The organism is Nonomuraea sp. NPDC049141 (genome assembly GCF_040648415.1).
Classification (GTDB): domain Bacteria; phylum Actinomycetota; class Actinomycetes; order Streptosporangiales; family Streptosporangiaceae; genus Nonomuraea.
Genome location: NZ_JBEZDR010000020.1, coordinates 111,545 through 218,519, shown reverse-complemented (window position 1 = coordinate 218,519; position 106,975 = coordinate 111,545). Strand labels below are relative to the sequence as shown.

131 protein-coding genes, 1 tRNA gene and 2 pseudogenes (2 of these 134 cut by a window edge) are annotated in these 106,975 nt (G+C 68.4%); 35 read left to right on the top strand and 99 right to left on the bottom strand.

Translation table 11 applies throughout. From position 1 onward, the window contains the following. The 42 genes from AB0B91_RS46135 to AB0B91_RS45930 form a co-directional block, all read right to left on the bottom strand. Nucleotides 1-626, bottom strand: partial view of a CHAP domain-containing protein gene (locus AB0B91_RS46135; protein ID WP_358334917.1) — the 5' portion only. Its footprint begins 130 nt before the window's first position; 626 of the gene's 756 nt are visible here — the first part of the coding sequence; the start codon lies at nt 624-626; the stop codon falls past the left edge of the window. Then, complete coding sequence (locus AB0B91_RS46130; protein ID WP_358334914.1) at nt 623-772, bottom strand: hypothetical protein; 150 nt, start codon at nt 770-772, stop codon at nt 623-625. Before AB0B91_RS46130 ends, AB0B91_RS46135 begins: the two co-directional genes overlap by 4 nt. Next, a complete protein-coding gene (locus AB0B91_RS46125; RefSeq protein WP_358334911.1) occupies nt 769-1,110 on the bottom strand; it encodes a hypothetical protein in 342 nt (113 codons plus the stop codon). The genes AB0B91_RS46130 and AB0B91_RS46125 overlap by 4 nt, the downstream gene beginning before the upstream one ends. After that, nucleotides 1,107-1,316, bottom strand: coding sequence for a hypothetical protein (locus tag AB0B91_RS46120; RefSeq protein ID WP_358334908.1), 210 nt, complete (start codon nt 1,314-1,316; stop codon nt 1,107-1,109). Before AB0B91_RS46120 ends, AB0B91_RS46125 begins: the two co-directional genes overlap by 4 nt. Further along, the gene (locus AB0B91_RS46115; protein ID WP_358334905.1) at nt 1,313-1,600 is read right to left on the bottom strand and encodes a hypothetical protein; all 288 of its coding nucleotides are present in this window, start codon (nt 1,598-1,600) and stop codon (nt 1,313-1,315) included. The genes AB0B91_RS46120 and AB0B91_RS46115 overlap by 4 nt, the downstream gene beginning before the upstream one ends. Before the next feature lie 75 nt (nt 1,601-1,675). After that, a complete protein-coding gene (locus tag AB0B91_RS46110; protein ID WP_358334902.1) occupies nt 1,676-2,071 on the bottom strand; it encodes a hypothetical protein in 396 nt (131 codons plus the stop codon). Next, complete coding sequence (locus tag AB0B91_RS46105) at nt 2,064-3,902, bottom strand: hypothetical protein (protein WP_358334899.1); 1,839 nt, start codon at nt 3,900-3,902, stop codon at nt 2,064-2,066. Before AB0B91_RS46105 ends, AB0B91_RS46110 begins: the two co-directional genes overlap by 8 nt. A 24-nt stretch (nt 3,903-3,926) precedes the next feature. Further along, a complete protein-coding gene (locus tag AB0B91_RS46100) occupies nt 3,927-4,997 on the bottom strand; it encodes a hypothetical protein (RefSeq protein ID WP_358334896.1) in 1,071 nt (356 codons plus the stop codon). Between the two features lie 12 nt (nt 4,998-5,009). Continuing rightward, on the bottom strand, nt 5,010-5,720 hold the full coding sequence (locus AB0B91_RS46095; protein WP_358334893.1) for a hypothetical protein: 711 nt from the start codon (nt 5,718-5,720) through the stop codon (nt 5,010-5,012). A 3-nt stretch (nt 5,721-5,723) separates the two neighbouring features. After that, a complete protein-coding gene (locus tag AB0B91_RS46090; protein ID WP_358334890.1) occupies nt 5,724-6,221 on the bottom strand; it encodes a hypothetical protein in 498 nt (165 codons plus the stop codon). A 63-nt stretch (nt 6,222-6,284) separates the two neighbouring features. Then, on the bottom strand, nt 6,285-6,752 hold the full coding sequence (locus tag AB0B91_RS46085; protein ID WP_358334887.1) for a hypothetical protein: 468 nt from the start codon (nt 6,750-6,752) through the stop codon (nt 6,285-6,287). A 12-nt stretch (nt 6,753-6,764) separates the two neighbouring features. After that, nucleotides 6,765-7,016: a hypothetical protein gene (locus AB0B91_RS46080; RefSeq protein WP_358334884.1), complete on the bottom strand. Its 252-nt coding sequence runs from the start codon at nt 7,014-7,016 to the stop codon at nt 6,765-6,767. A gap of 49 nt (nt 7,017-7,065) precedes the next feature. Continuing rightward, entirely contained in the window at nt 7,066-10,974 is a 3,909-nt protein-coding gene (locus AB0B91_RS46075) for a hypothetical protein (RefSeq protein WP_358334881.1), read from the bottom strand. A gap of 215 nt (nt 10,975-11,189) precedes the next feature. Then, entirely contained in the window at nt 11,190-11,447 is a 258-nt protein-coding gene (locus AB0B91_RS46070) for a hypothetical protein (RefSeq protein ID WP_358334878.1), read from the bottom strand. A gap of 98 nt (nt 11,448-11,545) precedes the next feature. After that, the gene (locus AB0B91_RS46065) at nt 11,546-12,088 is read right to left on the bottom strand and encodes a hypothetical protein (RefSeq protein WP_358334875.1); all 543 of its coding nucleotides are present in this window, start codon (nt 12,086-12,088) and stop codon (nt 11,546-11,548) included. Next, the gene (locus AB0B91_RS46060; protein WP_358334872.1) at nt 12,088-12,573 is read right to left on the bottom strand and encodes a hypothetical protein; all 486 of its coding nucleotides are present in this window, start codon (nt 12,571-12,573) and stop codon (nt 12,088-12,090) included. The genes AB0B91_RS46065 and AB0B91_RS46060 overlap by 1 nt, the downstream gene beginning before the upstream one ends. A 4-nt stretch (nt 12,574-12,577) precedes the next feature. After that, nucleotides 12,578-12,772 (bottom strand): hypothetical protein, encoded by a 195-nt coding sequence (locus AB0B91_RS46055; RefSeq protein ID WP_358334869.1) that lies wholly within the window; start codon nt 12,770-12,772, stop codon nt 12,578-12,580. Beyond that, the gene (locus tag AB0B91_RS46050) at nt 12,772-13,101 is read right to left on the bottom strand and encodes a hypothetical protein (RefSeq protein ID WP_358334866.1); all 330 of its coding nucleotides are present in this window, start codon (nt 13,099-13,101) and stop codon (nt 12,772-12,774) included. Before AB0B91_RS46050 ends, AB0B91_RS46055 begins: the two co-directional genes overlap by 1 nt. A 68-nt stretch (nt 13,102-13,169) precedes the next feature. Then, nucleotides 13,170-13,583, bottom strand: a complete 414-nt coding sequence (locus tag AB0B91_RS46045) for a hypothetical protein (protein WP_358334863.1) — start codon at nt 13,581-13,583, stop codon at nt 13,170-13,172. Next, complete coding sequence (locus tag AB0B91_RS46040; RefSeq protein WP_358334860.1) at nt 13,580-13,969, bottom strand: hypothetical protein; 390 nt, start codon at nt 13,967-13,969, stop codon at nt 13,580-13,582. Before AB0B91_RS46040 ends, AB0B91_RS46045 begins: the two co-directional genes overlap by 4 nt. Continuing rightward, a complete protein-coding gene (locus AB0B91_RS46035; protein WP_358334857.1) occupies nt 13,969-14,361 on the bottom strand; it encodes a DUF6093 family protein in 393 nt (130 codons plus the stop codon). The genes AB0B91_RS46040 and AB0B91_RS46035 overlap by 1 nt, the downstream gene beginning before the upstream one ends. Next, complete coding sequence (locus AB0B91_RS46030) at nt 14,358-14,729, bottom strand: Gp19/Gp15/Gp42 family protein (RefSeq protein WP_358334854.1); 372 nt, start codon at nt 14,727-14,729, stop codon at nt 14,358-14,360. The genes AB0B91_RS46035 and AB0B91_RS46030 overlap by 4 nt, the downstream gene beginning before the upstream one ends. Nucleotides 14,730-14,732: 3 nt before the next feature. Continuing rightward, entirely contained in the window at nt 14,733-14,933 is a 201-nt protein-coding gene (locus AB0B91_RS46025) for a hypothetical protein (protein WP_358334850.1), read from the bottom strand. A 3-nt stretch (nt 14,934-14,936) separates the two neighbouring features. After that, nucleotides 14,937-16,151 (bottom strand): DUF5309 family protein, encoded by a 1,215-nt coding sequence (locus tag AB0B91_RS46020; RefSeq protein ID WP_358334847.1) that lies wholly within the window; start codon nt 16,149-16,151, stop codon nt 14,937-14,939. A 17-nt stretch (nt 16,152-16,168) separates the two neighbouring features. Continuing rightward, nucleotides 16,169-16,765 carry a hypothetical protein gene (locus AB0B91_RS46015; RefSeq protein WP_358334844.1) on the bottom strand — a complete coding sequence of 199 codons (597 nt, stop codon included), beginning with the start codon at nt 16,763-16,765 and terminating at the stop codon, nt 16,169-16,171. A 78-nt stretch (nt 16,766-16,843) separates the two neighbouring features. Then, nucleotides 16,844-17,755, bottom strand: coding sequence for a hypothetical protein (locus tag AB0B91_RS46010; RefSeq protein WP_358334841.1), 912 nt, complete (start codon nt 17,753-17,755; stop codon nt 16,844-16,846). After that, a complete protein-coding gene (locus AB0B91_RS46005) occupies nt 17,733-19,187 on the bottom strand; it encodes a phage portal protein (RefSeq protein ID WP_358334838.1) in 1,455 nt (484 codons plus the stop codon). Before AB0B91_RS46005 ends, AB0B91_RS46010 begins: the two co-directional genes overlap by 23 nt. Continuing rightward, nucleotides 19,132-19,485, bottom strand: a complete 354-nt coding sequence (locus AB0B91_RS46000; RefSeq protein WP_358334835.1) for a hypothetical protein — start codon at nt 19,483-19,485, stop codon at nt 19,132-19,134. Before AB0B91_RS46000 ends, AB0B91_RS46005 begins: the two co-directional genes overlap by 56 nt. Before the next feature lie 49 nt (nt 19,486-19,534). Then, on the bottom strand, nt 19,535-21,277 hold the full coding sequence (locus AB0B91_RS45995) for a terminase TerL endonuclease subunit (protein WP_358334832.1): 1,743 nt from the start codon (nt 21,275-21,277) through the stop codon (nt 19,535-19,537). Continuing rightward, complete coding sequence (locus tag AB0B91_RS45990; protein WP_358334829.1) at nt 21,252-21,740, bottom strand: phage terminase small subunit P27 family; 489 nt, start codon at nt 21,738-21,740, stop codon at nt 21,252-21,254. Before AB0B91_RS45990 ends, AB0B91_RS45995 begins: the two co-directional genes overlap by 26 nt. 872 nt (nt 21,741-22,612) lie before the next feature. Next, on the bottom strand, nt 22,613-23,446 hold the full coding sequence (locus AB0B91_RS45985) for a hypothetical protein (protein ID WP_358334827.1): 834 nt from the start codon (nt 23,444-23,446) through the stop codon (nt 22,613-22,615). A gap of 374 nt (nt 23,447-23,820) precedes the next feature. Next, nucleotides 23,821-24,282: a hypothetical protein gene (locus AB0B91_RS45980; protein ID WP_358334825.1), complete on the bottom strand. Its 462-nt coding sequence runs from the start codon at nt 24,280-24,282 to the stop codon at nt 23,821-23,823. After that, nucleotides 24,279-24,698 carry a hypothetical protein gene (locus AB0B91_RS45975; RefSeq protein ID WP_358334822.1) on the bottom strand — a complete coding sequence of 140 codons (420 nt, stop codon included), beginning with the start codon at nt 24,696-24,698 and terminating at the stop codon, nt 24,279-24,281. Before AB0B91_RS45975 ends, AB0B91_RS45980 begins: the two co-directional genes overlap by 4 nt. Then, the gene (locus AB0B91_RS45970; RefSeq protein WP_358334819.1) at nt 24,695-25,111 is read right to left on the bottom strand and encodes a hypothetical protein; all 417 of its coding nucleotides are present in this window, start codon (nt 25,109-25,111) and stop codon (nt 24,695-24,697) included. The genes AB0B91_RS45975 and AB0B91_RS45970 overlap by 4 nt, the downstream gene beginning before the upstream one ends. Beyond that, nucleotides 25,108-25,509: a hypothetical protein gene (locus AB0B91_RS45965; RefSeq protein WP_358334816.1), complete on the bottom strand. Its 402-nt coding sequence runs from the start codon at nt 25,507-25,509 to the stop codon at nt 25,108-25,110. Before AB0B91_RS45965 ends, AB0B91_RS45970 begins: the two co-directional genes overlap by 4 nt. Nucleotides 25,510-25,592: 83 nt before the next feature. Then, nucleotides 25,593-25,796, bottom strand: a complete 204-nt coding sequence (locus AB0B91_RS45960; RefSeq protein ID WP_358334813.1) for a hypothetical protein — start codon at nt 25,794-25,796, stop codon at nt 25,593-25,595. After that, on the bottom strand, nt 25,793-26,254 hold the full coding sequence (locus AB0B91_RS45955) for a CHC2 zinc finger domain-containing protein (RefSeq protein WP_358334810.1): 462 nt from the start codon (nt 26,252-26,254) through the stop codon (nt 25,793-25,795). Before AB0B91_RS45955 ends, AB0B91_RS45960 begins: the two co-directional genes overlap by 4 nt. 22 nt (nt 26,255-26,276) lie before the next feature. Continuing rightward, nucleotides 26,277-27,533, bottom strand: a complete 1,257-nt coding sequence (locus tag AB0B91_RS45950) for a DnaB-like helicase N-terminal domain-containing protein (protein ID WP_358334807.1) — start codon at nt 27,531-27,533, stop codon at nt 26,277-26,279. Beyond that, entirely contained in the window at nt 27,526-28,362 is an 837-nt protein-coding gene (locus tag AB0B91_RS45945; protein ID WP_358334804.1) for a helix-turn-helix domain-containing protein, read from the bottom strand. Before AB0B91_RS45945 ends, AB0B91_RS45950 begins: the two co-directional genes overlap by 8 nt. After that, nucleotides 28,359-28,700, bottom strand: a complete 342-nt coding sequence (locus AB0B91_RS45940) for a hypothetical protein (RefSeq protein ID WP_358334801.1) — start codon at nt 28,698-28,700, stop codon at nt 28,359-28,361. The genes AB0B91_RS45945 and AB0B91_RS45940 overlap by 4 nt, the downstream gene beginning before the upstream one ends. A gap of 91 nt (nt 28,701-28,791) precedes the next feature. Next, the gene (locus tag AB0B91_RS45935; RefSeq protein ID WP_358334798.1) at nt 28,792-29,559 is read right to left on the bottom strand and encodes a Bro-N domain-containing protein; all 768 of its coding nucleotides are present in this window, start codon (nt 29,557-29,559) and stop codon (nt 28,792-28,794) included. 11 nt (nt 29,560-29,570) lie between these two features. Continuing rightward, nucleotides 29,571-29,882, bottom strand: coding sequence for a hypothetical protein (locus tag AB0B91_RS45930; protein ID WP_358334795.1), 312 nt, complete (start codon nt 29,880-29,882; stop codon nt 29,571-29,573). A gap of 789 nt (nt 29,883-30,671) precedes the next feature. On the opposite strand from AB0B91_RS45930, the gene AB0B91_RS45925 reads away from it, so the two are divergent. Then, nucleotides 30,672-31,298: a helix-turn-helix transcriptional regulator gene (locus tag AB0B91_RS45925; RefSeq protein WP_358334792.1), complete on the top strand. Its 627-nt coding sequence runs from the start codon at nt 30,672-30,674 to the stop codon at nt 31,296-31,298. A gap of 3 nt (nt 31,299-31,301) precedes the next feature. Beyond that, nucleotides 31,302-32,588 carry a site-specific integrase gene (locus AB0B91_RS45920; protein WP_358334789.1) on the top strand — a complete coding sequence of 429 codons (1,287 nt, stop codon included), beginning with the start codon at nt 31,302-31,304 and terminating at the stop codon, nt 32,586-32,588. A 79-nt stretch (nt 32,589-32,667) separates the two neighbouring features. Here AB0B91_RS45920 and AB0B91_RS45915 read toward each other — a convergent pair. The 6 genes from AB0B91_RS45915 to AB0B91_RS45890 form a co-directional block, all read right to left on the bottom strand. After that, nucleotides 32,668-32,740 (bottom strand) — tRNA-Thr (locus AB0B91_RS45915). 21 nt (nt 32,741-32,761) lie between these two features. Then, the gene (gene rlmB / locus AB0B91_RS45910; protein ID WP_358334786.1) at nt 32,762-33,721 is read right to left on the bottom strand and encodes a 23S rRNA (guanosine(2251)-2'-O)-methyltransferase RlmB; all 960 of its coding nucleotides are present in this window, start codon (nt 33,719-33,721) and stop codon (nt 32,762-32,764) included. A gap of 238 nt (nt 33,722-33,959) precedes the next feature. Then, nucleotides 33,960-35,165: an MFS transporter gene (locus tag AB0B91_RS45905; RefSeq protein WP_358334783.1), complete on the bottom strand. Its 1,206-nt coding sequence runs from the start codon at nt 35,163-35,165 to the stop codon at nt 33,960-33,962. Nucleotides 35,166-35,421: 256 nt separating this feature from the next. Further along, a complete protein-coding gene (locus AB0B91_RS45900) occupies nt 35,422-36,102 on the bottom strand; it encodes a winged helix-turn-helix transcriptional regulator (RefSeq protein ID WP_358334780.1) in 681 nt (226 codons plus the stop codon). A 9-nt stretch (nt 36,103-36,111) separates the two neighbouring features. After that, on the bottom strand, nt 36,112-37,002 hold the full coding sequence (locus tag AB0B91_RS45895; protein WP_358335011.1) for an alpha/beta hydrolase: 891 nt from the start codon (nt 37,000-37,002) through the stop codon (nt 36,112-36,114). Between the two features lie 8 nt (nt 37,003-37,010). Next, nucleotides 37,011-38,030, bottom strand: coding sequence for an LLM class flavin-dependent oxidoreductase (locus AB0B91_RS45890; RefSeq protein WP_358334777.1), 1,020 nt, complete (start codon nt 38,028-38,030; stop codon nt 37,011-37,013). Between the two features lie 102 nt (nt 38,031-38,132). On the opposite strand from AB0B91_RS45890, the pseudogene AB0B91_RS45885 reads away from it, so the two are divergent. Then, nucleotides 38,133-38,549, top strand: a pseudogene (locus tag AB0B91_RS45885) (organic hydroperoxide resistance protein); the annotation flags it as partial. 142 nt (nt 38,550-38,691) lie between these two features. Here AB0B91_RS45885 and AB0B91_RS45880 read toward each other — a convergent pair. Then, nucleotides 38,692-39,327 (bottom strand): helix-turn-helix domain-containing protein, encoded by a 636-nt coding sequence (locus AB0B91_RS45880; protein WP_358334774.1) that lies wholly within the window; start codon nt 39,325-39,327, stop codon nt 38,692-38,694. A 9-nt stretch (nt 39,328-39,336) separates the two neighbouring features. Beyond that, nucleotides 39,337-40,182: an alpha/beta hydrolase gene (locus AB0B91_RS45875; RefSeq protein ID WP_358334771.1), complete on the bottom strand. Its 846-nt coding sequence runs from the start codon at nt 40,180-40,182 to the stop codon at nt 39,337-39,339. Between the two features lie 357 nt (nt 40,183-40,539). On the opposite strand from AB0B91_RS45875, the gene AB0B91_RS45870 reads away from it, so the two are divergent. Then, nucleotides 40,540-40,896 (top strand): hypothetical protein, encoded by a 357-nt coding sequence (locus AB0B91_RS45870; RefSeq protein ID WP_358334768.1) that lies wholly within the window; start codon nt 40,540-40,542, stop codon nt 40,894-40,896. 139 nt (nt 40,897-41,035) lie between these two features. Here the strand turns inward: AB0B91_RS45870 and AB0B91_RS45865 are convergent, their stop codons facing one another. Next, a complete protein-coding gene (locus AB0B91_RS45865; RefSeq protein WP_358334765.1) occupies nt 41,036-41,248 on the bottom strand; it encodes a hypothetical protein in 213 nt (70 codons plus the stop codon). Here AB0B91_RS45865 and AB0B91_RS45860 point away from each other — a divergent pair. Then, nucleotides 41,241-41,609, top strand: a complete 369-nt coding sequence (locus AB0B91_RS45860; RefSeq protein ID WP_358334762.1) for a helix-turn-helix domain-containing protein — start codon at nt 41,241-41,243, stop codon at nt 41,607-41,609. The two genes, AB0B91_RS45865 and AB0B91_RS45860, sit on opposite strands and share 8 nt — an antisense overlap. Before the next feature lie 144 nt (nt 41,610-41,753). Here the strand turns inward: AB0B91_RS45860 and AB0B91_RS45855 are convergent, their stop codons facing one another. The 3 genes from AB0B91_RS45855 to AB0B91_RS45845 all read right to left on the bottom strand — a co-directional run bounded on the left by AB0B91_RS45855 (nt 41,754) and on the right by AB0B91_RS45845 (nt 44,477). Further along, complete coding sequence (locus tag AB0B91_RS45855) at nt 41,754-42,533, bottom strand: phosphotransferase (RefSeq protein ID WP_358334760.1); 780 nt, start codon at nt 42,531-42,533, stop codon at nt 41,754-41,756. Between the two features lie 122 nt (nt 42,534-42,655). Then, nucleotides 42,656-44,047 (bottom strand): cysteine--tRNA ligase, encoded by a 1,392-nt coding sequence (gene cysS, locus AB0B91_RS45850; RefSeq protein WP_358334757.1) that lies wholly within the window; start codon nt 44,045-44,047, stop codon nt 42,656-42,658. 43 nt (nt 44,048-44,090) lie between these two features. Next, nucleotides 44,091-44,477, bottom strand: a complete 387-nt coding sequence (locus AB0B91_RS45845; protein WP_358334754.1) for a PPOX class F420-dependent oxidoreductase — start codon at nt 44,475-44,477, stop codon at nt 44,091-44,093. A gap of 58 nt (nt 44,478-44,535) precedes the next feature. Between AB0B91_RS45845 and AB0B91_RS45840 the strand changes: the two genes are divergently transcribed. Continuing rightward, nucleotides 44,536-46,164: a DUF2637 domain-containing protein gene (locus tag AB0B91_RS45840; RefSeq protein ID WP_358334751.1), complete on the top strand. Its 1,629-nt coding sequence runs from the start codon at nt 44,536-44,538 to the stop codon at nt 46,162-46,164. A gap of 97 nt (nt 46,165-46,261) precedes the next feature. On the opposite strand, the gene AB0B91_RS45835 is transcribed toward AB0B91_RS45840, so the two are convergent. The 4 genes from AB0B91_RS45835 to AB0B91_RS45820 all read right to left on the bottom strand — a co-directional run bounded on the left by AB0B91_RS45835 (nt 46,262) and on the right by AB0B91_RS45820 (nt 48,084). Next, nucleotides 46,262-46,537, bottom strand: coding sequence for a GlsB/YeaQ/YmgE family stress response membrane protein (locus tag AB0B91_RS45835; RefSeq protein WP_214642204.1), 276 nt, complete (start codon nt 46,535-46,537; stop codon nt 46,262-46,264). A gap of 94 nt (nt 46,538-46,631) precedes the next feature. After that, the gene (locus AB0B91_RS45830; protein ID WP_358334749.1) at nt 46,632-46,919 is read right to left on the bottom strand and encodes a GlsB/YeaQ/YmgE family stress response membrane protein; all 288 of its coding nucleotides are present in this window, start codon (nt 46,917-46,919) and stop codon (nt 46,632-46,634) included. Between the two features lie 209 nt (nt 46,920-47,128). After that, on the bottom strand, nt 47,129-47,584 hold the full coding sequence (ispF, locus tag AB0B91_RS45825; protein ID WP_358334746.1) for a 2-C-methyl-D-erythritol 2,4-cyclodiphosphate synthase: 456 nt from the start codon (nt 47,582-47,584) through the stop codon (nt 47,129-47,131). A gap of 17 nt (nt 47,585-47,601) precedes the next feature. Further along, a complete protein-coding gene (locus AB0B91_RS45820; protein ID WP_043624891.1) occupies nt 47,602-48,084 on the bottom strand; it encodes a CarD family transcriptional regulator in 483 nt (160 codons plus the stop codon). A gap of 241 nt (nt 48,085-48,325) precedes the next feature. Between AB0B91_RS45820 and AB0B91_RS45815 the strand changes: the two genes are divergently transcribed. Beyond that, a complete protein-coding gene (locus AB0B91_RS45815; protein WP_358334743.1) occupies nt 48,326-48,910 on the top strand; it encodes a copper chaperone PCu(A)C in 585 nt (194 codons plus the stop codon). A 58-nt stretch (nt 48,911-48,968) separates the two neighbouring features. Here the strand turns inward: AB0B91_RS45815 and AB0B91_RS45810 are convergent, their stop codons facing one another. Then, the gene (locus AB0B91_RS45810; protein WP_214642201.1) at nt 48,969-49,661 is read right to left on the bottom strand and encodes a response regulator transcription factor; all 693 of its coding nucleotides are present in this window, start codon (nt 49,659-49,661) and stop codon (nt 48,969-48,971) included. Continuing rightward, nucleotides 49,658-50,836, bottom strand: a complete 1,179-nt coding sequence (locus AB0B91_RS45805) for an ATP-binding protein (RefSeq protein WP_358334740.1) — start codon at nt 50,834-50,836, stop codon at nt 49,658-49,660. The genes AB0B91_RS45810 and AB0B91_RS45805 overlap by 4 nt, the downstream gene beginning before the upstream one ends. 123 nt (nt 50,837-50,959) lie before the next feature. Between AB0B91_RS45805 and phoU the strand changes: the two genes are divergently transcribed. Then, on the top strand, nt 50,960-51,604 hold the full coding sequence (gene phoU / locus AB0B91_RS45800; RefSeq protein WP_358334737.1) for a phosphate signaling complex protein PhoU: 645 nt from the start codon (nt 50,960-50,962) through the stop codon (nt 51,602-51,604). 37 nt (nt 51,605-51,641) lie between these two features. On the opposite strand, the gene AB0B91_RS45795 is transcribed toward phoU, so the two are convergent. The 3 genes from AB0B91_RS45795 to mshA are packed head-to-tail and all read right to left on the bottom strand — an operon-like array spanning nt 51,642 to nt 54,145. Then, nucleotides 51,642-52,385 (bottom strand): phosphoglyceromutase, encoded by a 744-nt coding sequence (locus tag AB0B91_RS45795; protein WP_358334734.1) that lies wholly within the window; start codon nt 52,383-52,385, stop codon nt 51,642-51,644. Nucleotides 52,386-52,407: 22 nt separating this feature from the next. Continuing rightward, nucleotides 52,408-52,896 (bottom strand): YbjN domain-containing protein, encoded by a 489-nt coding sequence (locus tag AB0B91_RS45790; RefSeq protein ID WP_358334731.1) that lies wholly within the window; start codon nt 52,894-52,896, stop codon nt 52,408-52,410. 10 nt (nt 52,897-52,906) lie between these two features. Then, the gene (gene mshA, locus AB0B91_RS45785; RefSeq protein ID WP_358335008.1) at nt 52,907-54,145 is read right to left on the bottom strand and encodes a D-inositol-3-phosphate glycosyltransferase; all 1,239 of its coding nucleotides are present in this window, start codon (nt 54,143-54,145) and stop codon (nt 52,907-52,909) included. Between the two features lie 132 nt (nt 54,146-54,277). On the opposite strand from mshA, the gene AB0B91_RS45780 reads away from it, so the two are divergent. Both AB0B91_RS45780 and AB0B91_RS45775 read left to right on the top strand, forming a co-directional pair. Beyond that, nucleotides 54,278-55,021 (top strand): SDR family NAD(P)-dependent oxidoreductase, encoded by a 744-nt coding sequence (locus tag AB0B91_RS45780; RefSeq protein ID WP_358334728.1) that lies wholly within the window; start codon nt 54,278-54,280, stop codon nt 55,019-55,021. Then, nucleotides 55,014-55,805, top strand: a complete 792-nt coding sequence (locus AB0B91_RS45775; protein WP_358334725.1) for a class I SAM-dependent methyltransferase — start codon at nt 55,014-55,016, stop codon at nt 55,803-55,805. Before AB0B91_RS45780 ends, AB0B91_RS45775 begins: the two co-directional genes overlap by 8 nt. Here the strand turns inward: AB0B91_RS45775 and AB0B91_RS45770 are convergent. Further along, complete coding sequence (locus tag AB0B91_RS45770; protein WP_358334722.1) at nt 55,802-56,305, bottom strand: O-acetyl-ADP-ribose deacetylase; 504 nt, start codon at nt 56,303-56,305, stop codon at nt 55,802-55,804. The two genes, AB0B91_RS45775 and AB0B91_RS45770, sit on opposite strands and share 4 nt — an antisense overlap. Before the next feature lie 54 nt (nt 56,306-56,359). Here AB0B91_RS45770 and AB0B91_RS45765 point away from each other — a divergent pair, with 54 nt between their 5' ends. The 5 genes from AB0B91_RS45765 to AB0B91_RS45745 all read left to right on the top strand — a co-directional run bounded on the left by AB0B91_RS45765 (nt 56,360) and on the right by AB0B91_RS45745 (nt 59,072). After that, nucleotides 56,360-56,716, top strand: a complete 357-nt coding sequence (locus tag AB0B91_RS45765) for a BlaI/MecI/CopY family transcriptional regulator (protein WP_358334719.1) — start codon at nt 56,360-56,362, stop codon at nt 56,714-56,716. Then, entirely contained in the window at nt 56,713-57,618 is a 906-nt protein-coding gene (locus tag AB0B91_RS45760) for a M56 family metallopeptidase (protein WP_358334716.1), read from the top strand. Before AB0B91_RS45765 ends, AB0B91_RS45760 begins: the two co-directional genes overlap by 4 nt. 59 nt (nt 57,619-57,677) lie before the next feature. Further along, nucleotides 57,678-58,169, top strand: coding sequence for a helix-turn-helix domain-containing protein (locus AB0B91_RS45755; RefSeq protein WP_358334713.1), 492 nt, complete (start codon nt 57,678-57,680; stop codon nt 58,167-58,169). Between the two features lie 3 nt (nt 58,170-58,172). Next, nucleotides 58,173-58,589, top strand: coding sequence for a hypothetical protein (locus AB0B91_RS45750; protein ID WP_358334710.1), 417 nt, complete (start codon nt 58,173-58,175; stop codon nt 58,587-58,589). 114 nt (nt 58,590-58,703) lie between these two features. After that, nucleotides 58,704-59,072 carry a DUF2516 family protein gene (locus AB0B91_RS45745; RefSeq protein ID WP_358334707.1) on the top strand — a complete coding sequence of 123 codons (369 nt, stop codon included), beginning with the start codon at nt 58,704-58,706 and terminating at the stop codon, nt 59,070-59,072. On the opposite strand, the gene AB0B91_RS45740 is transcribed toward AB0B91_RS45745, so the two are convergent. Then, entirely contained in the window at nt 59,057-59,671 is a 615-nt protein-coding gene (locus AB0B91_RS45740; protein ID WP_358334704.1) for an SGNH/GDSL hydrolase family protein, read from the bottom strand. The genes AB0B91_RS45745 and AB0B91_RS45740 overlap by 16 nt on opposite strands. A 168-nt stretch (nt 59,672-59,839) precedes the next feature. Between AB0B91_RS45740 and AB0B91_RS45735 the strand changes: the two genes are divergently transcribed. Continuing rightward, nucleotides 59,840-60,574 carry an alanyl-tRNA editing protein gene (locus AB0B91_RS45735; protein ID WP_358334701.1) on the top strand — a complete coding sequence of 245 codons (735 nt, stop codon included), beginning with the start codon at nt 59,840-59,842 and terminating at the stop codon, nt 60,572-60,574. On the opposite strand, the gene AB0B91_RS45730 is transcribed toward AB0B91_RS45735, so the two are convergent. Beyond that, entirely contained in the window at nt 60,571-61,632 is a 1,062-nt protein-coding gene (locus AB0B91_RS45730) for a TetR/AcrR family transcriptional regulator C-terminal domain-containing protein (protein WP_358334698.1), read from the bottom strand. The genes AB0B91_RS45735 and AB0B91_RS45730 overlap by 4 nt on opposite strands. Nucleotides 61,633-61,754: 122 nt before the next feature. On the opposite strand from AB0B91_RS45730, the gene AB0B91_RS45725 reads away from it, so the two are divergent. After that, nucleotides 61,755-62,849, top strand: a complete 1,095-nt coding sequence (locus AB0B91_RS45725; RefSeq protein ID WP_358334695.1) for an FAD-dependent monooxygenase — start codon at nt 61,755-61,757, stop codon at nt 62,847-62,849. A 46-nt stretch (nt 62,850-62,895) separates the two neighbouring features. Continuing rightward, complete coding sequence (locus tag AB0B91_RS45720) at nt 62,896-64,503, top strand: DUF2207 domain-containing protein (protein WP_358334692.1); 1,608 nt, start codon at nt 62,896-62,898, stop codon at nt 64,501-64,503. A gap of 6 nt (nt 64,504-64,509) precedes the next feature. Here the strand turns inward: AB0B91_RS45720 and AB0B91_RS45715 are convergent, their stop codons facing one another. Beyond that, nucleotides 64,510-65,418 (bottom strand): asparaginase, encoded by a 909-nt coding sequence (locus AB0B91_RS45715; protein WP_358334690.1) that lies wholly within the window; start codon nt 65,416-65,418, stop codon nt 64,510-64,512. 62 nt (nt 65,419-65,480) lie between these two features. Between AB0B91_RS45715 and dtd the strand changes: the two genes are divergently transcribed. After that, nucleotides 65,481-65,906, top strand: a complete 426-nt coding sequence (dtd, locus tag AB0B91_RS45710; protein WP_358334687.1) for a D-aminoacyl-tRNA deacylase — start codon at nt 65,481-65,483, stop codon at nt 65,904-65,906. A gap of 35 nt (nt 65,907-65,941) precedes the next feature. Further along, nucleotides 65,942-66,373, top strand: a complete 432-nt coding sequence (locus AB0B91_RS45705; protein ID WP_358334684.1) for a MarR family transcriptional regulator — start codon at nt 65,942-65,944, stop codon at nt 66,371-66,373. Between the two features lie 324 nt (nt 66,374-66,697). On the opposite strand, the pseudogene AB0B91_RS45700 reads toward AB0B91_RS45705, so the two are convergent. From AB0B91_RS45700 to AB0B91_RS45675, 6 genes and pseudogenes are all read right to left on the bottom strand, one after another. Next, nucleotides 66,698-66,976: pseudogene (locus AB0B91_RS45700) on the bottom strand (erythromycin esterase family protein); the annotation flags it as partial. Nucleotides 66,977-67,175: 199 nt separating this feature from the next. Beyond that, entirely contained in the window at nt 67,176-67,571 is a 396-nt protein-coding gene (locus tag AB0B91_RS45695) for a DUF3224 domain-containing protein (protein ID WP_358334682.1), read from the bottom strand. Nucleotides 67,572-67,573: 2 nt separating this feature from the next. Beyond that, complete coding sequence (locus AB0B91_RS45690; protein ID WP_358334679.1) at nt 67,574-68,236, bottom strand: CatB-related O-acetyltransferase; 663 nt, start codon at nt 68,234-68,236, stop codon at nt 67,574-67,576. Between the two features lie 149 nt (nt 68,237-68,385). Next, nucleotides 68,386-69,912, bottom strand: a complete 1,527-nt coding sequence (locus AB0B91_RS45685; protein ID WP_358334676.1) for an FAD-dependent monooxygenase — start codon at nt 69,910-69,912, stop codon at nt 68,386-68,388. Nucleotides 69,913-70,086: 174 nt separating this feature from the next. Then, nucleotides 70,087-71,319, bottom strand: a complete 1,233-nt coding sequence (locus AB0B91_RS45680; RefSeq protein ID WP_358334673.1) for a serine hydrolase domain-containing protein — start codon at nt 71,317-71,319, stop codon at nt 70,087-70,089. Between the two features lie 538 nt (nt 71,320-71,857). After that, nucleotides 71,858-72,010 (bottom strand): hypothetical protein, encoded by a 153-nt coding sequence (locus AB0B91_RS45675; protein ID WP_358334671.1) that lies wholly within the window; start codon nt 72,008-72,010, stop codon nt 71,858-71,860. A gap of 73 nt (nt 72,011-72,083) precedes the next feature. Between AB0B91_RS45675 and AB0B91_RS45670 the strand changes: the two genes are divergently transcribed. Together AB0B91_RS45670 and AB0B91_RS45665 are read left to right on the top strand one after the other, a co-directional pair. Beyond that, entirely contained in the window at nt 72,084-72,353 is a 270-nt protein-coding gene (locus AB0B91_RS45670; RefSeq protein ID WP_358334668.1) for a hypothetical protein, read from the top strand. Nucleotides 72,354-72,389: 36 nt separating this feature from the next. Next, nucleotides 72,390-73,274 carry a LysR family transcriptional regulator gene (locus AB0B91_RS45665; RefSeq protein ID WP_358334665.1) on the top strand — a complete coding sequence of 295 codons (885 nt, stop codon included), beginning with the start codon at nt 72,390-72,392 and terminating at the stop codon, nt 73,272-73,274. Between the two features lie 491 nt (nt 73,275-73,765). Here the strand turns inward: AB0B91_RS45665 and AB0B91_RS45660 are convergent, their stop codons facing one another. From AB0B91_RS45660 to AB0B91_RS45645, 4 genes are all read right to left on the bottom strand, one after another. Further along, on the bottom strand, nt 73,766-74,704 hold the full coding sequence (locus tag AB0B91_RS45660; protein ID WP_358334663.1) for a glycine cleavage T C-terminal barrel domain-containing protein: 939 nt from the start codon (nt 74,702-74,704) through the stop codon (nt 73,766-73,768). A gap of 10 nt (nt 74,705-74,714) precedes the next feature. After that, nucleotides 74,715-75,128 carry a Fur family transcriptional regulator gene (locus AB0B91_RS45655; protein WP_358334661.1) on the bottom strand — a complete coding sequence of 138 codons (414 nt, stop codon included), beginning with the start codon at nt 75,126-75,128 and terminating at the stop codon, nt 74,715-74,717. Between the two features lie 289 nt (nt 75,129-75,417). Further along, nucleotides 75,418-75,714, bottom strand: coding sequence for a DUF2470 domain-containing protein (locus AB0B91_RS45650; RefSeq protein ID WP_358334659.1), 297 nt, complete (start codon nt 75,712-75,714; stop codon nt 75,418-75,420). A 5-nt stretch (nt 75,715-75,719) separates the two neighbouring features. Continuing rightward, nucleotides 75,720-76,220 carry an FABP family protein gene (locus AB0B91_RS45645; RefSeq protein ID WP_358334658.1) on the bottom strand — a complete coding sequence of 167 codons (501 nt, stop codon included), beginning with the start codon at nt 76,218-76,220 and terminating at the stop codon, nt 75,720-75,722. Nucleotides 76,221-76,287: 67 nt separating this feature from the next. On the opposite strand from AB0B91_RS45645, the gene AB0B91_RS45640 reads away from it, so the two are divergent. The 3 genes from AB0B91_RS45640 to AB0B91_RS45630 all read left to right on the top strand — a co-directional run bounded on the left by AB0B91_RS45640 (nt 76,288) and on the right by AB0B91_RS45630 (nt 78,395). Then, the gene (locus AB0B91_RS45640) at nt 76,288-76,650 is read left to right on the top strand and encodes a DsrE family protein (protein ID WP_358334655.1); all 363 of its coding nucleotides are present in this window, start codon (nt 76,288-76,290) and stop codon (nt 76,648-76,650) included. Between the two features lie 84 nt (nt 76,651-76,734). Continuing rightward, a complete protein-coding gene (locus tag AB0B91_RS45635; protein WP_358335005.1) occupies nt 76,735-77,139 on the top strand; it encodes a YciI family protein in 405 nt (134 codons plus the stop codon). Continuing rightward, nucleotides 77,136-78,395, top strand: coding sequence for a sigma-70 family RNA polymerase sigma factor (locus AB0B91_RS45630; protein ID WP_358334653.1), 1,260 nt, complete (start codon nt 77,136-77,138; stop codon nt 78,393-78,395). Before AB0B91_RS45635 ends, AB0B91_RS45630 begins: the two co-directional genes overlap by 4 nt. 96 nt (nt 78,396-78,491) lie before the next feature. Here the strand turns inward: AB0B91_RS45630 and AB0B91_RS45625 are convergent, their stop codons facing one another. Both AB0B91_RS45625 and AB0B91_RS45620 read right to left on the bottom strand, forming a co-directional pair. Beyond that, nucleotides 78,492-79,205: a glutamine amidotransferase gene (locus AB0B91_RS45625; protein ID WP_358334651.1), complete on the bottom strand. Its 714-nt coding sequence runs from the start codon at nt 79,203-79,205 to the stop codon at nt 78,492-78,494. Next, on the bottom strand, nt 79,195-80,424 hold the full coding sequence (locus tag AB0B91_RS45620) for a MurT ligase domain-containing protein (protein ID WP_358334648.1): 1,230 nt from the start codon (nt 80,422-80,424) through the stop codon (nt 79,195-79,197). The genes AB0B91_RS45625 and AB0B91_RS45620 overlap by 11 nt, the downstream gene beginning before the upstream one ends. Before the next feature lie 169 nt (nt 80,425-80,593). Here AB0B91_RS45620 and AB0B91_RS45615 point away from each other — a divergent pair, with 169 nt between their 5' ends. Continuing rightward, entirely contained in the window at nt 80,594-81,019 is a 426-nt protein-coding gene (locus AB0B91_RS45615) for a YjdF family protein (protein WP_358334645.1), read from the top strand. 340 nt (nt 81,020-81,359) lie between these two features. Here AB0B91_RS45615 and AB0B91_RS45610 read toward each other — a convergent pair whose 3' ends face one another. From AB0B91_RS45610 to AB0B91_RS45595, 4 genes are all read right to left on the bottom strand, one after another. Continuing rightward, nucleotides 81,360-81,620, bottom strand: a complete 261-nt coding sequence (locus tag AB0B91_RS45610; protein ID WP_358334642.1) for a hypothetical protein — start codon at nt 81,618-81,620, stop codon at nt 81,360-81,362. 114 nt (nt 81,621-81,734) lie between these two features. Further along, nucleotides 81,735-82,346 carry a dihydrofolate reductase family protein gene (locus AB0B91_RS45605; protein WP_358334639.1) on the bottom strand — a complete coding sequence of 204 codons (612 nt, stop codon included), beginning with the start codon at nt 82,344-82,346 and terminating at the stop codon, nt 81,735-81,737. A gap of 74 nt (nt 82,347-82,420) precedes the next feature. Next, nucleotides 82,421-83,263 carry a helix-turn-helix domain-containing protein gene (locus AB0B91_RS45600; protein ID WP_358334636.1) on the bottom strand — a complete coding sequence of 281 codons (843 nt, stop codon included), beginning with the start codon at nt 83,261-83,263 and terminating at the stop codon, nt 82,421-82,423. 24 nt (nt 83,264-83,287) lie between these two features. After that, on the bottom strand, nt 83,288-83,437 hold the full coding sequence (locus AB0B91_RS45595; protein WP_358334633.1) for a hypothetical protein: 150 nt from the start codon (nt 83,435-83,437) through the stop codon (nt 83,288-83,290). Between AB0B91_RS45595 and AB0B91_RS45590 the strand changes: the two genes are divergently transcribed. After that, entirely contained in the window at nt 83,436-83,606 is a 171-nt protein-coding gene (locus AB0B91_RS45590) for a hypothetical protein (RefSeq protein ID WP_358334631.1), read from the top strand. The two genes, AB0B91_RS45595 and AB0B91_RS45590, sit on opposite strands and share 2 nt — an antisense overlap. 64 nt (nt 83,607-83,670) lie before the next feature. Further along, nucleotides 83,671-84,132, top strand: coding sequence for a GNAT family N-acetyltransferase (locus AB0B91_RS45585; RefSeq protein WP_358335002.1), 462 nt, complete (start codon nt 83,671-83,673; stop codon nt 84,130-84,132). A 76-nt stretch (nt 84,133-84,208) separates the two neighbouring features. On the opposite strand, the gene AB0B91_RS45580 is transcribed toward AB0B91_RS45585, so the two are convergent. Continuing rightward, a complete protein-coding gene (locus AB0B91_RS45580) occupies nt 84,209-84,649 on the bottom strand; it encodes an NAD(P)H-dependent oxidoreductase (protein WP_358335000.1) in 441 nt (146 codons plus the stop codon). 312 nt (nt 84,650-84,961) lie between these two features. Here AB0B91_RS45580 and AB0B91_RS45575 point away from each other — a divergent pair, with 312 nt between their 5' ends. Then, nucleotides 84,962-85,393 (top strand): hypothetical protein, encoded by a 432-nt coding sequence (locus AB0B91_RS45575; RefSeq protein WP_358334628.1) that lies wholly within the window; start codon nt 84,962-84,964, stop codon nt 85,391-85,393. Between the two features lie 16 nt (nt 85,394-85,409). Here the strand turns inward: AB0B91_RS45575 and AB0B91_RS45570 are convergent, their stop codons facing one another. Beyond that, nucleotides 85,410-86,783, bottom strand: coding sequence for a PLP-dependent aminotransferase family protein (locus AB0B91_RS45570; RefSeq protein WP_358334625.1), 1,374 nt, complete (start codon nt 86,781-86,783; stop codon nt 85,410-85,412). A gap of 101 nt (nt 86,784-86,884) precedes the next feature. On the opposite strand from AB0B91_RS45570, the gene AB0B91_RS45565 reads away from it, so the two are divergent. Next, nucleotides 86,885-88,267 carry a pyridoxal-dependent decarboxylase gene (locus AB0B91_RS45565; RefSeq protein WP_358334622.1) on the top strand — a complete coding sequence of 461 codons (1,383 nt, stop codon included), beginning with the start codon at nt 86,885-86,887 and terminating at the stop codon, nt 88,265-88,267. 53 nt (nt 88,268-88,320) lie between these two features. Here the strand turns inward: AB0B91_RS45565 and AB0B91_RS45560 are convergent, their stop codons facing one another. The 3 genes from AB0B91_RS45560 to AB0B91_RS45550 all read right to left on the bottom strand — a co-directional run bounded on the left by AB0B91_RS45560 (nt 88,321) and on the right by AB0B91_RS45550 (nt 95,446). Continuing rightward, nucleotides 88,321-90,087, bottom strand: coding sequence for a KOW motif-containing protein (locus AB0B91_RS45560; protein WP_358334619.1), 1,767 nt, complete (start codon nt 90,085-90,087; stop codon nt 88,321-88,323). Between the two features lie 371 nt (nt 90,088-90,458). After that, entirely contained in the window at nt 90,459-93,437 is a 2,979-nt protein-coding gene (locus AB0B91_RS45555; protein ID WP_358334617.1) for an ATP-binding protein, read from the bottom strand. 74 nt (nt 93,438-93,511) lie between these two features. Then, nucleotides 93,512-95,446 (bottom strand): hypothetical protein, encoded by a 1,935-nt coding sequence (locus AB0B91_RS45550; RefSeq protein ID WP_358334614.1) that lies wholly within the window; start codon nt 95,444-95,446, stop codon nt 93,512-93,514. Between the two features lie 163 nt (nt 95,447-95,609). Here AB0B91_RS45550 and AB0B91_RS45545 point away from each other — a divergent pair, with 163 nt between their 5' ends. Genes AB0B91_RS45545 through AB0B91_RS45535 form a run of 3 tightly spaced genes read left to right on the top strand, consistent with a single transcriptional unit; the run spans nt 95,610 to nt 97,848 of the window. Further along, the gene (locus tag AB0B91_RS45545; RefSeq protein WP_358334611.1) at nt 95,610-96,272 is read left to right on the top strand and encodes a hypothetical protein; all 663 of its coding nucleotides are present in this window, start codon (nt 95,610-95,612) and stop codon (nt 96,270-96,272) included. Beyond that, entirely contained in the window at nt 96,269-96,898 is a 630-nt protein-coding gene (locus AB0B91_RS45540; RefSeq protein ID WP_358334608.1) for a hypothetical protein, read from the top strand. The genes AB0B91_RS45545 and AB0B91_RS45540 overlap by 4 nt, the downstream gene beginning before the upstream one ends. Further along, on the top strand, nt 96,898-97,848 hold the full coding sequence (locus tag AB0B91_RS45535) for a hypothetical protein (protein ID WP_358334605.1): 951 nt from the start codon (nt 96,898-96,900) through the stop codon (nt 97,846-97,848). Before AB0B91_RS45540 ends, AB0B91_RS45535 begins: the two co-directional genes overlap by 1 nt. A gap of 16 nt (nt 97,849-97,864) precedes the next feature. On the opposite strand, the gene AB0B91_RS45530 is transcribed toward AB0B91_RS45535, so the two are convergent. Continuing rightward, on the bottom strand, nt 97,865-99,187 hold the full coding sequence (locus AB0B91_RS45530; RefSeq protein ID WP_358334602.1) for a hypothetical protein: 1,323 nt from the start codon (nt 99,185-99,187) through the stop codon (nt 97,865-97,867). A gap of 157 nt (nt 99,188-99,344) precedes the next feature. On the opposite strand from AB0B91_RS45530, the gene AB0B91_RS45525 reads away from it, so the two are divergent. After that, on the top strand, nt 99,345-99,899 hold the full coding sequence (locus AB0B91_RS45525; RefSeq protein WP_358334599.1) for an XRE family transcriptional regulator: 555 nt from the start codon (nt 99,345-99,347) through the stop codon (nt 99,897-99,899). 7 nt (nt 99,900-99,906) lie between these two features. Here AB0B91_RS45525 and AB0B91_RS45520 read toward each other — a convergent pair whose 3' ends face one another. From AB0B91_RS45520 to AB0B91_RS45475, 10 genes are all read right to left on the bottom strand, one after another. Next, entirely contained in the window at nt 99,907-100,647 is a 741-nt protein-coding gene (locus AB0B91_RS45520) for a methylated-DNA--[protein]-cysteine S-methyltransferase (RefSeq protein WP_358334596.1), read from the bottom strand. Next, a complete protein-coding gene (locus tag AB0B91_RS45515) occupies nt 100,644-101,213 on the bottom strand; it encodes an RNA polymerase sigma factor (RefSeq protein WP_358334593.1) in 570 nt (189 codons plus the stop codon). The genes AB0B91_RS45520 and AB0B91_RS45515 overlap by 4 nt, the downstream gene beginning before the upstream one ends. 327 nt (nt 101,214-101,540) lie before the next feature. Next, nucleotides 101,541-101,870 (bottom strand): DUF1416 domain-containing protein, encoded by a 330-nt coding sequence (locus tag AB0B91_RS45510; protein WP_358334590.1) that lies wholly within the window; start codon nt 101,868-101,870, stop codon nt 101,541-101,543. Beyond that, nucleotides 101,870-102,709 carry a sulfurtransferase gene (locus AB0B91_RS45505; RefSeq protein WP_358334587.1) on the bottom strand — a complete coding sequence of 280 codons (840 nt, stop codon included), beginning with the start codon at nt 102,707-102,709 and terminating at the stop codon, nt 101,870-101,872. The genes AB0B91_RS45510 and AB0B91_RS45505 overlap by 1 nt, the downstream gene beginning before the upstream one ends. Further along, on the bottom strand, nt 102,706-103,137 hold the full coding sequence (locus AB0B91_RS45500; protein ID WP_358334584.1) for a DUF4395 domain-containing protein: 432 nt from the start codon (nt 103,135-103,137) through the stop codon (nt 102,706-102,708). Before AB0B91_RS45500 ends, AB0B91_RS45505 begins: the two co-directional genes overlap by 4 nt. A 177-nt stretch (nt 103,138-103,314) precedes the next feature. Beyond that, complete coding sequence (locus AB0B91_RS45495) at nt 103,315-103,758, bottom strand: thioredoxin family protein (protein WP_358334581.1); 444 nt, start codon at nt 103,756-103,758, stop codon at nt 103,315-103,317. Nucleotides 103,759-103,786: 28 nt separating this feature from the next. Beyond that, nucleotides 103,787-104,596 (bottom strand): zf-HC2 domain-containing protein, encoded by an 810-nt coding sequence (locus tag AB0B91_RS45490; protein WP_358334997.1) that lies wholly within the window; start codon nt 104,594-104,596, stop codon nt 103,787-103,789. Beyond that, a complete protein-coding gene (locus AB0B91_RS45485) occupies nt 104,596-105,108 on the bottom strand; it encodes a sigma-70 family RNA polymerase sigma factor (RefSeq protein ID WP_214642240.1) in 513 nt (170 codons plus the stop codon). The genes AB0B91_RS45490 and AB0B91_RS45485 overlap by 1 nt, the downstream gene beginning before the upstream one ends. Nucleotides 105,109-105,145: 37 nt before the next feature. Then, nucleotides 105,146-105,811 carry a DUF2993 domain-containing protein gene (locus AB0B91_RS45480; protein WP_358334579.1) on the bottom strand — a complete coding sequence of 222 codons (666 nt, stop codon included), beginning with the start codon at nt 105,809-105,811 and terminating at the stop codon, nt 105,146-105,148. 73 nt (nt 105,812-105,884) lie between these two features. Next, nucleotides 105,885-106,136 carry a MoaD/ThiS family protein gene (locus AB0B91_RS45475; protein WP_358334577.1) on the bottom strand — a complete coding sequence of 84 codons (252 nt, stop codon included), beginning with the start codon at nt 106,134-106,136 and terminating at the stop codon, nt 105,885-105,887. 175 nt (nt 106,137-106,311) lie between these two features. On the opposite strand from AB0B91_RS45475, the gene AB0B91_RS45470 reads away from it, so the two are divergent. After that, nucleotides 106,312-106,975 carry the 5' portion of a response regulator transcription factor gene (locus tag AB0B91_RS45470; protein ID WP_358334575.1) on the top strand. It continues 23 nt past the right edge of the window, so 664 of the gene's 687 nt are visible here — the first part of the coding sequence; it begins with the start codon at nt 106,312-106,314; its stop codon lies beyond the right edge, outside the window.

The window sequence follows — 106,975 nt, the reverse complement described above, 5'->3', positions numbered from 1 at the left end:
GGGTCCAGGCCGAAGTCGTGCGACTCCAGCAGGTAGAAGGCCCGCTTCACGGCGGTGCCCTTCGCGCCGACCTTGAGCAGCGGCAGCGTGTCCACGATCTCCTCCGTCCAGTTCTTCGCCTTCGCCGGCTTGGGGCGGTCAGGGGTGGCTCGTTCGCCGGCGTAAGGCGGGTTCCAGAACCCGGCGATGACATCGGCGGCGCGCACCCTGCGTTTGCAGGCGTCGCCCGTGTTCGCTTCGATCGTCTGGATGCGGCCGTCCGACAGCACCGTCTCTATGACGCCGACATGGTCGATACGGCCGATCACATCCGTGCCGTCCCAGTCGAAGAACACGATCGCTCCGGGCTCAGCGTGCGCCTTGATGTTGGACACGGTGCCGGGGAACCATCGGCCCAGGTCACGCCCATCTTCGGCGTGCCAAACTGTGTATGCGCGGTCTCCGTCAGGCAGGACCGCGGGCCCGTTCCCGGACCGCCGCGCCCACTCGGTGACTCCCTGGTCGCACCAGGCCGCCCTGAGGAACTCGCTGCCGTTGCGCTCCGCATACGCGCGGGTGATCTTGTTAGGGCGGCCAGTCAACCCCAAGTCCTTGCGTGCCTCGGCCAGCATCTCTGCCGCAGTCACTCGGCACCTTCCCCGCGGTAGATGCCGTCAGGGTCTGGGCTGCCGTACAGGTGGCGCAGGACCGCTTCCTCGTCCGGCTCGGTCGGCCCCCACTCGCGCAGGTCCACGCCCTCGGAGGTCAACTCCGCTTCGGTCTTCTCGGTCACCGGTCCTCCTTGGTGTGCTTGTCCATCTCGGCCCGCCAGGCGGCCCGGTAGCGGCGGAAGGTCAGCAGCAGCCCGATCAGCAGGGCGTCACACACCGCAGTGAGCGCGATCACGAACACGGCCGAGCCCGGCCCCCGGTAGACGGGCGTCCAGCCGCCTACGGCGAGGGATACGACGCTGCGCACGTACAGCAGCCAGATGATGAACACCAGCCCGGACACGAGCACGGCCGGAGACCGGGGCGGCCACGAGGGGCGGGCTCTGGCCAGGAACCAAGTGGACGGGATGACCCCGCCGGCCATGGCCGCCCACAACGCCACGGTGTACAGCACGTTCAAGCGGTGCCTCCCGCGAAATCGTCAAAGATCCAGACGGAAAAGTGATTCGCCTCGTTGTAGGCGTGGATCTTCGCCGCCAACTCCTGTCCGAGCCGGCGCGCTTGCACGGCCTGCGCGGCGTCCGCCTTCGCGCGGCGTGCCGACTCCTGCGCCGCCGCTTCGGCCGCCGCCAGCTCCGCCTGAATGAGCCGCTTGCGTGTCCTCATGCCGGGGCCCCCGGGCGCTGTTTGATCTCGGACAGGAGTTTCTCGGTCGTCTGCGCGGCGGCGATCGCGGCGGTGGCGGCTTTCGCCTGGTCGATCAGCGCCACCCTGGTCGTCTCGTGTGCGGCGTGCTCCGTCTCGTAGGCGTGCCGCCACCTTTCGGCGTCGGCTTCCATCCGGTCTGCTGCCGGTTTCGGGACGACGTAGCCGAGTACGAACAAAAGGATCACTACGCCTGTCGGTCCCGCTTTGAGCAGCAGATCGATGAGATCGGGAGTCAAGGTCATGGCCGCCTTTCAGCGAAGAAGGGGTGGCCGCCCGCGCTCCCTCAGGCCCCGCGCAAGCCCCGCGGGCGGCCACGATCAGGTGGCGATGACTCCGGCGGTCCGTAGACGGGTCGTCAGGTCGAAGCCGTACTGGCGGGTGGCAACCGCGTCGGCGCGCAGATTGTTGTACTGCGTCGCCGTAGGCGTGCCCGCGATGTCGCCGGAAATGAAGTTGGCCTGGTTGGCGATCGCGGCAGCCTGCAAGAACATCCGTTTCGTGCCGCTGGTGGTCTGGGCGAAAAAGTCGCCGCCATTTGCGCCGATGTGTACCGTGCCCGCGGCCACGCTGGGGATGCTCATGTTGGTCAACAGCCAGCCCTGGCTCGCCGCCGTGAGAGCCGGACGCGCCTTCAGCAACGCTTCCAGCTCCTCGACACGTCGGCGGAGATCACGCAGCTCGGATACGAGACTGCCTTGGTAGACGTCAGGCATCGGGCGCCTCCTGCCCCTCGAGCACGAGACGTGCTTCTTCCTTGCCGGTCTGCTTGCTGATCGGGGTGATGCCGATGCCGATGATGCGGCGCCGCCGCCACACGCCTTGATGCCAGGCGTTATGCAGGTAGAAGCGGCCAACGTCACCCAAGCTGTTGGGCGAGAACGTCACGATCTTGCCGAAGGTGACGGTGGCCATGTCGACGCGCAGGGCGCCACCGGCGCGGGCCGCCCAATAGGCCGCGTACTCCTCCAGCGTCGGCAGATCGGTCTGCGTGTTGTAGCTGAGAGTGCGACTGGTGCGCGGCCAGCCGGCCGCCAGGTGGGCGGTGGCCTCGTGCGCGGTGGACAGCAGCGGCACCGACGGGACGGAGGCGTCGGCGGAGATGGAGTTTCCGCGGGCCCGCCACCGGGTGGCGCCGCGCGCCGCGTCGGCTTCCTCGGTGTATTCGAGGATGTCGCCGTTGTTGCGGCCATCGGCCCACGTGTGCAGCACCGGGTCGGCCTGGCCGAGCGGCATCCCCCACACCCAGCGGCGCACCAGGGCGCCGTCGACACGTTCGAGACGGATCTGGGTCTCGAAGCCGCCCGAGGCCTGGGCGAGGTCCAGCAGCACCTGGCCGTACTTGCGGCCCTCGGACTCCAAGATGGCGAGTTCGCGGCTGACACCGGACGATCCCGCTTGCAGATCCAGGGAGATGTTGCTGTTGGGCTGCGCCATCAGGTGCGTCAGCAACGAGCGGGCGATGTCGATCTGGTCGCCCGCGTAGTTCAGATCGTCTTCGATCTCCACGGCGTTGAGGTAGCCGTCGAGCGTGACGCCCCGCAGCGCGATCCCGACCCCGCCGCGCCGGGATCGGGTCAGCTTCGTACCGTTGATCCAGTACTCGGCCTGAGGTTCGCCCTCGCGCAGGATCTGGCAGACGATCACGCCGGGCCCGCGATCCAGCGGGTAGCTGTCCGGGTCGTTGACCGCCTCGCGGGGGATGATCTCCGCGACACGGTCGGCCTCGCGCCGGTTGGGGATGGGAATGGTGGCCGTCAGCTGTCCCGGCTGTAGGAGGCGGGCATCGAAGACGGCGTCGGGTAGAGCCAGGCTGCCGAGGAACGTGCGGTCCAGGAGGCGGAAGAACTCATACCTCCAGACCGCGCCGCCGACGCCGGGCGCGAACGGCTGCACGACGGGTGGCTGCGGAACCGGCGGCGTCGTGCTGGCCACGATGATCGTGAACGCGGCGGCGGCCAGCGACTGGGTCGGGGTCAGCACGACCTCGCCGAGTGACGCCGTGGACACCACCGGCCGTGTCGCCAGCACGGCGGAGGTCCACACGTGGCTCTGGGCGTCGGCGCGCTCGGTGTAGCCGGTCGGCGTCGACCAGGACACCGACGCGCCGGGCGGCGACGGGACGCCCGTCGCGTAGCGGATCTCCAGGCCGCTGGCCGCGTTCGGGGTCATGCCGGGCGTGGTCGTACCGGCCTGGCGGTCGATCTGGATGCTGTCCGGGTCGGCGTCCGCGATGGCAACGATGAGCACCGTGCCGTCCGCGACGCTGCCCTGGAAGGCGCTGTAGGTGGTCGGCTCTCCGAGCTCGCACGTGCGTTTCCACACGATCACGCCCGCCCACGTGCCCGACACGCTGCCCGGCCAGAAGCCGCCCGGGTGATCGTCCTCGAACAGCCAGTCGCCGTCGAGGAACAGCGCGCCGTGCCCGCCGGAGTCGGCCGACTGGAAGGCCAGCAGAACGTCCCCGACTTTGGCCTCGCCGCGGGTGGCGGTGCCGGCGCCCGCAGAGATGAGGTTGGGCTGGACGGAGCGGATCCAGGCAGTCATGGAGCCACCGCCTTTCGCCCGCTGCTACAGGTAGGCATGCCGCCACAGGACGTCGCAGCCGTTGGAGCCATCGGCGGTGACGGTGTACTGGATGGTGTTGGAGCCGCCGGCCAGGACGAAGTCGCCCACCGGCACCGAGCTGCCGGTGAGGGTGGACATTTTCGACACGCCGTCGAGGGTGACGGTGGCGTTGTCGGTGTCGATCTCCAGCACCTTCCCAGCCGGGACCGTCAGGTTGAATTCCAGGGCCCGGTCGAGGCTGCTGTTGGTGAGTGTCGGATGGGTGAGCGGGCCTTCCAGCCGGATCAGCGGGTGGGTGGCGGTGTTGCCCTGGTTGGACAGGCCTGTCGGAGTGTTGACGGGTACGGTGGCGCCCTGCAGGTCGAGGCTGTAGCGGCGCGGGTCGCTGCAGGTCCAGCGGACGGTCACCGGGACGATGCCCACACCAACAAGCCGGGTGGGGACGATGCGGCCGGTGATCGAGCCGTGAGCCAGCAGCGTCTCGCCGCGCAAGGTGATGACGAGCGGGTATTCGGTGTCGTCCTCGCCCACCGCGGTTGCGGCCCGTAGTGCCCCGTAGGACTGGACGAACGTGGGGCTGTCGTCGTGGACCTGGATGGTCGCGGTGACGATCCGTTCCTGGGCGTACTTGCGGCCGCTGTAGGAGCCGTGCCGGGAGGGCCGTTCGACGTTGCCCGAGTCGATGCCGGGTAGATCCTCCCAGCCATCAAATTCTGTGATCCGGTAAAGGTTCTGACCGCCGCCCCAGACGGTGCCGTTCCATTCGATTTCGCCATCGTTGCCGGTCATCGCGTCGCCGGGCTGGACCGGCAGTACCACGCTGATCGGCGGCCACTCGGTGGGGATCTCGAACGCGGCCAGCGTCAAGCGCCGCTCGCGCGTCAGGCTCAGCGTCGGCCACTCGGTGGGGATCTCGAACGCGGCCAGGTTCAAGTTCACGTTCGGGGTGACGACACTGATCGGCGGCCACTCGGTGGGGATCTCGAACGGCGCCAGGTTCAGGCCGACGCGGGAGTATCGCAGCCGACCGCGAATGGTGGCTGGGATCGGCTGGGACCGGCCGAGACGAGCCATGCACGCCCCCTCTTAGATGTAGGCGGCGCGGTTGATCGCCTGGCCGAGGATGAGCGGGCGCGGCGCGAGGAACGGCACCACGGCGGGCAGGATCTCGATAGCCGCCCAGTTCCAGGTCCTGCTCCCACCCGTGCCGTTGAAGTTCAACGTGACCGCGCTGCCCGCTGTCGCGGTGTCGGCTGCCTTGTAGACGGCGATCCCGGAATAGTCGTCAGTGATCGTGGCGATGCCGAAGCCGACGTCAGCGGAGGTGGGGGTGGTGTCAGCGTTGGAGTCGGTGGCGATCCCCACCGCGCGTGAGGCCGCCACCGTGCTGGTGTAGGCGGCCGCCGTGAGATTGGCCGTCGTGGAATGGTTCTCGCCGACCGCCCCTACCGGGTTCGCGACATCAGCTCCTGTGATCACCAGCAGCTTCAGTGAGACCTGGCTGCCGCCGGAGGCAGCGGTGGCCGTGACGGTGCGGGCGACGGCGGTCGGCGCTACCGCCGTGAAGATGGTCACGGTTCCGGCGAAAGCGCCCGAGTCCTCGCCGACCTGGTGGTTGACTCGCGGCGCCCACGTGAGAGCGGTTCCGGAGTTGGCGATCGTGTTGGTGCCCGTCCCGCCGCCGAACGCGCACAAGGCGACCAGCAGCGAGCCGGCAGGCGCCGTGAATGAGGCTGTCGGGGCCGTATCAACACTGTTGGCCAATGCCGGGGTGGAGGCGTCGATGGCGATCGCCACCGCTCACTCCTCCCAGACGACGTACGTGTACGCGTTGACCGCGGCCGCGGCCTTAACCCGCACCCGCAGGAACCGACTGGCCGCGACCCGGAACTCGCGCCCGAGCGGCCAAAACTTCACATACTGCTGTGTGGGTGCGACCAGCTGGACGTCGCCGGTGCGGGTGGCGGTGATCGAGCCCTCAGCGGTCGCGGTGTAGCCGGTCGCCGCGGTGCCGAGCGTCATCGCGCTGGCCAGGGCGCTGGCCGGATCATCGTAGGGTTGCACGCCTGCGGCTATGTGAGCTGTCACGGTCGCCGCGACGTTGGTGTCGATCAGCTCGCAGCGGATCGGCGTCGCAGCGGCGGACCCATCGAAGCTGATCCCCCACTCGACCACCCGCAGGGTCTTGGTGGCCGGCGTGGCGATCTGCAGCATGGTTTTGATCGCGGTGCCGGTGGTGACCGGCTGCAGCTCGGCTGTAGTGGCCATGGCGCCATTCGCGGCCCAGAACAGAGGCATCCTGGCCCCCTTTCAGCAGAAAACCCCGCACGCGGCGGGGTGAAGGACGTGGAGAGGAAGGGGTCAGGCGGCGTTGCGCAGCATCCAGCGGGCGGCGCCGTCGGAGTGGAAGTTGATTTCGTAGTCGCCGTTGGAGCTGTCGTAGGACTGGCCGAACCAGCGGAAGATGAAGGCGCGGTTTGAAAGGCCCGGTGCGTAGATCAGCAGCCCGTCGGCTGCGATCGTCGCCGACGTCCAGGTGGTCGTCGAAAACTTCCACCCGATCTTGTTGGCGCTGCCGGCGAGCTCGGCGAACGACACCACGGTCAGGCTGTTGCCGCCGCTGCTGTAGCCGGGCCCGGTCGTCTCGCCACTGTTCCACGGACTCGCGTTGTAGGCCGGGCTGGTCTGGCTGAAGTTCGGCACAACCGTCGCCTGGAACAAGGCACCTTTGAATGTGCCGGGCGTCGTGTTGCCGAGGTCGATCGAGATCGTCTGCCTGCACAGCTTGGCGAACGTGTCGGAGAAGAATGCGTCCTGATCGAATGCCATCGTCGCGCCCCTCTACTGCAGATTGAGGCGGACGTGCTTGCGTTCTTGCCCGTCCGGCAGGGTCTCCTCGACCACCTGGTGGCCGAGCTGGTCGAGGGTCTCCTTGAACCGGACGCCGTCCGCGGTGCGGCCCTCGTGCACCTGGTCCTGGGTGAGCCAGGTGCGCTCGCCGAGCACCACGTCGGCGCTGCGGCCCTGACCGAGCGGCTTACCGCCCCTCATGTAGGCACCGAACGTCACTCCGGAACTGGGATCGTGTGGCATGGCCGAACCCGCCCTCCTATCTGGGATCTCATGAACTTGGATGGCGGGCTCAGCCGCCGCGGCTGATCCAGGCCAGCTCCTCCGCGATCTGATGCGGCGACTGATCCGGTGTGGCATGGAACGCACCGATGCTCACCATCGGCGCGGCGGCCGCCGAGGTGGACTGCTGCGCTGCCGATGACGTACTGCCCGCCGACACGCCTGGCAGGGACGCGACACTGCCGCCGGCCACGACTTGCGGAGCCGACACCCGGCTGTAGTTCGTCGACAGGGACGCGCCGCCGGTCATGTAGCCGCTCGTGCCGTAGTCCCCGGCAACCGAATTCGAGGCGTTCATCGACGAAGACGAGCCAGGCGCAGGCGGGATCACAGAGCCTTGCGACCCCTTCCCGCTGCCGCCGGGCGCCGGCACGTTCGTCGAACCCTGAGAGCCCTTGCCCGAGCCCGCCTTGCTGATCGCCGCGGACACCGCCAACGCGGCTTCCTTCACCAGGTCTGTGGCCTTCACGATCTTCTCGCTGCCGACGTCGACCGCACCGGACAGGCCCGTCACCGAGTCGCCGACGGCGGAGGAACCAGCAACCCACCCGGCCGTCATCGACGCTCCTACGGTTCCCACCTGGCTGACTGCCTTGGTCAGCGCGCCGGAGGAGCCGAGCGTGGTGTCCAGCTCGCGGGTGGCGTCGGCGAGGCTGCTCGTGATGCTGGTGTTGGTGTTTTGCAGCCCGGCGACGAGCGTGGTTGTCTTCTGCTCGGCCTGCTTGGAGTACACCTCCAACCCGAAATCGCTCGCGACCTGGCCGAGAATCTTGATCGCGCGGCCTCTGTAGGAGATGTCGTACGGGATATACGCTTCGCGGCCAGCTTCGGCATACACGGTGCCCACCCGGTCGCCCGGCACGTACGTGGGCTGGCTACGGATCGCCGGCGGCGGAGGCGACGTCGACGAGGAGCCCTTCAGCCCGCCCGCCGCCATCAGGTCCACACCGGACCGGGTCTGGATGCCGCCCGCCGCCTTCACCTTGGTGGCCAACGCGATCGCCAGGGACTTGTTGCTGTAGCGGGCGATAAACGATCCGAACTCCTTCTCGGCCGCTGACACGTCCATCGTCAGCCCGATGCGGATCTCCTTGCTCTTCAGCTCGGCGAGGACCTTCTTCAGCCCCTCGGCGCTGGACATGGCCTTGATGGCGTCGTCGCGGGAGATGCCGTACGCCTTGGCCAGCAGCAGCACCTGCTCTTTGGCCTCGCTGTTCTTGCCCGCCAGCGAGGCGAGGTGCGGCAGCTGCTCCAGAATCGTGCGGGTCCCGTCCGTCGTCCGGCCGGACAAGGTCTGGGCGCCGTCGGCCGCGGTGCGGATGCTGTCGATGTAGGCGGAGAACTTATCCCTGGCCTGTACGACGGCGTCGCGCTGCGCGTCGGTCTTCGCCTTGGTGATGTCCAGCCCGACCGCCGACCGATCCATGGCGGTGCGGGCGTCCTTGAACGCCGACTCCATGTTGCGGACGGCCTGCACGGCGTCGGTACGGGCCGCGAACGTCCCGAGGGACCGGTCGAGCCCGCCGACCTGTCCGGCGCTGGTGGCAGCCTGGCCGCCCATCGTGGCGATACCGTCGCCCGCCGCCTTGGCCTTGATCGCGGCGAGTTCCTTCTGATGGTTCAGGTCCTCGATCCGGCTGGTCAGTGCGTCGGCTTTGTTGGCAGCCTCCTCGCCGGCGTCGGAGAAGTAGATCCATCCCAAGATGCTTGGGCCCGCAAGATCGTTCTGCTTCTTCAGCTCCGCGTTGAGGGCGGCCAGCTCGGCGTCGATGTTGCTGCCGCCGACTGCGGCGACCTTCTCGGCGAACTGGTCGGCGTTCTTCGCAGCCTTGGCGAACATATCGTCCAGGATGAACAGGCCGCCCGTGAGGGCAGCGCCGCCGACCAGCCCGGACAGGCCACCGAAGCTGTCGGCCAGGCTGGAGATGCCGCCCTTCAGTCCGGACGCCTTCGACTTGACCTTGTCCACGGTGCCGCCGAAGTCGGACACCTTCGATTTGAGATCGCCGACCTTGCCGACGAAGTCGGTGAAGAAGTTGGCCACATTGAGCCCGGCCTGCGCTGTCTTGATTGCCACGATCGCGAGGGCGATGGCGCGGATGTGCTCCGGATCCATCCCGGCGACCAGCTTCGCGAGCAGGCCGATCCCGGAGAACGCGCCGATGCCGAGCGGCGCGACCGCTTGGGCGGTGTGGCCGATGGCGGTGGCGATGTTCTGGATGTCCTGCCACACCTCGGGCGCGTTGGTCTTGGCCCAGGCCATGAACTCCTGGAAGTCCTTCGAGGACTTGAGCTCTTTGCCCCAGCGGGCGAACGCCTCACTGGCCCGCTCCGCGCCGCTCACCACGGTCGGCGTGAACGGCAAGAACGCCTGCACGATCCCGGCGATGCCGACCGTGACATTGCCGAACGACCTGCCGAGCCCGGTCAGCGCGCCAGGAATCTGGGTCTGGACGTCGAACAGGAACTGCTGCCAGAACGGGCCACGCAGCGACCGTTCGGCGTCCTTGCCCAGCGTGAGGAGCGCGCCAGAGGCGGACTTGGCGAGCGGGGTCGCCTCTTTCAGGCCGAGCCGCATCAGGTCGAGGCCCTGGGCGATCACCGGGAACACGTCGGGTTCGAGCGCCCTCTGCCAGTCGACGTACTCGTCCTTGAACGCCTTGATGTCCTTGGCCAGAACCTTCTCCTGGGCGGACAGGTCAGCGAACGCGTCCTTCAGCTTGGCGGCGCCACCGCCGCCGCCGGACATGGCGGCCTGCTGCTGCAACTGCATCTGCTTCAGCGCCGCGGTGGCCTGGGCGACCTTGTCCTCGGCCTGGGCGAGCTTGTCGAGCCCCTTCTGGTATTCGGCGGTGCCCTTCACCCCGGCCTTGTTCGCCTCGGCCGTGTCCTTCTTGGCCCGGGTAGTTTTGACCTCCTGCTCGCGCGCCCGCTGATGCGCCATGTCGACGTTGAGCATTGCCCGCTCGATTTCGAGGTCGGACGCGTCGCCCTTGGACTGCAACTCCAGCAGACGGGCTTCGGCCTCGCGCACGGCCAACGCGGCGTCCTTCTGGGAGAGGACGCTGCGTTCCAGCGAGAAATTGAGATCTTCGAGAGCGCGACGTCCTGCCTCGGTCGCCCGCGTCAGGTCCTCCTGCGCCTGCTTGCGCTCGGCCTGGGCATCCTTCAGCCGCTTCTCGGCCTGCTCCAACTGCATCGCCTGCTGGGCTGCCTGAGCCGCCGACTGGCCGGCGCCGCCCGTAGCCGCGCCGGCACTCTTGGCCGCGGACTCCTGCGCGGTGAGGGCCTGATTGATGCGCCCAAGGGCGGGCACGGCCGCCGCGGAGAATGCCGCCGCCCCGATGCCCGCCGCGGCGAATGCCCCGCCGAGCGCCATCACGCCGACGGCGATAGTCGTCACCGCGGGCAGCGACGCCAGGGCGGCGCCCACCATGGCGATGCTGGACAGGGCGCCGCCGACGTCGGCGTTGACGTTGATGCTGGCGGTGCGGCCATCCACGTGGCTGATCTCGCGGTCGACCACCGCCAGGTCAGCGAGGGCCTGCGAGACGCCGGCCTTGACCTCGAAGGCGACGTCTTTGTCGTCGATCGCCTCCAGCTCGCGCTGCAGCGCCTGCAACTCGGCGTACGCATCGCCCGCGTCGATGTCGACGCCGACGGTTTTCGACGATAGAGACTCCAGCCGGGAGCGGATCTCGGCCAGTTTCACCTCTGCGGCTGAGCTGTTGACGTCGATGTCGATCGGCGGCAGCCGCTTGGCCGCGTCCTCCAGCTGCTTGCGGAACCCTGCGGCGAAGCCAGCCGACTCGCGGAACTTGCGGTCCAGGTCGCGCAGCGTGCCCTTGGCGCTGTTGCCGCCAGCGGTGAAGCCGAGAGTGTCGAGCTTGAGGCGGGTAGTAACGGTGCGGTCGGCCACGACGGATCACCCCCTGCTCTCGAATTGGACCGTTACGGTCCCCGCGCCCGCGCTGGCGTGTCACCATGCGAGCGGATCGGGGGATTCCAGGCGTGCAGGGGAGGAACTATGGCGAACATCGGACCGAGCGAGCTGCTGATCTTCATGCTGATAGTGGCGGTCTTCGCCGCCATCGTGATCGGGCTCGTCTTCGCGATCAAAGCCATCAGCAAGCGTTAGCGCACCTTGCGAACCCGGTACACCCAGCCGTCGGCCGGGTCCTCGCGAGAGCGTTTCGACGCATTCAGCGGCACGCACGCATGGCAGCGCACCGGCGGATCGGCGGCATAGGCACCTTCGGCGTCCGGGTCTGTCGTCTCCTCCAACGGGAGTCCGCACGTGCCGCACAGGCTGTCCCGCGCTTGCAGGTCGGCCAGCGCCCAATCCCGGTCGTCTTCCAGCCATTCGCTTTCGCGGACTGTGATCGCCCGCACCAGCCGCCCCGTCTCCTCGTCGTACTCGTAGGTAGTGACCGTTCGCGGTTCACGCCCGAGCAGCTTGGAGCGGGGGATGCGGTAGGTGCGGGCGAGCCTCAGCTCGTTCTGGTGTTGGACAGAATCGCGGAGGCTGCGTACGAGAAAGGGACCTCGCCGCTACCCCCGTTCAACTGCAGGATGGCGTCCCACAGGGTGGCCCACTGGCCTTGCGCGATGCGGTCGATCACCTTGCCCGCCTGCGCCTCGTTGATACTCGGCTTCACCGAGCAGGCAGCCAGCGCCGCGACCGGGAAGGTGTCGCGGTTGAAGTCGGCCGGCGCGTCCTGCTTGCGCGGCTTGTGCTCCTTGATCAGGTCGGACCACTCCTTGCGTGGCAGCGCACGCAGCCAGAACACGCGGACGTGCTCCTGCATCTCGTCCTGCAGCGCGGTGATCTCCTCCGCCAGACGACGTGTGTCGCTGCCGGACCCAGCCAGAGAGTCAGAGTCGGCGCTGCGACGGGCGGCCTCCAGGTCGCGTTCGAGTTCCTCGAACTTTGACTGCAGGTCGCCCCGCATGCAGATCGGCACCTCGGTCTCGGGCAGCTTGAGCCCGTCCAGGAAGTCGTCGATGTCCTCGACGTAGCGCGGTGCGACCACTACGCCACCACCGCGTCGATGTCCGAGTCGCTGTGGTTGAACAGCTTGCTGGAGAACTTCTGGACCTCATTGAGCGCGGTCTGCTGCTTCTTCCTGATCCCGTTCTGGATCGGGTGGATCTCCGCCTCGTCGCCAGCCACCCACGCGAGTTCGTTGTCCTTGGTGCGGCGCACGGCGAGGAACCCGTCCTGGCCGGGCACCAGCGTGTTGTACGCGACGTCCTCGCCCGAGGCCAGCTTGCGCTTGCACATCAGCTCGATCCCGAACTTCGCGGTACCGGCCCGCTCGGTCTCGCTCTTGCTGGCCAGGCTGGTGTTGTCCACCGGGCTCTGGTCGGGCTCGATGCCCAAGCCGTCCTTGAGGATGTACTGCTGCAGGTCCACGCCAGCGTTGAGCTCGCTCGCGGGCGGGTTGGAGATGCTGGACAAGGTGAGCAGGTACGTCACCTTGATCATTCCGTCGCCGAGAAGGTCCTCACCGGCCATGTCTCTACTCCTTGCTCTCGGTGGTGGCCGGGCGCTTCGAAGCGCTCTTGTCCGGCTTACTGGTGGTGTCCTCGACGGGGTCGGCAGCGGGCTGGTCGAGCCGCTCGAAGGTGCCCGCGAAGTAGGGGAAGGCGCTCTCGCCCACCCGGGTCTCCTGGCCGGTCTCGATGTTGCGGACCGGGATCATGCGCGCGCCCATCAGCCCACCGCCGCCCACGTCAGCGTCGAGCCCGGCGTGGCGGACCAGGCCAGGGAGACGAGGCTGGAGTCGGCCGGGTCGCGGAAGCTGGGCAGCAGCAGGAACTCGTAGAAGCCCACCGGAATCGTCCACACCTTCGCGGGCGTGGCGACTCCGTAATCGGTGGTGCCGGGCGGATCAACGGTGCACGTGATCGGGGCGGCGGTCGCGTTATTGACAATCATCCGCGTGGGCTTGGTGACGCCGGACACCTTGTCGGCGGCGGCAGCGTTGTACATGGTGAGGACGCCGCCAGCGACGGTGGCGACCTGCGGTGCTCGGGTGGCCATGAGGCTCCTTTCGAGACGTGCCAAAGAGCCCGGGACACCTGAGGTGGCGGGCTGAGGGAAATCGGCGGTTAGAGGCGTTCGCTACGGGCGACGTACTGGGCGGTGCCGAACCACAGCGGGCTGGATTCGTCGTCGCGACGGACGGGCTGAGAGCCCTCTTGCCGGATCGGCCGCACGCGGCTGCCGGCGACCGTGGGGGTGGTGGTCAGCAGCACGGTGTTGGCCATGCCTGCGGTCAGGATGGCCTGGGTGAATGTGGCGCCCACGCTGGTGGCTTGGAACCGGAAGTCGGTCGGTACGCCGTCGTCAAGCGTCCGGTCGGCCGTGGACTCCGTTCCGATGTCCGGGTACAGCACCACATAGGGCGTGGTGGCTCCGGACGGCACGCCGCCCAGGTGGACGGTCGCGGCGGCTGGCAGGGCGTCGTCGAGCATCTGCCGGATCGCCTCGGCGACCGGGTGGGCTTCCTGCGGCTCGGTCACAGTAGCGACCCCGCGAGCTTCTCCACTGCGGCTTGGAATTCGGGCTCGATCGCGGTCGTCGCCCTCGCGCCGTCCAGGTGAGGCGGCTGCGTCGGCCCGCCATACTCGAAACCGGCGCCCATCGAACCCTGCTTGCGAGCCCGGTCAGGACCGACCTCCCACTCCGCGGCGTTCGGGTTGTAGATCTGCTCAGCGGTGATGGAGCGCGCGTACGGTGCGCCGTGCGCGCCGGCTGTGTCTCGGGCGTTCGCCCGCCACTTGCGCTGTAGCTTCTGCGCGTGCTCCTTGACGAGCGGGTAGGCGCCCTCAGCGGTGCGCCGGGCCGCGGCCTCGATCTCCTCGCCGACCGGCAGCAGCTCGGAGAAGTCCAACTCTGCGTCAGCCATCACCCCTCCTGTCTGTCCTCGATGAGGATCCGGCGGGCGGTCGAGGTGCCCGCATGCGAGATGGCGATCACTTCGAGGTGCCGCCCGAGAAGCCACGCGTCGTCGGAGGTGAGCGTCGTGAACCGGTCGACGCGCTGGACGGCCGGCGGAGCATCCCACGGCAGGTTGACGCTGTACTGGTGCAGGGTAACTTCCTGCTCTCCCCACTCGGCCTCGCGGCTTGAGCGGGGCTTCACCCGGCATACGCCCTCGTACACCGTCTCCCACACCTCGACGATCTCCAGCGTGAGCGGGTCGGTCGTCTCCCCGGTCTTGCGCTCGATCAGGCACGTGTCCCTCATGAGTTGCAGGGCGGCCGTGCGGCCCGCCGCCAGGGCGCCCTCGACGCTCACGCGGCATCCTCAGGGCACGGCGGGTAGTACGGCACGATCGTGAAGGCGCAGCGACGTGGCGGCTTGAGCATGTCCCGCTCGTCGTCCGTCAGGTACACCTCGCCCACCGAGACGGCGTTGTCCCGCGTGTAGCTGTAGTCGTCGATCGTCTCCGACCGCTTGCCCTCCGGGTTTCGGATCGCTCTGGCGACCATCGCGCACACCACACCCACCACCGTCTCCGGCGGCGGCACGGCCATGTTCGGCACCTGGACGCGGACGACGGCACTCGCGTCGTCGAGCAGCACGCCGGCCCGGGACAGTTCGGCCGTGGTCAGCGTGCGCTCGAACCGGCTACTGAACTGCTCGATCGTCGCGAACGCTGCCACGGCCTACTCCTTCGAGGTGGCGCGCTTGGAGCGCGTTCGGGAGGGGGCAGGGCCGGAGGCCTCGGCCCCCTCCGCTTCTTCGACCCGATGCCAGCCGGGACCCTCGATGACGAGGGCGGCCAGGCGGGCGTCCTCGTCGGAGCCGTCCACGGTGAACGCTCGGGCGACCGTGGCCCCGTCGACCACCTGCTCGTACAGGGCCACTGGTCACACCGCCAGACCGCGATAGGCCGCGTGCGCCTTCTCCACGCCGTACTCCAGGCCGATCTCGCCGTACAGCATGACCTCGTCGGCCGCGCCGGTCTTCGCCAGCGGCTCCTCGAAGAAGACCCCCTTGCCGGGAACCGACAGCAGGACCGGGCGGAGCATCTCCATGCTGACGACCATCAGGGCATCGCGGGGGACATGCCGGTCGAGCATGATGTTGAACCGACCGAAGTCGGTGATGACGCTGTCGACGGCGACGCCGCCCATGGTGCGGCTGTCGTCCACGTACACGATCTTCACGCCTGCTTCGGCGTAGGCGCGGGTGATGGCGCGCTTCTGGACGCTGTTGACGAGGATCGTGGCGGTCGCCGACTCCGACAGCCCGCCGTTGTCGAACGCCATCTGGATCAGGTCGTCGATGTGCGTGGTGGTCAGGGTGGTGGTCCACGGCTTGATGTAGTCCACGTTCGTGGTCGAGGTGCCGAGGGTGATCGCGGTGCCACCCAGCGAACTGGCCACCTTGAACGTGTTGGTCGCCTTGCTCACCACGTAGTAGGTGCGGCCGGCGACGACGTTGGTCATGTCTCCGGTGCTGGTGAACACGATCTTGTCGTCGTTGGCGAGCGCCGTCGCCGTCTCCGTGATCGTGTCCGTCGCACTGGATAGGCCGGTCACCGTGCTGGTCTGCTTGTTGACCTTGTTGGTGGTGATGGCCTGCAGCAGGCCGCGAGTCCGGCGGGCGGTCGCGTTCGTCGACGGGTTGTTGTACGTGCCGTTGATGAAGCTGTAGTTGACGTCCAGGGCGATGCTCTTGATCGCCTGCTCGACCTGCCAGTCCAGCTCCGACATCACCGGGTTGTCGCCGTTGACGTCGTTGAACGGAGCCGCCTGCGGGGTGGCGAACTGCCCGACCGCCGCCTGCTTCGTGTAGGTGACGCCGACCGTCTCCTGGTGGATCTGGCACACGTTGCGGATGTTGCCGCGGACGCGCTCTTCCTTCGTCGGGGCGGTCGCACCCTCGACACGGGTCCGCTGAGCGGGATCCCGCAGGTCGTAGCTCTGCCACTCGAACTCGGTCGAGGTGGTCTGCCCGCCGCCGGTGAGGCCGCCGACCGCCGACAGGAGCGGGGTGTCCTCCGGCGTCAGGCTGAAAAGCTGGCCGTGATAGTTGGGCAACCCGAACGTGGTTCCGATGCCGGTAACAGAGCCCGCCATGATTTATCTCCTAATGATCACTTCTGGGTGAGTGCGGCCTGCTGCCGCTTGAGTGCGATGGCCTGCCGGTGGTTGCCGGCCTTCTCCGCTTCGCGGATCCGGGCGGCCAAGTCGGGCGAACCGCCCGGCTTGGCGCCCTGCGACGGATCAGGCTTTGGCCCCTTGCGGTCCGGCTCCTTGGCCAGGTGCGGCTTGCGCTTGAGCAGGTCCGCGAGATCCGTCTTGATCTGCTGGTTGTCGATCTCGCCGTCTTCGCCGACGTAGGCCGACAGGTCGAGGAAGACCGCGGCGTCGTCGGGATCCTTGAACCCGCTGGCGGCTTCCGCCTTGACCTCGGCCCGTACGGTCCGGTCGATCAGCCCTTGGGCGCGCTTCTCGGCGGCGTCCGCCCGGCTGGTCGCCTTCTCCGTCTCCGACTGATCCGCTTCGCGAATCTTGGCCAGTTCGGCTTCCAGCGACCTGGCGCGCTTGGCGTCCTTCTCGTACGCCTTGCGGTCGGCCCGCTCCTTCTCCAGCGCGGAGCGCAGGCCCGCGAGATCATCCTCGCCCTTGGGCGTCTCACCCTGGGCAGGCGTCTCGGGAACGGTCTCGGGTGTGGGTTCGTCGTCAGCCATCAGGCTGTCCTCTCGTGCGTTCGCCCGGCATCACGCCGTGGCGGACCAAACCTGCGGGCATCTCACCCGCAGGGGCGTTCAACGGAGCAGGTAGCCGCTGCGGCGCAGCTGCTCCACGGCCGCGGCCCGGTCGCCGCCCGCGTCGCGGATGATCTGCTCAGCGGTGAGCCGCGGCTGGCGGCCACCGCGGCGGCCGGTGCTGGTGCGGGTGAACTCGCGCCCGCCGGCGACGAACACGCCGCGACGGGCGTTCACGACACGGCCGATGTCGCTGCCGGCCCGGATCGCCTCGGCCGCGTCCTTACCGAACGCGGCGTCCTGCTGATCGCGCGACAGGCCGGCGAATACCTGATCGGGCGTCTCGCCCGGCAGGCGGCCGGTCCCGTCATGCACGACGGGAAGGTGGTAGCAGTCGCATCGGTCGTGCCGGGCGAAGCCCTCCAGCGAGCCGTAGGACTTGCCCGCCAGCAGAATGCACCGGCCGCACGACGGCAACCGCAGGTGCCGCACGTAGGTGGTGAAGCGGCGGTTAGCCACCATCCCCACGCTGACCGCGCCGCGACTCGCATCCGGAACCTCCGTGGCCACGATGCGGGTCAGCGAAGCCAGCCCGGACCGCAAGGCGTCTTGGTCGTCGGCGCCGCGCGCGAGCAGCCCCGCCACACGTAGCGCGGGCTGCATGAGCAGGCTGGCCAGCGCCCGCCCGTCAGCGGCCACGCCAGCGAACGCCTCGGCCGCCACCACGCCTGACAGTGCGGCGGTAGAGCCTTGCTCGGCCGCCACCGCCGCCAGGTACGGCATCGCCAGGCGCGCGGCGGACAACTGGCCCTTGGTCAGGAGTTGCACCATGTCCGCGAGCAAGGCCATCCACTGCTCGATCACCGTCTGCGCGGCGAGGTCGCTCCACGTGGTCTGCGCCTGCTCGGCCGTGGCCCGGACGATCTGCTGCTGCGCCACGTAGTGGGCGTCAGCGACCTGCTGCAACGACATCCGGCGCCCCTACGGGTGGCTGCTGCTCGACGGGCTGGCCGTCAACCAGCTGGCCATCCACGGCAGGCTTTGGCCCGGTGAGTCCGGCCATGTCGCCCGCCATCGCCCGGTTGAAGGCGTCTTGCGCGGACTCCTTCCGAGCGCGCATCCGCGCCTGCTGGGTCGAGGTGTAGCCGAGGTCCTCCCACGCCTGCTCGTCGTCGATGATCCCGGCGGCCTTCTTCTTCGTCACCGCGTCGGCCTTGGCCGCCTCGGTAGGCGTGGAGGCGTCGCGCCAGATCGCCTCAAGCGAGCGCGACTCGGGATTCCATGCGCCGTCCCGGATCCGCTCAGCGAGCCGCATGACGCGCTCCCACGAGCCGCCCCACGAACGTTGCTTGCGCTCGGCACGCTTCACCAGCCGCGCCTCGCTGCTGCGGATCGCATCAGCCGACGCCGGGTTCTCCGTGGCGTAGCCGAGGTAGTGCGGCGGCAGGCCGGTGAGCGACGCCACCAGCCGCGCGAGGGAGTTCAGCGTGTTGTGGAAGTTGGCCAGATCCGACTCTGGGAACTGGCCTGCCTGGATCTCGCCCGGCCCCTTCTCATTCGCCCAGACCCGGCCCATGATCTGCTGCCACGCGGTCAGGGGATCGCCATCCGGGCCGACGAAGTCTTCCTCTGTGGCGCCGAACACCCAGCGTCGCGGGATGGCGTGGAACTCGGCCGCGACCATCATGTCTGTGGCCACCTTGCACGCCGCGTCGCTGAGCGGGATGACCTTCGTCAGCTCCGACGTGCCCAGCGGCATCATCAGCCGCGGCTTGTTCACCAGCGGCACCACCGGGACCTGGCCCAGCCCGTGGTCGTCGCGGTCGGTCTCCTGCCAGCCCTCATCGAACTGGTAGTGGATCGTCTCGTCCGGCAGATATAGGGTCGCGTACTGCTCGCGGATCCGTCCGTCCAGTGCCGACTCGCCGTCGTACCACCAGCGCAGCGCGGCGCGCACCTGACGGTTCGCCGGGTCGATGTCGGCGTGCATCTGCAACGGAGACTCCACCGTGATCAGCGGCATATCGGCGTCGTGGGCATTTGTGCCCACCGTGACGAACGAGCGCTTCATCACCAGCGCGTCCACGTGCGCCTGCTGCGACTGCTCGTCCAGGTCGTTGGCCTGCCACATCTCCCACAGGCTGGCGTCGGCCTCGGAGTCGGAGTCGCGGCGGAACCCTTCCAGGTCAATCCGCTCCTCGACCGCCTCGACAACGAGCTCAGGCCAGTTGATGACGACCTGCCGGATCCGGTCGCCAAGCTCCAGCATCAGCTCGGGATGCATGTACGCGAGCGGCTGGCACCCGTCGAAGTACGCGTTCAGCGCCCTCAGCGTGGGCAGCTCCGCCTCATGTCGGCGCTTGAGCCTGGTCAGCCATTCCAGCGGGGACAGGTCGAGGGCCATCGTCCACCCCCTCGTCTCGGTACTTGGCTAGCGCTTCGTGGACGTCGATCTGTCCGCGTCCGTCTCCGGAGTCCCACCACTCGACGGCAGTCCAGACCTCGCCGAGTTTCGCTGCCTGCTCGCGGGCGGCTTCGAGGTGCTCGATGACCGCCTTGGTTTCGGCTGCCACATCGGCGGCGTACGGGAGTTCGGCGAGGCGTTCGGCCATCATGGCCATGGCCGCCGGGACGACGATCAGGTTGTAGAACCGCGCCTGGTCGCCGAGATAGTCATATCGGCCGCCGCTAATTGCGATCACCTCTCCTGCACGCCTTCAGTTGCGGCGCACCGCAGGTCGATGAACCGGCTTAGCCCCGCACGACCATGCGCGAGCTCTTCTTCTTCTCCCGGCGGACGTAGCCATCCAGGCCGGTCACGCAGGCGGCCATGCCGTCGATGCGGGCCTGCGACTTCGCCCGCTCGGGCTTCACCAGCCGGTAGTTGTCGTTGCCGTCATCACGCACCTCGACGACCTTGGCCATCCACCGCGCCACCGGATTACCGCCGTGGCGTAGCCGCGACGCCTCGACCTGCTCACCCGAGCGGCCGAGCAGGCGCTGCAGCTCCTTGATGGACGGCGACTGGCCGAGGAACGTCTGGGCGATCGGAACCACCTGGACGCCGCGCAGGTGCGTGTCCAGCTCTTGGACCATCTGGCCGGCGAACATCCGGTCGTAGCCGATGCGGACCACGTCCAGCATCTTGCAGTCGGCCTCGACCTGCTCCTGTACGGCGGCGTAGTCGATGACGTCGCCCTCGGTCGCGGTGATCCAGCCCTCGCCGATCCATCGCGACAGCGGCACCTGGAGTTGCCGTTCCAGGTTCTCGACTCGGTCGCTGGGCACCCAGAAGCGCCAATGGAAGTCCAGCTCGACGCCTGGCTGCTTCGACTCGATGCCGAGCCACCACGAGGTCAGGTCAGAGACCGCCGAGAGGTCCAGGCCGCCCCACGCGCGCCGGCCCTTGAGCGCGGCCAGGTCCACAATGCCTGCCGCGGCGTCCCATGTGCGCAGGTCGATCAGGCTCGACTGCGCCCTCATGCGGCGGTTCAGGTGAAGGCGGCAGAAGGTGGCGAAGTAAGAGGGTGTCGTCTTGGCCTTGTTCGCTTCCTTGCGGATGTACGAGACGGTGGGCGAGGTGCCGAGACCGGGGTTGGCCTTGCGCCACGTCTGCTCGTCGAACGGGTCGTCGGTGTCCTCGGCCGCCCAGATCACGCCGTAGTGCGAAGGGTCCTCGACGATCCGCTCGGCGACCTTCTCGGTGTAGGAGTGCTTCTCGTTGTAGATCGAGTCCTCGGAGCCCTCGTCCGCCGTGGTGATGAAGATGATCAAAGGCTGCGCGCGGGCACCCGTACCCGTCTCGATCGCGTCGATCAGATCGCGTCGCTTGTGGACGTGCACCTCATCGACCACCGCGCCCGACACGTTCAGGCCGTGCGCCGTCTCCGCTACCCGCGACAAGGCGCGGAAGATGCCGCCCGTCTTCGGCGCCCGGATCACCGACGCCAACGGCTCCACCCGGGAGCGCGCCGCACGGGACGTCATCACCATGCGCTTGGCGTCCTCGAAGACGCGGCCCGCCTGCTCCTTCGAGCCGGCCGCCGCGTACACCTCGGGTCCCGCCTCGCCGTCAGCGAGCAGCAGCACGTTGCCGATGCCAGACGACAGGGTGGACTTTCCCGCCTTACGCGGGACCTCGATCCACACCGCCCGGATCACCCGGACGACCTGGCCCACCTCTTCGTCGAAGAACACCCACCCGAAGACCGGAGCCAGGATCCACACGACCTGCCACGGGTCCAAGCCCTGACCAAGCTTGATCGGCCTGCCAGCCCAGCGGCCCTTCGTGTGGCGGAACTGCGCCAGCGCCCGCAGCGCCTTCCGCGTCCGCTCCACGTCGTAGTACGCGCCCGGCTGCTGGTCCGCCTGGAACGCCACCACGAGCGGTTTCGAGGCCAACGCCTCGCCGATCTGGTCAGGCGACAGCCCGAGCTCGATCAGCGCCTCGTACGGGACCGGCAGCTCGTCAGTCGAAAACGTCGGAGTCGTCATCGTCGCCACCCGGCGGCTTCAAGCCGGTACGCGCGGACGGCGACAAGCCCAGCTCGCGGATGTAGACCTTCAGCTGGGCGCGGTACTGGGAGACGATCGTGGTCGCCCCGTTCTTCTGCCAACCGCGTTCGCCTTCCACCTGAAGGCCACGTGTGGACAGGTCGCGTTCGCACTGGTCGATCCGGGCGACGCACACGCAGTAGTCGGACAGGAGAGTCGCGTCCACCTCGGCCAGGCCCGCCGTGTGCTTCAGCACCGGCACCACCCGGCGCCACTCCCGGCGCGCGATCTCACGCGCCCGGCGGTTCAACGTCTGCTGCGCCTTGTCCCGGACAGTCGGGAACGTCTCCTGCCAGTCCGGCTCAGCCAGCTCCGCCGGCGGCAGGATGACACCCATCTCGACGGGCCGCTTACCAGGATTGCCCTCACGGACAACCGCCAGCGCAGGACGCTTACCGGGCATGGCACCTCCCGCGAGAACTCGTTGACCTGCGGGACCGCGAACAACGCTCTCCCCCGGTCCTCTGGAATCGGACATAAGGGATACTCGGGTGGGGCCTCTGACCTGCGGATACGTGATGGCCATCAGGGCGCGACCTTAGGTGCCTTGGGATGACAGCGTGCTCTCCGTGCACCCACTGTGGGTGTCGAGGGGGTTGTGATGTCAGACGGTGTATGGAAGCCGATCAGATGCCCGCATGGTGGGCATGGTGATCGCATCAGGTACGACGGCCATGTGTCTGAGAGGTGGGCTGGTGAGACCAGGCTGTTCACGATGATGTGGGCTGCTGGCTGGTGGTACCAGTGCGTGATCCACGATGAGCGGCTGTTCGTCGCTGATGTGGAGCACGCGGCCTAGCGTGCATTCCACCCTCCACGCTGAGCAGGGTTGGCCTGGGTCTCACGTCCATGGCATGAGGCGCATGCGCCGCGTCCATACCGTGGATCGTTGGGGTCCAGGCCTTGGGCTACCAGGTCCACCCTGCTGATCGGGTGGTGGTCTGCCACCGTGGCCTTGGCTGCATGGCACACCACGCAGATGGGGTCACGCCTGAGTACGCCTGCCCGGAAGCGGTCACGGTGCTGGCTGCTGTACCCGCGTTGTGCTGCTGTGCCTCGGGCCTGCTCTGCTTGCGCCTTGTGCTCTGGGCATGGGCCACCAGAGGTTAGCTCTTTGCATCCTGGGCGTGGGCAGGTGGGACGTGGACGGCTGGGCATGTGCGGTCACCCCGCTTGGGCCTGGCCGTGTGTGTCCGGGCATGCAAAGAGCTCTCCCGCTCGGGGGGTCGGGAGAGCTCTTTGACGACTGTGACCACGGTATCTGATCGGATCATGTCACTTACTGATTGCGTGCGCAACTACATGATTCTCTGGCTCCGGCCCAAGCATCAGGTCCACGACGTCGCCGACCCTGAAAAGCATGCGGCCTGCCTCGTTGAGGCCGACGGGCTGGAGCTTCTGCCTGGCCACCCATGTGTGCACGAGTGCGGGTTTCATCGGCCTGATCAACGAGGTGAGGGCGCGGGCGACCTCGGGGGCGGTCAGCTCGTACTCCTCCAGGGCGTGAAGCATTTGTGTGCGCCGGTCTGCGACCTCGTAGCGGAGGGGCCGGTTGTCGTCGTCTCGGCACCATCGGCACGTGACTGCGGCGGCTCCTGGGCGGGCGTACAGGTCGCCGTCGCAGACGCTGCATGGGCCGGCGTACATGCTGTCCGGGGCCCGGTCGATGGCGCGGCGGCTGTTGCGTATGGCGGTCAGGATGTCTTCGAGCGCCTTAACGCCGTCCTGGTGACGGATCAGGGCGTCGGCGTGGCGATGCAGCCAGTGCGCGGCGTGGGCGGGCCGATGGTGGGGTGCGTGGCCGAGGTCGATGTACGTGCACGTCGGGTGTTCGCAGTCGAGACACGTGGGGCCGTGGAGCTTCTGGACGGTGGCGGCGAGCGTGCGCGCCCACCCGTTGAGGACGGCTTGGAGGGCGGCGGAGACTTCGGATGCCCGTTCGTTGTACGGCAGTGGCGTTTCGGTGCCGCGTCCGCCAACTGTGCCGCCGCCGAGGCGGACCTGTCTGGTGCGGGCGAGTTCGAGGTCCTCGGCGAGGCCGGGCACTTCGGCGAGTTCGCGGATGAGCTCGGATCGGCAGGCGCCGCAGACGCGGACGGAGCCGGGCATCGTACGGTCGCACCAAGCGACCGGGCAGGGCATGGCCAACGTTCCCCCTGATGTTCAGTGCCGGTTATGCGTCTCGCGTTCGTCAGCCTGACGGACGCGAGGTGTTGCGATCTTCAGTGCGACGGTCACAATGTCTCCGCCGGGCTCCGAGACCTCGCTGTTTGGGTGTGATGAGTCCCTCGCGGAGGGTCGGGGTGACCCTCTGTTGAGCCCGTCAAGGTGACGGGCTCAAAGTTTGTGACCTGCAGAGCCCTGAGGGATATGCAGGTCCGTTCATGCAGGTGTGTATTTTCGAGAAATACGATTAATCGCCCATGAGGCAGGAGCGGGCGGAAATGTCCGGGTTCCCGGACCTGGGAACCCGGACATTTCCGTCAGACTCGGCCGAGGACGTGGGCCACGGCGGTAAGGAGCCCGTCGTCGAACGGACTCGATGGGACAAGCAGGAAGGCGCGGTCGGGGAAGCACCACTCGGTGGCTGTCCCGCCGTAGTCGGCGATGAACTCGTCAGTCAGTGCCTTGCCGTCCTTCACCGGGAAGCGAGGACCGAACTTAGCCTCGTACGGTGCGGTGCGGCTGTTCATGGCCATGAGGAAGCCGGGGAATTCGGAGGCGTCCAGGTAGAGGGATGGGGCAGCGTCGTAGTCTTCGCCGCCGGGCTTGTTGGTCCGGTACACCTCGGCGAGCGCTTCGGCCTCGACGACGGGGGCGCCGCTCCTGAACCAGTCGAGGGCTGCCGTGTAGCCGGCCAGGTACTCGGTGGTGTACGCCTTGTCGGTGCAGTGGAATTCGACGGTGAAGCCGCGGTGGTAGCGGCGGATCGGGGTCGGGTTCATCGGTGGCCGCCCATCTTGATCGCAGTGTTGCAGGCTGCGGCGAAGCCGAGCACGTACGTGGAGTCGAAGCCGACGGAGAAGGCCCGCTTCGGCCAGGCCGGGAAGCTGGTCCCCTGCTCGGCGTTGATCTCGGCCATCTCCTGTTCGCCGTCGATGACCTCAGGCTCATACGGGCCGCCGCGCAGGAAGTCGATGAAGGAGCCGAAGTCGTCGGCGTTGTGGTACGTCGTGTCGCAGCCCGTCACCCCTCCGTCGTGCAGCTCGCGCCAGATGCGGGCGACGAAGGCCACCTCGTGCTTGGGCGGGTGGGTGCCGAGCCACTGGATCGCGGCGCGGAAGCCGTCCGCGTGCTCGTGCAGGCAGCTCTTGGCGAAGTCGTCGAGGTGGTAGTCAGGGTCAGGCTTGGTGGCGGTCATTTGGCGATCTCCTTGTCTCGGGGGGTGACGATCTCGCGGTCGATGCTGACGCCGATGAGGTGGCCTTCTTCCTCGAACGCTCCTTCGACGGCCTTGACACTGATGCGGAGCTGGGTCCGATTCGCGCGGATGTCGTCCACGAGTTCGGCGAGCCTGCGCAGGGCGTGGGTGACGGTGTCGAGGTCCTTGACCAGGACCATGCGGGTGAACATGTCGCAGGTGATGCCGTTGAATACGAGGTCGAGGCCGCGGATGATGTCGTCGATGCCGGGCGAGTAGAAGCCGGCGCAGTCGGGGCAGGTCCAGTCGCCATCGACGAATGCGGCGTAGGCGGCGATCTCGTACATGTTGCCGCAGCGGTGGCACTCGGCGTCGGCCTCGGAGTGGAACAGGCCCAGTTCGACGTCTGTCACTTGGCCGCCTCATCGGCGAGCGCCTGCCGGATCCGGTCGAGGCCGGCGAAGGTCCGCATGATCAAGTGGGCTTCTGCGTAGAGGGCGTGGAACTGGGCGGCGAGGCTTACCTGAGCGGTGTCGATGTCTTCGGCTGCGACGCGATCCATGGGGATCATGGCTTCGGCGCCGTCGTCGCGGATCACGTCTACGTAGTTGTTCACCTCGATGATCCGGCCGTCGAATTCTGTGCTGGACTCGACCAGAGTGGCGTGCGCCTCCAGGACATCGACGACATTGAAGGGCGGCAGTTCCTCGTCGACGTCGAGCGCCGTATCGGTGCGGCTGCTCACGGAGAAGTCGGTGATCATGTGCTTGGCGTAGTGCTCGGCGAGCTCGGCGAGCCGGTTCTCTTCCATGGGGCGGTTCCCTTCGTTGCTGCTGGTCGTGGCATCCTGTGGGTGGCCGCCCCCGCTAGACCCGGGGGCGGCCATATTGCTGTTCACGCGCCGGGAGCTCGCGTGATGCCGGTGGTCTTCATGCCACGCCTGATCAGTTCCAAGGCGCGGGCGAGGTGCTGGGCGCACAGGAGGATCTCGCCGTCAGGGTCGACCACCTCGGACGTGCACTGGTTGAGGTGCCGGACCAGGTAGCGGCAGATCGGCCGCCGCTCGGGGGCAGCTACGGCGGTCTTGACCGTGTTCACGCGGTCACCCGGAGAACGATCGCGCACACGATCAGACACACTGCGCAGATGGCGAGGACGATTCCGGTGAGCGGGTTTCGGGATGCGGCCTTGAGGTTGGACCAGCCGGAGGGCGCGGGCGCGGGATCCTGCTTGGCCGCGTTGGAAAGCTTGACTCCCGCCCGCTTGGCCAGGCGCTGGACGGCTTCGGCGAACGTGAGGTTGTTGCGCTTCATCATGAACGTGATGACGTCGCCGCCCTCACCGCAGCCGAAGCAGAAATACATGCCCCTAGCGGGCGTGACGTGGAATGACGGCTTCGTCTCCCTCTCTCCGCGGAGATTGTGGAACGGGCACAGGCCCGTGGCGTTGCCGTCGTCGGTGTCGGTGAGGTCGACATGGGATTCCAGCACGACGGAGGCAATCGGGTTGTGGTCGCGGACGAGGGCGATGTCCCTGTCGGTGATGCGGGTATTCATGGGCATGGTGTTCCTTTCGGTGTTAGTGCCGGGCTTCTTCGACGGGGATGCCGTTGTCGTAGATCGCCTGCCACGGCCACTGAGTGCCGTACATCAGTCGGTGCGGCCAGGACCGCTCGTCACGGTCGCCACGGAACCGCTCGACCGTGACCGTGTTGGGCATGCCCTGCTTGCGGCGGAGCGCGATCCCGAACTCGGGCCAGCGCAGCCACACGCCGGACCCCATCGGCCTGAGAGACCGCTGTCCGTTTTGCTCCATTGGTGCGTGCGTCTCCAGCCACAGGGCTATGCCGTAGCGGGCGCGGAAGGTGTCCAGGATGCGCGCTACCTGGCCGTTGACCTGCTCCGCCTTCTCGCCGCCGCCCTCGGTGAATGCCTTGTACAAGGGGCCCAAGAAGAGCGCCTCGCAGCGACTTTCGACGATGACCCGCTCCACGAGGTGCTGGTCGTGGGGCTTGCGCAGGTCGATGCCGCCCGGTCGAGTCCACCGCCAGCAGCGGTCCTCTTCCCAACCCTCCGTCTTGCGGCCCTGGTTGGTCAGGTGGCGGGCCTTCCTCCTTACGAGCGGCGGCGGGTTCTCCAGGTCGATGTACAGCGTCCTGACGGGGGGGATCCGTGTGCGCCACTCGAACGGGTGAATCCCAGCCGCGAGCATGACCGCCATCTGCCGGGCCAGGGTCGTCTTGCCCGCCCCTTCGGAGGCGACCACGATCACGCGGTCCATCCGCTCGAGCACGCCCGGGACCAGCCAGTCATGTTCCTCGTCCGTCTCGTCGACGAAGGAGCCCATGGTCGAGAAGCCCTCGATCGTCGCCTCGTCGCTCGTGGTCAGGAGTCGGAACCGGCCCAGCGCGTCACCCGTGGCCACGAGCAGGTCATCGGAGGTGATGTCCTCGTGGTAGCCCTGGCTCGCGATCCGTGTGAGTTCCTCGATCGCGATCGCCTTGGTGCCCAGTTCGCGGACCCGGCCGACGTAGTAGCCGACGTTGGCGGCCGTGGCCACGTACGCCGACAAGTCGTTGAGGTAGATGTCGCCGCCGGCTTCCGCCAGCTTCTTCACCTTGGCCAGCTCGGCGCGGACACTCAGCACCTCCACGGGCTCGCCACGGCGGTACAAGTCCACGATGGCGCGGAAGACCAGCTTGTGCTGGGACCGGTAGAAGTGATCCGCCGACAGGTGTGTGAACACCGCGTTAGCGGCGTTCGGTGAGATCAGAGCGGCACCTAGGGCGGACTTCTCGGCGTCGATGTCGTGGGGCAGTGCCCGGGAGTCAGTCATAGTCCCTGTACGCGGCCCTTTCGGTGTCGTTCACGTCTTCGTCCTCGTTCTTGCAGTTGGGGAGGTATTGCTTGTAGCGGCCGTCGACCAAAAAGTTGCGCGGCGTCTTGATGTACGTCCGCAGGCCGTTTCGGGTGGGGTCGTCTCGGTAGGCCTCAGCCGCGAGGATCAGGTCCTTGGTGGGAACCCCGTTGGCGACGATCTCGGCCCAGGCGCGCGCGGCAGCGTCCGGGTCTTGCTTGCGAGGCATCGCGGCGTAGAAGGCGACGAAGTTCGGGTCGTCGACGGGGGTGGGCTTCTTGGCGCGGGTTCGCTTCTTGGGCTGACCCTGGCTTCCCCCCGCACCCCCCTTCTTCTCTGTAAGAGAAGAAGACGTTGGACCTACGTTGGACTTGTGTTCAGCTCCCGAACGGGCCCCGTTCGTGTCCTGAACTGGTTCACCAGGCGTACCGGCCGTGAACAGGTCTTCTTGCTCGGCCCGTTCATCTCCTGAACTAGTTCGTGTGCTGAACTGGTTCGTGTGCTGAACTACCCCTGAGGGCAGTTGGACTCGGTATCCGGTTCGCGCCTGGTCCGCGATCGCCTCCTTGGTCGTCGGGCGATTCCGCTCCACCCAGCCGTCCTCTTCGAGCTGGTTCATGTACTTGGACAGAGACCCTCGGCTGAGGCCTGTCTCCTTGACCAGCCCTGTGAAAGAGGGGGCGTACTTGGAGGGGACTACGAGAGTCCCCTGGCTGACATGGGTGAGCAGGACGAACACGATCAGGCGTGCCTGGGAGGGCAGCCCAGACGTGAGCAGCGCCCGCTCAACCGCCCAGCGGTCGGTCACCTCCCGGCCTGCCAGGCGCGCTCTTGGGCGATCGCGGAACGCAGGTAGGCAGCCAGCGTGGTGACGCCAGGACCGCGGGCGTACAGAGTGATGTTCGTGGCGCTGTAGAGCACGCTCGCGAGCGTGCGCGTCGCCTCCCTGTCGCAGCCCTGCAGCAGGCCGTTGACGATGACCGCTGCCGGGCTGTCGGCGGACGCGGGCACCACGCCCTGGACGGCCGCGACCGCCTGCTTGTTGCTCAGCCAGCCGTGCACATCCGTGCTGATCGTGATGGTCAGCACAGCGAGCACCAGCGGACTGTCGGCGTGGACGATGTCTACGCGCTCGTTGTGGTTCATGGGCCCCCGCTCGGCTCGCGTGTGGTTCCTTGCTTTGGGTAAGGCGGGACCGCCCGGCGGCCGTTCTGGACGCCGGGCTCATGCGAGCGGGTTACGCGGAGGAGAGGACCAGGGAGTTGTAGACCTGGTCGAAGAGGGGGCGGTGGCGCTCCTGATACTGGGCCACAGGGCGGATGTGACGGCCCACCAGGTCATCGATGGTGGCCGGCGCCTCATCGAACAAGGAGATGTACAGCCTCTTCAGTGCCTTACCGAAGGACGAGGCCATGTGCTTGATCTCAGCGGCGGTGAGGTTCTTACCCTCCAAGTACATGGACACGGTGAGCGGCCTGGTCACCGGATCGAACTCAGGGGTCTCGCCGGTGACGCGCCCCAACACGCGACGGCTACACGCGTCCCAGTAGCCGCGATCGCCAATGCCAGCGCTGTGGAAGGCCACGATCAGGTCACCCGCGGTGCGGGCGCGCTGGAGGGCCTTGAGCTCCGGGTCGAGCTGCTGAGGCTGAGCGTTCACAGCCACGTACCTGCCGGTCTCGCGGATCTCCCGCAGGATTTCCTTGACGCGCTTTTTGACGACTTTGGCGCCGGGCAGGGTGCTGCGGAAGATCAGCTCCCATATGCCGTCTTCGTAGATGACGTTCATCTGCTGTGAGCCGCCAGGGGTCAGCACAATCTGCTGACCCTTTTCGTCCTCGTCCAGGAGGCGGGTTGCGTCACTGGACTGGAGGTAGCCCAAGCCCTTCACGGCGAAGTCGGCAGCAACGGCGTAGATCCGGCCGTCTTCGGCGGTACCAAACCGGATGTTGTTGCCAGCCACATCGAACAACTGCAGGCCGGACTCGGGGAGAAGGTTACTCATGGCCCTGCCGCTCACTTCCCGGTCTGGGCGTCGAGGGCGACGGCATCCGCCTTCATCGCCGCGATCCACTCCGCGAAGTACTCCACGGGGATGCGGCGAGAACGAGGCGTGGGCTTGATGCTTTTGAGGCGGCCTGACTGAATCGCCTTGTTGATGGTGCCCTTCGAGAGGCGGGATTCCTGCTGCACGAGCTTCGGCGTCATGAGGCGCGGCAAGTGGCTATACGCGCTGAGGTTGATCTCGATCTGGTCGATCTGAGACAACACGCCCACAGGGCGCACGAGGGCAGCATCCGGGAAGTGGGTTTTGGTGTGTGCTTGCACGCACGTAGACTGAGGGGCAGCTTGGCCCATGGTGGTTACTCCTGGTCTTTGAGAGGTCGAGGAGGTTCAGCCGGGGTTAAGTTGTCGGCCCCCAGTCGGGCGCTGTGATCATGGAGGTCCAGTCCGTGATCGCGCCCGCTGGGGGCTAAATGCTTTCCGGACACCAGAGGTTTGCCGGAAGCTCTCTTGGCCCTCTGAGGTCCGCTGGAGAGCAGCGTACATGGTCGGGCCCCGACAGGCGACTTGGAACGCGGCCCTAGCGGCCAAACCTTCGCACCTTTGCTGGCGAGCACAGCGCGCCCAGCGCATGCGCAAGACACAATCCCCCAGGTAGCGAGGTGTGTTCTGTCTATGCTCACTGCCGTCTGGTGCGAAGTAAACGCGACTCCGAAGAACTTCCTGCGCCGCGCAATAGAGATCACGAGAGATTGTCAGAAATTAAAAACGCAACAAGACGTAAGGCGGGATCCCAGGTGGCGAGGCAGATCGAGGTGACCTCATGAGCGGTTCATCTTGAAACCAGGGGACGGATGCTGGCGAATACAGGTCCGTACAGATTTACCTCGACGAGACACAGACGCATTGGCACACGTTGGCACGCGTTGGCTTGCGTTGGCGTGCGCAGCGGTGCGTCCGTGCGCGTTCCCATGCGCATCCGGCCACTACATGTGACCATGTACATGCGCCTCGGTGTTGCAGACACGCATCAGCGAAGCTAGTCTCATCATGCGCAGACAAGTGCACATGGGCGAACGGATGTTCGCACTTCAACAGGTGCCAAGGGGCGGTATGACCAACGAACCTAATGCGTTCGCCGAGTGGGTTAGCGCCGTAGCCAAGAGCTTCGGTTACAAGACAGACGCCCAGCTCGCGGCGGCAATCGGGGTTCAGCAATCGACCGTCACGCGATGGCGGTCAGGCAACAGGCCCCAGGTCAAACACCTGGTCGAGTTGGCGCGTCTCTTCAGCATGAAGATCGACCCGTTGTTGGCGATGTCCGGGCATGTTCCGGCCGACCTCCTGAACGATGCGTCGCCGCCCGGACCGCCGATGACCGAGAGCGTGCGCCGAATCCGAGATGCCTCACTGAGTGACTTCCAGAAGGAAGCGCTATCGCTGTACTGGGAGCAGCGGCTCGACGAGGAGCGCCACAAGCTGTACACAGTGATCGCCTACCTCGAAGGAAGTGAAGACGCCCCCAAACACGACGTTGGCACCGAGTTGCTCCGCGTGATCGCTTTCGCGGGTCGCCAGGAGAGCCTCTTCCATCTGACGGACTTGATGGAGACGCTCGTGTCGGTCGAGGCGGCTCCTCGCAAGCGCCGCCGCCGCGGCTCGCGCCAGGATGAGCTCACGGTTAACACCGTCCCCCAACTGGTTCATGACGACCAGAAGGCCAGGTTGGAGTTGGAGTAGTTCATGCCCACAAGAAAGCCGCGGACAAGGGGTAACCGCGAGGCGCGCCCCTACCAACGCAAGAGCGACGGTAAGTGGTGCGTACCCATATACCTGCCGAACGGGAAGCGGAAGATCCTTTACGGCGACAGCCGCACCGAGGTCGTCGAGAAGAAGAAGCAGGCCGAGGCGGAGATTGAGGCCGGGCAGCCGATCACGGCCGGACGGACCGACCTGCTGTCTCACTACCTGCTCAAGGTGTGGCTAAAGACGACGCTGCCCCAGCGCGTCGAAGCTGGCCGACTCGCCGAGTCCACGTATGACAGCTACAGGGACACGGTGGTCAAGCACATCGTTCCTCACCTTGGTCACGTGCGGCTGGTCGATCTCTCGACCACGCATATCCGGGAGTGGCTGCGGGAGCTCGCGAAGAAGCCGAGCGGCCGTCAGCGCCATAAACTGCGCCCCGGCGAGACGGAGTTGCCGCCGGCCGCGAAGCTCTCCGCGCGCAGCGTCGCCATCGCCTACGCGGTGTTACGCAAGGCGCTGAACGACGCGGTGAAGGACGAGTCGGTCAAGAGAAACGTCTGTCTGCTGGTTGACGCGCCCGCCAACACGGTGAAGGAGATGGAGGCGCTCACGAAGGAGGAGGCGACCCGCCTCCTCGCCGAGGCCGCAGAAGATCGACTGTGGGCGTACTGGCTGGTGGTTCTGGCGCTGGGGCTGCGCCGCGGCGAAGGTCTGGGCATGCGCTGGTCATTGACCGATCTGGATGTCGGGACGACCCGGCTGGAGAAGACCATCCAGCGCCTGCGCGGCGAACTCGACGAGGAGACCGGCAAGCACAAGGGCCGGCTGGTAGAGAAGGCGCTGAAGACGGCCGCGTCGCAAGCCACCCTGGCGCTACCGCAGGTGGTGATCGAGGCGCTGACCGAGCATCACAAGGCTCAAGAGGCTGAGCGACTCACCGCACAAGTCTGGCTAGATTCGGACCTGGTGTTCTGCACTGGGCTGGGCACGCCGCTGGAGCCGCGCAACGTTAATCGAGACTGGGACGCCCTGGTCGACCGGGCCGGGATCGGCCGACGGGTGCGCATCCATGACCTGCGTCACGCCTGTGCGACGTTCTTGTTCAGCCAGGGCACGGACACGAAGAAGGTCCAGGGTGCCCTGAGGCACGCGTCTCACGGGACGACGGCCAACCTCTACATTCATTTGCTTGAAGAGGTGCGACGTGAGACGGCCGACACCATGAACGAGGTTCTGACGGACCTGGGCGCCTACCGTGAGAAGCGCAGGAGGGCCTCATGAGCGTCCGTTGCTACACGCGTTGCTACATCGAAGATCGAGAAAGCCCCTCCCGGAACCCGGAAGGGGCCTTCTACCTGCGAGCCGACGAGGGGAATCGAACCCCTGACCTTCTGTTTACAAGACAGATGCTCTGCCGATTGAGCTACGTCGGCGCGGCCTATCAGTGTAGACGGTCAACGGCGCCGATGACGAGCCACCTCGTACAACGCCACGCCGGCCGCCACCCCCGCGTTCAACGACTCCGCAGCCGCCCGCATAGGAATCCGTGCCACAACGTCACAGTGCTCCCGCACGAGCCGCGACAGCCCCTTGCCCTCGGACCCCACCACGATCACCAACGGCTCGCCCAGCAGGTCGACATCACCGATGTCCGCGCTGCCCTCGCCATCGAGCCCGATCACGAACAGTCCAGCGTCCCGATACTCCCGCAGCGCCGCCGTGAGGTTGGCCGCCCGCGCCACACGCAGGTTGGCCAGCGTACCCGCGGACGTCTTCCACGCCCCGCCCGTCACGCCGGCCGAGCGCCGCGACGGAATCAGCATGCCGTGCGCGCCGAAAGCAGTCGCCGAGCGCGCGATGGCGCCCAGATTGCGCGGATCGGTGACCCCGTCGAGCGCTATGACCAACGGCACTTCTGCCGCGTCCTGCGCCAATTCGACCAGTTCAGAAGGGTGCGCGTAGTCGTAAGCGGGGATCTGGAGCACGATCCCCTGGTGAACGGCGCCCTCAGTGAGCCGGTCAAGCTTTTCGCGGGTCGATTCGAGCAGCGCGATGCCCCGCTCCGTCGCGACCTTGATCGCGTCACGTACGCGGTCATCGCTCTCGATGCGCTGCGCGACATACAGCGCGTTGGCCGGCACCCCGGCGACCAGCGCCTCTAGCACCGGGTTGCGTCCGCCGATGTATTCGGGCGCGTCCTCGGAACGCCGCTGCCGAGCCGGGCCAGGCCGCTGCCCGCCTCGCTCTTCACGGGCGACCCGCTCGGAACGCGCCTTGTCCTTGAACCAGTGACGCATTTCAGCAGGCGGGGTGGAGCCCCTGCCCTCGAGCCCGCGGCGTCCCTGCCCACCGGTGCCCTTGGACGGGCCCTTCTTCTTCGCGGGCCTGCCCGATGCCCTACCGCCAGCTGCCATGGCATTAAGGGTACTCGGGCCATCACCCACCTCACGCCTCACTCAAGATCACGGTCCCGAGCAGGATACGGCCTACATGCACAGAACCACAGAACCGGCACCTGAACTTGATCGAGTGATATCGGGGCGTTCTACGGCCCGGCTCGGGTCCGGAGAGATTACGGACCGTGAAACGCAAGCTCAAGACACCGCAGCACCGGCCGCAGGTGATCGATGGCGGCCCAAACGGCACCGGGTGTCACATGGAGTGCTCAGTCTGCTGCGCGGGCGACCTCGCTTGGTGTGCGGCAACGACCATGACGATGACGGAGGTCAGGGCGATGCCCGCGCCGACGTACAGCGGCGCGGTATAGCCAAGGCCCGCGGTGATGGCCAGACCCCCGAGCCAGGCGCCAAGGGCGTTGCCGATATTGGACGCGGACACGTTGGCACTGGCGGCCAACGCCGCCCCATGCGCGAAGTCGGTGACGCGAATGATCATGCCGGGCACGCTGGCGAACCCGAACATCCCCATCAAAAACACCAATATCACCGACGCGGTGGCACTACTGGCCAGCAGACCGAACACGACCAGTGTGATGGTGAGTCCGATCAGGGCGAGGACCAGGGCGCGGTCACGGTCTCGGTCGGCCGCTCGCCCGCCGACCACGTTCCCGACGACCAGACCGACGCCGTACACCATCAACAACCAGGCGACATCCGCCGGGGAGAAGCCGCCGACCTCGGTGAACGTGTAGGCGATATAGCTGAACGCACCGAACATCCCGCCATAGCTGAGCGCGGTGGCCGTCAGGGTCAGCCAGACCTGCCAAGACCGGAACGCACGAAACTGCGCCCGCAAGCCGCTGGGCGGTATCGGTTCGGAACGGCCCGTCACTGTCGGCGGCCGTGTCTCTCCCGCCCAGCCGGGGACAAGAGCGGCGATTCCCGCCAGGGCGAGCACGCCGATCCCGGTGACTGCCCAGAAGGCCGCCCTCCAGCCCCAGCGTTCACCGACCAGCGCGCCGAACGGGACGCCCAGCACGTTCGCAACCGTCAGCCCGGCGAACATCACCGCCACAGCACGAGCCTTCTTCTCCGGCGCGACCAGACTGCGGGCGACCAGCGAGCCAATACCGAAGAACGAACCATGGCACAACGCCGCGACGATCCGCCCAAGCAGCATCACCGGATAGTTCTGCGCGATCGCGGACAACAGATTGCCGATGACGAACAACGCCACCAAGCCGACCAAGATCCCCTTTCGGGGCAGTCGCGCCGTCGCCGCGGTCAGCGCGATCGCACCGATCGCGACACTCAACGCATACCCGGAGATCAGCCAGCCCGCTGCCGCCTCGGACACCGCGAAACTCGACGCCACCTGCGGCAGCAGCCCGGCGATCAAGAACTCGGTCAGACCGATGCCGAACCCGCCGAGTGCCAGCGCGATCAGTCCAACCGGCATCCGTCGCTCTCCGGTCGCCCGCGCCCGACAAGTCACGGGGTACGGCGTACGGATTGCCCGGATCCCGAAACGCCCGCATGCGGCCCGATCACGGACCGCGCGGCGCCGAGGCCCCACTATGCCACCATGGGGCGCGAAGAGTTCGTATAGGTGTCCGTCGCCTGAAATACACGGATTCACGAAGTACGCGGAGCAGCCACATCACAGGCCCCGAGTCACAGGTAGCGAACCACCCGGCTAATCCCTGAGCCCCCAGTTACGAATGCCCACCCGTCCGAGCCTCCGGCTGAGGGAACCGGAACAGCCCGTGCAACCTCCCCAAAGCCGGAAGATCACCAAATGCCCGAGCAGCTCCACTCTTGATCGCATCACCAAGCGTCGTCTTCCCCTCCCCCATCTCCACCAGAACATCGTCATCCATCTCAATAACCGCATCCGGCCGCTGAGCGGGTCCGTGTACGGTCTCGATCGTCCCGTCGTCGATCCGAGCGTGAAAAACCTCATCAGAGACCCGGAACTCATACACCGTCCGCATCCCCACGGCCGCCTCCGGATCAAAGCCGACCCGCAACGCCAGCACCGCCCACCCTGGCTGGAACGCCTCCCCTTCGCGACGCTCCCCCATCGCCCACTTCATGCCCCACCGCGCCAGAGCCAGCACGGCAGGTTCCAGCTCCTGACCGGCTTCGGTCAGGGCGTAAGCAGGTGTACGCGCCGGCGCAGGCAGCACGATCTTGCGCACCAGCCCCTCGCGCTCAAGATGCTTCATCCGCGCCGCCAGCAGCCCGGTGCCCAGTCCGCGAAGACTGTGCTGCAGATCCCCGAACCGCTTCGGCCCGGTCAGCAGCTCGCGCACGAGCAGCAGCGTCCACCGCTCGCCGACGAGGTCCAGGGTCCGGGCAGTGGCACAGAACTGGTTGTACGTTCGCTGATCCACTTCAACATTCTAAGCTTCGAGCTTCCTGTTTCTGAATCTCGCACTCATAAGTACGTCAGCGACAGCACCCGGATCAGTGAGCATCACATCATGCGGCCCGTCCAGAGCGACGGTCCGATACCCGACCGCCTCGGCGAACCTGTCGAAGGCAAAAGTCTGCGGCCTGCAGTAGATCGCCGTCCCAGGGATCTGATCGACGGCCCCAGTCAGGCGCGTACCTTCGGTGAAGGTACGTAGCGGCTGCGGACGCAACCGTTCCTGAAGCCACTGGGTGTCGTCCGAATCGGTGATGCCGAAGAGCGCCGGCGCGGGAGCAGGCACCTGCCAGCCATCAGACGAACTCCCAGCAGAGGTACGAGCCGAGGCCCCCTGACCGGTGAGCTCCGCCGAATCCTGGACGAACTTCACGAATCCTTCAGGAGCCAGGCTGAACAGGCTGTCCCCATCCGCCCCGGCCCAGCCCTCCACCATGATCACATGGTCAACGCGTTCAGGACGAAGGTCGGCTGCCTGCCGCACCACCAACCCCGCGTAACTGTGCCCAACCAGCACGACACCACCGCCGGCATGCGCATCAGCCACGTACCGGTTCTCGCGAATGTCAGCGTCGTAGCGGGCACCGCGGAAGTCAGCGTCGTAGCGGGCACCGCGGAAGTCAGCGTCGTGGTGAGCCTCGCGGACGCCGACGTCGCGACGCGTCTCAGGATCGGTGTCCGTGCCTGGACCGGTGCCGGTGCCGGCAGCGTCGAGGGCGGCGACGACCTGTGCCACATGGTCGTGCAACCCCACGTCCCGACCGTACGCGAGGTCAGGAACGATCGTTCGCGCTCCAGCGCCTTCGAGCAACGGAACGACGCGATCCCAAGCCCAAGGACCATGCCAAGCGCCGGCAACCAGCACAAAGGTGGTCAAGAACCGACCCCCACGTGAAGCCGCGGCAGCACCCGCTCGGCGAACTCCTCCAAGGCCCCGCGATAGTCATCGACCGCGAACCGGATCACCACATGCCGCACCCCAGCCAACGCATACGAGTTCAACCAATCGACCGCATCATCCGCAGTGCCCGCGAACGTGGCCTGAATGGACTCGATGAACTCGAGCGGCGCGTTGTAGTACCGCTCAATGCTGGTCCGCAGCCGACCTCGCGCCCGCTCAGGGTCCTCGTCGAGACAGACCGTCGCGTACAACGCTGGTGTGACCACACCCGAAGCAGACTCAATCAAGGGCCCCGCCTCGCTCGACGCAGGACCGCGGAGGCGGGCCATCTCCTGGACCACGCCCCATTCATCCGCGTACATCTGGCTTGTCGGCGGATAGGGCAGCCACCCGTCGGCCAGTCGTCCCACGCGCCGCAGCGCAGCCGCACCGCTTCCCGCCAGCCAGATCGGTGGCCCTCCTGCCTGTGCGGGCTTGGGTTCCAGCGTCACGTCTTGGAAGGCGAAATGCGCCCCCTGGTGCGACACCGTCGCACCTGCCCACAATTGCCGCATCACGTCGATCGACTCTTCGGTACGGCTGACACGGCGCTTGAAGTCGATGCCGAGCGCTTCGCACTGAGCCTCGGTGTTCGGGTGCGGGAATCCGGCGCCCATCCCGGCGATGAGGCGCCCGTCGGAGATCCGGTCCAGCGTGGCGAGCTGGTGAGCCAGCAGGATCGGATGGCGTAAGGCGGGCAGGAGCACGGCCGTGCCGAGGGCCACCCGTTCCGTCACGGCGGCCACCGCGGACAGGAGCATCAGCGGATCCGCCCGGTGACGGGTCACGGGGCTGTCACCAGCCCAAACCGAGTCGAAGCCGAGATCCTCGGCCAGTCGCGCCTGCTCGATCAGCGCGGACGGCTCCCGATCGCCCAGAACGATCCAGTCACGTGTCGGCAGCAGAAAGCCGACCTTCAGAGCCGCCATGGTTCCTCCCAGTGAAGTGATCACAGCCGGATCCTAGACTATTGACTTCCTGTTTTTGAAGTCTATGATTCACTTTCGAGAAACCAATGAGGAGGGCTCTGAAGTACGAAACCGCTCTATACCGCGCAGGCTCAGGTGACCGGCGGCCGGGCACACGGGCATGGGCGTTCCAGCGACGGGATGCTGGACGTGGACCTGCGCCAGCCGAAGGAGCTGGGTGGAGATGGCGACGGGACCAATCCGGAGCAACTGTTCGCGGTCGGCTATGCCGCCTGCTTCTCGGCCGTCCTGACGATGCTCGGGCAACGACAGGGGCTGAAGGCTGGGGACGCGGCTGTGGACGCCAAGGTCATGCTGATCCCGAACGCTGACGGCACGTTCAAGCTCGGAGTCGAGCTGGACATCACGCTGCCCTCGATCGAGGACCCGGAGCAGGCCGCCGGTCTGGTGCACACCGCGCATCAGGTGTGCCCGTACTCCAACGCCACACGCGGCAACATCGACGTCGCCCTGTCAGTGAATGGCTCAGCACTTCAAGGATGAGAACGAGGCGCCCTGTGCCACCGAAGATCGCCGGCGAATCTTGATGACAACGCTGTTGCGTTTGGCTCTGCGGCTGCTGGTCAAGGGAGCTTGAAGGGGTGGCAGTAAGAATAACGTCATGACCCCCAAACCGCGTTGATCTTCATTCGTGATCTGTGTCGTTGATGTTGAGTCGCGGGGTGGCGAGGGCGATGAGGGCGTCGGCGAGTAGGTGCGTCTGGTGCTCGCAGGCTGCCTGGTCACGGGTTTCGGCGAGTTCCAGGACGAGGCCGTCCATGCGGTGGATGAGGAAGCGGGCCAGGTCGGAGACGGGGACGGCGGGGTGCAGGTTGTCGGTCCGGGCGGCGGTGGCGAAGGCGTCCTCGAGGAGGTCCCCGCCGAAGGGGGCGTTCACCGCGGCCCAAGCGTCGCCGCTTGGCGCCACGGTCTGCCGGTTTCGGATCACCCACAGGGTCAGCTCCAGGAGTGCCAGGTGTAGGCCGGGGGCGTCGCGGATCCACTGCCAGTAGGCGGCGACGGCGGCCCGGACGGTCGCCTCGAATCCGGAGTCGGGTGACAGACGGGCGAAGGCGGCGTGCATGGTGGAGCGGGCTCGGGTCAGGATGAGAAGGGTCAGCTCGTCCTTGTCGCGGAAGCAGTAGTGGATGGTCCCTCGCGGCGTGCCGGCCCGTTCGGCGATGCGGCGGGTGGTGGCGCGGGCGAGTCCCTCCTCCGCGATCACCTCGATGGCGGCGTCGATGATGGCGCGTCGCCGTTCGCCGACCGGCAGGTAGGTCATGGCGCCGGGTCAGCCGGTGATGAAGGAGCGCAGCAGGGAGAAGAACCGCTCGCCTTCGGTGTCGGGGATGAAGTGGCCGGAGCGTTCGAACACCTCCAGGCGTGCCCCGGGCAGGCCGTCCACGATCTCCCGCGCCGTGGACGGCGGCGTGATGGGGTCGCGGGTACCGGCCATGACGAGCGCCGGGCATCGAATGGAGGCCAGGCGCGCGGTCAGGTCGAACCGGGCGGTGGACATGAAGCCCATGGTGAGCCCGGGGTTCGGGATGATGCGGGTCATGGCCTGTATGTCGGATTCGGCGGGGAAGTTCGGGTCGGGACTGTAGGCGGGGGCGCAGAGTTGCCCGAAGGCGGCGAAGGTCTCCGGGGTTCCCTCGGTGAGGAACATCTTGGCGGCCGTGGCAGCCTCCTCGCCGGCCTCGGCGCGGAAGCCTTCGACGATCCGGTCCAGGTCCCAGCGGGCGACGGTGCTCTGCAGGATCAGCTTGGCCGGGTGGTCGGGGTGGCGAGAGGCGTAGCTCATGGCCACGGCTCCGCCCCAGGACCAGCCCAGGACGATCGGCTTGACGATGCCGAGCGTGTCGCACAGGGCGCGCACGTCGTCGCCCCACTGGTCGAGGTTCCAGGTGGCCGGGTCGGAGCTCTGGCTGCGGCCGTTGCCGCGCTGGTCGACGTAGACGATCTGGACCAGGTCGGCGAGTTGACCGTAGGCGGGCTTGAAGATCGAGTGATCGTGCCCGGGGCCGCCGTGCAGCAGCAGGAGGGTCGGCTTCTCTCGCATCGTGTAGCCGTCGGGCTCCAGGGCGGCGCCTTCGACGTCCACGTACAGCGACGTGCCGTTAACCTGAACACGCATGGGGTCCTCCAGTCGATTTGGGCGCTTGGCCAAGTTCCTTGATCAGAATGGCCGCGCCCGGCTGAGGAAGCCATGAAGGCCGCCCCCGGACGGTGGTAGAGACAGCCTCACCACCGTCCGGGGGTGGTCAGGGGTGCCGGAGCGGGAGACGAGGCCCCAGAGGGTAGAACCCAGCAAGATCACGAAGGCGAGTCGAGTGGTTCCGCGCTTTTCAGCGATGAGATCGCGTTCCTCATCCAGGATGGTCCAGTTCGGCTATCCGTTGGTGCGGCTACTGGTCGTGGTCGAGTGCGGCACCCGGGGCCGTGCTGGCTGCTGCCTTGGTCCCGAAAGCGAGGGCGAACCGGTCTACGCCAGGTGGTATATCAGGCCCTGATCCGCACCGCCGCCGACGTCGCGGCCAGCAGGCCGGGACTGGACATGGACCGGATCAGCTTCACGATCCTGCTGGAGACCGCGGGCGACCTGGTCGCCACCGCCAGCGCCGTCTGGCCCGCCGAGCACGTCACCCTCATCGACCCAAGCGGCCGTGCGGTGCTGCGCGGCCTGCTGCCCGCCTGGCGTCGCCCTCGCGTCAGGGCCCGCAGCCGGAAGAACCCGACCAGCAAGTACGGCCCGAACGCCGGCCAGCACCCTGCCACCACGCAGACCTACGCCTTCCATGCCCAGGTCACCGTCATGGAAGACGGACTTGCACCTCGCCCACGACGCTAAACGCAACGGCGTTGATCTTGGTGATCAGCAGGTTCGTGCCGGCGAAGATCGAATGGTCGGTGGCAGCCTATGCCCAGGAGTCCTTCATCAAGCTCTTCGATTCGCCAGGGCCAGGGGCAAGGCTGACGTACTGGGAGTCTCAGGGTTCGATTTCGAGCCGCTCGATCTGGTCGCCGCAGAGGCTGAAGCGGTAGTGCAGGTCGACGACACCGCCGGGGAAGTCGCCTTCGAGGTGCTGGGTCGCGATGAAGTGAGTGTCGTCTGTCTGCTGAGCGCCGGTGAGGCGGACGGTGTATGTGTACTCGCCAGCCGAGCGGTTCAGCCACTCCTTGATCTCCTCCAGCATGCTCACGACCCGTCTCAAGACTCTGGTCGCGGACGGACTCCTGGAGCGCCGCCCATACCAGACCAACCCCGTACGCCACGAGTACGTCCTCACCGAACTCGGCCGCTCCCTGCGCCCGGTCATCCTTGCTCTGGCGGCGTGGGGCAACTCCCGCCTCGCTCCCGATGCACGCAGCATGATCCTCGTCGACACCAGGACCGGTGAAGAGGTCGAACCGGTCGTCGTCGACGCAAAGACCGGTCACCGCCTCGACGACAGCAGCGCCTACGTCTTCACCGCGGGCCCCGCCGCCAGCGACGCCATGCGCTCCCGCTACCTCTCGGCAGCCGAAAGCCCTTCCGGCGGCCCCGCGCTCGGATCCCCATGAGCTGTGAACACAGAGAGCCGAAGACGCTCATAGCGATTTGTACCCGAAAATCGGCGGCCTTGATCCAGTGCTGGAAGCGGCGCCGGTCGTGAAGAAGCCCACTGACCGTCGCCTGGCGAAGACCAGGGCGCACCGCATGAAGTTCTACAGCAAGGCCAACATCCGGCTCGCCTGATCGATCTGGGTCTCCCCGCGAGTCCGCAGCAGCCAGAACAGGGCGAGAAGGCGACGGCACTCGATGAGTCTGTCGGCTTCGTCAGCGGTCATCTCCAAGCGCTCCAGCACGGCGGTCATGCCGGCGGGGTCGTTGCGCCAGACCGATATGTGCTCGATGACCTCGGCCACTTCGAATGCGCGGTCGCTGCGGCCGGAGTACTCGAAATCGACAACGCGGATGTCCGTTCCATCCCACAAGTAGTTGGCCAGGTTCCCGTCACCGGTGCCGAACACCGGAGTGCCCGGCCGCGCCAGCAGTTCCTCCAACCTCGGCTGTGCCACCCAGTTCGCAGCCTGGCGAAGCGCGTCCGTGACCGCGGAGCCTCCGTCAGAAGACGCCGTCGCGGACCACGTTCGTACCTGCTGGAGGAGCTCGACCGGATGGCCGGCACGCGCGGGGACCCGCTCCAGCACGGGCTGAGGGACCGCCTGCTGGACTCTGGTGACGGCCTCGGCCAGTGCGTTGGCCAAGTGCCCACGGATCGGTTCCTGCACGGCGGCGCCGCCAAGTCGAGACATCACCACCGTCGGCGGATCAGCAGCCAAATCGGCGGTCACCGGGGCGGGCGCCAGCCCGGGCGCGTACTGGTTGAGCAACTCCAGGGCGCGCCATTCCCGCTCGGGCTGGCCATGGTCCGTCGATCGGTATCGCTTGACCACCACATCGGACCGCACTTCGATCGAGTGAGTGCTCGCCCGGCCGCCCATACACCCTGCCGATCTTGTCGAGGGCTGCAGAGAGGGCTAGCCCCCTTTTCCGCACGCCACGAACCCTGATCTGCGCCGATTACGCGCCAGATCGGCAATCGCGGTGTACGGGAAAAACAGGGCTAGCGGGACAGCTCCCAACGAGCTCCATGCGGCGTGTCCTCCACTGTGACCCCAGCCGCCGCCAGCTGGTCCCTGATCGCGTCGGCCGCCGCGTAGTCCTTGCGTGCCCGAGCCGCCTTACGCTGCTCGAGTGCCACGGCCACCAGCGCGTCGACCACCGGCTTGAGGTCGGACTTCGCGGAGCGCCACTGCGGTGAACGCGGATCGAGGCCCAGCACGTCGAGCATGTTCTGGGTCTCGGCCAGCAGGCGGGCCACCGCTTCCTTGTCGCCTCTGGACAGTGCCACGTTGCCCTCGCGCACCACCTCGTGCACGACCGCGAGCGCCTGCGGGGTGCCCAGGTCGTCGTCGAGCGCGTCGGTGAACGCCTGCGGCAGCGGAGCGTCGGCGTCGACGTCGTGGATCACTTCGGCGGCTCGGGTCACGAAGCCCTCGATGCGCTGGTAGGCGGCCGCGGCCTCCCGCAGCGCCTCCTCCGAGTAGTCGATCGACGAACGGTAGTGCGGTGCCGCGAGGTAGTAGCGCAGCTCCACCGGGCGCACCTTCTGCACCATCTCCGGGATCAGCAGCGAGTTGCCGAGCGACTTGCTCATCTTCTCGGCGCCGATCTTGACCAGGCCGTTGTGCATCCAGTAGCGGGCGAAGCCGTCGCCGGCCGCCTGGGACTGGGCGAGCTCGTTTTCGTGGTGCGGGAAGATCAGGTCGAGGCCGCCGCCGTGGATGTCGAACGTCGACTCAAGATATTTGGTCGCCATGGCCGAGCACTCCAGGTGCCAGCCGGGACGGCCGAGGCCCCAGGGGGTCGGCCAGGTCGGCTCGCCGGGCTTGGCGCCCTTCCAGAGGGCGAAGTCGCGCGGGTCGCGCTTGCACGACTCGTCGTCGGTGTCGGCCGCCGGTCGCATGTTGGCCAGCTTCTGGTTGGACAGCGTGCCGTAGCGGTCCTCGTAGGAGACGACGTCGAAGTAGACGTCGCCGCCCGACGCGTAGGCGTGGCCGCGGTCGATGAGCCGCTGCATCAGGACGATCATCTCGGGCACGTGACCGGTCGCGCGGGGCTCGACGGTCGGGGGCAGGCAGCCGAGAGTGTCGTACGCCCAGGTGAAGGCGCGCTGGTTGCGCTCGGCGACCGTGAACCAGGGGACGCCATCCTCGGCGGCCACCCGGATGATCTTGTCGTCGATGTCGGTGACGTTGCGGCAGAACGTCACCTCATATCCGGAACGCAGCAGCCAGCGGCGCAACACGTCGAAGTTGACCCCCGAGCGGATGTGCCCCACGTGCGGGGGAGCCTGCACGGTCGCCCCACACAGGTAGATCGACGCCCGGCCGGCTTGGACCGGAACGAATTCGCGAGTGGCGCGTGCGCTGGTGTCGTAGATGTGCAGGCTCACGAAAGAAAGGCTAACGCCTATGCCAGCATCGCAGGCCCTTTAATCACTCACGCATGGTGACCTTCTCTGGCCTTATCCGGACAATTAGTCGCTCAACTCCTGGCTTGTCCTCCCAGGGCTTACCCGTGTACTTGCGTGAGAGCTCCTGGATGAGGTCGCCCGCGGGGTCGTCCTCCATGGTCACGTGACCACGCACCTCGGCGTAGCGGTAGGGGTTCGCCGGGTCGATGATGAGCAGGCTGGCCCGGGGGTCGCGCTCGAAGTTGCGCGGCTTGCGCCGGCCCTTGGCGGTGGAGAAAAGCACGTCGTCTCCGTCCGTACGCACCCATACGACCGTCGACTGCGGCCCGCCGTCGGGATTGAGGCTGGTCACCGTCGCGTAGTTGGGCCCGTCGAACAGCTCGCGCACGCCCTCTGAGAGCTCGGCCATGTATCTCCCTTGATCGGTCCTGACCCCCATTCTTCTGTAGGCTCGAACCGCCATGGACGTGACTCCCCCTTCTACGCTCCGACGCCTGGGCATCGCCCTCGCCGGTCTCGCGGTGGCCGGCCTCACGGCGGTCGCCTGCGTGCTCTCCTTCGACGACCTGCGGGCACTGGCCATCCGCGGTGAGTCCCGACCCGACCTCGCCTTCCTCTATCCGGCCGGCTTCGACGCGCTCCTGGTCGTCGCGCTGATCGGCGTCCTCCTGCTGCGCTCGGCCCACCTGCTGGTACGCGCCCAGGCCGCGGTCGTGCTGGTCCTGCTCATCGTGGCCGCCGCCGCGTCGAACGTCGCGCCGGCGCTCCAGGTCCAGCTCGACGTACAACCTCTCGCGGTGGGGGTGGCGGTCGCCCCGTGGGTCATGCTGGCGCTCGCCCTCTGGCTGTGGTTGCTGCTCATCAAGCACGTTCAGGGCCGCAGGACGTCCGTGGACGACGATGACGACGGTACGGCGGAGCCGGACATCGTGCCCTTCCACCGGGGCCGCCCCGGCGACACGCCGCCGCCGCTCACCCAACCGCTCCACCCCGTGCTGGAGACCACACCGGTCGTCGGCCCCACGGCCGCTCCGGAAACCCCGCCCATCTCCGCCCAGGTGGCCCGCTGGCCCGCCACCCCGGACCAGGAGCCGGAGTTCGAGGAGCGTCGCGAGCGTGCGGCCCTGACGGAGCCGGTAGCGCCGCCACGACCACGCCCGCAGTCCGACGACCTGCCGCCGGAGCCGGATCCCCGCCCCCAGGCCCGCAGAGAGGACGACGCCCAGCGAGCGAGTACGGCCTCGCGAGCCACCGCGCCGTGGCAAGGGCCGGAGCCGAGCGGACGTAATGAGCCGAGCGGACGGACCGAGCCGAGCGGACGTAATGAGCCGAGCGGACGGACCGAGCCAAGCGGACAGACCGAGCCAAGCGGACAGACTGAGCCAAGCGGACAGACTGAGCCGGGCGAACGGACCGAGCCGAGCGCGCGGACCGAGCCAGGTGAACGCACGGAGCCGGGCGGGCGCATAGGGTCGCAAGCCGGCGACGCCCCTGCGCGGGCGCCGAAACTCCGCCGTGGCCTCCGTAAGCGCGCTCAGGAACCCACCTTCGAGGAACCCCGGCCGGCCCCGGAGCCCCGCCCCAGCCGAGAGCCCGAGCCAGCTCCGGAGACAGACCACCGCGTGGCAGGCCACAGCGCGGCGGGGCACAGCGAGGCAGGGCACAGCGAGGCAGGGCCCGAGACAGGCGGAGAATCCCGGCCCGACACATCCCGCGAACCACAGCTACAACCACAGCCGGAAGCAGAGCCGGAGCCCGAGCTGAAGCGCCCCGTGCGCTGGGGTGACCGGATCAAGCCGACCGACGTCCTGGTCCACCCCCGGACCCCCACCGTCTCCGACCGGGACACCGACACCCAACCGGTCCGCATCTACAGCGACATCCCGGACACATCCGCCCGCACCAGCCAAAAACCAGCCAGCCCCGACCCCGACCACGGCCCGGAAGCCGCCGACCCCGCCGAGTCCGCCACCGCCCGCTCCCGCCCGATGGAAGACCGGGACCTGGAGGACACCGCCCCGCAGCCGGTCATAGAAGACGACGCCCCAGCCCCCTCAGGCAGGCTCCGCAGCACCCCCCTCCCCCCGGAGGAATGAGCAGAAGACCCGCCCGGTGTGAGCACCGGGCGGGTCTTCGCGTACCGTCCCGCGCCGAAGGGGATTCGGCACAGTCGCGGAACCGTCTAGCCATCGTCTACACGTTCGTACCACTGCCCCGCCGCAGCCCAGCCACGAGCCCGACACCGACAATGGCGAGAACGACCTGCATGACCAGTTCGATCCAGTCGATGCCATTGGTGGTGGCGACGCCGAGGACCTGGGCGATGAGGGTGCCCACCAGGGCGGCGACGATACCGACGACGATGGTGAGGATCCACCCGATGGCCTGTCTGCCGGGAAGCAGCAGACGACCGAGGGCGCCGATCACGGCGCCGATCACGATGGCGCCAAGGATGGACTGGATTGTCATGACCAAACCTCCCAGTGAGAGTGAGCCGTTCACTCTCGGGAGAGATCAGTACCCGAGCATCGGCGAATATGCGTTGCCGACTCGAAAGGGCAGGTCAGATCGGGGTTCCTCCGGTGCGGCCGCTCCTCCCGGTGGTCATCTTGGTGACGATCAGGACTCCGACGATGGCCAGGGCGAGCTGGAGTATGTGTTCGATCCAGTCGATGCCCCTGGTGTCGGCCCAGCCGAATGCCTGGGCGATGAGCGTGCCGAGCAGAGCCGCCACGATGCCGACGATCAACGTCAGGCCGATGGACATGTTCTGCTTGCCGGGCACTATCAGCCGGGCCAGCGCTCCGACAATGGCGCCGATGACGACCGCGGAAACAATCGCGCCGATCATGTGTTGCTCCCCCCGAAGACGTTCCACATGTCTTAGGAGGACTTACCCGACATATCGGGAAGCTACCCATGGGAAGGCGGCGATCCGTACCGCGCCAGTAACGGACCGCCGCCCCGTTCGACTCGGCGGGCCGGAGGCAGCACCCGCCGGGATACCCTCAACGCATCCCACAGAAAGACGCGGCAGTGCGGCTGTAGGTTGACCAAGCGCTAGAGAACAACAAGCGCGGTCGCGATGGCCGCCACCCCTTCGCCGCGCCCGGTCAGCCCGAGCCCGTCCGTGGTGGTCGCGCTGACGCTCACTGGCGCCCCCAGAGCGGCGCTGAGCGCCTTCTCGGCCTCCGTACGGCGAGGAGCCAGCTTGGGCCGGTTACCGATGACCTGGAGGGCCACATTGCCGATCTCGAAGCCCGCCGAACGCACCTGGCGCGCGGCCTCCGCCAGCAGGGTGACGCCCGAGGCGCCCGCCCAGCGTGGATCGTCGGTCCCGAACAGACCGCCGAGATCACCGAGCCCGGCGGCGGACAGCAGGGCGTCGCAGGCCGCGTGCGCGGCGGCATCGCCGTCGGAGTGACCCGCGAGTCCGGTCTCGCCCGGCCAGTACAGGCCGGCGAGATGCAACTCCCGCCCTGAAACGAACGGGTGGACGTCGACTCCGACGCCCACCCGTGGAAGTTTCGTGTTCAGGAGTTGAGGACCTCGTCGAGCAGGGCTTCCGCCTTGTCCTCATTGGTCTTCTCGGCGAGGGCCAGCTCACTCACCAGGATCTGACGGGCCTTGGCGAGCATGCGCTTCTCACCGGCGGACAGGCCGCGCTCGCGGTCCCTCCGCCAAAGATCCCGGACCACCTCGGCGACCTTGTTGACATCGCCGGACGCGAGCTTCTCGAGATTGGCCTTATAGCGCCGGGACCAGTTGGTCGGCTCCTCGGTGTGCGGCATCCGAAGAACATCGAAAACCCGCTCAAGGCCTTCCTGGCCGACAACATCGCGCACGCCGACTAGTTCCGCGTTTTCAGCTGGCACCTGGACGGTAAGGTCGCCCTTGTCGACCTTGAGCACCAGGTAGGTCTTTTCCTCACCCTTGATGGATCGCTTCGTGATTGCTTCGATCCGAGCAGCCCCATGGTGGGGGTAGACGACAGTGTCGCCGACCTGGAAAGTCATGTGACAAGTACCCCTTCCGCTGTACTCCAGAGTACCACGCATCCACAGGCTCCCGGAACAGTGAAATCATCATAACTGCAGGTCAAAGCGGCATATTGGGGGTTGACAACCGGTCAACTCTATGAATCGCATATGCGGGCATAGCTAATGACCTGCAGGGGTGCGGATATGACCATGGATTCGGATGGATATGGTGGGCGCTGCCCTACACGCATGTGCAAGACCCTAGGAGAACCCGCTCGTGACCCGCCGCCGCTGGATTGTCGCCGCCGCCGTCTTCCTGGTCGCCCCTGTGCTAGCCGGTTGTTCGGCTGGATTCGACGCCAACACCAACAAGCCGTATGCACCCAATGAGGCAGGCGTTCTCTTCGATCAGGCGAAGAACTACGGCATGCACGGCATCCAGATCCCCCAGGCGTTCATCCTCGGCCCCGACTCCGGCGCGCAGCTCGCCTGGCGCGGCTCCGCCCCGGTCTATCTGAACATCCTCAACACCAACGGCGCCTCCGACACGCTCACGGCGGTCAGTGCCGGCACCGTGGCCACCGCGAAGGTGGCGGCGCCGATCCAGCTGCCGAGCAACCAGCTGGTCAACACCGGCAAGCCGAGCCCGCAGATCATGCTGGAAGGCATCTCCAAGGCCCTCAGAGGCGGCGAGAGCATCCACCTGGACCTCCAGTTCGCCAACGCCGGGGTCGTGTCCATGAATGTCCCTGTGGTCACGCGCAGCCGCGAGTTCAAGGACTACCCGCCGGCGCCCAACGCGACCGCCGCGCCGACGCCTTCGCCGTCGGCCTCCGCCGAGGCCACCGAAGCGGCCCACTGACACGTGGCCCACTGACAAAGCGGGAGCCCCGGTACGTACCGGGGCTCCCCTCAGATCTTCAGCTCTCCACCGCGTCGAACTTGTAGCCCAGCCCGCGCACGGTCAGGATGCAGCGCGGGTTCGACGGATCCGACTCGATCTTGGCGCGCAGCCGCTTGACGTGCACGTCGAGCGTCTTGGTGTCACCCACGTAGTCGGCGCCCCACACACGGTCGATGAGCTGGCCCCGGGTGAGCACCCGCCCGGCGTTGCGCAGCAGCACCTCCAGGAGCTCGAACTCCTTCAGCGGCAACTGCACCTGCTCGCCGCGTACGGCCACCACATGCCTGTCGACGTCCATGCGCACGGGCCCCACGGCCAGCACCGCCGACTCCAGCTCGTCCACGACGTCGCCCTGGCGGCGCAGCACGGCGCGGATGCGGGCGACGAGCTCGCGCGAGGAGAACGGCTTGGTGACGTAGTCGTCGGCGCCCAGCTCCAGGCCCACGACCTTGTCGATCTCACTGTCCTTGGCGGTCAGCATGATGACCGGCACCTTGGAACGCTGCCGCAGCGAGCGGCACACCTCGGTGCCCGGCAGGCCGGGCAGCATCAGGTCGAGCAGCACCAGGTCGGCGCCGCTCCGGTCGAATGTGTCGAGCGCCTCGGGCCCGGTCGCCGCGACGGAGACCTCGAAGCCTTCCTTGCGGAGCATGTACGACAGGGCGTCGGAGAACGACTCCTCGTCCTCCACCACGAGAACTCGGGTCATTTTGCGGCCTCCAGGGTGTTCGGGGGTGGAACGACCACCGCGGTGCCGCCGAATGCGGGCAGCCGCAGCGTGAATGTGGAGCCGGAGCCTTCCTTGCTCCAGACGGAGACCTCGCCGGCGTGCGCCGCGGCGACGTGCTTGACGATCGCGAGGCCGAGACCGGTGCCGCCGGTCGCCCGGGACCTGGCCGCGTCCACGCGGAAGAAGCGTTCGAAGATGCGTTCCAGGGATTCCTCTGGAATGCCGATGCCCTGGTCGCTGACGCTGATCTCGACGGAGTCGCCCGCCGGTCTGACGCTGACGACGACCCGGGTGTGTTCGGGGCTGTAGGCGACAGCGTTGTCGATGAGGTTGCGCAGGGCGGTGACGAGCAGTTCGTCGTCTCCCCAGATGCGCAGGCCCTCCGCGCCGCCGGTGACGAGGGTGATGTCCTTGGCGATCGCCCTGGTGTTGCAGTGGTCGATGGCGTCGTTGATGGATTCGTCGATCGAGACCTGGCCGGGGGTGGGGATGGGCTCGGCGCCCTGGATCCGGCTCAGCGTGATCAGGTCCTGCACCAGGTAGTTGAGCCTGGCGGCCTCGTGCTGCATGCGCCCGGCGAACCGGGTGACGGCCTCGGGATCGTCGGCGGCGTCCTGGATGGTCTCGGCGAGCAGGCTCAGCGCGCCGACGGGGGTCTTGAGCTCGTGGCTGACGTTCGCCACGAAGTCGCGGCGGACGGCCTCGACCCTGCGCCGCTCGGTCTGGTCCTCGGCGAGCACCAGGACCTGGCCGTAGGAGCCGAGCGGGGCCACGCGGACCGCGAAGTTCGTGATCTCCTGGCCGAACTTGTGCCCGGCGACGTCGATCTCGCTCTCCCGGATCTCGCCGTCCCGTCGTACCTGCCTGGCCAGGGCGAGCAGTTCGGCGGCCATCAGCCGGTCGCCCTTGACCAGCCCGAACGCGCGGGCGGCCGAGCTGGCTCGCAGCACGCGGTCGTGCGCGTCGAGCACGACCGCGGACGAGGGCAGCACGGCCAGCACCGAGGCCACGCCCTGTGGGAGGGCGCCGGGCTCCTGGTCACCGGCCGTCGCGGTCCTGTTCTGGGCCTCGATCTGGTTGCGGTAGAACAGGACCGCCAGCGCTCCCACGACGAACCCCGCCAGGGCCGTCAAGCTCATGGCCATCTCACTCATGTCTTCGATGGTAGGTGGCCTTCCTCAAGGGGCACCCCTCTCACCTGGGGATGAACGTCTCTTTCCAGGAAAGTTCATCTCGTGGTAGGAGTTCGTTCATCGAGATCCACGTAGGTTGACGGCATGCGCGACGCGTACCATGAAGAACTCGATTCCCTGACCGCCAAGCTGGTCGAGATGACCACGCTGGTCCGCTCGGCCATTTCCCGGGCCACCACCGCCCTGCTCGACTCCGACCTCCAGCTCGCGGAGAGCGTGATCTCCAGGGATGCGGAGGTGAACGCGACGTTCGAGGAGATCGAGACGTCCATCTTCGAGCTGATGGCCAGGCAGCAGCCGGTGGCCGTCGACCTGCGGATGGTGATCACGGCTCTGCGGATGGGCACGGACCTGGAGCGCATGGGCGACCTGGCGGTCCACGTGGCCAAGGTCGCGCGACTGCGCCACCCCGACACGGCGATCCCGCCGGAGGTGCGGCCCACGATCCTGCAGATGGGCCAGATCGCCGAGACCCTGGTCACGAAGGCGGGCAGCTGCATCGCCTCGCAGGACGTGGAGTCGGCGATGGAGCTGGAGTCCGACGACGACGCCATGGACAAGCTGCACCGGCGGTTGTTCAGGAACATCCTGTCCAAGGACTGGCCCCACGGCGTCGAGCCGGCCATCGACATCACGCTGATCGGCCGCTACTACGAGCGTTACGCCGACCACGCGGTCCGCGTGGCCGGTGACGTCGTCTATCTGGTGACGGGCGCCCGCCCGAGCTGACCTCGGTGGGGCGCTCGCAGGCGCCCCACACGAGGTGTCAGCGGCCCTGGTTGGCGACCGCCTCGATCGCCGCCTTCGCCGCCTCGGGGTCGAGGTATTCGCCGCCGCGCTTGAGCGGCCGGAACTGGTCGTCCAGCTCGTAGCGCAGCGGGATGCCCGTGGGGATGTTAAGTCCGGCGATCTCCTCGTCGGGGATGCCGTCGAGGTGCTTGACCAGCGCGCGCAGCGAGTTGCCGTGCGCCGCCACCAGCACGGTGCGCCCGGCCGCGAGATCCGGGACGATCTCGTCGTACCAGTAGGGCAGCATGCGGTCGACGACGTCCTTGAGGCACTCCGTGCGCGGCATGAGCTCGGGCGGCAGCAGGGCGTAGCGCGGGTCACCCGCCTGGGAGTACTCGTCGCCGTCGGCGATCGGGGGCGGCGGGACGTCGAAGGAGCGCCTCCAGAGCATGAACTGCTCGTCGCCGAACTCCTCACGCGTCTGCGCCTTGTTCTTGCCCTGAAGCGCGCCGTAGTGGCGCTCGTTGAGCCGCCACGAGCGCTTGACCGGCAGCCAGAGCAGGTCGGCCTCGCCCAGGGCGAGCTGGGCCGTCTGGATGGCCCTGGTCAGCAGGCTGGTGTGGACCACATCGGGCCGCACGCCGGCCTCCACCAGGAGCTTGCCGCCCCGGCGGGCCTCGTCCTCGCCCTTGGCCGAGAGGCTCACATCCACCCATCCGGTGAACAGGCCTTTCGCGTTCCAGTCACTCTCGCCGTGCCGTAGCAGCACCAAAGTCGCCATGCGGGCAATCCTATGGCGGGCCTCAGCCACCGTTCCGCGCCGGATCCGCGAAACGGGCGAACGCCTGCAGGTTGGCCAGCGACTCCCCGCGTTTGGCGCGCCATTCCCACTCGCGCCTGATCGACGAGGCGAAGCCGAGCTCCAGCGCCCGGTCGAACCAGTCGTCGGAGTAGGTCAGCACGCAGCCGAGCAGCCGGTCGATCTCCGCTTCGGTGATCGCCGTGAGCGGCACCCGGCCGACGAGGTAGACGTCGCCGACGGTGTCGACGGAGAAGTGGACGCCGTACATGCCGCCGTTCTTGGCGAGCAGCCACTTGTAGAACTCGGTGTGGTTCTCGTCGGGCTGGCGGCAGAAGAACGCCTCGACGTGCAGTGCCTGATCGCCGATGATCAACCACGTCATCGTGGCGAGCTTGTGCTGCCCGGGCAGCTTCACCAGGAACGCCCCTGGTCGCGGCTCGTCGAAGGAGACGTCCGCAGCCTTGAGCGCGGTTTCTACGACATCGCGCATGTCGTACAGCCTACGAAATGACGGCGACCGGCAACCTGTTCAGGTCGGCGACGGCGCCCGCGTAGACCTCCATCAGCTGAGACGACGTGGCCTGCCAGCCGAACGCCGCCGCGTGCGCCCGGGCGCCGGCCGACAGGCCGTCGCGCCAGGCCGGCGCGGTGACGAAGCGGCGCAGCGCCCGCGCCCACTCGTGCGAGTCGTGGCCGTCCACGAGCACCCCGGACACACCATCCCGTACGGCCGTGCGCAGCCCGCCCACGGCGGCCGCCGCGACAGGGGTGCCGCAGGCCTGTGACTCCAGGGCGACGAGGCCGAACGACTCGCTGTACGACGGCACGACGGTCACGTCGGCCGCGCGGTACCAGTCGGCCAGTTCGTGCTGCGGCGCCGGCGGCACCAGCCGGACGACGTCGGAGATGCCCAGCTCGGCGGCGAGCTCGACGAGCAGGGACGGCCTGGCCAGGCCGTTGCCCGACGGACCGCCCACGCACGCCACGACCAGGCGGCCGCGCAGCGAGGGGTCGTCGATGAGCATCCGCGAGGCGGCCCGCAGCAGCACGTCGGGGGCCTTCAACGGCTGGATCCGGCCCACGAACAGCAGCACGTGCGCGTTCTGCGGCAGACCGAGCCGGCGCCGGGCGGCGCCCTGTGAAGCGGGCTGGAAGAGGGTGAGGTTGACACCAGGGTTCACGACCGCGACGCGCTCCTCCGGCGCGCCGTACAGCTCGATGAGCTCGTTCGCCTCGTCACCGGTGTTGGCCACGAGCCGGTCGGCGATCTCCACGACCTGCTGCTCGCCCACCACGCGGGCCTGCGGTTCGGGCTGGTCATCCGCGGCCAGCAGCAGGTTCTTCACCTTGGCCATGGTGTGCATGGTGTGCACGAGCGGCACGCCCCAGCGCTCCTTGGCCAGCCAGCCGACCTGTCCCGACAACCAGTAGTGCGAGTGGATGACGTCGTAGCGACCCGGGTCGTACATCGCCTCGGTCCGCAGCACGCCCGAGAGGAACGCGCAGAGCTGAGCGGGCATGTCGGCCCTGGTCAGCTCCTCGTACGGGCCGGCGGTCAGGTGGCGGACCAGGACGCCGGGGGCGAGCTCGGCCACCGGTGGCAGGTCTCCGCTGGTGGCCCGGGTGAAGATCTCCACCTCGACGCCGGACTCGGCCAGCCGCTTGGCCGATTCGACGATGTACACGTTCATCCCGCCGGCGTCGCCCGTGCCGGGCTGTTCCAGGGGAGACGTGTGCATGCTGATGGTCGCGACCCGGTTGACCCGTTGTCGCCTCACCCGACACCACCTCCAGAGGAAGTACAACTATGCCGAACATTCCGACATTCCCGACAAGCGGGGTGTCATGAGCGGGCTGGCAAGATGTGAGCCATGAAGAAGACGGCTGTGGTGACAGGCGCGAGCAGTGGGATCGGCGAGGCGACAGCCAGGCGGCTGGCCGCCGAAGGCTATGACGTGGTGGCGGGCGCACGGCGGCAGGACCGGCTGGACAAACTGGCCGCCGAGGTGCCCGGGATCCGCCCCGTGTCCCTGGACGTGACCTCCCAGGAATCGGTGGACGCCCTCGCGGCCGCACTCGACCGCTGCGACGTGCTGGTCAACAACGCCGGCGGCGCGCTCGGCATGGAGACGGTGGCCGAGGGGCGGATCGACGACTGGCAGGGGATGTACGACACGAACGTCCTCGGGTCGCTGCGCATGACGCAGGCCCTGCTGCCCAAGCTCGTCGAGTCGGGCGACGGGGTGCTGGTGATGCTCACCTCGACCGCGGCCCTGGTGGCGTACGAGGGCGGCGGCGGCTACGTGGCGGCCAAGCAGGCACAGCGGTCGATGGCCGAGACGCTCCGGCTCGAACTGGTCGGGCAGCCGGTACGCGTCGTGGAGATCGCGCCGGGCATGGTCCAGAGCGAGGGCTTCGCGGTCACCCGCTTCCGCGGCGACGAGGCGGCCGCCGCCCGCGTCTACCAGGGCGTCCCGGACCCGCTGACCTCCGACGACGTGGCCGACGCGATCGTGTGGTGCGTCACCAGGCCCGCGCACGTCAACATCGACCGCGTGGTCATGCGCCCGCGCGCCCAGGCCGCCCAGCACAAGGTGCACCGCGTCGGTGGCTAGACCGGTCGGCTCCATCACCCGAGGAACGACCGGGCACAACCGGCTGCGGCGCGCCGACCGGTGGATCGCCGCCGCGCACGGCCGGGTGCTGCGCACCGCCGCCCGGCCGCTGGCCGTGGACCTCGGCTACGGCGCCTCCCACACCACCACGCTGGAGCTCTTCACCCGGCTGCGCCGGATCAGCTCCGACATCGAGGTGGTGGGCATCGAGATCGACCCCGCGCGGGTCGCCCTGGCCAAGCCGTACGAGCGCCCGGGCCTGAGCTTCGCGCTGGGCGGCTTCGAGCTGCCGGTCTCGCGTCCCCCGCTGCTGATCAGGGCCTTCAACGTCCTGCGGCAGTACGGCGAGGCGGACGCCTGGCGCTACTGGGAGACGCTGCGCGGCAAGCTGGCCCCCGGCGGCGTACTGGTGGAGGGCACCTGCTCGGAGACCGGCCACCGGGCGATCTGGGCCGGGGTGGATCGGACCGGCCCGCGCACGCTCACCCTGTCGACCAGGTTCGACGCCTTCGACCGCCCCTCGGACCTGGCCGACCGCCTGCCGAAGACCCTCATCCACCGGAACGTCCCAGGCGAGCGCATCCATGCGTTCCTGAGCGACTTCGACCGCGCCTGGGCGAGGACCGCCCCTTATGGCGCCCACGGCCGCAGGCAGCGCTGGCTGGCCGCCGTGGACGTCCTGGCGGGCACCTGGCCCATCCATCGGACTCCGCCACTGGGCGGCACGGCCAGGTGGCGCCTGGGGGAACTGACCCTCCCCTGGGAGGCCGTGGCGCCGCTCTAAAGAGCCGCCTCGAAGGCGGCGTAGGCCACCGCGTCGAACAGCACGAACCGCACCTCGTCCACAGCTGTGGAAAACTCCCGCACGGTACGCAGTGCGATGCGGGCGCCGTCGTCCAGCGGCCACCCGTAGATGCCGGTCGAGATCGCCGGAAAGGCTACCGACCGGGCCCCCAGCGAGTCGGCCACCCGGAGCGACTCGCGATAGCACGAGGCCAGGACGCCGGATCGATCATCCGTCCGCGAATAGACCGGCCCGACGGTGTGGATCACCCAGGTCGCGTCGAGCCGTCCGGCGGTCGTGGCCACGGCCTGCCCCGCCGGCAATCCCTTTCCGTAGTGGGACGCCCGCAGTGCCCGGCACTCGGCCAGGATCTCCGGGCCGCCCCGCTGGTGGATCGCGCCGTCGACCCCGCCCCCGCCCATCAGCGACGAATTGGCGGCGTTGACGATGGCGTCGACTGTCTGCGCGGTGATGTCCCCCTGGACGAGCGTGATGTCCATCTCACCAGCATCCCGGATGGCTGCTCGACGCTTTGTAGTACTACGCTGATGCGTGTGAAGGGTCTTGGCGAGCTCGAACGCAGCATCATGGACATCATCTGGGCGGAGAGCGGCGCGCTAACGGCCCGTGAGGTCGGCCGTCTCATCGCCGACCGCGACCTGGCCCCGACCACCGTCATGACCGTCCTCGACCGTCTGACCCGCAAGGGGTTCCTCCAGCGGACCCGCGACGGCCGCGCCTGGCGCTACGAACCGGCGGCGAGCCGCGACGCGTACATCGCCGAGCTTATGCTGGAAGCTCTGGACCTGACGGGCGACCGCTCGGCCGCCCTCACCCGCTTCGCCCAGGCCGTGTCGGGCTCGGAGGCGGAGATCCTGCGGAGAGCTCTCACGGAGCTGGAGGAAGAGTGATCACGGCAGCGACGCTGGCAGCGCTCGCCATGGCGTGCGGGCTCGGCTCCTGGCGTCTCACGACCGCTCGCTGGACGTCCCGGGCGCCGCGGATCGCCATCATTCTCTGGCAGTCCCTGGGCGTGGCCTGGGGCCTGGCCACGACGGGCGCCATGCTGGCTTACGCCGTCCAGCCGTACGAGGTGGGCGTGCTGCCGAGCATGATCGCCTTCGCGAACGGCGAACCTCCGCGTCAGAGCTGGGATCCGCTGCACGTGGCGGCGATGATCGCCGGACTGGCCGCGCTGGCCGTACTCGTCGTGGTGCTGATCACCGCGGGCGTGCAGGCCCTGCGGGCCCGCCGGCGCCACCGTGTGCTGCTCGCCCTGATCGCCCGCGACGACCCGGGTGTGCCCGGCGTGCGGGTGCTCGACCATCCGAGCGCGGCGGCCTACTGCGTGCCGGGGCTGCGTTCGCAGGTGGTGGTCAGCGAGGGCGCGCTCAAGCTGCTGTCCCACGACGAGCTCACGGCCGTGCTCGCGCACGAGGCAGCGCACGTACGGGAGCGCCACGACCTGGTGCTGCTGCCGTTCGCCGCGCTGCGCCGGGCGCTGCCCTGGTCCAAGGTGGCCTTCGACGCGCAGGGGCAGGTCGAGCTGCTCATCGAGATGGCCGCCGACGACCGCGCGCGCCGCTACTGTTCACCGCGCATGCTGGCCACCGCCCTGCTCAGGTTCGGTACGGCGGGCGCCATGCCGACCCCGCAGGGCATGCTCGGCGTGCACGCCAAGAACGTCATGGCCAGGGTGGACCGCCTGATCAAGCCGGGTCCCTCGCTGCCCGCCGCGGCGCGCTACGGGATCATCGCGCTCTCCGTGACGTTGGTCACAGCCACGCCGTTCCTGTGGACCATCCAGCTCTAGCGCTTGCAGGTGCTAGCTGAGCGTTTGCAATTGCAAGCACTCTGAGGCAGACTATCGGTATGGCACTACCGAAGGTCGGCTCGATCGGCGAATACATCCGCGAGCAGCGGCAGCAGGCGAAGATCTCCCTGCGCCAGCTCGCGACGGCCGCGGGGGTGTCCAACCCTTATCTCAGCCAGATCGAGCGCGGTCTGCGTAAGCCGAGCGCGGAGATTCTCAACCAGATCGCCAAAGGCCTGCACATCTCTTCGCAGGCGCTCTACGTGCAAGCGGGCCTCATCGAGGATCGCGAGCCGCCGAGTGACGTGATCACCGCGATCCGCGCCGACCCGCTCCTGAGCGGGCGGCAACGCCAGGTGCTGATCGACATTTATGAGTCGTTTCGCAAAGAGAAGCGGGCCGAAGACGAGCAGACCTCCCAGAACGCTCATCTCCGGCACGACTCCGAATCGGACGACGAGCCGCTGCCCGAGGAATTTCTCGCCGCGCTTGAGCCTTTTGCGGCGTCCACCGGCAACGGCACCGCCAACCAGGAAACCAAGGAAGGTTAACCCATGACGCTGGCCACCGAGGTCAAGAAGCTCACCGACTCCAAGCCTTTCTACGCCGTGGCGGGCGTGGGCGACTACGCCGTGGAGAAGCTGCGCGAGCTGCCCGAGCAGCTGCTGAAGCTGCAGTCCCGTCGCGCCGAGATCGCCAAGGACCTGCCGGAGAAGGCCCGCACCTACGCCGACAAGGCCGAGGGCTTCGCCAAGGAGTTCCCCGAGAAGGCGCGCACCTACGCCGACCAGCTGACCGTCCTCGCCACCGAGGTCTACGAGGACTTCGCCACCCGTGGGCGCAAGGTCGTCAGCAAGGCGAGCGGCGAGGCCGCGCTGGAGCTGGAGGAGGTGTCGGAGGCCGCCGAGCCGCCCGTCGCCACTCCCGTCAAGAAGCCCCGCACCACCAAGGCCACCACGCCCAAGGCCTGACCGTGAGCGAAGGCCCGCCTCCACGAGGCGGGCCTTTCCGCGTTGATGGTGCTCGTTTGTCAGGGGCGCCTACTAGGCTGGGGCCGTTTCATCGCGAGCGTTGGGCGGACTCACATGGAAATGATCAACGGCGGGCTGAATCTTCTCTTTCTGCTGCTCGCGGCCGGCATCCTCGGCATGTCGATCTATGCGCTGGTGCACGCGCTACGGGTGCCGACCAACGCGTTCGTGTCGGCCGGCAAGCTGCAGAAGAATCTCTGGCTGATCATCCTGGTCCTCGCCACGCTGTTCGCCGCCGCGGGCGCGTGGGACTACTACAACGCCTTCATGGCCGTGGGCGGCACGCAGTTCATCGGGATCGGGCTGGGGTTCTTCTCGATCATCGCCGTCATCGCGGCGACGGTCTACATCGTCGACGTCAAGCCCGCCGTCAAGGGCATGGGCGGACGCGGCGGCAACAACGGCCCTTACGGACCTTGGTGACCTTCCCCCTTCGGCAGCCGGCCGATGGCGTCCGTCAGCCATCTGGCCAGGTGGAAATGGCCTTCGGCGGTCGGATGGATCCCATCGGGGAGCAACTGGCCTGGTGGGGTCCGGGGTTCGTCGAGCGGGTCCAGGAAGGGGATGGCTTCCTGCTGGGCCAGGCCCGACAGGGCGTCACGCACCCGATAGGCCTTGCGCGGGGTGCCGCGCAGCCAGATGGGGCCGATCATGACGATGCGGGTTCGCGGCCAGTGGGCCCTCGCCTCGGAGATGAGGCCTTCCGCCGCCCGCCGCACGCTCTCCGCGGACCAGCGGCAGTCGTTGTGGCCGCCTGAGATGATCAGCAGGTCGGGGGCGGGACGCCAGGCCAGCTCGGCCTCGAACGACTGCCGGAACGTACGGCCGACGCGGCCCTTGTTGAGATAGCCGGTGCCGCCCGCGCCTGCGATGACCGGCTGCCAGCCCAGCAGGCGAGCCGACTCGGCGGCGTAGGTCCGCCAGGTGGGGACCGGGCCGGAGCCGACCGTGAAGCTGTCGCCGACGAACATCACGACGGGCGCGGCCGATCCGCTCGCCGGCCCCGAGGGCCAGCCGTGCATCGGCGCGGGCGTTTCGGAGCGGAACTGCGCGGGGCTTGGCCACGCTTCACCAGCTCCACCGCCGCATCCCGATATCGCGCAACAAATCCCCAATATCGCGACAGCCGGTGCGATCAGGGCTCGATCCAGCAGGCCGCGCATAACCACCTCGGGGCTTAAGCTGCCGACATGACTCATGACCTCCACGGGCGGACACAACGGCTCGAATTGTCGGATCAGAATCTGCGCGACTTCGAAGCCGTCGTCCTGGATTCCACACCCGACGGGATCGTCCTGAGCAAGTCGGCATTCTATCCGGGTGGAGGCGGCCAGCCGGCAGATCACGGAGTTCTGCTCTGGCAGGGGGTGGAAACCCGGATCGTCGGGGTGCGCAAAGCCGATGATCTGCACCTGATTCCGGCAGAGGGCGACCCGATCCCGCCGGTCGGCACGGTCGTCCAGGGGGCGGTGGCCGACGAACGCCGCTCGGCCCTCATGCGTACCCACTCGGGGCTCCACGTCCTGTGCGGCGTCGTGTTCCGCGACTACGGGTCGCTGGTGACGGGCGGCAACATGGACGTGCTGAGCGCGCGGATGGACTTCAACCTGCCGGAGGTGCCGCCGGGCTTCAAGGAGGCGGTCGAGGACGCGTGCAACGCCGAGATCGTCGCGGACCGGCGCATCGACGTACGGGTTCTGCCGCGCCAGGAGGCCTTCGAGATCCCGGACATCATCCGGACGGCGACGAACCTGGTGCCGGAGCACGTGGCCGACGTCCGGATCATCGACATCGTCGGGCTGGACACCCAGGCCGACGGCGGCACGCACGTCGCCTCGACGAAGCAGATCGGGCACATCAGGGTGGCCAAGATCGAGAGCAAGGGGCGCGGCTTCCGCCGTCTCCGCATCGCGATCTCCGACTAGTCCCTCTCGATGATCCCGGCCAGTCCGTCGAGCAGCCGTCCCAGGCCGAACTCGAAGAGCCGGTCGAAATCGAGGTCGAAGTCGCCTCCCATCCGCGCGACGACGTCGACGAAGGTGGGATAGGGCCCCGAGGTGACGATGGCCGTCAGCTGCGCGTCCTGGGCCTTCATCCATTCGTCGTCGGTGAGGCCGGTCGCGGCCTGCGCCTGGCTCTCCAGCTCGAAGTTGGCCGCGATCCCCTCGACGTAGCTGTACATCAGGATGTGCACGTGCATCATGGTCTCCGGATCGAGACCGTGGCCGTCGATCGCCGCCAGCGCCCATTCGGTGTGCTTGAGCAGGCTGGGTGACGGCAGCGGCCGGGTCAGCGAGGTGACCCGGGCCATCCACGGGTGCCGCCGGTAGGCCGCCCACTGCAGCCGGGCCGCCACCTCCAGCCGGGCCCGCCAGCCGTGCGGGGGCTCGGCGGGGAGCGGGAACTCGCCGAGCACCTGGTCGATCATCAACTCGACCAGGTCGTCCTTGCTGCCCACGTGGCGGTAGAGCGACATGGTGGCCACGCCGAGCCGGCCGGCCACGCCGCGCATGGACAGCGCGGACAGCCCTTCCGCGTCGGCGATCTCGACGGCGGTCCGCACGACCCGATCCCGCGTCAGATCACGCGCCGCATCACGCCCAGACTCTCGCCCCCGGTCACGCGCGGGGTCACGCCCGGAGTTACGCGCGGGGTCACGCATGGGGTCACGCGCCGTATCCCGCGCCGGGTCGTGCGCGGGGCCGTGGCTCGTGTCACGGCTTGGGTCGTCGGGGTCGCTGTGCGGGCGTCGTGGTGACCGGCCCGGCGGCCCGGCGACGACCGTGCCGACGCGTGGCTCGGCCACGACCACGCCTAGCTGCGCGAGCCGGGCCAGCGCCTTGGCGGCGGTGGCCAGCGCGACGTCCCAGTCCCTGGCCAGCTGCCGGGTGGAGGGCACCCGATCCCCGGCCCGCAACTCGCCGTCCGCTATGCGGCGCTTGATGTCATCGACGATCCGCACGTACGGCGGCGCTGCTTCCACGACTCCCGGCCTCCCCACCTCTGTACTAGTACAGAGATTAGCAGAATCCCTGTTGCAAACCCTGTCTGTACGCCGTACATTCACTTCGTACAGCGTCAACAGCAGACAAGGGAGACCCTGCCATGAACGTCCTCATCTCCGGCGCCAGCATCGGCGGCCCCGTCCTGGCCTACTGGCTGCGCGAGCACGGCTTCGACGTGACCGTCGTCGAACGCGCCCCCGAGCCCCGCCGGGGCGGCCAGGCGATCGACATCCGGGGAGCCGCGCTGGAGGTGGCCGCGCGCATGGGCATCCTGGAGCAGGCAAGAGCCAAAAAGACCGACATGCGCGGCATGTCGATGGTCGACGGCGACGGTAACGAGCTGATGCGCAGCACCGAGGAGACGATCAGCGGCGGCCGGTTGGACAGCCCCGACATCGAGATCATGCGTGACGACCTGATCGCGCTGGTCATCGCCGCCTCGGCCGAAGGCACCGAATACCTCTACGGCGACTCGATCGCGGCACTGGACCAGGACGACCAGGGAGTCCAGGTGACGTTCGAGAGCGGCCTGCGGCGACGCTTCGACTACGTGGTCGGCGCCGACGGGCTGCACTCGAACGTGCGCGGGCTGGTGTTCGGCGAGGAGTCGCGGTTCATCAACCACCTCGGCATGTACGTGGCCATCTACAGCGCCGCCAACTTCCTCGACCTGGACCGCTGGCAGGTGTGGCACCGGGAGGGCGAGGCCGGGTTCGGCCTCTACACCGTCCCGGGCAACGCCTCCATGCGGGTCAACATCGGCTTCGGCTCCGAGCCCGTCGCCTACGACTACCGCGACGTCGAGCAGCAGAAGCGGCTCATCGAGGAGCACTGCTCGGGGCTGCGCTGGGAGACGCCCCGACTGCTGAAGGCGATGTGGGAAGCCGACGACTTCTACTTCGACGCCATGGCGCAGATCCGGATGGACCGCTGGTCCCAGGGCCGGGTCACGCTGGTCGGCGACGCGGGCTACTGCGCCTCGCCTCTGTCCGGTCAGGGCACCAGCCTGGCCATGGTCGGCGCGTACGTCCTGGCTCAGGAGCTGGCCAGGGACACCGGCCAGGCGTTCGACCGCTACGAGCAGCGGATGCGGCCGTTCGTCGAGCTCAACCAGGCGCTCGCCCTGGAGAACCCGGGCCAGGCCGCGGCTCCGGAGAGCGTCGAGCGGGCCGCCAACGGCATCACGCTGGATTGATCCCACCTGCCCGCACAAGGTGTACGAACCGCTACGATGTGCCGCCATGACGGGTATCAGGCGCACGCTGGCCATACTGGGGGCCGTCGCTCTATCGCTGACCGCCGTCCCCGCCACGGCGGCGGCCGGGATCACCGACGAGGTGACCATGAGCCTCGCCAAGAACGGCACGCTGCACGTGGTGGAGAAGATCAGCAACGGCTCGGGGGAGCTCAAGCGGACCTTCCTCACCAGGACACGCTTCGACGACGACAACGACCGGCTGTACCAGATCTCGAACGTCAAGGGCGGCACACTCGCCGGCGACGTGCTGACCATGAAGGCGCCCGGCACCGTCGAGTACGACGTCAAGGGGGCCGTGACTCCCGCGGGCGCGATCGAGGAACTGCGCTGGTTCGCGGTGAACGGCTGGAGCACACCGGTCGCCAAGGCCACGGTCAAGGTGAGCGGTCCCGGTCAGGTGCAGAACCTGTCGTGCTTCGCCGGCGAGCTGACCTCGGCCATCGGCTGCACGTCCGCCTCCATGGACCACGGCGCCACCGAGGCCGCCTTCGAGCAGCAGAACGTCGGCCCCGGCCAGGCGCTGACCGTGGTCGTCGGCTACACCAAGGGCTCCACCAGCGGCGCGCCGATCCTGGAACGGCGCTTCTCGCTGGCCGGCGCCTTCACGCTGAACGCCGTCACCGGCGGCGCGCTCGCCGCCCTGCTGGTGCTCCTGCTCGGCGGCGTCGGCCTGCTCTACTGGACGCGCGGACGCGACTCCCGGGCCGCCGGAAACGAGCGGAACACGGTCGCACCCGTTCAGAACGGGCACTTCTCCCCGCCCGACGGGGTACGGCCCGGCCAGATCGGCACGCTCGTGGACGAACAGGCCGACGTGGTCGACGTCACCGCGACGATCGTGGACCTCGCGGTCCGCGGCTACCTGCGGATCGACGAGCAGCCGCGGCAGGCCTACGACGCGCCCGACTGGACGCTGGTCAGGCTGCCGAACGCGCCGGTCAACACGTTGCTGCCGTATGAGCGGGCGCTCTACGACGCCATCTTCGACGGGCGCGACATGGTGCTGTTGTCCCAGTTGTCCGGCTCGTTCGCCAGCCATCTGGGCAAGGTCCGCGACGCCCTCTACACCGACGTGGTGACGCAGGGGTGGTTCGCCCGCCGTCCCGACACCGAGCGTACGCGCTGGACCGTCATCGGCGTGGCGCTCATCGGCCTGGGCCTGCTGGCCACGGTGGCGCTCGCCTGGTTCACCACGTACGGACTGCTGGGCCTGGCGCTGGTCATCGCGGGCGGCGCGCTGGCGGTCGGCGGGCAGTACATGCCCGCCAAGACCGCCAAGGGCTCGGCCGCGCTGGCGCACACGCTGGGGTTCCGCGAGTACCTGTTCTCCGGTGATCTCGGGGAGGTGCCCGAGCAGCACCGGGTGGAGCTGTTCTCCCGGTATCTCCCGTACGCGGTGATCTTCGATGGGGTGGAGCACTGGTCCCGGGTCGTCGCCTCGGTCACCGGCAATGGCCACCAGTCCGACAATCTGTACTGGTATCACGGCCCGGCTGAGTGGGATCTGTCCAAGTTCGCCGGGTCGATGCGTACGTTCACCACCACGACCTCGGGCGCGATCTCGGCCAGCCGCCAGTTCCGCACCCTGTAGGGGCACTCAGCGCAGGCGTAGTTCGCCCACGGCGCGTCCGCCGCCCATCAGCGGCGGGCGGGCCATCGGGTCCAGCTCCGGGGCGTCCAGGCCGAGCGAGCGCAGTGCCGCCACCGTGGCGGGCATGCGGGCCCGCTGGGCGCCATCCTCGACCTTGACGGCGCCCACCCGCCCGTCCTCGAACACGAACGCGTCGAACCCCTCCGCGCCCACCTTGACCATCAGCCCCGGCAGGGCCCGCATCAGCTCGGCCTCCGCCCGGACGGTGCCGGACGTCCACTCCGGATGCGCGCGCATGACGTCGAAGATCCGCCGCTCGTACGAGCCCGCCTCCCCCAGAGGCAGCGCGCGGAAGGCCCGCGTCACGCCCACCATCGAGACGAAGAACAGCGGCGCGCCGCACCCGTCCACTCCCGAGGCCGCGACCCGCTCCCCCGTCAGCTCCTCCACCGTGCGGCGGATCGTCCGCTGCAGCGGATGCGCGGGCTCCAGGTATGTGGCGAGCGGCCAGTCGTTCAGCACGCAGGTGGCGAGCATGGCGGCGTGCTTGCCCGAGCAGTTCATGTAGACGCGGCCGTAGTCGGTCGCCGCCCGGTCGTCGGGGTAGTCCTCGGGGCAGAGCAGCGCCGACTCGGCCAGCCCGGCCCCCGCCAGGATCTTCCGTACGCCGTCCACGTGGTAGGGCTCCCCGGAATGGGACGCGCAGGCCAGCGCGAGGAGTTCGCCGTCGAGCGCGAGCCCGGCGCGGAGCATGCCGACGGCCTGGAGCGGCTTCATCGCCGATCGCGGCGAGGCCGGCACGTGCACCGCGCCGTGCGCCTCGACCGGTTCGCCTGAGGCGTCCATGGTGAGCATGCGCACCTGATGGGTCGACTCCACGAACCCGGACCGGACGACCTCCACAACCAGCGACATTCGCCACCCCCTTTTCGGCACGAAGTCTACGAAGCTTTTGACCTGGGCCAGAATGGGTTCCCATGCGAGCAGTCGTGCAGCGAGTGAGCACCGCGTCCGTGGTAGTCGACGGGGAGACCGTCGGAGCGATCGACGAGCCGGGGCTGCTCGTGCTGGTCGGCGTCACGCACACCGACACGCGCGCCGAGGCGCGCAAGCTCGCCGCCAAGCTCTGGGGCCTGCGCGTCCTGGACGGGGAGAAGTCCTGCTCCGACGTGTCGGCGCCGCTCCTGGTGATCAGCCAGTTCACCCTGTACGGCGACGCCCGCAAGGGCCGGCGGCCCACCTGGCAGGCCGCCGCCCCTGGCCCGGTCGCCGAGCCGCTGGTGGACGCCGTGGTGGAGGAGCTCAGGGCACTCGGGGCCCACGTGGAGACCGGCAGGTTCGGCGCGAACATGCAGGTGTCCCTGGTCAACGACGGACCGATCACCCTGGTGCTCGACATATAATCTGCGCGCAGACGATCTGTGTGTAGTCTATGGGCATGATGCCGATGCCCACCGCGGCTGACGACAGTCCGGGATTCCTGCTCTGGCGGGTCACGCTGCGCTGGCAGCGGGCCGTCACGGCGGCCCTGGCGCCGCTCGACCTCACGCACGTCCAGTTCGTGCTGCTGGCCAGTACGTGGTGGCTGAACACGCAGGGCGAGCACCCCAACCAGCTCAGCATCGCCAGGCACGCGGACACCGACGTCAAGATGACCTCGCAGGTGCTGCGGAAGCTGGAAGAGAAGGGTCTCCTCGTACGCGAGGTGGACCCCGGCGACACCCGGGCCAGGCGTCTGCGCCTCACCCCGCAGGGCCAGGAGCTGGCTCAGCGCGCCGTCACCGAGGTGGAGCGGGCCGACGCAGAGTTCTTCCGGTCAGTCCCCGACAGCACCGGCCTCATAGCCATGCTCCGCCCCCTGGCGACCTAGCCCCACCCGCAGATGTCATGACGACGATCATTCCTCCCGCGACGGCGCCGTTCGGCTTCGCCACCTCGCTGAGGTGGGCCTTGATGCTTGGGTGGGGTTGGTCGCCGCTTGGATGACGCCGGCCTGTCCGATCATCGGTACGGTACCGGGGCCCGAGTTCGACCGTTTGTGCGCCGTCGAGTTCGATGCGGAAGAGGCCCAGGCGTACCAGGACGTCGCCGACCTGGATGAGGTCAGCGTGGCAGGAACAGCGACGCCAACTGTGGCATGTCACAGCCAGGGTGCGCAGGACGCAGAACTCGTTGCTCTCGGGATCGTTTGGGCCCAGGCGTCCAGGAGGAAGCCTTCGCTGAAGCCGTACTCGAAGGCCAGGACGGTGAAACCGCAGCGTTCGGCCAGGAACCGCAGGATGCGCCGGCGCAGGAGCGAGAACTCGGTGATGAAGTGGGAGTTCTCCCCGAGCGCGACGACGCGGGCGTCGCCGACGATGTCGCGTAGCGGCTCAAGGTCGTCGAGCGGCGCCTCGGGGGCGAGGTGGGTGAGCGGGGCGGCATGGGCGCCGAGCCAGCCGGTGAACGGGTTGAGGTGGGACGAAGCGGGCATGCTGATGGCTCGATTCCGACGTGCTGGGACTGTGAAACGGGAGTCAGATGTCGGTCGGCGGCGGTCGAGATCCTTGACCATGCTGTGCGGTGGTGATGAGTCTCGGAGCCATCCGTGCTACTCAGGTCATCGCCGATGCCGGAAGGTCACCCCGCGAGCCGGGGAGGCGGCCGCGAGCCCAGCTCCGGCTCTGGTGATCTCACAACGTGTAGACCAGCGTGAGCACTTGAAACTCCCGCTCCATCGCGCGACCGGCGATCCCGGCGAGTTGTCCCGTGCCGGAGTTCGGGACGATGCTTCCTTCGCTGTTCTGGTCGGTTCCGTCGGCCAGCCCCCAGTGCTGGATGACGAAGGTGCCCTGGCGGCCGTCGAGCGTGCCTTCGATGCGCTCCGAGGCGACGTAGCCACCGCCGACGCCGCCCTGGGCGGTGAGCACCTCGGCGACACCCGTTCCTTCGATCACGCCCTGGTAGCGCTTTCGGATCGTGACCCGGGTCAGGTTGGGCCCCTCGGCGTGCTTGTCATACAGGCTCTCGTCGAACTCGACGATCTCAAACGTCGCCTTGACGGTGCGCTCTACCTGCGGGCCGCTCATGATCACTCGACCCCCAAGGCCGGAGCGGGTGCCGCCTTCTCCAGGTCGTGGATGCCGCCGGACATGATCGTCCGGATGTGCTCGGTGATGTGCTGGAGCGGCCAGTCCCACCAAGCCACAGCGAGGAGGCGGTCGATGTCAGCGTCGCTGTAGCGGCGGCGGATGAGCCTGGCGGGGTTGCCTCCAACGATGCCGTAGTCGGGCACGTCGTCGACGACGACGGAACCGGAGGCGATGATCGCTCCGTGGCCGATGCGGACGCCGGGCATCACCAGGGACCGGTAGCCGAACCAGACGTCGTGGCCGACCACGGTGTCACCGCGTCCGGGCAGGCCGGTGATGAGGTCGGAGTGCTCGGCCCAGGACCCGCCCATGATCGGGAAAGGGAACGTCGAGGGGCCGTCCATGCGGTGGTTGGCGCCGTTCATGATGAACCGCACCCCCTCGCCCAGCGCGCAGAACTTCCCGATGACCAGCCTTTCCGGCCCGTAGTGGTAGAGCACGTTACGGGTCTCGAACGCGGTCGGATCATCCGGGTCGTCGAAATAGGAGAACTCCCCGACCTCTATCAGCGGCGAGGTGACCAGCGGTTTGAGCAGCACCACCCGGGGCTGGTCGGGCATGGGGTGCACCACGGTCGGATCGGCGGGGACAAAGGGTGTCAAGAATCGGTTCCTTCCTGGGAAGAGGTTGCGGGCTCTGTGCGAGGAGCTGAAGCCGGTCCGCCTCGCCTCGGATCGGCCGCGGCCCGATCCGGGTGGCCGGGCCGTGGCGGTGTGCGCGGCGTCTTCGCGCTGATCGGCGCGGTCGTGCCTCAGGGGGAGCCGAACCAGCCGGAAAGCGCTTCGCGTAGCGCGGGCGCGGCGCTGTCGGCCGGCTCGTCGGTGGCCGCGGCCCAGACGATGTGGGCGTCCGGACGGATCAGCAGGGCATCGGCCGGTCGGTCGCCGGTCTTGGCGGTGCGGTAGTCGATGCGGTCCTCCCACGCCCGGGCGACCTCGTGTAGATCCTCGCGCTCGGCCAGATCGAGTAAGACGGGACGTGCGGCGTGCACGAGCTCCGCGACGCTGGTGAGCCCCTGCTCGGTGTGCAAGGTGAGGTCAGGTGCGAAGGCGCCGATCAGAACGTGCCGGTCGGAACCGGGCATCGGGTAGCGGATGTCGGAGCCGGCGACCAGCGCTCCCATGCGGCGCAGCGGCTGCTCGTCGGCGAGCAGTTCCTGGAAGACCTCCCGAAGCGCTTCGGCGGCCGCGTCGTGTCCGCGCCGCAGGGCCACCTGAGCTCGGGTGTGCAGCATGGTGCGGGCGCCGGCCAGGTGGCGTTCGTCGTGGTAGGTGTCCAGCAGGCCGGCCGGCGCCCGGCCGTGCAGGTCGGCGGCCAGCTTCCAGGCCAGGTTGACCGCATCCAGCATGCCGGCGTTGAGTGCCACGCCGGTGGCCGGGAACAGGTGCGCCGCGTCACCGGCCAGCAGGATCCGCCCCTGCCGGTAGCGCTCGGCCTGGCGGGCCTTGAAGGTGAACCGCGACAGCCGCAGCGCCTCTCCCACGGGCAGATCCATGCCGAGCACGCGACGGACGCTGTCCTGCAGTTCGGCCACCGTCATCGGTACGTCGTCGTCGTACTCGGTGCTCTCGTCCTCGATGGTGTAGAGCGAGACCACCTGGGAGCCGGGCGCGGAGCCGACGCCGAAAAGTCCGTGGCCGGTCCGGGTGAAACCCGCGCGGATCGTGCCGGAGCCGGGCACGTCGAGGTCGCCGTTGCCGAGCACGGTCACCGTCTCGGGCAAGGAGACCTGGGCCAGCCGGTTGACCTCCGGATAGGTGGTGCCGGGGAAGCCGATGCCGGCCCAGTCGCGGACCCGGCTGCGCGCGCCGTCGCACCCCACGAGGTAGCGGGCGGTGATCCGGTACGGCCCGTCCGGGCCCCGAACCTCCACGCTCACCGCGGCATCGTCCTGGCTCACCCTGGTCACCTCATGGCCACGGCGAATGTCGACGTCGAGTTCGCCGGCGCGTTCGTCGAGCAGCCGCTCAAGCAGCTGCTGCGGGAGCGGCAGGGCGTGCAGCGGGGGATCCGCCAGCTGGGTGAAGTCCAGGTGCACACCGCCGAACGGGAATCGGGGGGCCGGGACGGGTTCGGTGCAGGCTGCGTCGAAGCGTTCCAGCAAGCCTCGGTAGCGCAACAGTTCCAGGATCTGCCCGCCGAGCCCGCCTGCCTTCGGGGTGTCGCGGCGCTTGGGCTGCCGCTCCAGCACCAGCGGTCGCACTCCGGCCAGGCGCAGTTCGGCGGCCAGCATGAGACCTGTCGGGCCTGCGCCCACGATGATCACATCTACGTCCATCACTGGCCAGTCTCCTCACAGTCTGTCGTCGACAACGGCATGCGCATTTGTCACTCCCATTTCCGCAGGCAGCGGGCCGGCTGGTTCAGCACGGTGTGCAGAATCGTTTGTGCAGAGGGGCAGGCATTCGGCGTCGCCGCCGTACCCCGTGTAGTCATCGGGGCGGGCTCGGTGTCAGTCGTCGAGCGCCTGGTAGAGGGTGGTCCAGAAGTCGTGGATGAGCAGCGCCGAGTTCGGGACGGACATGCCGACCTGGGTGAGCAGGAGTCCGGTGAGCTGGTTGCTCGGGTCGGCGTAGGTGGAGGTGCCGCTGCCGCCGTCCCAGCCGAACTGGCCGATGGGCGCGTAGTCGCCGCGGTAGGTACGCACCGCCATCCCGAAGCCCCAGCCACCGTGCTGGCCTTGGCCGAAGGACAGGTGGACGTTGTCGCGGGCCATGGCGGTCCGGGGGGCGTTCTGCTCGGGCGTGAGCCGGTTGGTGGTCATCAACTCGACGGCGGCCCGCGACAGGATCCGCTCGCCCCCGTACGTCCCGTGATTCAGCAGCATCCGGAAGTAGGCGTGGTAGTCGTCGACGGTGGAGACCAGCCCGCCACCGCCGCCCTGGAACGCCGGAGGGCTGCTCCAGCGTCCCCCCTCGGCCTCGTCCCACACGTGGAACTCCCCACTCTGCGGGTCGGGGGCATACAGGGCCGGCAGCCGGTCGATCTTGTCGGCGGGCACGTGGAAAGCGGTGTCGGTCATGCCCAGCGGGTCGAAGATGCGCTCCCGCAGGAACGCCTCGAACGACTGACCTGTCACCCTCGCCACCAGCACGGCGAGCACATCGTGGCTGATCTGGTACTGCCAGCGCTCTCCCGGCTGGTACATCAACGGAAGCGTGCCAAGGCGACGCATCCACTCATCCGGCCCGGGCATCGGCTCCGGCAGGTCGGGCGTCAGCCCCCGCTCGAAGATCGCGCCCATGATCGGCGCGCCCAGCGCCGTCATGTCCATGCCGAGCCCGAACGTGGAGGTCAGCAGATCCCGCACGGTGATCGGCCGCCGCGCCGGCACGGTGTCGTCCAACGGGCTGTCGATCCGCTTCAGCACCTGCCGGTCGGCCAGCTCGGGCAGCCACTGCTCCACCAGGTCATCCAGCCGCAGCCGGCACTCATCCAGCAGGACCATCGCCGCCGCCATCGCGACCGGCTTGGACGTCGAGGCCATCCGGAAGATCGTGTCCCGGCGCATCGGCGCGCCACCGTCATGACGCATCGTCCCCAGCGCTTCGACGTGCGCCTCGTCCCCCCGGCCGACCAGGGCGACGAGCCCGGGAATCTTCCCGGAATCGACATGCCGCGCCAGCACCTCACGCAATCTGTCCAGCCCGGTCTTGGAGAAGCCGCTGTTGCCGGTTTCCATCATGAATCTCCTTGCTTACAGTGTTCGATCTTGCGAGACCCGTCCCGGCGTGACGCTCACGGGCTTCCATGAGCGAGGCACGAGGGTCGGGGGTGAGGTCGGCGCGGCCCAGTTCGCACCCCTGAGGCCGCGATCGCTGAACCGTTCATGGCGTCCACGATCGCCGATCGCTCTGATAGCAGGCCGTTGCCGTCCTGACGCCGCCGCTGACACGACACCGCATGGTCAACGGCGGGCGCGAGGGCTGGTCAGCTAGGTCGAGGGCTCCGGTGATCTTGCAGGCCATCTCGGAGGAGTGGGATCGCCGCCGTCAGCACCCAGTCGTCGATCACCCGCACCAGAGTGCACAGGCATAGCACGCCGGAGATCAGCGAACACCGGCATGGCCGCCGGGCGCGATCCGTTCGGTCAGTTCGACTACGATGCCGTTGGGGTCGGTGAGGCGCATCAACCACTCACCCCACGGATTGCGCCACAACTGCCTGCTGATTGGTGCGTCCTCGGCGCTCAGGCGCGTATTCCTTGGCCGGATCGGTTACGCTCACGCCACCACCGGCCGGGCGATCCGCTCTCGCGGCCGTTCGAGATGGCGCTGGCGCAGCAGGATGTCGGCGGCCGCATCGCCGCGGCTCAGCCAGGGGAAATTCGCGGGTGTCGAGCGCCTCGCGAAGCCCAGATGGGTGGGTGGGTTCATTCTCTGCTCGTATGCGGTTGCCCAGCATGGTTTCCCCCAATGTGGTGATTCATCCTTGATCAGGGTTGCGGGTATGGCCGGGCCGGGGCAATGTCGGAACGTGCAACACTGCGTTAACCGCGGACTTAACGTCAGGGCGGACACGCGGGAGATCGGCGACGTCGAGATCTTCCTGACGTCGGCCGAGGAGCTGAACTTCGGCCGCACGGCGGAGCGCGGCGAACAAGATGTCCACGTCACCAAGGGTCCCAGCTCAGCCCTGACGGAAAAGGCCTGGTCGTCGCCTTCCGGACTCGCGGATCGAGTACGGTGGATCACCACAACAACGACAAATGCCGCATGATCAGATGAAGCGGAGACTTATCGTGGCAGGTCAAGCGTGGAACTGCGGGACATCCAGATCTTCCTGACGCTGGCCGAAGAGCTGCACTTCGGGCGCACCGCCGAGCGTCTGCATGTCTCCCCGGCCCGGATCACCCAGGCGATCAAGAAGCAGGAGCGGCAGATCGGCACCCAGCTGTTCCTCCGGAACAACCGCAGTGTCTTGCTGACGCCCGCGGGAGTGCGCCTGCGTGACGACCTGCGGCCGATCTACCACGCGCTCGGTGAGAGCGTGGAGCGGGCCAAACGTGAGGCGCAGAACAAGAACGAGGCGCTGCGGTTGGGCATGCTCAGTACCAACACCGCCGAGCTCCGTCCCCTCTTCGACGCGTTCGCGGCCCATCGCCCCCACTGCGAGATCCAGCTCCGCTACATCAGTTTCAGCGATCCCTTCGGACCGCTGCGTGCCCGGGAGGTGGACGTGCTGCTGGCCTGGCTCCCCGTCGAGGAGCGCGACCTCACCGTGGGCCCGATCGTCTCCACCGAACCCCCCGTGCTGGCTATGTCAGCCACGCATCGACTGGCCACGCGGACGTGGGTGAGCTACGAAGACCTCGGCGACGAGATCGTCATGGGCGGCGCCCACCCCGGCTACTGGCGCGAGGCGATCGTCCCCACCCGCACCCCCAACGGCAGGCCTATTCGCATCGGGCCGACCGTCTCCACCGGCGAAGAAATGCTCCCCATTCTCTCCGCCGGAGAGGCTGTCTCACCGGTTTATGGTCACTCCACCCGCTACTACGCCCGACCCGACACAGTTCACGTGCCCATTCGCGACGCGCCGCCGCTGCGCTGGGCACTCATCTGGAGCACCACAGCAGAAAACGACCTGATCCGCCAGTTCGCCCGTGCTGCCCGCGACGTCGGCGAACTCGAGTTCTGAACGAGGGCACCGGCGTATCGGCACCGGCCCTCCTGCTCGTCACCTCGTACGCCATGATGCTTGTTTCCCGGAGGTGGGCAACCGATCATCGCCGGTGCACCCTGGTGGAGGCCACGATCCTGCTGCCCGGCGTCACCACCCTGGAGCGGCTGATCGCCGCCCTGCGCGAGCGCGGTGGCGCCCGGCAAGATCGCCGCACTGGCCCGCTTCGGCCACGCCGCCCACGCCGCCCGCGCCCAGGCCGTCGCCGAACTGGCCGGCGACCGCAAACTCGCCACCCTGGTCGCCTCCGCCGCAGGCCAGGTGCCTGCGGCGCTTCCCCGCGACTGCGGACGAGGAGTATCGGGCCCATTGCCTGCGCGCGTAACGGCGGCCAGCCACGTGCGGGATCAGCGAGCGTATTCCTGGAGGCCCCTGGCCATGGTCGGCGGGTGACGGGTGCCCCATGCTTGCCGTACAGGATGCTTGGGGTTGAAAGACGGCGGATCGGGTTATCGCAGGCGGCGCCGCATCGCCGGGTCGATCGTGACGTTGCGGCCCGCGTCGGGCGGCACGATGACCTCCTGAGCTGCGGCGACGCCACCCGCGAGCAGAGGCGCGTCCACCGGCACCGTCCGTTTGACCATGGCCAGCGCGATCGGGCCGAGCTCGTGGTGGCGGGCGGCGGAGCCGACGACCCCCACCTCCTGGCTCTCGAAGATCACCGGCGCGCCGTGCACCGGCAGCGTGTCAACGCTGCCGTCGAGGTGCAGGAACACCAGCCGCCGCGGTGGATGCCCCAGATTGTGGACCCGGGCGACCGTCTCCTGGCCCCGGTAGCAACCCTTGCTGAGGTGAAGGGCAGAGCCGATCCAGCCCACTTCGTGCGGGATCGTCTTGTGGTCGGTGTCGAAGCCGAGCCGGGGCCGGTGCTGCTCGATGCGGAGCGCCTCGTACGCCCAGAGCCCGGCCAGCGGCTTGCCCAGGTGGTCGGGCAGCTCGGCGCGCGGCACCAGGAAGTCCTCGGTCGCGGAGGAGAGCACCGCCAGGTCGTCGGCGCGCGACACCTCGACGCGGAGCATGAACCGCATCCGGTCGAGGTAGGCCACCAGGCTGTCGGCGGTGCCGGGCTCGACGTGCGCCAGCACGGTCTCGCCGTCGTCGACCAGCGTCAGGTGGTGCAGGACCCGGCCCTGGAGGTCGAGGTCGAGCGTCTGCGTCCACTCGCCGGGAGCCAGCGTGTCGAGTTTCTGCGAGGTCAGGTCGTTGAGCCATTTCAGCCGATCCGCCCCGGAGATGCGGATCACCTCGCGGTTGCTGCGGTCGACCACCGCCTCGCCCTTGACCAGCGCCCGCTGCTCGGCGAACAGGTCACCGTAGTGGGCGGCTACATCGGAGTCGGGGCCGTCGGCGGCGACGGCACCCGGGAGGTCGAGCAGAGGGCTACGCATGCCTTCCAGGTTATCGGCAGTTGCGGCAGCGGCCGAAGACGGTCAGGTGGCGTACGTCGGCAACGAAGCCGAGCTCGCCGTCCAGACCCTTGACCAGCCCGTCGGCGATCTCCGGGCGTATCTCGCTGACCGCGCCGCAACCCCGGCAGACCAGATGCAGGTGATCGGCGTCCGCTGCCAGGTGGTAGGTGGGGGCGCCGTGGCTGAGGTGGGTGTGAGTGACCATGCCGAGCTCTTCGAGCAGCTCCAGCGTGCGGTAGACGGTCGAGATGTTGACGCCGCGGGCCGTCTCGCGCACCTTGACGGAGATCTCTTCGGGCGTGGCGTGTTCGAGCGCCTTGACCGCTTCGAGCACGAGCTGCCGCTGCGGGGTCACCCGGTAGCCCTTGGCGCGGAGTTCTTCGTGCCACTGCGTCTCCGTCATGCCTCCGAGTCTACGGCTGAGTATTAATCGCTTGCCCCCTCCGCGGCCGAGCGCATAGCTTCTGGGGTACGCGGAAAGGAGGTGGTCCAAACAATGGTGATTCATAGTTGGACTAGCGAGGTGGTTGTCCGCTAACGACGCGGACTGATGTCTCGTCTGTTGGGCGAATTCGAGACAACCACCGGGGCCCCCGGCAGCCGGAGGGCGGGACCCAATCCCGTCCGTGGTCCATCCGGCCCGCTCAATCACGAGTGGAACGCCGCCTGGGGCCCTTCTTTTTTGCCCTCGGTCAGTGCGCGCCGCGGGCTGGGATGCCGAGCTTGTCGCAGGCTTCGCGGTAGAGGCGGACGACCGCCATACGCACCTGCGGGCGCTCGGTCAGCGTCTCCCCCCACGAAACCCTGACCCGCTCGCCGCCGTCGATCGTGAACTCGATCGCCTCGCCGTCGACCCCGCTGGTGACCGCGGTCGTCGCGTCGGGCCGCCCGCCCAGCCCCCGCACGATGATCAGCGAGTCGTCCGAGTGGTCGTCGTTCATGTGCCGCTTGATCGCCTCGACCGCCTCAGCGGTGAAAGGGGTGCTCATATGGATCAAGCTACCTTCTTGAGCTCCGCCGACATGTGCGACGTGAGCGGGTGCCCGACCGCGGCCATGTCGTAGGCCCACATGAGGTTGCCCTTGACCAGCCCGTACAGGCGGGTGGCCGCGGTGTATTCCTTGGCCGAGGCGGTGCGCGCCACCACGTCGGTGCGCAGCTCGATCTTGTGGAAGACGACCTCGCCGATGTAGATCTCCACGATGCCGGTCGGATGCGCCAGCAGCACCTCGATCTGCCGGTCGGGCTGCGGCCGCCAGTAGCCGGACTCGGTGGCGAGGGGTCTGACCCGGTTGCCGGCGTCGTCGAGCAGCCAGGTGCGGCTCACGTACGACAGGAACGGCTTGCCGTTGTGGCCGAACTCGATCTCCTGACCGAAGTTGAAGCTCTCGATCGTCGGATAACCCCCGACACCGGCGCCCTCCCAGCGGCCGATCAGGAACGCGATCGGCTCCAGATCGGGATGCACCGGCACCTGGACATCAGCATCTTCCATGGCATCAAACTCTACTGGCCCACCCGCTCTAAGACGTCCGGTGGGAAGGAGCGTTAGGGTGACGAGCATGGCACGATCACTGGTGATCAAGGTGACCGCCGGCGCCGACGCCCCTGAGCGCTGCAACCAGGCGTTCACGGTCGCGGCCGCCGCGCTCGCGAGCGGTGTTCCGGTCTCGCTCTGGCTGACCGGGGAGTCCTCATGGTTCGGGCTGCCGGGGAGGGCCAAGGAGTTCAACCTGGCCCACGCCGCTCCGCTCACGGACCTGCTGGACGCCGTTCTGGCGGGCGGCCGGGTGACGGTCTGCACCCAGTGTGCGGCCCGGCGCGAGATCACGGCCGACGACCTCATCCCCGGCATCCGCATCGCCGGCGCCTCCACCTTCGTCGAGGAGGCCGTGGCGAAGGACGCCCAGGCTCTCGTGTACTAGCTGTCCGGAGCGGTCCGTTGGTTCCGACGTCTCTGATGTGCGGCACCGCGGTGGTGCCGACCGAGAGGAGAGATCGTGAAGTACATGATCATGATGTTCGGCACCCAGCGCGACTACGACAATCTGGCCGGAAAGCCCGGCAACCCGGCCTGGTCCGGGGAGGACGTCGCGGCAATGCACGCCTTCATGGAGTCGTGGAACAACGCCCTGGTCGAATCCGGGGAGTTCGTGGACGCGCAGGGCCTGAGCGAGCCCGTCCACGCCAGGAGGATCCAGCTCAAGGACGGGGTGCCGGTCGTGACCGACGGCCCTTACTCCGAGACACAGGAGGTCCTGGCCGGTTACACGATCGTCGAGTGCGCGAGCTTCGACCGGGCGACCGAGATCGCGGCGCGGCTGGCCGGCACTCCCCACCCCGCGAACGCGACCCTGACCCACGAATGGCACGTGGACGTGCGGCCGATCGCCGGGAGCTTCGAGGAGCTGTGACCGGCGGCGAGGTCGAGGACCTGCTGCGCGGGCTGGCGCCGCAGGTTCTCGGCGCGCTGGTACGGCGTTACGGGCACTTCGCCACGGCCGAGGACGCGACGCAGGAGGCGCTGCTCGCGGCCGCCCTGCAGTGGCCTGAAGAGGGCCTTCCGGACAACCCGCGCGGCTGGCTGATCACGGTCGCCGCGCGCCGGCTGACCGACCTGCTGCGCAGCGAGCAGGCCCGCCGGCAGCGCGAGGACACCGTCTCACGCTGGACCCTGCCCGACCAGTGGCTGGCGCCCGCCGCCGACCGGCCGGCGGCGGAGTCCGACGACACGCTCATCCTGCTGTTCATGTGCTGCCATCCCTCGCTGTCGCCCGCGTCGCAGATCGCGCTCACCCTGCGGGCCGTCGGCGGCCTGACGACCGCGGAGATCGCCAGGGCGTTCCTGGTCCCGGAGGCGACCATGACCCGGCGCATCACCCGGGCCAAAAACCGCATCAAGGACAGCGGCCTCCCCTTCGGCCTCCCCTCCGGTGAGGACCGCGCGGGACGGCTCGCCGCGGTTCTGCACGTCCTCTACCTGATCTTCAACGAGGGCTACGCCAGCACCTCCGGCCCGGCCCTGCAGCGCACCGAGCTGACCACCGAGGCGATCCGCCTGACCCGCCTGGTCAACCGCCTGCTGCCGGACGACGCCGAGGTGGCGGGCCTGCTGTCCCTCATGCTCCTCACCGACGCCCGCAGACCGGCGCGTACGGGCCCGGACGGCTCCCTGATCCCCATGGCCGAACAAGACCGAACGCTCTGGAACACGTCCTGCATCACCGAAGGCATCGCCCTCATCACGAACGCCCTCCCCCGCGGCCCGACCGGCCCGTACCAGCTCCAGGCGGCGATCGCCGCCCTGCACGACGAGGCCCCCACCGCGGAGGCGACCGACTGGCCGCAGATAAAGGCCCTGTACGAGCTCCTGATGCGGCTCTCCGACAACCCGGTGGTCACGCTCAACCACACCGTCGCGGCCGCCATGGTCGACGGCCCGGCAGCGGGTCTCGCCCTGCTCGCAGAGCTGGAGAAGGACGTACGGATAGCCGAAGACCACCGCCTGCACGCGGTCCGGGCGCACCTGCTGGAGAGGTCGGGGGACCACCGGGCGGCCCGGGCGGCGTACGAGGCGGCCGCACGGCGAACGAGCAGCCTCCAGCAGCAGCGCTACCTGCACGCCAAGGCCGGCGCGCTGACCACGCGGGCGGCCGAGGACACCTCGTAACGGCGCCCGGCCCTGTGCGGGATCAGCGGCCGTATCCCTGGAGGCGCCCGGCCATGGTCGGCGACTGGGGCCGGCCGGGCTGTGCCGTGACTTGGCTCAGTTGGCCCGAACGGCGGCCAGGCGCTCCTGTCGGAGCTGCTCGTAGCGGGTGTCGTCGAGCGGGGCCAGCTCGCCCGCGCGCCACGAGAGCAGCAGGTCGGCGAGCGCCGGGTTGCGGGCCAGCGCGGGCCCGTGCAGGTAGGTCCCGACGACGTGCCCCGCGTAACACCCCTCGAACCCGTCCCCGTTGCCGACCCCCACGGTCGTCCGGGAGAGCGCCTTGACGCCCGGGCCCAGGCGGGTGACCCCCATGTGGTTCTCGAAGCCGGTCAGCGTCGGCAGGCCCAGCTCGGCGTCCACCTCGGCCACCAGCTCGCCGACCGCCCGCTGGGGGCCGCGGGAGCTGGCGATGTCGAGCAGGCCGATGCCGTCGACCGGCTGGCCCTCCTCGCCGCCGAACGTACTGCCCATGATCTGGTAGCCCGCGCAGACCGCGAGCATCGCCGCGCCCCGCGCGATCGCGCGGTGCAGCCCGCCATCCTTGCGCAGCCGCGCCGCCGCGAGGATCTGCGGACGGTCCTCGCCGCCGCCGATGAGGTAGATGTCGCCGGTCTCCGGCACCGGGTCGGCCGACCGGACGTAGACGGTCTCGGTCTCGATGCCCCTGCGCTGAGCCCGCTGCTCCAGGACGAGCACGTTGCCCTGGTCGCCGTACGTGCTCAGCAGGTCGGGATAGATCCAGACAATGCGAAGGGCGCTGTCAGACGGCACGACCGAACTCCGATCGGATCTGCTGGAAGGCGGTGTAGTTGGCGATCACGTCGACGCGACCCGGCGGCTGCATGGCCAGCGCCTCGGTGAACGTGGCACAGAGCGCGAACGGCACGTCGGCCACGTCGAGCCGGAGCGCCAGGTCCAGCCGCCGCTCGCCGGTGACGAACACCGGGCGGCCGCGCAGGATGCGGTAGTCGACGTCCCACAGCCAGGACGTGTCCCGACCGTCGGGCCCCTGCGCGTTGACCGACAGGATGATCGGCTGCTGCGGGTCGGAGACGTCGAACGCCTCCAGCCAGCCCGCCGGGTTCTTGGCCAGCAGCAGCCGCGCGAAGCGGCCGTCCCGCTCGACCGTGGTGTAGCGGCCGGCCACCGAGGTGACCTCGCGCAGCCGGGGCAGCGCCCGCTCGACCGGCAGCCCGAACGCCTCGCCCACCGCCAGCGCCATCGCGGCGTTGGACCGGTTGGCCAGGCCGGGCAGCTGGATGTCCAGCAGCCACCGCTGCCCGCGCGGATCGATCACCGCGTCGTCGTCGAGGACCCACTGCGGCTCAGGCCGGTGGAACGTGCACTCCCGGCACGCCCAGTCGGCGTCCTTGCGGTCGAGCGGCCCACCGCACTCGGGGCAGCACCAGGAGTCTTCCTTCCAGCGCTGGCCGCCCGCGACCCAGGTCACCTTGGCCGCGGTCGAGGCGCCCCAGGTGACGAGCGGGTCGTCGCAGTTGGCGATGACGTGCGTCGGCTTGCCGGACAGCGCCCTGCGCCACTTCTGGGCGAGCAGCCAGATCTCGGCCGCGCGGTCCATCTGGTCGCGGCTGAGGTTCATCAGGCAGACGACGCCGGCGCCGGTGGTGTCGAGGACTTCGGGCAGGTATTTCTCGTCGACCTCCAGCACGCCGTAGGGGGCGTCCTTGTGCAGGGAGAGCGCCGAGACGTGACCCGCGGGCATGTTGGCGCCGAACGCGTTGGTGGCCACCTCGCCGAGCTCCAGCAACGCCGAGGTGATGAGCCGGGTCGTGGTGGTCTTGCCGTTAGTGGCGCTGACCAAGGCCAGCCTGCGGTCACGGGCGAGCTGCCGGAGCAGATCGGGCTCGAGCATCAGGCCGACCCGACCGCCGATCACCGAGCCGTCGCCGCGCCCGGTCATCCTCGACAGCGTGGCGGCACTGCGGCCCAGGGCGCTCGCGAGCAGAGCCCGCAGTGGAAGCTGGGTCATGGCACAGGATCCTAGTCGGCGTTGGGCGCTAGTCTGGTGACGCACACGAAAACGCGGCCCGGTTCGGTAGCCCGGGCGACGCTTCTCGTATCCGCCCTTCCAGGGATGTCCGGTGTGCCGGCAGCGGCCTCGTCAGGCCGTCGTTCGGCATATCCGCTGGAGGGCAACCATGGTGACGCTGTCCGTCTATCTCGACGGGCCGTTCTGGGTCGGCGTGCTGGAGCTCGTCGAGGACGGCGAACTACGAGCCACCCGCTTCACACTCGGCGCCGAGCCGACCGATCCGGAGCTGTACGACTATCTGATGCGGTACGGCCTGACGCTGCTGGCCAAGGCGTCTTCCGCGCCCCCTGTGCGGGCCGGCGAGACCCGGGGAGACGGGCGGGTCAACCCCAAGCGGGCCGCCAAGCTGGCCGCACGGGCTGCGGCGCGGGTGTCTTCGAGGAGTACGGCGGCGCAGGAGGCCATGCGGTTGGAGCTGGAGAGCCGCAAGCAGGAGGCCGCTGGGGATCGGAGGGCTCGCCGGGAGGAGGCGGCCCGGCACAAGCGTGAGGTCGCGCGCCGCAAACGCATCGAACGCCGCCGAGACCGCTGATCGTTCACAAAGGGCTCGCCATCGGCGCTTCGCGCCCATGGAAGCTCGACGTTCCTCCTTCGGCGCTCACGCGCACCCCAAGGGCTCACCCGATCAGGCGCTCCGCGCCCACGGGCCTCGGCGTGCTCCCCGGGGCCTTCGGCCCCTCCCCAGTGAGGGCAAGCCCTCGCGCTCCCACGCTTCGCCACAGCCAGACCATGCGAGAGACCAAAGTATGGCCCTATAGGCGGATGAGGATGGCCTGGCAGTGGATCATCGACGCTGTCCGGACATCTGCCTCAATGACTCGAAAATTCGCCTCACGGTAGTAGCGTTCCTACGCGCCATGGATTGGGGAGGGTCAGCCGTCCGCTTCCGGCTGTGGAGCGCGGCTGTAGTCCTCGCGGAGTCGGTTTCGATTGCGTTGCACCCTGACGATGATCACGGCGGCCAGTGCGGCAATGAGTGCCCCTGCGATCACACCGACCAGAAAAGGCGACCACGCCCGCTCAAAGAACACGCCGATATCCCACGAAGAGACAGGGAGGGGATATGTTTCGTCGGGGACGGGAGCCTTGAAAATATCGCCGTTGCCGGGCGACGGAGTCAGAATAGTGATCACCGATCCATCATGGTGTATTACGTTCAGGATCACCGGAGGAGTCGTCGGCCCTCTGAACTTCGCCACCACCGTGGTGTCAAGGCTCACCGACATCGGCTGGGGAGCTGTCGGGGTCTAGCGGCGTACCTTGAACCTCAGGTGCAGCACCCCGTCGCCCTGGATGACCACATGGGGATGCTCCAACAGAAGCTGCCCGTCGGTGCTGCCGAAGTAGCGTTTGCCCGACCCGAACACCACCGGCACCACATCCATCGCCACCTCGTCCACGAGACCGGCCGCGAGGATCTGGCCGCCCACCTCGCCGGCGTTCACAGCGACGGTCCGCTCCCCGGCGAGCTCCTGGGCCTTGTCGATCGCGGCCGTCACGCTATCGACGAAATGGTACGACGCCTCGGGGTGCCAGCCCTTGGGCTTGGGCCGGTGGGACACCACGACCACGTGGTCGCCCGCGGGCGGCTGACCCTCCCAGCCGTTCACCAGGTCGAACAGGTTGCGGCCCATCACAATCGTGCCGATCGACTCCCACATCGGCCGAACGTATTCCGCCGATGCGCGTGAGACCTTGAAGCGACTGCCGGCTCCGGAATGATCGTACTGCTGGTCGTCGCCTTCGATGATCGGAGTGTCCCCGTTGAAGTACCAATCGTGGAGTGGCCCGACATCGTCGTTCTTGTCGGCGATAAAGCCGTCCACCGACACCACGTTGTGCATGATTACTGCGCCCACAGGTTCTCCTCAAGTCTCCTTGCGCATTCGCCCCCGATCCTGTCGCCCCGGGAGGCGAATGGGCTTGTAAAAAATCAATCAGCGGGCATCGGACCGCTGTCCGGTGGGAACCCCTGCTCGGCCGGGAATCGGCGCCGCAGGGCCAGGTATTCGGTCGGGGTGTGGCCGGTGAAGTCCTTGAACTCTCTGCTGAAGTGGGCCTGGTCGAAGTAGCCCGCCGTTTGAGCGAGCTCCGACCAGTCGACCGGACGCCGGGGGTCCACCGACACGATCAGCCGCGCGAAGCGGTAGATCCGCGCCACCCGCTTCGGGGTGATCCCGACATGAGACTTGAACTGCGTGGCCAGGTGATTACCGCTCACCCCGGCGGCATCAGTCAGCGCACCGACCGGGACCGCGCCGTGGGAAGTCTCCAGACGCCTGCCTGCGTACTGGACCAGGTCGAGACCGCGCGACGGTGCCTCGGCGAGTCGCGATCGCAGCTCCTCCTCCAATATCCGCAGCGTCTCGGCGGCTGATGCGGTGTCACCGACCTTGTTGCGGATCCGGTCCAAAGACCGTTGCCAGACGGCGTCGACCGGTACCCATCGGTCCCGCAGCTCCGTCGCCGGCATGTCGACGAACGGCGACATCCCCCAAGGCTTGAAGTGCACACCGACGAGCCGCACCCGTGCGGGGTGCTCAATGAGGAAACGCCTGGTCCATACACCCATGAACCACCCATCGGTGATCACTGCCGGCGGCACCGAAGGGTCGGAATCCCACAGGCGGGCGGGTTCGCCCAGGTTGACGAACAAGTGTGCCGACGGCATCGGCGGTACGTTCATCCGGCGGTGGCGCGGCACCCCGGTGAGGCAGTAGATGTCGTCGATGAACAGGTCGAGCGGCGGGGCGGGCACCCGGCCGACGTACTCCATGGACCCAGTGTGGTCGACGAGGGTTCAGGTCGCGAGAGTCGACGCGGTCAGACGGTGTGCCGCCGCCTTGAAGATCTCCGATTCGGGCTTCCGGTGACCGATCGCCTCGAAGATCGTCCAGCCGTGGACCAGCCTGTCGAGGCCGGTGTTCCGGATCTTCGCCTCCTGATGCATGGTTCGGCCGTTGGTGGCGATCGTGCAGATCCAGCCGTTGGCGGTTGCGCTGCCGAGCGCGTCGCAGGTGGCCTCGGCCAGGAACGCGGTCGTCGTCCCGAAAGGCGGCGTCCCGGTCGACCAAGGTGTTGTCGAGGTCGAGCATCAGCAGTGGCATGCCAGGCGGTAGAACATGTCGGGCATGGCGCAAGCAGGTCCGCTTACCAGCGAACGCAGGGAGCAAGTGGATGATGATGAGTGAGAGCCCGCGGCTGCGGGCGGCCGAGCCCGGTGATTACGATCGCATCGTTGCCGTGGTCGATGGCTGGTGGGGGCGGCCGATTCGGTCAATTTTGCCGCGGCTGTTCCTCGACCACTTCCATCGCACCAGCATGGTGGCCGAGGAGGACGGGGAACTGGTGGGGTTTCTCGTCGGGTTCCTGTCCCCTTCGGTGGCCGACGCGGCCTACATCCACTTCGTCGGCGTCGACCCGCGCCTTCGCGGCAGCGGGCTGGGTCGCCTTCTCTACCAGCGGTTCTTCGAGCTTGCCAGGGCCGGGGATCGTACGAGCATCCGGGCGATCACCTCACCGCAGAACCACGGCTCCATCGCCTTCCATACCGCGATGGGCTTCACGGTTGTGGGGCCCGTGCCCAACTATGACGGCCCGGAAGTCGACCGGATCGTGTTCCAGCTTCAGCTCGACTCGCCATAATGGCCGGTCAACGTCCGGTGAAAACGGCGGTCGGTTGCGAGGGTGCCTGACGACCGCCGTACTTACCACCCGCTTCTTACGCGGCGAATCGGGCTGCGACGGCCTTGGCCTTGGACGCGGCGTCGTCGAGCGCGTGCTGACGTGAGGCTTCGAACAGAGGGATCCCTGACAGCTGAGTCTTCGGTCGCGGCGGTGCGGCCGACCAGGACGATACTGTCCAGCCACGCCTTGAGCGTGGACGGGATGGAGTAGTTGTACTCGGGGCGCCGATGAGCACGGCGTCGGCGTTCTCCAGTTCCTCTATCAACGTCAGCTGCTGGGCGAAGGCCGCGGCCTGGGCAAGGCTATGGGAAGCCGGGTCGGACTGGCCTGCTGTATGCGCGTCGGCGGTGAGGTGCGGGAGGGGGTTCGCCGTGAGGTCGCGGTAGATGACCGTCCCTTCGGGATGGTGCTCCTGCCATGTCCGGCGGAAAGTGTCGGTCACGGCGCGAGAGCAGGAGCGTCCGCTGGGGACCAGGTGCGGGCACGACTGGCCGAGATCGAATAGGAAGCCTGACGCATCCCTGTCCGCACCGATCGCCGCAGTTTGTCGGTGAATTATCTCGACATATTGCCATCGTGCTAATTACCGGCAGAACGGTGAATAATGAGGGGCAATTAACCGTTCAGGCAAGCTTGGACCAGCCGAAACTCGGTTCAAAACCGCCGTGGCGTCCTGGCCACCTTGCGTGCTACCGGCATAATCTGACGAATGCGTGGTGATTACCACCGTCGCTCGGCGATATGCACGACTACGGCGACGCGAGCCGCATTCAAAGAAAGGTCCTCGATGAAAACCCTCGGCCGTAACGTCCTCGCAGCGGCAACGCTGACCGCCTGCGCACTGTCGGCACTGGCTGTTCCTGCCGCCTATGGCGACACCCCACCGCCAAATGTCAAAAAGGGCGTCATCACCCATGACGACACCTTGGCCAACTACCGCGCCTGCGGCACCAAGATGGACCCGACTGCCTGGGCGATCGCCAGTGCGCCGGCCGCATACTGGACTGCCGACAAGTCCAGCAATGATCCCCTGTGCCGGAAATTCGTCAGGCTCGACTACCAGGGCAAGGTCTATAAATTCCGGATCGGCGGGCGCTGCTCGAGCTGTGCGCCGAATCAATTGAATCTCAGCCAGCCGGCCTTCGAACTGGTCACCGGGAAGCCGGCGGCGGCCAAGGTCACGCTTCCCTGGGGGATCAGAAGGCCGTGGAACAGCTGAGCCGTCCCGCAGCACGTCAGAGAGTGTCACGACCCTGCGCGCAGGCGTCGCCGAGGACCGCGGCGACGCGATCCAGGACGGGGCGCGGCGGGGTGAACGGGACGCGCAGGTAGTGAGTCAGAGTGGCGTCGGCCGCGAAGTGCGGGCCCGCGACGAGCGCGATCCCGTGCTCGTTCGCGTGGCGCACGACGGTCTCCGCGGGTGTGGCGCTCAGCCGCAGCCACAGGGCCAGTCCGCCGGGCGGGCAGGTGAAGCGCCAGCGATCGTCGCCGTCGAGCAGGGCGCAGAGGTGGTCGCGCTGCGCCCGCAACTCGTCTTGGCGCCGCCTGAGCACCGGATGCGGGTCGCTCAAGAGTTCGGCGGCGACGAGCTGTTGCATGGGAGGCGCCGACAGGGGCCCGGCCAGGGGGTGTTCCTGCAAATCGCGTACGAGTGAGGCGCGGGCCCGGATCCAGCCGACGCGCAGCCCACCCCACACCGACTTGCTGGCCGACCCGATGAGCAGCGAGCCGGCGATCCGCGGTATGCCGGTCGGCTCCTCGCGCAGGTCCAGGTCGCGCAGTGTCTCATCGGCGACCACGGTCATCCGGTAGCGGGCGGCCAGTTCGGCGACGGTGTGGCGGACGCGCGGGGACATCAGCGTCCCGGTCGGGTTGTGGAAGTCGGGCACCAGGTAGGCGAGGTGGCCGCGCGCGGCGGCGAAGGCGGACTCCAGCTGCTCTAGGTCCCATCCGTCGCCGGTGACCCGGACGCCGACCAGCCTCGTACCTGTGGCGCGCAGCAGATGGAGCGCGTCGACGTATGTCGGTATCTCCACCGCAGTGAGGCGAGGCTGGAAATGGGCCGCCAGCAGGGTCAGCGCGGCCCGTGTCCCGTTGGTGACCAGGATCTGTTCCGGCCGGGTGGCCGTCCCCTCGCGGCTGTAGCGCGCGGCGATCACCGCGCGCAGCTCTGGCAGCCCCGGCCCCGGCTCCCCGTGTTCGGCCAGAACAGGCCCGGCCCGCTCGGCCGCCCGCAGCGTTGCCTCCAGGTACTGCTTCTGCGGTGCGGCCGGGACGGCCCGGCGAAGGTCGATCATCGACCCGGCGTCCCCGGTCGCCGAGAGCGGGGCCACCCGCTCGGCCACCGCCGTGGGCAGCCGGACAAGGCTGCCGCTTCCGTGCCGCGTGTGGACCCATCCTGTCTCGCGCAGCCGCGCCAGGGCGGCCGTCACCGTACCGCGGCTGACCCCCAGCGCCGCGGCCAGTCGACGTTCGGCGGGCAGCTCGCTGCCGACGCGGATGCGGCCGTCCAGCAACGCCTCCCGTACGGCCCGGGCCAGCGCCGTGCCGAGCGGTTCCCCGCTGCCGCGCCAGGACCCCAGAGCCCTGGCTAGCTGCTGCTCTCCCATCCGCACTGGTCCAGTTTTCCACGATTGGACCAGGCGGCAGGTAGATGGCCCGCATACCGTCGTAACCGTTGCCGACGAGTTCTGATGAAAGGAGAAACATCATGCATCCCACCCTCGCCACCGACCGCGACGATCTGCCCGAGCTGTTGCGGACGGTTCAGGAGCACAGCGCCGACCTGCTGGAACACCTGGCCGAACGCCCGGTCGTCCCCGCGGCCCCGATCCCCGAGCCGGCTGCGCTACCCGTACCGGGCGAAGGGCTGCGAGCGGCGCTGGAGGAATTCACCGCGCGCTGGGAGCCGACGCTGTCAGCCAGCGCCGGCCCCCGCTACTGGGGATTCGTCACCGGAGGAGTCACACCGGCCGCGCTGGCCGGTGACTGGCTGACCGCGACCTGGGACCAGAACTCCTTCACCTCCCTCGACGCAGCGGGGCAGCACCTGGAACGCCAGACGATCGCCTGGCTGCGCACCCTGTTCGGCCTCTCCGACGACCATCACGGGACGTTCGTCAGCGGCGCGACCATGTCCAACACCGTCGGGCTCGCCATCGCCCGCGAGTGGATCGGCGAACGAACCGGCGTCTCACCGGCCGAGAACGGGGTCGGCGCCCTCGGCCCGGTGACGGTGCTGTCGGGCACCGCCCACTCCAGCGTGCCCAAGGGCCTGTCCATGCTCGGGCTCGGGCGCCGCGCCCTGGTCACCGTGCCCACCAGCCCGGGACGGGAGTGCGTCGATCCGGCGGCCCTGGAGCTCGCACTGCGTGAGGTCGATGGTCCGTGCATCGTGGTGGCCAACGCCGGCACCGTCAACACCGCCGACTTCGACGATCTACGCGCCATCGCGGCGCTGCGCGAGCGGCACGACTTCTGGCTGCACGTGGACGCCGCGTTCGGCGCCTTCGCCGCCCTCTCTCCCGCCCACGCGCACCTGTGCGACGGCCTTGACCTGGCCGACTCGATCTGCGTCGACCTGCACAAATGGCTGAACGTGCCGTACGACAGCGCCCTGCAATTCACCCGCCGCCCCGACCTGCAGACGGCCGTGTTCCAGAACGCCGCCGCCTACCTCGGCCCGCTCGGCGACACGCCCGACAGCGGCCACCTCACCCCGGAGAACTCCCGGCGCCTGCGGGCACTGGCCGCCTGGTTCACCCTGCGCGCCTACGGACAGGACGGCCACCGTGAGATCACCGAAAGGTGCATCGCCTGTGCTCACGTACTGGGCGAGGCCATTAACGGCATACCCGGTCTGCGACTGCTCGCGCCCGTCCGGCTCAATGTCGTGTGCTTCACCTTGAGCGACAACCCCACCGCTGAGCGGCTGGCCGCGCTCTGCGAAAACCTCGCCGGGGAAGCGTTCCTCACCCCCACCGTCCTGAACGGCGTGCCCGCGCTGCGCGCCGCCTTCAGCAACTGGCGAACCGCCACAGCCGACGCCCACCACATCGCCGAATCCCTGCGCGCCGCCGTGCGCCACGCCTGAACCCCGCTTTCAACCTGCTGCCCGGGTCCGCGGTGCGTTGACGGTGACTGCGATCAGGTCTCTTCGAGGACGTGCACCTGAGGGAGACTGCGGTGGCGGTGGTGGGCTTGGGCGATCGCGGCGAGGTTGTCGCGGCCCAGGGCACGGTAGGCCATGGTGAGTAGTTCGTTGGCATGGCGTTCGAGCCCGGGGTTTCCAGCGCTGATCCAGTGCAGGTCACGGCCGAGGGCGAGAGCATCGGCGGGGTGTCCGGCGGCGCAGCGGCGCCGTGCCTCGGTGACGCGGGCTTCGCGGGCGGCTGGGTCCTCGGTCAGCTCCTTCTGCAGGGCCGTGCAGAAGTCGTAGTCGTTCCATGGCCTCTGCCGGCCGCGCTCACTTGCGGTGTCACCATCGACGAGCGCGCCGCCGCCGTCCAGAGTCTCGATCCGATCCGGATCTCCGTACTCGAGCAATTCTGGCGAGTCCTTGTAGGCGTCATGGTAATCCTCGCCCTGTTCCTCGCGGTCGCCGGTCTCGAAGGTCATCAGGACCTCGCGCAGGAGCCGTAGCCGGTGCCGGCGTGCGACCAACGCGAGGCTCATGGGATCGGCCGGCTCATCATCCCAATCTCCGAGGTGGCGCCATCCCCATTCGAGCGTGTGCCGGACGGCCCCGAGAGGGGTACGCGATGGGAGGCCCACGCCGCCACCATCGTTGTTGTAGTAGGAGGCGACGCCGGTGCAGGTGCGCCCGTCGTCGTACCAGAGCCCGAAATGCAGCCCGTCGGTGCCGCCGTGCATGAACGTGAGGAACTCGGGCGGGTCGCGGTAGTAGCGGCCGTGTACGCGCACATCGATGCCGGCCCGGGAACTGCGAGCGGGATCATCGAACAGGTCCATGATCCCGAACGGGGACAGTTCCAGTTCGTCGAGGGCCTGCTTTTCGGTCGGGCCCAGGGACAGCAGGAAGGCCCGAAACCGGAAGATCGAGTCAGGCAGCCGGAATCCCCAGTCGCGGGCAACTCGTTCCTCGATCGCGGCGCGCTCGTGCTCCGCCTGGGCCACAGCGGCAGACCTCGCCTGCTCGTTCTGTTCCTGTGGTCGGTTCGCCGCCTTCCACACCGCGTAATTTCGCAGGTCGGCGGCGGAACGCGATGCGGCCCGCCGACGGTGGGCCCGTTCCCACAGCGTCGGCGGCGGATCGGGATGCCCGAATGTCGTGGCCAGCAACCGTTCTTCGGCATTGGAGCGGTCGATGGCCGGGTACCGCGACCGGCGCTCTTCCCGGGCGGCCGCAGCCGGCAGCCAGCGGCCGGAGTCGGCCGCCACCCGCCTTCTCGCCTCACGGGCCGGCAGCGGAGCGATCTCCTGATCGAACGCGCGCAACGCCACCACCTTGTGCCTCTGCGCACGGGCGTCAACCTCGGCACACAACGCGGTGTAAGCGTCCCACTCCTGGGCCAGATCCTCCTCGGGAAGATCGACACGCTCGAGAAAGAACTCGAACTTCTCCCCATACCCGAGGTCGTCGTATTGCGCCGCTATCCGCTCCCGCAGCCCCGCAAGGACCTCCCCGTCGGCCTCCGCCTCGCTGGACCACAGCGCGGGTATGTCCTCGGGATGCTCTATCTGGTCCCGATGGAGTTCCACCGCTGTTTGCCGGCCGAACACAGTCACACGCGCGGTCAACCTGTCACCGTCCACAGAGACGAGCTCCGCGTCAAAGCCGGCGAACGGGCCATCGACAATTCTCACGAACTGACGCTCCACGGTGGGTCCCCTATCGCCACGGACAGTCTCTGGGCCAGCATGATAGAGATCGCCACGGACATCCGGGCCCAACAGGGGGCTTGCGCTCTCACCGCGCCTGGAGAGGACCTCGGGCCAGAGGTTGCTGATCTAGGGAGTCGCCTACTCGCGACAACTCCCCGGGTGACAGCCCGTTACGCCCGTCGTGCAGTGGGCCTGTACGGGCCGGTCGCACTGGCGCTTTCGCTGTGGTCTGGCTGTGGCAGAGCGGGGAGCGCGAGGGCTTGCCCTCGCAGGGGAGGGGCCGAAGGCCCCGGGGAGCCCTTGGGCGCGGAGCGCCTGATCGGGTGAGCCCTTGCAGTGCGCGTGAGCGCCGAAGGAAGAACGTCGAGCTTCCAAAGCGCGAAGCGCCAATGGCGAGCCCTTTGTGGCGGGGCGTCAGATGGCCAAGCCGGTAAACGGGTTCAGCCCGGTTCGGCGAAGGAGAGTTCCGGGGCGCCGTCTCGGTCGAAGGGGAGGACGAAGCGGCGTGGCCAAGACAGTACCCCTTCGAGCCATCCGGCCCCCATGGTCTGGCCCACGTGCCGGAGTCGGGCCGAAGGGTCGACGCCGATCGCGACCGTGGTGATGTCGCGCTGGACGCCCTCGTTCTCGTCGTCGCCCAGGATGACCCGCCAGGCCAGTGCCCTGTTGTGGTCGACCTCCATGGACAGCGGGTGGTGCCGCAGTGCCTTGGCTCGGTGGCCGAGCAGCTCCGAGTGCTGGAGTTCGGCGGAGGTGCCGTTGGGGGCGTTGCGGAACAGGGCGTACTCCATCGGGGGTGCGGGGCTGCGGAGGTTCGGGGCCGGCTGGCCGTACGGGAAGAGTCTGTCGACCTCGTGCAGCCAGCGCACCTGCGGGATGACCCAGGAGGCGCCGGGGCGCTCGCCGCCGCTCTCCACGGCGGCCAGCAGTCGCGTGGCCGTCTCCGCGGCCTTCTCGGTGAGCAGGGCCGGGTCGAACCAGCTCCGCAGCGACCAGGCCCGGCGCTGCACCGACCGTTCGATCAGGGTGGCCAGCAGGCACTCCCTGCGCCTGGCCGGCAGGTCGGACCAGGCGGCGGCCAGTACGCGCGGTACGCCGGGCAGCGGGCGGTTGCTCACGAAGGCCAGGACGACCGTGTCGCACCAGATGCGCAACCAGGCCCAGTCGGGGGCGTCGGCGAGGACGTCGGCCTCACGCAGCTCGACCAGCGTGCATGCCTGGCCGGTACGGCACTGGCTGCCGCAGGCCGCCGATCTTCGGCCCCGGATCGGCGGGGGCGGGCCGGCCAGGAGCCGCTCGCGGGACTCGCCGAGCGGCACCCGGACGCGTAGCGGGCGGTCCATCCCGTCGGCGAACACCGCGGCCGATCCCGGCTGCAGGGAGACGACGTGGCGGGACTGTTCCTCGCTGAGGTTCATGGCCGCGCCGACGAGCTGCCGGTCGTCCTCGGCGGGGAGGCGGTGGACGACCTTCAGCGCGGTGTTCTTCACCACGTCGGTGACGAGCTTGGTGGGGATCTGCTCGGCCACCACGATGCCCTCGCCATAGGCCCTGATCTCGGCGAGCATGCCGGCCAGGAGTTCGACGGCGTGGGTGGAGGCGCGGCCGGTGCCGCGGTCGCGCAGCAGCCGGTGGGCCTCCTCGATGACGATGACGTGGCGCAGGCCGGTGGACTTCTCCTGCCTGGCCCGCATCCGCAGATGCTCGACGATGCGGATGATCAGCGTGCCCATCAGGAACGCCTTGTCCTCGTCGTTGGCCACGTCCTCGATCGCCAGCACCACGTTGCGCTCCAGCAGGCCGCCGATGTCGGCCGGGTGGCCGCCCTCGAAGAAGCGGCCGGCCGAGCCGACCCGGAGCGAGCGCAGCCGCAGCGAGATGAAGCCCTCGACGTCGGCCTGGACCTCGCGGCCGTAGCCGATCTCCCTGATCACGTCCATGGCGTGCTGCTGGAGCAGTTCGAGGGTCGGCACGCTGGGTGGCACCTTGGAGCCCGGCACGGCGCCGCCGGTGACCACGTCCCAGCCGGTGGCCTCGTAGACGCGCTGCAGGGCCAGCGACATGATCTGCGGGAACGGCTCCTCGGCGTCGAAGGCCGCCATGAACAGCGCCCGCACCATGTCGATGTGGGCCTGGACGGGGTAGCCGGGCTCGGGTTCCAGCGGGTTGATGCTGAACGGCACGCCCGCGGGCGCCGACGGGTTGATCACCGTGACCGTGCTCGACGGCTCGCGGTTGCCCAGCAGCTCAAGGCGGCCGGCCATGGCGGCGTACTCGGACTTGGCCGGCTCGATCGCCAGCCACGGGATGCCGGCCCTGCTGAGCTGCTCCAGCAGATGCCGGACCGTCTGCGACTTGCCCGAGCCGGTGGCCCCGGTGACGAAGGCGTGCCTGTTGAGCGTGCTCAGCGGCACCCGGAACGAGCCGACGCACCGGTCCTGCCCGTCGAGGATCTCGCCCAGGTCCAGCTCGCCCTCCTCGGCCTCGGAGGTCACGTCGAAGAACCCCGAGTCGAGCACCCGTACGCCCGGCACCTCGCGCCTGGGCAACCCGGCCAGCGCCGCGAGCGCCCCGGCGGTGGCGGCGAAGGGGGCGGCCGCGCCGTCGGCCGGGTCCTGCATGGTCAGGCCGAGCGCCTCCGACAGGCCGTAGACGGCGCCCTGGGCGCTGCGCAGCCGGTACGGATGGTGGCTCATCTCGACGGAGCCGACCAGGACCGGCGCGATCTGCCGCAGTTCCTCGGCCGTGGCGCCACCGGCCAGCACGCGGACGTTCCAGAGCCCGGCCTCGCGGAAGGCGTCGAGCTCCTGCATGCGGCGTTCGGCCCGCTCGGCGTCGAACCTGCTGCGCTCGGAGGCGTCACCGTACTGCCTGAGCACGTTGAGCTGCGTACGCAGGTGCGCGACCTCGGCGTCGAGCAGGTCGGTCGGCTCGGCCACCACCAGCCACGCGAACGGCCTCGACATGAGCGTGACCAGCGTCGCCTCGAACAGCGTCGGCCGCTTCAGCTCATCGGGTTCGCCGTACTCGCGCCGGCCGCCGAGCGGCGGCGCCTGCCGTCCGGGGCACGGCGTCCACACCAGGTCGGCGAGGTCGGCCAGGTACTCCTCGTCGAGCTGCACCCCGCGCGCCCCGCCGGGGAAGAGCAGCGGCTGCGGACCGGCCGGCACCCCCGGCGCGTCGGTGGCGCGACGCGGCTGGCGCGGCGGTGACAGCGGCCCGGCGTTGGTGATGAGCTCCAGCGGCGCGCCGGAACCGCGGGAGAGCCAGCCGATGACGAACGGCCGGTCACGTTGCGCCGCGGACAACACGGCGGGCAGCACGGTGACGAAGTCCCACTCCGCCGACGAGCTTCGCGAGGGTGCCGCGATCGACTGGATTCGGTACCAGGGCCCGCTCAGCGAGACACTCGGCTGCATTTCATTCCCCCACAGACGGTTGTTAGTAAAGTCCCGCCGACCGTCCGCACGTCACCTTGACATTGACCATGTCATTACCTGTCCTTGCGCCAGTCCAGGCGTGGCGGCGGCGGCCCGAGGTTCGGTGGCGGCTCGCCGTCGCCGTCTCCGCCCTTGCCGTCGATCGCGAGTACGGCCTCGCGGACGTCCTCCAGCTCGCCGAGCGTGGTCTTGGGGAATGTGAGGATTGCCGGGTTAGCGTCGGCCAGGCGGACCCGGCGGCCCTGCGCGGTCGCGTCAGTGACGATCACGGACGTGGTGGGCAACTGCTGGAGCTGATGCGGCTCGACGAGGAACTCACGGGAACGCTGCAGCACCCGCTCCTTCTCGGCGATCTTGTCGGCCGTCCTGCCCCACTCCGTCGACTCGGCGAGGTCCTCCGCGAGGTCCGTACGGTTGTCGTCGCGTGCCCCCGAGGCATCCTCGACCTGGGAGATCGTCGAGGTGTAACCGCCGTCGAGGCCGGGGATCGAGTCGCTGATCGTCTCGGTGAGCTGGGCCAGCTCCAGCCGGTGCTCGGTGCCGACGTGCTCGCTGGCCACCCTGGCGTCCTCGGCGTTGCCCAGCCGCATGAACGCCACCGCCGCGTGGCCCCTGCCGAGCCGTTCGCGCACGGTCGGGGTCAGGCTCCGGTAGGTCAGGACCAGGCCGGTCCTGGACGTCTCACAGGCGTCCATGAGCCGGTCGAGCACGTCGCCGCGGAGCTTGTCGGCGCCCGCCACGATGATCGTGTGATACCAGGGCCGGTCGGAAGCGGGCGATTGGCGCAGGATGTGGGTGAGCGCGGTGGCCACGTAGGTGCCGAGCACCCGGTTGCCGAACACGCCGGCCTGCCGGTCCATGCTCACCACCCTGAGCCTGGCCGGCGGCAGCCGTACGGCCTGCGTGCCGAGTGTCTCCAGCTTGCGCAGCTGCGACTCCAGGGCCCAGGCGCGCTCGATCACCACGCGGTCGCTGACGCCGCGCCCGAACAGCGTGCCGATCCGTTCGAGCTGCGTCGCCGTGATCAGTCCGAACCTCAGGTCGTCGCGCGGGTCGCCGACCTGGGCGAGTGCCCGCAGCGCGGCGGTGACCTGGTTGATCGTGGCGTTCTCGCCGAGCACCTCCAGCACCCGTTCGAGGATCGCGTTGTCGAAGCTGAGGTCGCGCGTGGTGCGGTGCTCCTCGCTCACGCTGACCACGTGGGCGAGGACGTCGGCGAACGCCTCGGGCTTCAGCGTCGCACCCAGGTCCAGCCGGGGCAGGTCCGTCGGCAGCACCCAGACCAGCGGGTCGTCGCCGCCCCGGCGGGCCAGCTCGATCAGGTCCTTGGCGACCGCGCCCTCGGACAGGTCGAGCACGGTGAGGTGGCCGCCGCTGTAGAGGCGGGTGGCGCCGAGCAGCGTGATCAACGCCGACCAGCCGGGCAGCGTGCCGCCCGCCACGTCGATGCGGTCGATCTCGTCGGGAACCGCCACGGCGTACCAGGTGAGCTGGCGGTCGTGGCGTTCCTTGACCTCCTGCCACTCGCGGTAGCGCTGGGCGTGCTCCTCCTGCGCGCGGAACAGCTCTTTGTCACGTTCCTGGCGCTGCCGGTCGTCGCGGGCCTGCTGCTCGCTCACCCGGTAGCGGACCGCCCGGTCGCCCTGGGCGAGCGCGTAGCTGCAGATGATCGCCACGCCGCCGGCCGCGACCAGGCCGAGCAGGGCGAACGACCACTGCAGGAGGCCGGCGACGGCCAGCCCGAGTATCAGCACCGTGAGGATGACCATGAACACCCTGAACACCCGCACCGGCCGGTTGAGCAGGTCTTCCTGGAAGCGCTCGCGTCGCAGCAACTCCTGGTCGGCCGCCGCGGAGGTGGCCTCCTCCTCGGCGGGCGAGGGGCGTTTCGGCGGCGGTCCCGGATCAGGGTGCAGCAGGATGTACTGCCAGCCCAGGTAGATGCGGTCCGCCTGGAGCTGCGCATGCTCGGGATGCACGTCCGCCACGTGACCCTCCGGCCGCGATATGTCGTTAGTGGGGGCTGAGCCTCCGCTCCGTGACAGCGTATGAGCTACACCCCCTGCTGCGGCAGGGTTCTCGGCAATTAGACCAGCCAGATGGGAGGCTAGCGGCAGATGGGACAAGCGTGACCTATTACCATCCTTACCCATGACGGAACCCTCCGGCGGCAGCAAGAAACCCAAACGCCCGGTAGTGGTGCCCGCAGTGGCCCTGGTGGCGGTCACCGCCCTCGGCATCACCGCCCTGCTCGGCGGTTTCGCCGAAGTTCCCGATCCCGCGCCTCCCCAATACGGTGAGGGAGCGGTGCTCGACCAGGGACAGTTCAGCACCCAGTTCGTGACGGCCAAGGTGACCACGCAGAAGGCCACCGCCGACTGGGACATCGACAAGCGCTTCGTGGAGCTGGTCTTCAAGGTGACGAACCAAGGCAAGGCCACGGCCATGGTCGGCCTTCCCCCGGACAAGCCGGAGCGCGCGGCCTCGCTGACGAGCTTCGCCGGATCGCTGATCAAAGTGACCCCGCAGGTGCAGGTGAAGGGCGTGCCGTCGGTATACAGCCTGTCGAAGAACGCGAAGAGCGGCCAGCTCCAGCCGGGCGTCCCGACCACGGTCATCCTCCGGTACGACCTGGACAAGGGGGCCACACCCCCGAAGAAGGTGACGCTGGACGTGGGGGGCTTCGTCTACGAGGGGGGCTTCAACGACCCGAGCTTCCACTGGACCATGGAGTCGGAAACGGACGACGACGTCCTGCTCCCCGTCGTCCAGGCCCAGGTGACGCTCCCGGTGCACGACGCGGAGGCGGCATGACGGCCACGGCTTCCCGCCGCCCGCGCGGTCGCGGTTCCCGTTCCCGCCGGCCGGGCGGCTCGCGCGTGCTCGGTGCCCTCGCCGGCCTGGTGCTGCTGGGCGGCGCCGTCGGCCTCCAGACGCTCAACCCGACCCCGAACGAGATCGACGCGCCCATCACCACCGTCGGCGCCAAGGGCCAGGACGTGAACGCGGGCAGGTTCGCGGTACGCGTCAACTCGGTCGCGTCGGCGCGCGCCGTGCAGGGCGCGGCCGGGAAGGTGGAGACCGAGCAGCTGTTCCTGGTCGTCCAGGCGTCCGCGACCTCGGACACCAAGCCCATGCACCTGGGCACGCCCGCGCTGCTGACCCCGGACGGCGTCGCCTACGACGCCACGGACAAGATCGAGTCCTCCGAGACGCTGGCCAACCCTTGGGTGCAGCCGGGCTTCTGGGTCAACGGCTACTTCGTCTTCGAGATCCCCCCTTCGGCGCTCGAAGGCGCGCGGGTCGTGTTCAAGCTGCCCGGAACGGCACTGGTCGAGCCTTTCGAGCCGGAGGTCGAGGTCGACCTGGGCATCGACGGCCCGGCGGCGGCCCGGCTCAAGTCAGCGCCCAGCGATGTCTACACCCTGAAGAAGAGCTGATGAGCACAGACGACCGCGGCTGGTTCTCCCCTCCGCCCAGCCAGAATCCGGACCCCCAGCGTCAGCCCCCAGCTCAGCCCCCGGCCCAGCCGCAGGCGAGGCCGCGGCGGCGGCGTCCGGTCGCGCCGTCGCGCGCCGTGCCGCGGGTGATCCCTCCCGACCAGCAGGTGTGGCCGCCCAAGCGGGTGGAACCCACGGTGGAGAGCTCCACCCAGCCGCTCCCGGCCATCCCCAGCGCCGGGCCGCTACCCCGGCCCGCCAAGCAGCCCCCTGCCGTGGAACCGCCCCCTCCCGTAGCCCCGCCCGTGCAACCGCCCCTTCCGGTAACCCTGTCCGTAGAACCACCCGTGGAACCGCCCACCACCGAGGTCCCGGCCGCCGTGGCTCCACCGCCGCGCCGGCGTCGGCCCGTGCTGACGGCGTTCGCGGCCACGGCCGCGCTGGCCGTGGCGCTCGGGGCGCTGAGCTACGACCGCTATCAGGTCTACCTGGTCCGGTCTGGGCAGGCTTCGCCGAAGCAGGAGCAGGTGGTGGCGGCGGGGCAGTCCGTCACGGTCAAGCACGTCACCTGGAAGTCCACGCTGAAGACCGTGCAGCAGTTGCCCGGCGACAAGCCCCAGCCGGGGACCAGCTACGCCAAGATCGACATCGTCCGGTCGGCCGTCGACGCGGACGGCGCGGTCAAGACGGCCAAGCCCAAGGAACTCTTCGTGACGGATCGCCGGGGCCGCACCTGGGTGGCTCTCGTCGCCGACGACACGACGCCGCCCGAAAAGATGGAGATCGGCAAGCCGTACCAGATGACGGCCTATGCCCGGGTGCCGACCGCGCAGGCGGGCGAGGTCGAGCTGCTGCTCACGCCGAGCAACTACCGCGCGGACATCCCCACGAGCAAACTGATGACCACGAAAACGGAACCCGAAGAGGACGTGCTGCGCTTCAAGCGTTGACGCCCCGCCAGGCGCTTCAGGCGCCCGTCCGGCCGTCGGGTACGGCGGGCGCCGGCGCCATCCGGCGGCCGCGCGTGGCCGCGATGTCGAACGCGGCGGCCAGCAGGGCCATGGTCAGGACCGTGACGAGCAGGTTCTTGACGAAGTCGACCGGAGCGCCGATGGCCATCCAGAACCACTCCGTCCTCGACCCGATCAGCGTCCGCACGCCGCGCATCGCGTACTCCGAGCCGACGTGCAGCGACACGTAGCACAGGCACATCATCCCGAACAGCGCTATACCGCCCGTCAGCGTCTGCCTGAAGGAGTTGGCCAGGGGCACCCAGCGCTCCTGGAAGCCGCCGGTGATCCTCTCGACCGACTTCTGGGTGAGCGAGTGGGTCGAGTAGAGCTTGTCGATCCCCTTCTCGAAGCGGGTGTCGCGGAGCATGGTACGGGCGTCGTCGGCGTACGTGCCGAAGACCAGCACCGCCACCGTCAGCCAGGTGAGCGGGATGAAGACACCGTCCACGATGTACGGCCAGATGTCACCGACCGCTCCCCAGAACGCCTCCCAACCCGGGATGCTCTGCTCGGCCTGCGACACGAGCTGGTCGGAGGTGGACACGGCGGCGCGGTGCGAGACCCAGTCGGAGCGCGCGTTGGCCAGCACGAAGGTGGCGTTCAATCCGAAGAACACGAAGGCGAACTCCGACACCGCCGTGGCCAGCCCGGAGATCTTCCCGTCCCCCCGCTCCACCATCCTGCTGAACAGCGCGCGCAGCAGGAACGCGACGACCATCAGACCGGCCGAGATTCGCCAGTCGAGGTCGACGAGCCCCCGCCCGACCGTGCTGCCCCTGCCGAGGACACTGTCGTCGATGAAGTCGTCGACGTTGTGCAGGAAGTCGGTCTGTACGAAGTTCCGGGCATCCTCGACATGAAACCCCCAGGTCAGATAGATGACCGCGAAGGCCGGGGCGACGCGGTTCATCGAGACCCAGTAGCGCTCGTCCTCCTCGCCGGACGCCCGCCGGGCGTTGATCTCCCAGAGCGCGCCGCGCAACGACCACAGCATGCCCGCGGTGACCGTCATCGACGCCATGACGATGAGCGTCAGCACCGCGATGGTCGCGACCAGGCGGAACTGCCGGGCGTCTCCATGAGAGATCTCGGTGCCGAGATAGAGCAGCGCGAAGCGCACCGCCTGACCGGCCGAGAACCAGGCGATCAGCGGTAGTGCGCACTTCCCGGCGATGCGTAGCGCGTGCAAGGGCAGCGAGAACGGCGACGGCATCGGTCCCTGCCCTGGTACGGGCATGGGCCGGGACGGGGCCATCACTCCTGACAACGCAGACACCCACGGGATCCTACAGACATGTCGACACATGCGCCTATCAGGCATGATGATCGTCTGAAGCCCTCCCGCACCGGACCGTAATGATCAGCGCGAAATGGTGACAACAAACCCGGAGCGCACAGCACAATCCAGCGGGATTCTGAGGGACCATGGCGGCATGGAATCGCGGCCCGCACTGGACACAGATCCACGCGTGGTCGGGGAGCGAGTGCGGGTGCTCCGGCAGGCGGCCGGCGTCTCGCTGTCCGAGCTGGCCAAGCGCGCCGGCATCGGCACGGCGACTCTGTCCGGCGTGGAGACCGGCACGCGCAACCCGACGATGGAGACGCTCTGGGCCATCACCGCCCAGCTCGGCGTGCCGATCGGCGCCATACTCGACACGCCGCCGTCGCCGCAGATCATGCGGGGCACGGCGGTCGAGGCGGCGCTGCTTGAGCTGTTCGAGGACGAGTGGGTGACCTACGAGCTGTACCGGCTGCGCATCCCGCCCGGCATCACCCAGACCTCGGCCCCGCACCTCGAAGGCGTGAGCGAGCACCTCACGGTCTACAGCGGCACGCTGATCGCGGGCCCGGTGGACGCGCCGCTGACCGCGAGACCGGGCCACCACATCTCGTGGCTCTCGGACGTCCCGCACAGTTACCGCGCGGTCGGCCCGGAAGAGGTCAGGGCCTCGCTGCTGATGCGCTACCCGACTCCGGCCCCTCCCTGAGGGGCACTCAGGCGGCCAGGGCGGGCTTGCACGTACGGCAGGGCCGGTAACCGGCCTCCTGAGCCTGGGCGAGGCTGCGGAAGCCGTGCCGGTGTGCCGAGGTGATGCGCCTGGCGTTGTGGCAGGTCGGGAAGCACACCACCCCGGTGGTGTCGCTGGCCAGGTAGAACACCCTCTCCCGCGCCAGCCCGCGCAGCGCGTCCAGGTCCACGCCCTCGGCCAGCAGCAGCCGCTCCTTGGCCGTCCCACCGAACACGTAGTCGCCCGCCACCCCGTCCGACCTGGTCACCCGGTGACACGGGACGAGCAGCGGGACCGGGTTCGCGCCCAGCGCCGCGCCCACCGCGCGCACCGCCTTGGGCCTGCCCACCTGGGCCGCGACCCAGGCGTAGGGACGCACTTCGCCCCGAGGGATCGTCCGGGCGGCGAGCAGGACGTCGCGCTGGAAGTCGCTCAGCTCCCGCAGGTCGAGCGCGATCCCCGAGGACCGTCCGGTGCGCAGTGCGGGCACCAGCCCGGCGGGCGGGCGGTCGGCGGGCAGCAACGGACGTCCGGCGCGGGCCCTGAAAGCGGCGGCGAAGCCGTCGCCCAGATGAACGTAGGCGATGCCCTGGTCGGTGAACGCGACGGACACCTCCCCGATCGGAGACGGCGCCGTCACCCAGCGCGCGGCGATCCGGTCGAGCAGCCCGTCGGGCGCGTCCGTGGCGAGGGCCGCGAGTCCGGCGAGCAGCGGATCCTGGGTCATTGGGCACCTCCTGGTGTGCCTAGTGTGCGCAGTCGCTTCAGTCCCCGCGACACGTGCGACTTGACGGTGCCCTGCGGAACCCTGAGCACCGTGGCGATCTCACTGACCGGCAGATCGACGACATGCCTGAGCACGACGGCCGCCCGCTGTTCGTCGGGCAGCATGCCGAGCAACTCGGCGAGCTCGTCACCGGTCTCATGCCGTGCCGCCGCGTCCTCGACGCTCTCCTGTGGATCAACGGTGTCGACCGGCTCCTCACGCAGATCGGGTGGCGGCTTGCGGGACTTGGCGCGGGCGCAGTTCCGCCAGATGTTCAGCAGAATGGTCAGGAGCCACGCCCGCGGTTGCAGGGCGGCGATCCGGTCCCGTTCGTATCCGGCCATGGCCCGGTAGGCACGCAGGAACGTCTCAGCGGTGAGGTCCTCGGCGTCGGCCCACCGGCCACTCAGCCGCAACGCGGTCGAGAACACCACGCCGCGATAGCCGCTGAACAGCTCGGCGAACCCCTCATCGAGGTCGTCGAGCAGCGCCTTCCGCACCGGGTCGAGGCAGTCGATGTCACTCACACCAGGTAGAACACCGCCGTCGCGGATTCGGTTGCACACTTGACCGGCCATGGTCCCACCGTCTCGTCACGGCGCCCGGCCCCGTGCGGGGTCAGCGGCCGTATTCCTGGAGGCCCCGGCCCCGTACGGCGGGTGGCGGCCTGCCTGGCCGTGCCGTAACAGAAAAAGAGACAGAGACGCGCCGTAACCGGCGCAAAAGCCCCAAAAACCGCCACAGCCGCCCCACCACCGCCACCGCCGCGACAAACGAAAGGACCCGCGCCCGAAGTCGGACGCGAGCCCTTTCATGCGCCCAGGAGGACGCGAGCCTCTTCTAAAGCAGCCGGATCAGACGGCCACGGCCAGCTGGGAAACCTCGCCCAGCCTCGCCTGGACCTGGACGTCACGCGTGACGCCGCCGCCGGCGATGATGCGCACGGTCCAGTCGCCCGGTGCGGCGAAGAAGCGGAACACGCCCTCGTCCGACACGACGACTTCGCCGGTGAACTCGCCGGAGTGGTCGAGCAGCCGCGCGTACGCGGTGCCGGCGCCCGTCACGACGCCCTGGATCACGGCCTGGTTGGCCAGATCGATCCCCGCGGGCAGCGCGATGGTCTGCTCCGGAGCTCCGCAACCCGGTGCGGCCTGTGTGGTCTGTGCGGTCTGAGTGGTGCTCATCAGCGGGCCTCCCCCAACTCGATCGGCACGCCCACGAGCGAGCCGTATTCGGTCCACGAACCGTCGTAGTTCTTCACGTTGGCCTGGTCGAGCAGCTCGTGCAGCACGAACCAGGTGTGCGCCGAACGCTCGCCGATGCGGCAGTAGGCGATCGTGTCCTTGTCGAAGTTGACCCCCGCGTCGCCGTAGAGCGTGCGCAGGTCATCGTCGGTCTTGAACGTGCCGTCGTCGTTGGCCGCCTTGGACCACGGGATGTTGCGAGCGGTGGGCACGTGGCCCGCGCGCTGCGCCTGCTCCTGCGGCAGGTGGGCCGGGGCGAGCAGCTTGCCGGTGAACTCGTCGGGAGAGCGGACGTCGACCAGGTTGAGCTTGCCGATCGCGGCGACCACGTCGTCGCGGAAGGCGCGGATGGCGCTGTCCTGCTCCTGGGCCACGTAGGAGGTCTTGGCGCGCTGCGGCACGTCCCTGACCAGCTCGCGCGAGTCGAGCTCCCACTTCTTACGTCCGCCGTCGAGCAGCTTGACGTTGTCGTGGCCGTAGAGCTTGAAGTACCAGTAGGCGTAGGCGGCGAACCAGTTGTTGTTTCCGCCATAAAGCACGACGGTGTCGTCGTTGGAGATGCCGCGCTCGGACAGCAGCGTCTCGAAGCCGGTCTTGTCCACGAAGTCACGGCGGACCGGGTCCTGAAGGTCCTTCTGCCAATCGACCTTCACGGCGCCACGGATGTGGCCCTTGTCATAGGCACTGGCGTCTTCGTCGACCTCGACGAGGACGACGCCGGGGGTGTCGAGGTTGGCCTCGACCCATTCGGCATCCACCAGGACGGCGGAGCGGCTCATTGGGGAACCTCCAATTTGGCGGCGGGCAGTAGACGGCGAATCAGCAGATACGTTTCGCAGCCAAGGCAGAATCCGAAGGCTGCGTTGAGGAAAGCGGCGAGGAGAGCCGCGGCCGTGGCCACGAGGGCCAGCGGCGTGATCCCGGCGAGGTATCCGACCAGGCCCGCGACCGCGAAGACCAGCCCGACACCCTGCGCGAAGCGGGGCGGGCGGGCGTCTTCTGTCTCCTTCGGAGCGCTCTTGACGAGCACCTTGAAAAGCGTCCCGTACGGCGAGCGGTGTGCCACGCCGAGTGCGAAGACCAGCGCCTGAGCGGCGAGCAGCACGAGGGCAGCAGCCGGCCAGACGCTCCCCGTCACCAGGACGAGGGCGAGGACCACAGTCGTAATGGTCGCGCTGAAGCGCAGCGCTCTAGGGTCGGCACGCATCGAAGGATGCTCCTGAAGGGGGTCGGATTGGGGCGGATCGGAAGTCCGCGCGAGACCGTCCTCAGGCAGCGCGACAGAGCGCGGTGGCGACGCGGCAGAAATCAACCGCGCGCCGCTTCGTCAGCAGCTCTGTCGATGGGTTCATGGCGATGACACTACCCGCCGTCTCGCCATCTGTCACATGTCGTCCGGGTTTTGAGACGAAACGTGAGACACGGCCCCTGCCAGAGCGGCGAGGACGTCCGCCTTGCGGGGCTGGCCAGAGGCCCTTTTCACGATGTTTCCCGAGCTGTCGAGGACCAGGACCGTCGGCGTACGCATGATGTCGAGCCGCCGGACGAGATCCAGCCGCGACTCGGCGTCGATCTCGACATGCGCCACGCCGGGCACCAGCTCGCTGACGTCGGCCAGCACCCGCCGGGTCGCCCGGCACGGCTGGCAGAAGGCCGTCGAGAACTGCACGAGCGTCGCCCGCTCCCCCAGGTCCGCACCCAGATCGGCCATGACCAGACGGTCGTCCGCCTGAGCCGTGTCGCGCACCCTGCCGTCGCGGCGCAGCCGTACCACTCCGATCACCGAGCCGATCGCCAGCGTCGCCAGCGCCACCCATAGTCCTGTCATCCACTGCTGCAACCTCGGGCGGACCGGATTACTTCCGCGTCGGGACCGGAATCTTGACGAGCACCCTGCCGCCCGTATCGACGATCTCGAACCTGGCGATGTGGTTCATCGGGATCTGGGTCTGGCGGGGGAAGACGGCCTTGTCCGTGTAGGTCTCGCGGTCGACCGTCCAGCTCTCGGTGGAGTCGCGCTCGCCGCCCCTGCCGACCACCACCAGCCGGCACGTCGTGCCGATCGGCAGGCCCGTGACCCGCACCGCCAGCTTGGTCACGTCGTCGCCGGGGAAGGCCGCCACGGTCGCGTAGTAGCCCTTGGCCTCGTTCTCTCCGGGGAACTCGCGGCCGGGCGTCGTCGGGCTCGCCGATGGCCTCGGGGTCGGCCGCACATCGGACTTGCGCTTCGCGGTCGCGTCACTCGGCGCGCTGTCCTGCGCGGAGAGCGCCGAGTTCTCCTGGGGCGCGGCCGGCGCGGCGGTGGTGGCGGGCGCGGCGGCGGAGGTCTGGTGGGCGTTCGACTGCTGGGCGGCCGTCCACACCGTGCCGCCGACCGCCATCACCGCGACCGAGGCGGCCACGGCAAGCAGCGCGCGACCCCTCCTCCGGCGCCGGGCGCGGGCGTTCAGCAGCCGGTCGAGCACCTGTCGCGGGGGGCTGGCGACCAGCTCGACGTCGCGCTCCGACACCTTGCCGAGGAAGGACGCGACGCCCTCCAGGTCCAGCAGTTCGGCTCCGCACACCTCGCAGGTCGCCAGGTGGACGTCGATCTCCATCGCCTCTTCGGGGTCCAGCGCGCCGAGCGCGTGCGCGCCCAGTGACAGCCGTACCTCCTCACACGTCATCACGGCGCCAGCCCTCGCTCCTCGAGCGCGAGCCTGAGCGCGCGCAGCGCGTAGTAGGTGCGTGACTTGACCGTGCCCGGCGGGATGCCCAGCGTGGCCGACGCCTCCTTCACCGATCTCCCCCGGTAGTAGACCTCCAACAGCACCTCACGGTGCTCGGGCCGCAACGCGGCCAGCGCCTCGGCCACGGCCCACGACTCGACCGCCCGTTCCAGCTCGTCGTCCGCCGGAAGTACGGCGAGCGCCTCATCACCGGTCTCCGGCGGGCGGGACTTACGGGCGCGGTGCTGGTCCACGACGAGATTACGGGCAACCGTAAACAGCCATGCACGAATCGGGCGGCCGGTGAGGGCGTCAGGATGCCGCCAGGCCCGCAGCAGCGTTTCCTGCACGACGTCCTCCGCTCGTCCCGAATCGCCCGTGAGTCGCAGCACGTATCCGTAAAGTGGCCCAGCGTGCTCGTCGAAGAGGGTCTTGACCAGCTCCTCGTCGGCGGTGTCTGCTGCAGTCACACCCTCATCACGTACGGCGGGGCTGACCGGTTCGAAGTCATCCACGGAGCGGCACGTCAGACGCTTCGGCAGCGAACTCCAATCCTTCGGCCACGCTCTTCACTCCTGTCACCTTCACGTCGAACGGGAGTTTCCCCTTGAACGGGATCGTGTACGTCACGAACTGCGCGAGCGCGGCGGGCACACCCTGGATCTTCTCCGCCTGGAGCTTGATGCCCCCGTCGGTGACCTGGACGCGCAGCTCCGCGTTGAACTTCACCTTGCTCACCCCTACCGTCACCTCACCCGACGCGACGAGCCGCTGGCCGTTCCCGGAGATCTTGACGCCCTGCGGCGCGTACTTGTCGATCGTCGCCCTGGTCAGAGTGCCGCGGACGGTCAGGCGCCCGGCCCGGACGTTGGCTCTGTTCTGGAGCACGTCGGCCAGCGGGGCGGTCACGTCGTAGGCGACGCCCTGCAGGTTCTTCACCGGAACTCCCCCGTAGGTGAGAGTGCCGAGATTGAACCGTACCTCTGGATACCTTCCGGAGACTGCCTGTGTGAGAAATGGGATGCCCTCAATAGTCACCGTTGGCGTGCTGTTGAGGTCGGCTGCGGCACCGATCCGGTTGGCGAGGTCGCGCTGCACTCCGGCGACCGCCACTCGATCGACGATGGCGAGGAGAACGACCAGCACGATCAGGAAAATGATCAGTTTGCGCATCGGACATCCTTCTCACAACGGGGGATCATGAGCTTATCGACTGGGATGCCTCATTCCCCGGCCAAGCGTCCGATCACCCCCCGGCGAAGGGCGGCAGCACCTCGACCGTCGCTCCGTCGCCCAGGATCACCTCCTCATGGGCCCGCTTGCCCACCGGCGAGCCGTCGACCAGGAACGACGAACGGCCGACCACGCGGGCCAGCTCGGCACGATTTTGTGTGATTTTGGTCATGAGTTCACCAAGTGTGACCGCGTCGAACGGCTCCTCGGCGACTCCGGCCGCCTCTTTCGCCGCGGCCCAATAACGTACCTTTCCCGTGGCCATGGCCACCTCACATTCGTCTCAGCTCCATTGTGGGACCGCGTTAACATCCGCGACCCATCGTTTACGCTGTTCATCTGTTGGACGCGCAATGGACGCGACGTTCGCGTGGGATATCCTCGCCTACAGGACCTGGGCGATGAAGCCCCCGGGTCCTTGTGTGTTTGAGGAGGCCGATATGAGCAACCTGCTCCTGCTGACCAACGCCCTTGAGCCATCCGCCGAGGTGCTTCCGGCACTGGGGTTGCTGCTCCACTCGGTCCGCGTCTCGCCGGCCGAGGCGTCCGCGCTGATCGACACGCCGCCCGCGGACGCGGTTGTGGTCGACGCCCGAAAGGAGTTGGTGCAGGCCAAAAGCCTGTGCCGGTTGATCCGCACGACGGGCATCGACTGCCCGCTGCTGGTGATCGTCACCGAGGGCGGGCTGGCCGCGATGACCGCCGAGTGGGGTGTCGACGACGTGCTGCTCGACAGCGCGGGGCCGGCCGAGGTGGAGGCGCGGCTGCGCATGGCCATCGGCCGGACGACCCAGGCCGAGGATGTTCCGGACGAGATCCGCAGCGGCGATCTGTCCATCGATGAGGCGACTTATACGGCGCGGCTGCGGGGGCGGGTGCTCGATCTGACGTTCAAGGAGTTCGAGCTGCTCAAATACCTCGCGCAGCATCCGGGCCGCGTGTTCACCCGCGCCCAGCTGCTGCAGGAGGTCTGGGGCTATGACTACTTCGGCGGCACCCGGACGGTCGACGTGCACGTCCGGCGGCTGCGCGCGAAGCTGGGCACCGAGTACGAGTCGCTGATCGGCACGGTCCGCAACGTGGGCTACCGGTTCGTCCCCGACC

Bases quoted from the DNA above. Each gene is read 5' to 3' on its own strand.
- AB0B91_RS45635 (WP_358335005.1), top strand. From the start codon at position 76,735: ATGATCATGATGTTCGGCACCCAGCGCGACTACGACAATCTGGCCGGA.
- AB0B91_RS46090 (WP_358334890.1), bottom strand. From the start codon at position 6,221: ATGCCTCTGTTCTGGGCCGCGAATGGCGCCATGGCCACTACAGCCGAG.
- AB0B91_RS45810 (WP_214642201.1), bottom strand. From the start codon at position 49,661: ATGACCCGAGTTCTCGTGGTGGAGGACGAGGAGTCGTTCTCCGACGCC.
- AB0B91_RS45935 (WP_358334798.1), bottom strand. From the start codon at position 29,559: ATGAGTAACCTTCTCCCCGAGTCCGGCCTGCAGTTGTTCGATGTGGCT.
- AB0B91_RS45620 (WP_358334648.1), bottom strand. From the start codon at position 80,424: ATGACCCAGCTTCCACTGCGGGCTCTGCTCGCGAGCGCCCTGGGCCGC.
- AB0B91_RS45975 (WP_358334822.1), bottom strand. From the start codon at position 24,698: ATGACCGCCACCAAGCCTGACCCTGACTACCACCTCGACGACTTCGCC.
- dtd (WP_358334687.1), top strand. From the start codon at position 65,481: ATGCGAGCAGTCGTGCAGCGAGTGAGCACCGCGTCCGTGGTAGTCGAC.
- AB0B91_RS45680 (WP_358334673.1), bottom strand. From the start codon at position 71,319: ATGATGGAAACCGGCAACAGCGGCTTCTCCAAGACCGGGCTGGACAGA.
- rlmB (WP_358334786.1), bottom strand. From the start codon at position 33,721: ATGGCAGCTGGCGGTAGGGCATCGGGCAGGCCCGCGAAGAAGAAGGGC.
- AB0B91_RS45640 (WP_358334655.1), top strand. From the start codon at position 76,288: ATGGCACGATCACTGGTGATCAAGGTGACCGCCGGCGCCGACGCCCCT.
- AB0B91_RS45525 (WP_358334599.1), top strand. From the start codon at position 99,345: ATGGAATCGCGGCCCGCACTGGACACAGATCCACGCGTGGTCGGGGAG.
- AB0B91_RS45670 (WP_358334668.1), top strand. From the start codon at position 72,084: ATGGCCGGGCCGGGGCAATGTCGGAACGTGCAACACTGCGTTAACCGC.
- AB0B91_RS45880 (WP_358334774.1), bottom strand. From the start codon at position 39,327: ATGACCTACCTGCCGGTCGGCGAACGGCGACGCGCCATCATCGACGCC.
- mshA (WP_358335008.1), bottom strand. From the start codon at position 54,145: ATGCACACGTCTCCCCTGGAACAGCCCGGCACGGGCGACGCCGGCGGG.
- AB0B91_RS45475 (WP_358334577.1), bottom strand. From the start codon at position 106,136: ATGGCCACGGGAAAGGTACGTTATTGGGCCGCGGCGAAAGAGGCGGCC.
- AB0B91_RS45555 (WP_358334617.1), bottom strand. From the start codon at position 93,437: ATGCAGCCGAGTGTCTCGCTGAGCGGGCCCTGGTACCGAATCCAGTCG.
- AB0B91_RS45570 (WP_358334625.1), bottom strand. From the start codon at position 86,783: ATGGGAGAGCAGCAGCTAGCCAGGGCTCTGGGGTCCTGGCGCGGCAGC.
- AB0B91_RS45955 (WP_358334810.1), bottom strand. From the start codon at position 26,254: ATGAATACCCGCATCACCGACAGGGACATCGCCCTCGTCCGCGACCAC.
- AB0B91_RS45860 (WP_358334762.1), top strand. From the start codon at position 41,241: ATGCTCACGACCCGTCTCAAGACTCTGGTCGCGGACGGACTCCTGGAG.
- AB0B91_RS45565 (WP_358334622.1), top strand. From the start codon at position 86,885: ATGCATCCCACCCTCGCCACCGACCGCGACGATCTGCCCGAGCTGTTG.
- AB0B91_RS45925 (WP_358334792.1), top strand. From the start codon at position 30,672: ATGACCAACGAACCTAATGCGTTCGCCGAGTGGGTTAGCGCCGTAGCC.
- AB0B91_RS45600 (WP_358334636.1), bottom strand. From the start codon at position 83,263: ATGGAGTACGTCGGCCGGGTGCCCGCCCCGCCGCTCGACCTGTTCATC.
- phoU (WP_358334737.1), top strand. From the start codon at position 50,960: ATGCGCGACGCGTACCATGAAGAACTCGATTCCCTGACCGCCAAGCTG.
- AB0B91_RS46120 (WP_358334908.1), bottom strand. From the start codon at position 1,316: ATGAGGACACGCAAGCGGCTCATTCAGGCGGAGCTGGCGGCGGCCGAA.
- AB0B91_RS46015 (WP_358334844.1), bottom strand. From the start codon at position 16,765: ATGGCTGACGACGAACCCACACCCGAGACCGTTCCCGAGACGCCTGCC.
- AB0B91_RS45965 (WP_358334816.1), bottom strand. From the start codon at position 25,509: ATGGAAGAGAACCGGCTCGCCGAGCTCGCCGAGCACTACGCCAAGCAC.
- AB0B91_RS45770 (WP_358334722.1), bottom strand. From the start codon at position 56,305: ATGGACATCACGCTCGTCCAGGGGGACATCACCGCGCAGACAGTCGAC.
- AB0B91_RS46050 (WP_358334866.1), bottom strand. From the start codon at position 13,101: ATGGCCACCCGAGCACCGCAGGTCGCCACCGTCGCTGGCGGCGTCCTC.
- AB0B91_RS46110 (WP_358334902.1), bottom strand. From the start codon at position 2,071: ATGCCTGACGTCTACCAAGGCAGTCTCGTATCCGAGCTGCGTGATCTC.
- AB0B91_RS45805 (WP_358334740.1), bottom strand. From the start codon at position 50,836: ATGAGTGAGATGGCCATGAGCTTGACGGCCCTGGCGGGGTTCGTCGTG.
- AB0B91_RS45780 (WP_358334728.1), top strand. From the start codon at position 54,278: ATGAAGAAGACGGCTGTGGTGACAGGCGCGAGCAGTGGGATCGGCGAG.
- AB0B91_RS45735 (WP_358334701.1), top strand. From the start codon at position 59,840: ATGACTCATGACCTCCACGGGCGGACACAACGGCTCGAATTGTCGGAT.
- AB0B91_RS45950 (WP_358334807.1), bottom strand. From the start codon at position 27,533: ATGACTGACTCCCGGGCACTGCCCCACGACATCGACGCCGAGAAGTCC.
- AB0B91_RS45495 (WP_358334581.1), bottom strand. From the start codon at position 103,758: ATGACAGGACTATGGGTGGCGCTGGCGACGCTGGCGATCGGCTCGGTG.
- AB0B91_RS46085 (WP_358334887.1), bottom strand. From the start codon at position 6,752: ATGGCATTCGATCAGGACGCATTCTTCTCCGACACGTTCGCCAAGCTG.
- AB0B91_RS45575 (WP_358334628.1), top strand. From the start codon at position 84,962: ATGAAAACCCTCGGCCGTAACGTCCTCGCAGCGGCAACGCTGACCGCC.
- AB0B91_RS45835 (WP_214642204.1), bottom strand. From the start codon at position 46,537: ATGACAATCCAGTCCATCCTTGGCGCCATCGTGATCGGCGCCGTGATC.
- AB0B91_RS46005 (WP_358334838.1), bottom strand. From the start codon at position 19,187: ATGGCCCTCGACCTGTCCCCGCTGGAATGGCTGACCAGGCTCAAGCGC.
- AB0B91_RS46100 (WP_358334896.1), bottom strand. From the start codon at position 4,997: ATGGCTCGTCTCGGCCGGTCCCAGCCGATCCCAGCCACCATTCGCGGT.
- AB0B91_RS45985 (WP_358334827.1), bottom strand. From the start codon at position 23,446: ATGCCCGGCTCCGTCCGCGTCTGCGGCGCCTGCCGATCCGAGCTCATC.
- AB0B91_RS45820 (WP_043624891.1), bottom strand. From the start codon at position 48,084: ATGACTTTCCAGGTCGGCGACACTGTCGTCTACCCCCACCATGGGGCT.
- AB0B91_RS45590 (WP_358334631.1), top strand. From the start codon at position 83,436: ATGGTTCGGCCGTTGGTGGCGATCGTGCAGATCCAGCCGTTGGCGGTT.
- AB0B91_RS45480 (WP_358334579.1), bottom strand. From the start codon at position 105,811: ATGCGCAAACTGATCATTTTCCTGATCGTGCTGGTCGTTCTCCTCGCC.
- AB0B91_RS45535 (WP_358334605.1), top strand. From the start codon at position 96,898: ATGAGCACAGACGACCGCGGCTGGTTCTCCCCTCCGCCCAGCCAGAAT.
- AB0B91_RS45755 (WP_358334713.1), top strand. From the start codon at position 57,678: ATGGCACTACCGAAGGTCGGCTCGATCGGCGAATACATCCGCGAGCAG.
- AB0B91_RS45505 (WP_358334587.1), bottom strand. From the start codon at position 102,709: ATGAGCCGCTCCGCCGTCCTGGTGGATGCCGAATGGGTCGAGGCCAAC.
- AB0B91_RS45490 (WP_358334997.1), bottom strand. From the start codon at position 104,596: ATGACGTGTGAGGAGGTACGGCTGTCACTGGGCGCGCACGCGCTCGGC.
- AB0B91_RS46105 (WP_358334899.1), bottom strand. From the start codon at position 3,902: ATGACTGCCTGGATCCGCTCCGTCCAGCCCAACCTCATCTCTGCGGGC.
- AB0B91_RS45745 (WP_358334707.1), top strand. From the start codon at position 58,704: ATGGAAATGATCAACGGCGGGCTGAATCTTCTCTTTCTGCTGCTCGCG.
- AB0B91_RS45855 (WP_358334760.1), bottom strand. From the start codon at position 42,533: ATGGGCGGCCGGGCGAGCACTCACTCGATCGAAGTGCGGTCCGATGTG.
- AB0B91_RS45500 (WP_358334584.1), bottom strand. From the start codon at position 103,137: ATGCGTGCCGACCCTAGAGCGCTGCGCTTCAGCGCGACCATTACGACT.
- AB0B91_RS45650 (WP_358334659.1), bottom strand. From the start codon at position 75,714: ATGAGCACCCCTTTCACCGCTGAGGCGGTCGAGGCGATCAAGCGGCAC.
- AB0B91_RS45980 (WP_358334825.1), bottom strand. From the start codon at position 24,282: ATGAACCCGACCCCGATCCGCCGCTACCACCGCGGCTTCACCGTCGAA.
- AB0B91_RS46040 (WP_358334860.1), bottom strand. From the start codon at position 13,969: ATGGCTGACGCAGAGTTGGACTTCTCCGAGCTGCTGCCGGTCGGCGAG.
- AB0B91_RS45940 (WP_358334801.1), bottom strand. From the start codon at position 28,700: ATGAACCACAACGAGCGCGTAGACATCGTCCACGCCGACAGTCCGCTG.
- AB0B91_RS45750 (WP_358334710.1), top strand. From the start codon at position 58,173: ATGACGCTGGCCACCGAGGTCAAGAAGCTCACCGACTCCAAGCCTTTC.
- AB0B91_RS46055 (WP_358334869.1), bottom strand. From the start codon at position 12,772: ATGGGCGCGCGCATGATCCCGGTCCGCAACATCGAGACCGGCCAGGAG.
- AB0B91_RS45920 (WP_358334789.1), top strand. From the start codon at position 31,302: ATGCCCACAAGAAAGCCGCGGACAAGGGGTAACCGCGAGGCGCGCCCC.
- AB0B91_RS46010 (WP_358334841.1), bottom strand. From the start codon at position 17,755: ATGTCGTTGCAGCAGGTCGCTGACGCCCACTACGTGGCGCAGCAGCAG.
- AB0B91_RS46020 (WP_358334847.1), bottom strand. From the start codon at position 16,151: ATGGCGGGCTCTGTTACCGGCATCGGAACCACGTTCGGGTTGCCCAAC.
- AB0B91_RS45675 (WP_358334671.1), bottom strand. From the start codon at position 72,010: ATGAACCCACCCACCCATCTGGGCTTCGCGAGGCGCTCGACACCCGCG.
- AB0B91_RS45795 (WP_358334734.1), bottom strand. From the start codon at position 52,385: ATGGCGACTTTGGTGCTGCTACGGCACGGCGAGAGTGACTGGAACGCG.
- AB0B91_RS45520 (WP_358334596.1), bottom strand. From the start codon at position 100,647: ATGACCCAGGATCCGCTGCTCGCCGGACTCGCGGCCCTCGCCACGGAC.
- AB0B91_RS45645 (WP_358334658.1), bottom strand. From the start codon at position 76,220: ATGGAAGATGCTGATGTCCAGGTGCCGGTGCATCCCGATCTGGAGCCG.
- AB0B91_RS45545 (WP_358334611.1), top strand. From the start codon at position 95,610: ATGACGGAACCCTCCGGCGGCAGCAAGAAACCCAAACGCCCGGTAGTG.
- AB0B91_RS45830 (WP_358334749.1), bottom strand. From the start codon at position 46,919: ATGATCGGCGCGATTGTTTCCGCGGTCGTCATCGGCGCCATTGTCGGA.
- AB0B91_RS45995 (WP_358334832.1), bottom strand. From the start codon at position 21,277: ATGACGACTCCGACGTTTTCGACTGACGAGCTGCCGGTCCCGTACGAG.
- AB0B91_RS45540 (WP_358334608.1), top strand. From the start codon at position 96,269: ATGACGGCCACGGCTTCCCGCCGCCCGCGCGGTCGCGGTTCCCGTTCC.
- AB0B91_RS45740 (WP_358334704.1), bottom strand. From the start codon at position 59,671: ATGCACGGCTGGCCCTCGGGGCCGGCGAGCGGATCGGCCGCGCCCGTC.
- AB0B91_RS45585 (WP_358335002.1), top strand. From the start codon at position 83,671: ATGAGTGAGAGCCCGCGGCTGCGGGCGGCCGAGCCCGGTGATTACGAT.
- AB0B91_RS45685 (WP_358334676.1), bottom strand. From the start codon at position 69,912: ATGGACGTAGATGTGATCATCGTGGGCGCAGGCCCGACAGGTCTCATG.
- AB0B91_RS45875 (WP_358334771.1), bottom strand. From the start codon at position 40,182: ATGCGTGTTCAGGTTAACGGCACGTCGCTGTACGTGGACGTCGAAGGC.
- AB0B91_RS45905 (WP_358334783.1), bottom strand. From the start codon at position 35,165: ATGCCGGTTGGACTGATCGCGCTGGCACTCGGCGGGTTCGGCATCGGT.
- AB0B91_RS45695 (WP_358334682.1), bottom strand. From the start codon at position 67,571: ATGAGCGGCCCGCAGGTAGAGCGCACCGTCAAGGCGACGTTTGAGATC.
- AB0B91_RS45615 (WP_358334645.1), top strand. From the start codon at position 80,594: ATGGTGACGCTGTCCGTCTATCTCGACGGGCCGTTCTGGGTCGGCGTG.
- AB0B91_RS45715 (WP_358334690.1), bottom strand. From the start codon at position 65,418: ATGTCGCTGGTTGTGGAGGTCGTCCGGTCCGGGTTCGTGGAGTCGACC.
- AB0B91_RS45990 (WP_358334829.1), bottom strand. From the start codon at position 21,740: ATGCCCGGTAAGCGTCCTGCGCTGGCGGTTGTCCGTGAGGGCAATCCT.
- AB0B91_RS45845 (WP_358334754.1), bottom strand. From the start codon at position 44,477: ATGGCCGAGCTCTCAGAGGGCGTGCGCGAGCTGTTCGACGGGCCCAAC.
- AB0B91_RS45655 (WP_358334661.1), bottom strand. From the start codon at position 75,128: ATGACGGAGACGCAGTGGCACGAAGAACTCCGCGCCAAGGGCTACCGG.
- AB0B91_RS46060 (WP_358334872.1), bottom strand. From the start codon at position 12,573: ATGGCCGGTGAGGACCTTCTCGGCGACGGAATGATCAAGGTGACGTAC.
- AB0B91_RS46115 (WP_358334905.1), bottom strand. From the start codon at position 1,600: ATGACCTTGACTCCCGATCTCATCGATCTGCTGCTCAAAGCGGGACCG.
- AB0B91_RS45705 (WP_358334684.1), top strand. From the start codon at position 65,942: ATGATGCCGATGCCCACCGCGGCTGACGACAGTCCGGGATTCCTGCTC.
- AB0B91_RS45510 (WP_358334590.1), bottom strand. From the start codon at position 101,870: ATGAGCACCACTCAGACCGCACAGACCACACAGGCCGCACCGGGTTGC.
- AB0B91_RS45725 (WP_358334695.1), top strand. From the start codon at position 61,755: ATGAACGTCCTCATCTCCGGCGCCAGCATCGGCGGCCCCGTCCTGGCC.
- AB0B91_RS45660 (WP_358334663.1), bottom strand. From the start codon at position 74,704: ATGCGTAGCCCTCTGCTCGACCTCCCGGGTGCCGTCGCCGCCGACGGC.
- AB0B91_RS45790 (WP_358334731.1), bottom strand. From the start codon at position 52,896: ATGCGCGATGTCGTAGAAACCGCGCTCAAGGCTGCGGACGTCTCCTTC.
- AB0B91_RS45720 (WP_358334692.1), top strand. From the start codon at position 62,896: ATGACGGGTATCAGGCGCACGCTGGCCATACTGGGGGCCGTCGCTCTA.
- AB0B91_RS45595 (WP_358334633.1), bottom strand. From the start codon at position 83,437: ATGCATCAGGAGGCGAAGATCCGGAACACCGGCCTCGACAGGCTGGTC.
- AB0B91_RS46080 (WP_358334884.1), bottom strand. From the start codon at position 7,016: ATGCCACACGATCCCAGTTCCGGAGTGACGTTCGGTGCCTACATGAGG.